We start from the raw sequence: 109,580 nt of genomic DNA, 5'->3' as shown, positions 1-109,580 counted from the left end.
CGTGCCGGCCGGGGCGGCAACAGTCGTCTCGGTCATCGACCCGACCCTAACAAGTCCCCCAAGCCGTGCCCGGGGTGTGTCGAGGGCTGCTCCCCGATGTGCGCGGGCAAACGGTTGCTGAGGATCGAGGGAGGTTCCCCAGACAGGAGATTTCCCTGATGACATCCAGACAAGTACTCAGGACCACCGCGTGGGGTGTGGTCCTGGGATTCGCCGCGGCGGGTCTCACCGCGGTGCCCGCGCCGGCCGACGTACCCAAGCCGGTGACAGTGCAGTGGTCCGACTGCAAGCCCGAAGGCAAGGACGATCCCGCGGAAGTGAAGGGATCGCAGTGCGCGACCCTGCAGGTGCCGGTGGACTGGCACCATCCGGACGGACCGACGTTCGGTCTCGCGATCGCCCGGCGTACGGCGAAGTCCCCGAGCGACCGGGTCGGCGTACTGATGTGGGGCCCGGGTGGTCCCGGTGACTCGGGCGTCGACCGGATCAAGACCGGCATGTTCCGGTTCAGCGAGGACCTGCAGGACCGGTTCGACATCGTGAGCTTCGATCCGCGCGGGGTGGCTCGCAGCAACCCGGTGAAGTGCACGGCCGCACTGCTGGCCCAGCAGCCGTCGCCGATCATCAAGAGCGCCACGGCCTTCCGCGACGCCATCCGCTACAACAAGCAACTCGCGACCGACTGCCGCGAGCACACCGGGCCGGTGTACGACCACATCGACACCTGGCAGACGGTGCGCGACGTCGACGCGATCCGCAAGGCGCTCGCCGAGTCCACGATCTCGTTCCACGGCAGCTCGTACGGCACAGTGCTCGGCGGGCAGTACGCCGAGACGTACCCGGGCCGGGTGCGCGCGATGGTGCTGGAGAGCGTGGCCGACCACAGCGCGGCGTCGGCGAAGGAGTTCGTCGACGACCAGGCCGAGGCAGCCCAGGACTCGTTCTCGGAGTTCGTGAAATGGTGCGACTCGGCAACGACCTGTGCCCTGCACGGGCGCGACATCCACGCCCTGTGGGCGGACCTCCTGGCCCGTGCCGACCGTGGCGAGATGCCGGACCCACAGCACCCGAACGTCGCGACCACACCGTTCAACCTGAGCTTCTACGTGTTCCGACAGCTGTACGACCCGGAGTGGCGGGCGCTCGCGGACACCTTGAAGCAGCTCGACGCCAGTGCGCCGCCGACCGCGCAGCCGCCGGTCCCGCCCGGACTGGCATCGAACCCGCTGGCCGTGTTCTGCCAGGACTGGAACCTGCAGGTCAGCGACTACAAGGAGTACGCCGGTCTTCTCACCCGGCTGGCACGGAACAACCCGGACATGCGCTATCCCGGTCAGCTGATGGCTGTGTCGATGTGCCTCGGGCAGCCGCCGGCCACCAACCCGCAGCATCGGCTGAAGGTGCACGGTCTGGACACTCCGGTGCTGCTCGCGAACGCGATCCACGATCCGGCCACCGGCTACAACTGGGCCAAGAGCGTGGCACACCAACTGGGTAAGGACGGTCGGCTGTTGACCTACGAGGGCTGGGGGCACGGCAGCTACACGACCAGTCCGTGCGTGCAGTCGACGATCGACGACTATCTGATCAAGGTGCAGGTCCCGAAGCGCGGCACCAGCTGTCCCGCCGTACCACCGGTGGGCTGACACGAGTCCGGGCCGGCGCTCCCAACTAGCGCCGGCCCGGGGTTTCGCGTGAACTCAGACCGGTACGCCGGTCACATCGAGCACACGGATGATCTCGTCGCCGCGGACCATCCGGCCCGCCAGCAGGCGAAGTTCGGCGCAGGCGGATTCCAGGGCCTGCGTCTGGGATCGGCAGTTGTCGACGTACCAGAACGGATCGTCGGGCTGCGGATCATCGGCGTCGTCGATGTCGGCGTACCAGCGGCGATCGCCACAGTGAACTACGCGCACTCGCAGATTCATGAGGTGCTCCCCCGTGCCCCAGGATTCTGGGTCCCCCATGGCCCCAGTCGGGGCCGACTCGGCCGGGCGCGTGGTACGCGGCCCCCCACTACCACGCGCCGGGCCGAGTTCGACCCTCCCCCGCTCCCTACATCGTTGCCGAGGGCGTCAGTGTTACTGCTTGTGACCGATAATTTTCCGGAGTCGGCCGGTCACCGCGCGTCGAGGTGGGACCGCGTCCAGTTCTCGAGGCCGTCGGTGGTGATCGGAAGGTCCTTGGTGAGGATCTCGAGCCGGTCGGAGTGGACCACGACGTTGTCCTCGATCCGGATTCCGATCCCGCGCAGTTCCGGCGGCACCGTCTCGTCGTTCGGGTGGAAATAGAGCCCGGGCTCGACCGCGAGTGCCATCCCGGCCTCGATGTCGCCGGCGAAGTACGCCTCCGGACGCGAAGCGTCACAGTCGTGGACGTCGAGGCCGATGTAGTGGCCCGTCCCGCACACGATGAAACGACGGTGCTGCTGCCCGTCCGGGCCGAGCAGTTCGTCGATCGAGACGTCGAGCAGCCCCCAGTCGCGCAGCCCTTCGGCCAGCACCTTCATCGCCTCGTACTGGAAGGCGCGGTACGGCGCTCCGACCTTGACGGCGTCGAGTGAGGCCAACTGGGCCTTGTGCACCAGGTCGTGCACCTGCCGCTGGGCCGCGGTGTACTCCCCGGTGGCCGGGAACGTCCGGGTCACGTCGGCCGTGTACAGCGTCCGGGTCTCGACGCCGGCGTCCAGCAGGATCACGTCGCCCTCGTTCACCGGGCCGTCGTTGCGGACCCAGTGCAGCACCGGCGCATGATTGCCAGCAGCAACGATCGAGGCGTACCCGACGCCGTTGCCGGCGGTCCGCGCGCGCCGGTCGAAGGTGCCCTGCAGCCACCGCTCGCCGCCGCCCCGGATCGCCTCCGGCAGCTCACTCGCCACGTCACCGAACGCGAGCACGCTGGCCGCGACGGCCTCCCGCAGCTGGTCCAGCTCCCAGTCGTCCTTGATCCGGCGCAGCTCCGCCAGCGTCTGGCGCAGCGAGTTCCCGTCGGTCGGGGAGGTCCGGACCAGAGCGTCCAGCATCGGCTCGACGCCGGGCACCGACAGCATGAACGGCACCGCGCCGCGCACGCCCTGGGGCAACTCCTCGATCGGGCGGCAGGGGATCTGCAGCGCGTCCGACCAGTCCTTCAGCCCGGGCACCGGCCCGATCCACAGCTCACCGTCGCGCGCGTTGGCGAAGAAGTCGGCCTCGTCCGGCCCGGCGGTCTCCCGCAGGTACAGCGTCGCATCGCCGTCGGCCGACAGCACCAGTACGGCGCCTTCGGCCTGGCAACCGGTGAGCCAGACGAAGTCGCTGTCGGCGCGGAACAAGTAGTCGGTGTCGTTCGAACGAACCGGTGCGCGGCCGGCCGCGATCGCGATCCGCCGGCCCGGCAGCGACGCCGACAGCTTGCGCCGGTGTTCGGCCGCAGCCTCGGCCAGTCCCTCCGGCACGGTCACGGATCGGTCGACGGGCCCCCAGCCGCGCGAGATGGACTCCCGGAACCCCTTCGCGTCGATCGGGCGGTAGGACTTGGGTGTCTGCTCGGTACGGTCGTCGTCGGTCATGCGCTGTGCTCCCCTTTGCAGCTGACGGTTACAGGTATCAACTCAGGTCGTGGCGGGGCGCGCAAGCCCTTATCGCGTCTGGTGGATCAGCGGGCCCGGAATGCTTCGAGAATCCCCTGCTCGCTGTCGAGCAGGTACTGGTGCAGGTCGGCCGCGGCCTGCTCGTACTTGCGCGCTTCGAGCAGTTCGAACAGCCCGCGATTGCGTGCGATGTACGGCTCGTGCAGCTCGCGCGGGGTCGCGATCACGTGGAAGAGCAGCCGCAACTCGGCCAGCAGTCGCCCGGTCATCGCGTCCATCCGCGTGCTGTCGGCCAGACCGATCAGGTGCTCGTGGAACCGCATGTTCGCCGTACCGACGGCCGGCCAGCGGTCGACGAGCGCGGCCGCCTCGGCAGCTTCGACGTCGGCCTGCAACGGCTCGAGCCGGCCGGCCGGCAGCTCCGGATCTCTCTCGGCCAGGCCGCGGACGACGTCGACCTCGAGCACGCGGCGGAGGCGGTACAGGTCGATCACGTCCCGCTCGTCCAGCTCCGGGACGAACACCCCGCGGTGCAGCTTGTAGACCAGCAGTCCCTCGTGGGTGAGCAGCCGGAACGCTTCCCGCAGCGTGTTCCGGCTGACCTCCAGGACCTCCGTCAGCTCGATCTCGGAGAGCTGGGCGCCGGGCGGCAACGCGCCCTCGGTGATGCTGCGGCGCAGGATGTCGGCGGCCCGCTCGGCCGAACTACTGCGGTCCAGCCGCGCGACATCGTCGGCCACTGTCCGCAACCATGCCTGCCGGCCCTCGTCGGCCCCACCCGTGCTCATCTCCGCATCATCGCCCACCCGAGGCGGTGAGGGGAAGTTTAGTGGAACAAGACTCTTGCAGGATTGTTGAACAATCTCTACGCTCAAGTCATCCCTCGTTACTCACAGCCATGGAGCCCATCCCGACAGCAGCCCGCTAGACCCTGGAGACACGCCCATGTCGACGCCCACCTCGAAACGTCCGCACCGCCCACCGCGACGGCCCACCACGAAGCCGGTCACCCGCCGGACCAACCCCTATGCCCGCCGGCTCGCCCCGGCGGCCGGACGCAAGACGCCGGACAACGCCATGAAGACCGGCAGCCGGTCGACGCTGATCGGCGCCATGTTCCTGATGGCCACCTCCGCGATCGGGCCGGGGTTCATCACCCAGACCACGCTGTTCACGGTGTCGCTCGGCGCGGCGTTCGCGTTCGCGATCGTCGTCTCGGTGCTGGTCGACATCGCGGTGCAGTTGAACGTCTGGCGGGTGATCGGCGTCTCCGGGCGCCGGGCCCAGGAGCTCGGCAACCTGGTCGCCCCCAGACTCGGTACGGCGATGTCCGCGCTGCTGTTCGCCGGTGGACTCGTCTTCACGATCGGCAACGTCTCCGGCACCGGGCTCGGCACCGACGCCATGATCGGGCTGGATCCGCGGCTCGGCGGCGCACTCTCCGCAGTCGTTGCCATCGGCATCTTCTTGTCCCGGCGGGCCGGGGTCGCAATGGATCGGGTCGTGATCATTCTCGGTAGCGTGATCATCCTGCTCACCGGGTACGTCGCGATCACCTCGGACCCACCGGTCGGCCAGGCGCTGCGGAACGTCGTACTGCCGTCCCACGCGGACTTCCTCGTCATCACCACGCTGATCGGCGGAACGATCGGCGGCTACATCATGTACTCCGGCGCTCACCGGCTGCTCGACTCCGGGGTGTCCGGGCCGCCGTACGTCCGGGACATCAGTCGCGCGGCGGTCGGCGGGATCCTGCTCACCGGCCTGATGCGGGTCGCCATCTTCCTCGCCGTACTCGGTGTCATCGCCGGTGGAGCGACCCTCGATCCGGCGAATCCGACCGCCTCGGCCTTCCAGCACGCGGCCGGCGCGTTCGGCCTGCGCGCCTTCGGGGTGGTGTTGTGGGCGGCCTCGATTGCCTGCGTGATCGGAGCGGCGTACACGACTGTCACCTTCGTCACGTCGCGGACGAGGACCTCGGAAGGGACCAGGACGGTCCTCGTCGTGCTGTTCATCGCGGTCAGCACAGTGATCTACCTGGCCGTCGGTACGGCGCCCGCCCAGTTGCTCGTGTTCGCGGGCGCGTTCAACGGATTGCTGTTGCCGCTGGGGATCGGCGTGCTTCTCTGGGTGGCATGGCAGCGACCCGACCTGCTCCGCGGCCATCGCTATCCGCGCCGGCTGCTCTGTCTTGGTGGGGCGGCCTGGCTGCTCACCGTGTATCTGGCCGTTCGTTCGATCGTTTCCCTGTTCTAACTTGGAGGAGTGTTCATGGACCTCAACGCCGATCTCGGTGAGGGATTCGGATCGTGGCCGATGGGTGACGACAACGCCCTGCTGGACGTCGTCACCAGCGCCAACGTGGCCTGCGGTTTCCACGCCGGCGACCCGTCGATCATGCGCCGAGTCACTGCGCGGGCTGTCTCGCGTGGCGTGGCGATCGGGGCCCACGTCGGGTACGCCGACAAGGCGGGATTCGGCCGGCGCTTCGTTGACATCGAGCCGTCGGCACTGCGCGACGAGGTCGTGTACCAGATCGCCGCGCTGGACGGCTTCGCGCGGATCGCGGGCGACCGGGTCCGGTACGTGAAGCCACACGGCGCGCTGTACAACACGATCGGCCACCATCTCGAGCAGGCCGCTGCCGTGGTGGGCGCGGTCGCCGACTACGACCGTTCGCTGCCGGTGCTCGGCCTGCCCGGGTCGGCCTGGTTGCGCCTCGCGGCCGACGCCGGACTGCCCGTCGTACATGAGGCTTTCGCGGACCGTGCGTACACCCCATCCGGGACCTTGGTGTCGCGGCGCGAGGCCGGCTCAGTGCTGCACGACGCGGACGAGATCGCTGCCCGCTGTACGGCGATGGCCACCGGGCAGCCGATCCACGACATCGAGGGCGGGACGCTGAAGGTCGAACCCGCCTCGATCTGCGTACACGGCGACACGCCGGGCGCGGTCGACATCGCGCGCCGGGTCCGATCCGCGATGGAGGGGGCGGGCGTGACGTTGAGCCCGTTCACCCAGTGATGCGGATCCTGCCCTCCGGCGACCACGCGCTCCTGGTCGAACTCGACACCCTCGACCAGGTCCTCGGCTACTACACCGCCCTCACCGCCACACCACCCGCCGACGTCATCGACATCGTCCCGGCCGCCCGCACCGTCATGGTCACGACCTCCGGTGGCCTGGACGCACTGTCTCGCGCCCTGCGCGCTGTCACACCTGCTGACGGAGCCCACGCGGTCGGGGATCTGATCGAGCTTCCGGTCGTCTACGACGGTGAAGATGTTGCCGACGTCGCCGAGGTGCTGGGCTGCAGCGTCGCCGAGGTGGTCGAACGCCACACGGCAACTGAGTGGACCGTCGCGTTCTGCGGCTTCTCCCCGGGCTTCGGCTACCTCACGTCCACCGCGACCTGGGACATCCCACGACGTGAGTCCCCCAGGACGAAGGTGCCGACGGGAGCCGTGGCTCTGGCTGGGGAGTTCAGTGGGGTCTACCCGCGAGAGTCGCCGGGCGGTTGGCAACTGATCGGACGAACCGACGTGAAGATCTTCGACCAGGAGCGCGATCCCGCCGCTCTGTTCCATCCGGGCCGCCGGGTCCGGTTCGTCGACGCGGGCCGTGGATGACCAGCCTCACCATCCTCGAAACGGGGCCTCTAGCAACAATTCAGGACGCCGGCAGGACCGGTCAGGCGTCCCTCGGCATCCCCACGTCCGGCGCCTGCGACCGCGCGTCGTACGCCCTCGCCAACCGCCTGGTCGGAAACCGTGACGGGGCCGCCGCGATCGAGGTCACCTTCGGCGGCCTCGTACTGCACGCCGACAACGACCTGACCATCGCCATCACCGGCGCACCCTGCCCCGGCGTCCCGTTCAACGCACCGGCCGTGATCAAGTCCGGCCAGGTACTCCGACTCGGCCCGCCGCGGACCGGTCTCCGCACGTACGTCGCCGTCCGCGGCGGAATCGACGTACCGCCGGTCCTGGGCTCCCGCTCGACCGATCTCCTCTCCGGCCTCGGCCCGGCACCACTCACCGCCGGCCTGACCCTGCCGGCCGGCTGCACCTACAACCCGATGCCCGGCGTGGACCTCGCCCCCGTCGCCGACCCGCCCGCCGGCGAAGTCGTCGTACGCGTAACTCCCGGCCCCCGACGCGACTGGTTCACCGACGCCGCCTGGGCCACCTTCACCACCCAGTCGTATTCCGTCAGCAGCAACAGCAACCGCGTCGGCGTCCGCTTGGACGGAGAACCCCTCGAACGCGCCCGCACCGGCGAGCTGGCCAGCGAAGGCATGACCCTGGGCGCCATCCAGATCCCACCCTCCGGCCTCCCCGTCATCTTCCTCGCCGACCACCCCGTCACCGGCGGCTACCCCGTCATCGCCTACGTCACCGACCCGGACCTCAACCCCTGCGCCCAACTCCGCCCCGGTCAACCCCTCCGCTTCATCTAGGTGAGGGGTGGGAACCTCCGCCGGCCGTCGACGCCCACTCGCATCCGGTCCGACGGGTGGCGGTAGCAGCCTCGGTCCCGCGATGGCCGGAACCAGAACCCACCTGCCTCGATGTCCATCTCCTGCAACTCGTCGGGCAGCGGCACGGCGCTGTCGCGAGCGGTACTCTCCGACTTCAGTCGCAGGTCGTCGCCTTGTTGTGGCGAACCGGGGGTGTCGAGCGACTTGAACGCGGGGTCGTTCGACTGGCCGTTCTCTTCCTGCGGCGATTCGGCTTGCACGTAATCAGCAAGGTCCGGGTACTGGTCGAAGTGGTCCGTATTGCCTGCGATCGTCACGAAGAACTTCTCCTCCGGGCCGGTGCCGAAGCGGTGGTAGGTGTTCCCATCCGTCGGTCCGGCGAACTCGCTCGGTGGCAGGAAGGCGATCGTCCTGGCCTCGCCCGGTTTCGAGTACACCGCAACGAAGATGTTGTTGTACGCCCTCCGTCGACCAGCAGGGCCCAGCGGTTTGTAGTGGCCGAAGCCGGTGAGCGCGATCTCCTCGCGCGCCGCGCCGACCGCCCCGGGGTCGAGGACGATGCAGGTGTTGTGGAACAGGTCGAACGGTCCTTCGTCCTTGCCGTCCTTGTAGAACTGGCCATAACGCAACGATCGCTGCTCTGTCTGCTTGCGCGGCCGGTTTCCCAAGGTCGGACGCCGAATGTCGAACAGGTTCCGGAAGATGTAGATCTGTCCGACACCGCCACCGGCGAAGCTCAACGCCGTCAGGCATTGCGTGATCACATTCTGGTAGATCCTTGCATCCTTGGTCCCTGGTACGCCGGCCACGATCATGCTGTCGTCGTTGATGTTGTGCACCCAGTTGTGGTGGAAGCGCATCTGATCGCCGAAAGCGACCGAGACGTCATGCCCGTTGACAATCTCGCAATGGTGCACCGCAACGCGCAGGGCGCCTTCGTCCGAGGACAGCAGAACCCCACCGGTGGAGGCGCCAAGCCGGTTCCGGACCACGGCAGCATCCGGAGCCGGGCGGAACCTGTACTCGTCCTTGCGGTCGCTCCGGAAGAACCACGTCGGAAGGCCGCCGTCGATCAGACAGTGCTTGACCTCGATGTCCGTGTTGGCCTCGTCGAGGTTGTCGGACTCGGTCTGGAGCCGGATCCCGCGACTGGCTGCCCAGACCCGAACGTGGTCGAAGGTGACGTCGGTGCAGTTCCGGAGCCGGACCGTGTCTTCGTCACCGAACCGCAGGGTGAGGTTCTGGAACACCATGTGTTCGCAGGTCACCAGCCGCAGGACGTGGCTCTCGGCGGTGGACAGGGCCAGGCGCAGCTGCCGGGGGTCCCTCTTCCCGGTGTAGTCCGGCCATCCGTCGATCCCGTTGGACGTGTGCGACAGACGGATATGGACTCTGCGTCCCTCGGCGCTCTCGTCGAACCAGATGCCGGGACCCATGTACACGAACGGCCGGTACCGAGGAGGCTTGAACGGCTTGTCCTTGTCGGTGAGCTGCTGGTGGGACACGTCCGGCCCGAGTTGGTCCGGATTCTTCGCCAGTTCCTCGGCGTCCGGCCACAGTTGGTTCGGGGACCGCAGGTCCTCCACACGGTCGTAGGTGATCAGCCGCGTGTACCGCCCCGCGTTCAGAAACGCGCCCTTGCGGACCACCATCGAACCGGCCTCGGGCGACGGTTCGAACTGAGCCGTCGATTCATACTCGTCGAGCTGCCCTGCCACGGGTTGCCAGTCGGTTGCGAACGATGCCCCACGGAACTCGGCGACCGTCGAGTCGATGGTCACCCGCTCGAGCTTGTACGGCTTGACCACGATCTTGACCGAGTCGGTCCCCTTCACCCCGGTGAGATCGATCGACTCCACATAGGTCCCGCCCCGCAGGTACACGAAACCGCCACCGGCCGCCGCCGTGATGCCCTGCGCGATCAGGTGGTACGGGTCCTCCAGCGTGCCCGACCCCTCCGGCACGGGATCGACTCCCGGCGGCGGTGGGCTCACGTAGAACTCAGGAACGACCATGACCTTTCCCGATCCGATCTGCATCGCGGCGACTGCCGTACATGGCGGACGCATTCATCGCAGTAGCTCGGCGGCTTTGAGGTCCTTGCCTACGGCCCAGCAGGCGCCTTCGGTGCAGCTGACACCGCGCAAGTCGTTCTGGTCGAACCTGCGCCAGGTGCGCCCGCCGTTGGTGGTGATGTCACTGCCCGTGAGGCCAACGGCCACGGCGGTGTCGCGCCGGTTCGACGGAACCACGGCCATGTTGAGACGGAATCCGGCCAGCGATCGCACCCTCCTCCAGGTCCTGCCACCATTGGTGGTCCTCGCAACCACGCTCGGCTTGTTGGAGGAAGGGTCGCCACCCCCGAGCGCCAAGCCGTGCCTGGTGTCCCAGAAGGCCAATGAGGCGATGCCGAACTCTGGGTCACCGGGTATCGGGGTGTCTGCCACCGACCAGGTGCGACCACGATCGTCGGTATGGAACACGCGAGCGTTGGCGTCCGACGGCTGGGTGCCGAACCAGGCGTCGTGAGGACCCTTGGTGACCAGACAGGTCCCAGTCGCGCGCCCGAACTCGTCGGGCAGAGCGTCAGGCATTCCCTTGGTGGGTGCGACTTTCCAGGTCCATCCACCGTCGTCCGTAGTCAGGATACGGAATGTGCCGAGGACCGGGTCGCTCATCGCAAGACCGTGAATCGCATCAAAGAACGCGATGCCGTTGTAGAACGCCTCCTTCTCCCAATTCTCGAACACCAACCGCCAGGTCGCTCCGCCGTTGACGGTCCGATAAATCCTCGAACCTTGGGACTCACCAGACGCCAGCGCCAGGACGTGATCGCGGCCGAAAGCGCGGACATCACGAAAAGTCAGACCACCGGCGTCGGGAGGAGTGACGTTCTCCCAGGACTGTCCTCCGTCCAACGTCCGGACAACCAGTCCCGGACTGCCGGATTCGTCAGGGCCGTCAAAACCGCCGGAGGCCCACACAACATCGCGGTTGACGACGTCGATGCCGATGAGACTTGAAGGAATTGTTTGCATGAAACGCCAGGACGACATGGCCCCTCCGATGACAGTTGTCCGTCAGTACTGAGGGCCGGTCTACCTGGCACGCCACATGCTCGGCCGGCTTGCCTCAGCAACTGGGCCGCCAAGAGGGCTGAAGAACTATCAATCTGCTGAGGTAGAGAGATACCTGTCAATTTCGACATTTGCGCCCCCCGGTCAGTTTCCTGATTCCTCGGCCGTGCCGCACCAGAAAACCGCCGCTTTGCGATCACATTACAGCGGCGGATACGCGCAGTCGATAGTCGCCGTCAGGTCGGACCTTTGCGGCCGACGAGGTGGAAGATTCGGCTGAGTTGGCGGTAGGGGTCTCGGCGGCCGGCTTCGAGTTCTACTGCGGCCGTTGCTTCCAGTTGCTTCGTGTCATTGGGGTCGAGCTCGGCTCCGGCGAAATCGAGCCAGTCGACGAACAGCCATACGCCGTACCAGTGCAGTGTCTCCACGTCCCGGCTTCGCAGGAGGTCGGTGAGCTCCTCCACCGTGTGGGCTCGAGTCAGGAGTCCCAGTACTCCGATCTCTTCCGTGGCGTCGAATGCTGCCAGGGCGTCGCCCCACCGCCGTTCCATGGCCGGCCGCACCGCAGACGTGTTGGCGTTGCCCGCCATGATCGAGACGATGCCACCGGGAGCAGCGCATTGGCACAGCTGGTCGAGTAGAGGCTCTTGTTGCTCGAGGTATCCGAGCACGCCATGGCACAGGACGGCATCGAAGCGCCGACCATCGACCGCTTCGTCAGCATGCGCACCGTCGGCCTCCACGAACGTCACCCGTCGCTGGGCCTCAATGGGCAATCCCTCGAGCCGCTGTCGCGCCTTGTCCAGCATCGCGGGTGATGGATCGAGCAGCGTCACGTCGTACCCGGCTCGCGCCAACGGGAACGACTGATGGCCCGCGCCGCCGCCGACGTCGAGCACAGACGCCGGAGGTGGTGGCAGATGCTCCAGCAACTGCTGGTGCATCACGTACGTGCGCACCCGCCCCTTCACCGTGGCGTAGGCCCCATCGGCGAATTGGTCAACCAAACCAGCCCAGGTGTCAGCGTCCACCCGACCACAGTATGGGTTCGCCGTACTACGAACTGCTCGCGGACCGCCCACCCTTCTTGCATGCGTCGCTTTCCCCGAGTGCTCTTAGTCGGCGCCTAGTGGTTGGTGGATCTTGTGCGCATTTCTGTGGCGAAGGAAGCCTGGGCTGACGTACGGCGTGATCGTCGACTTGCCACCGGGGAGCTGCTGCGTTGGCTGCGTCATGCCGTCGAGTCTGGCGCAGGAAGCGGCCCGCTTTTGTCCTCTTCTCGGAACACTGATCAGCCGGCTGCGCGGAAGCGGCGGAGGTATTCGGTGGGCGTCGTACCGAGGTGTCTGGCGAAGGCTCGGCGGAGGGTTTCGTCGCTGCCGAGGCCGCTGAGCCGGGCGGCCGAGGTGATGCTGTGGCCGTCGAGGAGGAGTTGCTGGGCTCGGTCAAGGCGTACACGTTCGACCCACCGGGCCGGCGTGGTGTGGAACTCGGAGTGGAACAGGCGAGTGAGGTGCCGCGGGCTGAGGGCAGCCGACGCGGCCAGGGCGGGCAGGCTGTGGTCAGCGGCGGGGTCGGCGACCACAGATTCGGTAACTGCCCGGAGTGGATCGCTGCGAGGTGGTGGGGTCGCGATCGCTGTGGAGAACTGGGACTGACCGCCGGGTCGTTGCATGAAGACGACCAGCTCTCGGGCAATCTCGCGAGCGACCCCTGCGCCATGATCCGCCTCGACGAGGGCGAGGGTCAGGTCGATGCCGGCGCTGATGCCGGCCGAGGTCACGTACCGGTCGTCGTGGATGTGTAGCGCGTCCGGTTCGACACGCACTGACGGATAGCGGCGGGCGAGGGTCTGGGCATGACGCCAGTGGGTCGTGGCGCTCCGGCCGTCCAGGAGCCCGAGCGCTGCGAGTACGAAGGCACCCGTGCAGACGGACGCCACCCGGCCGGCCTGAGCCGCGAGGGCGCGGACCGCGGCGAGGAGGTCGTCGGGCACTCGATCGACCAGGTGGTCGGCTCCCGCGACCATCACCGTTTCGAAGGGCCCTGCCCCGGCTGCTGCCGTGGTGGCGGCGAGGGTCGGACCGGAGGATGTCGCGATGTCACCGCCTCTTGGGGAGACGAGGGTCGACTCATACCGGGCGCCGTTGCGGTTGGCCTGGTGAAGGACCTCGAGAGGGCCGCTGACGTCGAGGAGGGTCACGCCGTCGAACACCACCAAGGCGATCCGATGTGTCCGAATCTGTGGTTCATGTGGCGTTCTGGACATGGCACCAGCGTAGCCACTCCGGCGAGTCTGGACGCACAGACGAGGCCACACCAGGAAGGCAGAACGACGATGAGTGAAGAGATCGCCGGAGTACGGATCCCGGACAGCGCCCTGGCCCGCAAGGCGACCGAACTGGTTCGTGAGGTGGCCTCACCGCTGCTGTTCGATCATTCGCGACGGGTCTTCCTGTTCGGTGCGTTGCGCGGCCAGGAGCAGGGCCTCGAGTTCGATCCGGAGTTGCTGTACGTCGGCGCAATGTTCCACGACCTCGGTCTGACCGGCCGGTTCCGTCGTACCGACCAGCGGTTCGAGATCGACGGCGCCGATGAAGCGCGCCGCTTCCTGCGGGCGCACGGCGTCACCGGGGAGCCGGCCGATCGGGTCTGGACCGGCATCGCTCTGCACACGACCCCGGAGATCCCGTTGCACATGGCGGCCGAGATCGCGCTCGTCACTCGCGGTGTGGAACTGGATGTCCTCGGCATCGGTTATCTGGCGATCACTGACGAGCAGCGGGCGGCCGTGGTCGCGGCGCATCCGCGGCCGGACTTCAAGAACCGGATCCTGGCCGCGTTCACGGATGGCATCAAGGACCGGCCGGAGACGACCTTCGGGAACGTCAAGGCCGACGTCCTGGAGCATTTCGTCCCCGGTTTCCACCGCGGCGACTTCGTCGACGTGATCAAGAACTCCGACTGGCCCGAGTAGATCCGAGCCACAATCGGCGGACGGTCGGGCGTGCCTGGGGCTGCTTGTTTGGGGGCGGTGGGCAGGCGAGGATGTGGGGTATGACGGAGAGTTCTGGGACACCGGGAATCGACAGCACGGTTCCTCCGAGCGGGACCGGGTGCGCGGAGTGTCTGGAGGTTGGCGGCTGGTGGTTTCACCTGCGTCGGTGTGCGCAGTGCGGACATATCGGGTGCTGTGACTCCTCCCCTGCGCAGCATGCCTCGGCTCACGCGTCCACGACCGGGCACCAGATCGTGCGCAGCTTCGAGCCGGGCGAGGACTGGTTCTGGCACTACGGCGAGTCCCAGTACTACGAGGGCCCCACGCTCGCACCGCCGGAGTCCCACCCGGTCGACCAGCCGACGCCGGGCGGCAACGTCCCGCCCGACTGGCAGAACCACCTCAACTAGCGTCTGGCTAGAGCACGAAGCCGGAGGGGAACGGGTCGTCGGGGTCCAGTAGGTAATTGGCTGTTCCGGTGATCCAGGCTCGGCCGGTGACGGTTGGTACGACGGCCGCCCGCGCGCCGACCGTGGTTTCCTCGATCAGGCGTCCGGTGAAGCGGGTGCCGATGAACGACTCGTTCACGAAGTCGGTGTTGAGCGCGAGCTCACCGCGGGCATGCAGTTGCGCCATCCGGGCCGACGTACCCGTCCCGCACGGCGACCGGTCGAACCACCCCGGGTGGATCGCCATCGCGTTGCGCGAGTCCGCACCGTCGAGACCGGGCGCGGTGAACTGCACATGCTTGCACCCGTTGATCCCGGGATCGAGCGGATGCACGGGCCGGTCGGTCGCGTTGATCGCGTCCATGATGTCCAGCCCGCCCTGCAGGATCCGGTCCTTCTCGGCCCGGTCGAACGGGAGGCCGAGCTGCTCCAGCGGCAGGATCGCGTAGAAGTTGCCGCCGTACGCGAGGTCGTAGGTCACCTTCCCGAGCCCCGGAACCTCCACCGTCGCGTCCAGTGCATGGCTGTACGACGGAACGTTGCGCAACGTCACGTGCTCGGCCCGTCCGTTGCTGACGGCAACGTCGACGACGACCAGGCCGGCCGGGGTGTCGAGGCGGACCTTGGTGACCGGCTCGGTCACCTCGACCATGCCGGACTCCACCAGCACGGTGGCAACACCGATGGTGCCGTGGCCACACATCGGCAGCAGGCCGGACACCTCGATGTACAGCACGCCCCAGTCCGCGTCGGACCGGGTCGGCGGCTGCAGGATCGCGCCGCTCATCGCCGAGTGTCCGCGCGGCTCGTTCATCAGGAACAACCGCAGGTCGTCCAGGTGCTTGATGAAGTACTCGCGCCGCTCGGCCATCGTCGCGCCGGGGACGACGCCGACCCCGCCGGTGACGACGCGGGTCGGCATTCCCTCGGTGTGCGAGTCGATCGCGCTGATGGTCCGGACGGACCTCATCGCAGCGACTCCACGGCCTTCTTCATGTCCTGCTCCAGTTGGGCGAGGTGCTCGGGCACCAGGGGTCCACGCGGCGGGCGGCACGGACCGCCGTACCGGCCGACGTAGTCCATGCCGTACTTGATCGCCTGGACGAACTCGGTCCGCGAGTCCCACCGGAACGCGGCGACCAGCGGTTCGTACAGCGCCCGCGCCTCTTCCAGCTTGCCTTGTACGGCGAGGTCGAACAAGCGGACCGATTCCTTCGGGAACACGTTCGGGAATCCGGCGAACCAGCCGGTCGCACCCATCAGCAAGGCCTCGAGAGTCAGGTCGTCGGCGCCCGCAATGACGGCCAGGTCCGGCGCCAGTTCGCGGATCTCGAGGATCCGGCGGACGTCACCGGAGAACTCCTTCACCGCGACGATGTTCTCGATCTGCGCGATCTCGCCCAGCAGGTCCGGGGTCAGGTCGACCTTGGTGTCGTGGGGGTTGTTGTAGACCATCACCGGCAGGCCGGCCTTCGCGACCTCGGTGAAGTGGTGGATCACCTCGCCGCGGTTCGCGCGGTACATGGTCGGCGGCAGGCACAGTACGCCGGTTGCACCGTCCTCGGCCGCCTTCTCCGCCCACGCGCGCGCCTGGTGTGCACCGACGCCATGTACGCCGACCACCACGATGCCATCGTTGCCGACGGCCTCGATCGCGGTTCGGGCGACGGCTCGGCGCTCGTCATCGGCGAGTGACGAGTACTCGCCGAGGGAGCCGTTCGGGCCCACTCCGCGGCAACCGTTGTCGACCAGCCACCGGCAGTGCTCGGCGTACTTGTCCAGGTCCGGACGCAAACCTGCCGGCGCCGATGCGTCCTCGGCGTACGGCAACGCGGTGGCGACGATCACGCCTTCCAACTTCTCCGTCACAGATCCTCCTGAGCTTCTGCCAGATCCCGCAGCCTTACCGGCACGGCGATCGGTCGTTTCATCGATGATTCCGGTGCACCAACCAGCGCACCGACGGTCCGCGAACAGACCCGTCCCTGACACATCCCCAGTCCGGCCCGGCTGCTGAGCTTGAGCGCCCGGCCGTCCTGCACACCACGTCCTGCCACAGCAGCTTCGATCTCTCCGCGCGTGACTTCCTCACACCGGCACACCACGGTCTCGGCGGTGCTCCACGCTCGCCACCCGTCCCGCACCGGATAGGCCCGCGCCAACACTTCCGCAAACTGTCGCCCGCGTACGACGGCTTCCCGTGCCTCCACCGCGCCAGCCAAGTCCGCGCGCTCTCCGCCTGCCCGGGCACCGGGCGGTCCTGGCGCATCAGTTCCCGCGTGATGCGCGGCGGCCACACCGGCCACTCGACCTTCGGCAGCCGCTAGGTCCGCGCCGCCGATTCCTGTGAGCTCACCAGCGGCAAACACCCCCGGAGTGGTGGTTTCTTGGTGGGCGTCGACGACAACTGCTGAGCCTCCGTCCGGACCCGTCGTGAGGTTGCAGCGGGCCGAGACTGCGAGCTCGAGTTGAGCGGTGAAGCCGAAGCCGAGACAGACCGCGTCGACCTCGATCCGTCGCTCGGAGCCCGTGATCGGCTGCCACGAGTCGTCCAGCCGTACGACGGTGACGGCTTCGACGTGGTCGGTGCCGTGTGCGGCGACGACGGTCCAGCCGTGCCGGAGCGGAATGCGATGCTTCGCCAGCAGCGCGCCGTACCCGAGGACCTCGCGGAACTTGCCGGAGGCAACTAGGAGGTTGGTGAGCCAGCCGCGACGGACTGTTCGCAGGGTGTTGGCCTCGAGTAGCTCGACGACCTCGGCGCCGACGCCGATCAGCGATTCCGCTACCGGTAGGAGGAACGGGCCGGTGCCGGCGACGAGTACGCGTTGACCGACGGAGATGCGTTGTCCTTTGGCCAGCGATTGTGCGGCACCGGCGCTGTAGACCCCTGGCAGATCCCAACCAGGGAAGGGAAGTACGCGATCGTAGGCACCGGTGGCCAGGACGATCGCCTTCGCGTCAACTGCGAAGACCTGCCGCCCGACGCCGTCCGCTGGTCCTTGTTGCACCCACAGTCGGAGCCCTTCCATCGCCCACACGGACGTCTCCGTGAGATGCGTGATCCGCTCATGCCCGGCAAGCCGATCCCGCTGCGCGACGAATCCTTTCCACCCGTGCTGCAACCGGCCGGCCCGCCGAGCCCCGAATTCCACGGGCAGTTGCCGGTTGAACTGCCCGCCCACACTCCGGCCGGTGTCAATCAAGGTCACCGACGCACCACCATCCGCAGCCGCCAGAGCTGCAGCGATCCCAGCCGGCCCAGCCCCCACCACAACCACGTCAGCCAACCGCGGGACATTCGAGGAGGAAGCAGGGCGGGAGGACGCCGGGGAAAGATCCGCCCGAGCCTGCGCGTCGGAGGTGGCTGACGTCCCGCGTGCCCACTCCCGAGGCTTCGCGTGGGACGTGGCTGACGTCCCGCGTGCCCACTCCCGAGGCTTCGCGTGGGACGTGGCTGACGTCCCGCGAGGCTGCGCGTCGGAGGTAGCTGGCGTTCCGCCTGTCTGCTGACCACCTGCAGGTTGGGGTAGGGCCGCGCCCGTTTGGGTTGTGATTGTGTCTGCTGGCTGGATGGTGCGTTGGCAGGCTCGGATGTCGGGGGTGCCGTTGACTACGACGAGGCAGTCGTGGCAGGCGCCGATGCCGCAGAAGACGCCGCGGGGGCGTGCGGCGACGCGGGTGGTCCGCCAGGAGTCCCGGCCGGCGGAGAGCAACGCGGCGGCGACTGTTTGGCCGGCCAGGGCGGTCACCGGTTCGCCGTCCACGGTGATCTCGACGGGCGTCGGCGTACCGACTCGGGCGGGGTCGCCGTCGCGGGGGCGGAGGTAGGCGGTCATGAGGCCAGCACCGCCGGACGGTCGACGCGGAACGGATCGGGGTCTAGATGTGGAGCCAGCCCCAGGAACAGTTCGGTGATCAACCGACCGGTCGACGGCGCGAGCCCGATGCCCGCACCTTCGTGACCAGTCGCATGCCACAGACCCGGCGTGCGAGGGTCCGGCCCGATGACCGGCAGATGATCCGGCGCATAAGGACGGAAGCCTCCGTACGCCCGCATCACCGGCACGTCCCCCAGGAAGGGAAACAGCCCAACCGCCTTCGCAGCAAGCTCACGCAGCACCTTCACCCGGACTGAGTCGTCGAACCCGATCCGCTCCCGACTCGAACCGATCAGGATGGTCCCGGACCGCGTCGACTCCACCACCGTCGACGTCTGCAGCTCGGCGTCACCGCTCCCGACCGCACCGACGTAGTCCGCGTCGTACACCTTGTGCCGTACGCATTCCGGCAGCGGCGCCGTCACCAGAATCATCCCGCGCCGAGGCAGCACCTGAATCGGCGCACCCGCATCGGCACTGAACGACCCGGCCCACGGCCCGCAAGCGTTGAGTACGGCGCCACACGCGATCACACCGTCATCGGTCTCGACCCCGACAACCCGTCCCTGAGCCGAACGTCGTATCGCCCGCGCCGTCACCCCCGAGCGCACCTCACCACCGCGGTCCCGGACGGCCGCGAGCAAAGCCGTTGCTGCGAGCACCGGTTGCACCTGCGCATCGTCTGAGTAGTGCACTCCGACCGTCACCCGAGGAGTCAGCAAAGGCTCCAGCTCGAAGGCCTCCGCCGGCGTGATCACGCGAGCATCGACCCCCGCCGCCCGCTGCTTGGCCGCGAACGCCTTCAGCGGCTCGGGGTCAGTCGTCGCAACCACGACCCCGCCCTTGGTCTCCCACTCGACGTCGGCGACCCGTTCAGGCAGCCGCGACAGTACGACGTCCCACTCGGCCCGCGACGCGATCGCCAACTCGAGCTCGGGCCCTGGCTCCTTGTCCGAGACCAGCACGTTGCCCTCACCGGAGGCCGTCGTACCGGCGGCCGGGCCGTCGCGATCGATCACCAGCACCCGGACGCCCGCGGCGGAGAGCGCCTCGGCGCAGGCCGCGCCGATCATGCCCGCGCCGACGACCACCACGTCGGGTGTCGCGGAACCAGGCATCAGACTCTCCGTTCAGTAAAATGAACGAAACCGAGCCTACGCGTCCACCCTCGGCACGGTCAATGCACCCATCCGGCACTCACCATGCACTCACCGGGCACTCAGTCGGCACTAAACATGCGCTACCCCGGCAGATGCGGGCTACCCGGCGTGATCGGGTACGCGTCCGGCGGGTACTCCAGCAGCAGCACGGACCGCACCAGACCGTCCACCGCCTCGTACCCGTGCGGCCCACCGGCCCGGAAAGCCAGGTAGTCCCCCGGCCCCAACTCCTCAGTCCTGCCACGCGCCGTGATCCGCAGCCGCCCGGTCAGGACGATGTGATGCTCGGTCCCAGGATGCCCGTCCGACTGCTGTACGGCGTCCGGCCGGACCTCCTGGTTGTAGACCTCGAACAACCCACCGGGGTTCTCCAGCCGCCGCAGCATCCGCAGATCGATCGCTTCACCGGACAGTACGTCGATGTCCGCCGACCGTACGAGGACCAGCTCCGCACTCGGCGACTCGCTCAGCAGCGCCGACACCGGGACACCCAGAGCGTTCGACAGACTGAACACTGTCTCGATCGTCGGGTTGCCCGCCCCGGACTCCAGTTGCGAGAGCGTCCCCTTCGCGATCCCCGACCGCCGGGCCAGCTCGGACAGCGAGATGCCCTGCTCGTCCCGCCGCATCCGCAGATTCGTCCCGAGCAACCGTCCCGCACCCATCGCCGCCACAGCCCGGAGCATGCCACATGCCACGAAACACGGGCTCGGTTTGACCCATCCACCCCGCGGGCACGCGAGGTGGATGGCAGAGGAATCCGTCGGGACCGTACTGCTGGCCGGAGCGGCGAATCTGGCGATCGCGATCGCCAAGGTCGTCGCCGGTCTGCTCTCCGGCTCGACCGCCCTGCTCGCCGAGGCGGCACACTCCGTCGCGGACACCATGAACCAGGCGTTCCTGCTCACCGCGCTCCACCGCAGCCGGAAGCCTGCCGACGCACGCCACCCGTTCGGCTACGGAATGGAGCGGTACTTCTGGTCCCTGCTGGCCGCGGTCGGCATCCTCGTGCTCGGCGCGGGCTTCTCGATCGCCGAGGGCCTGCGCGCACTCATCGACCCCGAGCCGATCGCCTCAGTCGGGTTGATCTACACGGTCCTGGCAGTCTCGGCGATCTTCGAAGGTACGTCGTGGTTGCGTGCAGTCAGGCAGGTACGACGGGAGGCCCGCCAGGAAGGCGTGCCGGCGCTCACGCACCTGAGAAACGCCGAACCAGCAGTCAAGACCGTCGCGTTCGAGGACAGCGCCGCCCTGATCGGACTGCTGATCGCGGCCGTTGGCGTGACGCTCGCGGTCGTCACGGGACAGCACCTGTGGGACGGTGCCGCGTCGATCAGCATCGGCGTACTGCTGATCGTCGTCGCCTTCACACTCGGTCGCGACAACAAGGCGATGCTGATCGGCCGGGCACTGCCGGACGACGTACAGCAGCGGATCCGCGCGATCATCAACGACACACCAGGCGTCGACAGCGTCCTCGAACTGCTCAGTCTCCGGCTCGCTCCGGACCAGGTCCTGGTGGTGGCGACCGTCGATCTGGCCGACATGCAGACCACCGGCGCAGCGATCGAACAGCTTGCCGAGCGGGTCGACGTCGAGGTACGCCGGCACTACCCGATGGTCCGGCACCTCTACCTCGACCCCACCCCTGGGATCAGTCCTGACCCCAGTTCGCGACGATGACTGCGATCGGCGGCAGCACGGCGGCGACCGCGCTCATCCCGATCGCGACCGGAATCGAGAACAGCCGCACGATGAACCACGCCAGGCCGATCAGCACCAGACAGCTGCCCATCAGCCAGTAGTAGAGCTTGCGGTTGTCGTACTTGCGGGCCATGTCAGACCTTCATCGCCAACCTGTCCAGAGCACCGACCAGCGGAGCCAGCTCGGGCAGTCCAGCAGCCTTCTCCAGAGCAGCAGTCAGTACGGCGTCGTGCGTCGGCTGGGCCTGGTCGCGCAGGTCACGGCCGGCCTCGGTGACCTCGGTGTAGATGCCACGGCGGTCGGTCGGGCACAGGTACCGCTGCAGGAGCTTGCGGTCCTCCAGACGATTCACCAGCCGGGTTGTGGCCGACTGACTCAGCACGACCGCGGTGGATAGCTGGTTCATCCGCAGGTGGTAGTCGTCCTGCCGCGCCAGCACGTCGAGCACGCTGTACTCACTGACGGACAGGCCGTGCTGCTTCTGCAGCGCGCGCTCCAGCTCGTCCTCGATCCGGGCGTGCAGAGCGGCCAGCGTTCGCCAGCCCGCTGCCCGCGCCTCCGCGGCATCATCCGGCAGTCCCATGACGCCTCCACGTGAACGATGGCGAATAGCCCGCTTCTGCAACTATCGCGCACGCCGGTAACAGCCACAAGACCACGGTCCGATCGTGCCTGCCGGCCAGGCTTTTCGATGCAGAGCAGTAAGCCTTGACAGTCGGCATCCTCGCTCCTACGGTGAGCAACCAGGTGGATTATGGCCATGACCGTAATCCGACCGACCTACCGTGAGGCTACCTGAGAGGGGCCGGTCGTGAGGAAGTTCGGGTTGTTGCTGACGGCAACCGTATTGGTCGCCGGAAGTCTGGTCCAGGCCGGAACGGCGCGGGCCGCCGTACCAGCCGGGGTGTTCCAGGATTTCGAGACCGATGCCGATCTGACGGGTGCGACCGTCACCCTGCCGCAGGCCGACAAGATCGAGCGGACCGCCGATCCCACGCACGGCGCCTCCGGGGTGAAGTTCAGCATCGCGCCCGCCGGTACGCCGGGAGCGACGGCCTCGTCGGGGCTCACGCTCAACGCCGGTACGCCGAGCCTGCCGGTCAGCGACTGGTCCGGTCACACCCTGCTCGGGTTCGACTTCTTCACCGAGCAGGACTACACCGTCGTCGGCCGGATCACCGTCCGGGACCAGGCCAACAAGGCGTACGGCGTCGACTACAAGATCAACGCCCGCAGCTGGACGCCGGTCGACCTGCGGCTGAGCGCGATCACCGCCGCCGGCGTCGACATCAGCCGGATCGCCTACATCGGCATCTCGATGCCCCGCGCAGGCACGACGGTCATCGGTCACTACGACGCTTTCCGGCTCGTCGACACCGACCCGTACGACAAGACGGCGTACGGCGACCAGGCTGCGGCGCAGCTGCTCCGGCTGTCGGACTTCGACGGCGTACTGACCAAGCTGGCGGATCAGATCGCCACCATGGACCGTCAACTCGGCCACACGCCTGCGGATGAGCGGCTGCGGGCGCAGGTCGACTCCGCGGCAGCACAGTGCGCCGAGTTGCGCCAAGCGCTGGCCGCGGGGCCAATGACGTATGCGCAGTACGCGCCGTTCAACGCGGGCGTCACCGCGTTGCAGCGATCGGTACCAAGACTGGCGAACACCATCCAGGCGCGGTCGCACGACAAGCATGCGGACTTCGGGCTGGAGTCGGCCGACTCGATGGCGCTGGTCTATCCGAAGGACCTGCCGTTCAGCTCGACAGGACCGTCGCCGTCGGTCTCGCTGACCCGCGGTGAGTACGAGAACGTGCAGGCCGTCGTACTGCCGTTCGCCGAGCAGCTCAACGGCGTACAGGCCCGGGTGACCTCGATCTCCGACCCGCAAGGTGCACTCACCGCCTCGGTGGCGCCGGTCGGATCGCTGAACGTGACGCCGACGAACCAGTACCACCGTCCGACGTACGCAGGCTGGACGCCGGACCCGATCCGCGACGACCTGTCCTCGGTGGATGTCCCGGCCGACTCGATCCAGCCGTACTGGATCCGGCTGAAGGCCTCGCCGGACGCGCGGCCCGGCATCTACAAGGTGAAGGTCGCGTTCTCCGTGGACGGCAAGCACACCAGGACGATGACTGTGTCGGCGACGGTGTGGCCGGTGACCGTTCCGGATCGGCCGAAGCTCAACACCACCTTCCAGTTCACGCCGGCGATCGTGAACGACATCTACGGGATCACCGATCCCGCCGCGCAGGAAGCGACCAAGCACACGTACTGGTCGTTCCTGAACGACTACAAGATCGAGCCGGACCAGCTCTACACCTGCCCATGCATTCCCTCGAGCCCCGGGCCGGTGATCGTGCCGACCCCGGTCGAGGACGTGCTCTACATCCGCGACCACTACGGGCTGCGTGACTTCAACGCCTTCTACCTGTGGGCCGGAATGCTGAACCCCGCGAAGCCGGAGACCTGGCAGGCGCAGATCGACACCTGGATCTCACAGCTGCGGACCGCGATGGACAGCTACCGCGCCGCCGGTGTTGACAAGTACGCCTACGTCTACGGATTCGACGAAGCCAACGGGCCACTGCTGCAGGCCGCCAAGCAGACCTTTGCTGCGGTCAAGGCTGCCTTCCCGGATGTGCCGATCATGACCACACTGCGGGACAACTCGATGGGGGTCGACACTGGACTGGCCGGGCTGGTCGACATCTGGGCGCCACAGCAGGACCTGTACAACCAGACGGTGGCCGAGCGGACCAGGGCTCGCGGCGACCAGGCCTGGTGGTACCCGGACATCGCCACCGGTTCACCGTTGCCGAACTGGTTCAACGGCTACCCGCCGATCGACTCGCGCACGCTGATGGGCCCGATGTCGTACAAGGCCGGGGTCGAGGGCGTCCTGTACTACGCGACGAACCGGTGGCTCCGTTCGGACCACGCCAACCAGTTGCTGGTGAACGACGGCATCCTGTCGGCATGGAAGGCGGCGACGTTCAACGGCACCGCCGGCGACGGGTCGATGTTCTACCCAGGTCCGACCGGGCCGATGGCCTCGATCCGGCTCGAGAACTTCCGTGACGGCATGGAGGACTACAACCTGCTCTGGCTGCTGTCGCACGACGTGGCGGCGAAGCCCCAGCTGCCACCCGCGCTGAAGGCGCACGCCGCCAAGCTGCTGGCGGCCGACGACGTGGTCACCGACCAGCGGAACTTCACCGAGGACCCGGTCCGCTACCGGCACTGGCGCACCGACGTCATCGCGACCGTCACCGCGGTCGGGCTAGTGCACTAGGTAGAGCGGGAGACCGCCCGGAAGGACTCCTTCGGCTGCCAGTGGTACGGCGATGCCGGGCCGTCGGAGTCCTTCCGGATCACCTCGCAGAGCCTGAAAGCAGCGATGTCCTCGTCGTGGGGACGGTCGTGCGGGCGGTGCGGCGCGTCGGGTGAGACGAAGGTGTACGGCACCGCACCGAGGTCCCGGCCGGAACGACTTTGGTCGCGTGACGTCGCGTGACACAGCGATGACCGGTCAAACGTCGCTCTGACAGCTCAGATCAACAGCTGATCGCAGGACGAGTGGCCGGCCCACGGGGGCCGTTCACTCATTTCTTCGGATGCGCAATCACCACGGCATTGCTGAGGAACGCCGTACCGTCCCAGTCCTCGCAGGTGACCAGAACCAGCCGGCCCGGAACACTCTGGTCGAAAACCTGCGCGGCCTGGGTGGCGAGTGCCTTCTTCCGGTACGTGGTCACGGACGCGACCACGTAGTTGAGGGTCCCTTTGCCTGTGGTGACCTTGACCGCGTCTCCGGCCTTCAATTGGCCGAGGTCGTCGAACACGCCACCGCCGTCGTGCACGGTGTGGCCGGTGATGATCGCCGACCCCTTGGCCGCGCCGGGCTGAGCACCGTCGGACCACCAGCCGACCAGCCGCGGATTGGACGGCGGGATGAGAGCACCACCGCGGGCGCGGATCCCCAGCACGCGAGCGGAGACCCCGAGACTCGGGACGGACACCCGCACCGGGTTGCCCGGCCGCGCCGGAGCGGTGCTCCGGACCTCGGGCGGAAACGTGGTCTTCGGTGCTGTGCCTTTCGGTGTGGTCGCCTTCGGTGTGGTGGGCTTCGACGTGGTGGGTTTCGGTGACGGTTTCGTCGGCACGGCGGACGTCGTACCGGTTTGGGCCGCGTCAGTGCTGTTGTCCGTCCTGAGCTGCAGGTAGCCGCCGGTCAGGAGTAGTACGGCGCCGACCGCCAGGGCCCCGATCGTCCACCACGACGAACGAGCGCGACCCGGGCGGCGACGCTGTGCGGACATGTCAGGCAGCGTGCTGACCGCGGTTCTGCCGCGACTTCAGGATGCCGGCGAACACGAGCACACCACCGAGCATGATGAGGGCGATACCCCACGCGCTCTGGTGACCGGTGATCGCCGAGGTGAGCTTGAGCCCACCGGACTGACCAGCGTCGACCTCCGTCGGAACCGCGACCGGCGAAGTCGACGTGCTGGTCGGGCTGTCCGTTGGCACGACCGACGGCGAGCCTGACGGCGTCGTACTGGGGCTGTCGCTCGGCGTACTCGGGGTGTCGCTCGGCGGCGCGGTCGGGGTGTCGCTCGGCGACGTGGTTGGAGTGGTGGACGGCGACTCGCTCGGCGACTCCGATGGGCTCTCGGACGGCGACTCGCTCGGCGACTCCGACGGGCTCTCGCTCGGCGACTCCGACGGCGACTCGCTCGGCGTTTCCGACGGAGTTTCGCTGGGGGTCTGCGACGGGGAATCGCTCGGCGTCACCGGCGGCGTCGGCGTGGTCGTCGCCTTCACGACACAGAAGCGCAGATGACCGATGGTGTAGTACTTCCCGGTGGACGACTGAACCGGCGCATGTACGCCAGTCCCGGAGGTGACTCCAGTCGGCCGGTAGTCGTGGAAGTTCGCCGCGTAGCCGAAGCTGCCCGGGTCGTCGCCGTCGGTCTTGACGTTGACCAGTACGCCGCGCACGGTGCCGCCCGTCGCGGTGAAGTCGACCACCGTGCCGCCGGTCTGGTCACCGTTGTGCTCCGGGTCGTCCTGCTGGAGCGTGCTCGCGGTCCAGGTCACCGTCACGCCGTCCACGGTCTTCTCACCGGGCGCCGGCGGGGTGTCGCCGTCCCCGTCGAACGCGATCTCGGTCGAGTCCGGGATCACGTCGATGCAGGCCGGGGTGCCGTCGATGATGTCGCCGTTGGCCGACGCGGACGGCGCCAGCGCCAAGGTCACCCCGCCAAGGACCAGCGCCACAGCGCCCGCCCCACCGAGCAGCGCAACCACTCGAGAGCTCTTCGATTTCATGCGCGCGTCCGTGGATGCGTCGTTCACAAGTCTTCCCCACCCAATGCTCTGAGACCGCGGCCGGATCGACCGGCGGCGTCGTCGTCGCTCCCCCCGGAGCCATCCCCGGCCTGCTCCGGAGACCTCGGCAGTCTCGTGGCGCGGAGTTCCCAGGCACAAGGAACCTCGCGAAGATCTAACACAAAAACATCGTGTCAGTTCGTGAGACACTGCTTTCGTGCGTGAAGCTGATCAGAAGACGGTGCTCGGATCGGTCTGGTTGCGGACCGAGCCGGAGGCGACCAGATCGCCGCTGAGCCGGGACGACATCGTCCGTACGTCGATCAAGGTGCTGGACCGCGACGGGCTGGACCTGTTCTCGATGCGGCGGGTGGCGGCGGAGGTCGGCACGGCCGCGACCTCGGCGCTGTACTGGCGGATCGCCAACAAGAACGATCTGCTCGAGCTCGCCGTCGACGAGGTCTTGGGTGACGCCTTGGTCCCACCCGGTGACGGCGATTGGCGCGACCAGGTGACCGTGGTGGTGCGAGCGGCGTACGAGGCGCTGTGGATTCATCCCTGGGCGCCGCAGTTGCTGGCATCGCATGCGGGGCTCGGGCCGAACTACCAGGCGCTGGCCGATCAGGTGCTCGCGATCCTGCGGGCGGCCGGGTTCAAGGGTGTGCATCTCGACTCGGCCGTGTCGGCGATCTTTCACTACCTGATCGGGTCCGCGGTCACCGACGCCGCATGGTCGGCCGTCGTACGGCGCAGCGGCCTGAGCGAACCCGACTGGGCATCCGAGGCGGGCGACCAACTGGGGGTGGGCGCGGCCAGCCTCGCGGCGTACCTGAACCGCGAGAATCTGGCCGGGCCGGAGGCACGTTTCACTTCGGGGCTGCGGGTCATCCTGGTCGGGCTGCGGCCGCGGCAGCTCTCCTGACGCTCAGCTCGCCGGCTTCTTCTTGCGGGTCGTGGGCTTCGGCTTGAGCGATCGCGCGTAGGCGACGCTCACTGCGAAGTGCTCGCGCAGTTCATCGGTAGCGGCCAGGAGCGCGTCGGGGACGACGACGTACTCCTTCTGCTGTACTCCATGCGCGACGTTGAGGGTGGTGTCGTACCTGGAGAGAAACGCCTCGCGCTCGGCTTCGGGAAGGCGCAGCGCGAGGGTGCCGTTCTCGTTCAGCATCGAGAACATGTTGCCGTTGACCGCGGTGTACGGGAAACCGGCGCCCTTGCGCTCGACGTCGGGGAACTGTTCGACGACTGCGTCGAACAGTGCGACCTTGTCGGCCGGAGCTTTCGCCATGCGGCCACGGTAAGAGCTCGGGTGGGCGACCGCTAGAGATCGGCGAACGCTGACGCCGGGTTCTCGAACGCGTCGGCGACGAACCGGAGGAACGCAGCCGCCGTCCCGCCGTCGCAGACCCGATGGTCGAACACGAGCGACAGTTGGGTGAGCTTCCGGATCACGATCTGGCCGTCGACGACCCATGGACGGTCGATGATCCGGCCCACGCCGAGGATCGCGACCTGCGGGTGGTTGATGATCGCCGCGCTGCCGTCCACGCCGAAGCTGCCGTAGTTGTTCAGCGTGACCGTCCCGCAGCCGAGCTCGTACGGCGTCAGCCGGCCGGTCCGCGCGGATTCGGTCAGTCGGCGGATCTCACCGTCGAGGGCGCGCGTGGTCATCGTATGCGCGTTCGCCACCGCCGGTACGACGAGACCACGATCGGTCTGGGCGGCCAGTCCGAGGTTGATGCCGTCGTACTGGACGAGTTCCTCTCGCTCGGTGTCGACGAAACCGTTCAGCTCCGGGTAGCGCTGCAGGCCCGCCACCGTGAACCGCGCCATCAACGCCAGCAGACCCGGACCGGAATCCTTTGCCGACCGCAACGATTCCCGCAACTCGACCAGGGCGGTCGCATCCACGTCCACCCAGGTCGTCGCCTCGGGGATCTCCGCCCGGCTCCGAGTCAGTGTCGCCGCCACAACCTTCCGGAATCCGCTCATGGGGATCCGGCGTAGCTCGGCCAGCCCGGTCCGCGAACTCACGTCCTCAACCGTCGGCGTCTGCTCGAACCGTTGAGCGATCGCCTGCTCAACATCCCGGCGGACAATCAGACCGTCCGGCCCGGAACCGGTCAACGTCCGCAGATCCACCTCAGCGTCCCGCGCGATCCGCCGTACCAGTGGCGAGATCACCAGCGGCACCCGCCGCGCACTGCCCGCGGCCGGCGCCGACACGTTCTCCGGTGTAGCGTCGCTGCGCGGCGGCTGGAGGTCGGGGCGCGTCGCCGGTGTAGCGGCGCTGCGCGCCGGCTGGAGGTGGGGCCGGGGCTTGCGGCGCCGACCTGAGCCGGTGCCGGCACCCGTGCCGTAGCCGACGAGTACGCTCCCGGACCCGGCCCGCTCCTCCTGCCGGTACGCCTCTCCGGCCACCTCGGACCCTGCACCCGACCCGGCCGGATCGTCCTGCCGGTTGTTCCCACCGGCCACCTCGGACCGTGCACCGTCCTGCCGGTTGTTCCCACCCTCGGCCGCAGGCCGTGCACCGGTGTCGACCTCGCCGATGGTGATGAGTGGTTTGCCCACCGGGATGGTTGTGCCGGGGTCGCCGTGGAGTTCTTCGACGACGCCGGCGTACGGGGACGGGAGTTCGACGATGGACTTGGCGGTCTCGACCTCCGCGACCGGGGCGTCGACGGTGACGACGTCGCCGACCTTCACCAGCCAGCGGACGATCTCGGCCTCGGTCAGGCCTTCGCCGAGATCGGGAAGCAGGAAGGTGTTCACGAGTCCTCCCACTGCAGGTCGTCCACCGCATCGAGGATCCGGTCCACACCGGGCAGCTGGTACTTCTCCAGCTTCGGCGGCGGGTACGGGATGTCGAACCCGGTCACGCGCCGGATCGGCGCGGCCAGCGAGTGGAAGCACCGTTCGGTGACGCGGGCAACGATCTCCGACGACACACTGGCGAATCCACTGGCCTCCGCGACCACGACCGCGCGCCCGGTACGCCGTACCGCCGCGCACACCGTCTCGTCGTCGAACGGCACGATCGACCGCAGATCCACCACGGACAGCTGCCGCCCTTCGGCGGCCGCGACCTCGGCCGCCTCCAGCGCGACCGGCACCGTCGGCCCGTAGGCGATCAAGGTCGCGTCCGCGCCCTCCCGCCGCACGACGGCCGTGCCGATCCCGGGCTGGTCCTCGGTGAGATCGACCTCTTCCTTGGCCCAGTAGAGCTTCTTCGGCTCCATGAACACGACCGGATCCGGCATCTCGATTGCCCTGCGCAACAACGTGTACGCGTCCGCGACCGTGGCCGGCGCCACGACGGTCAGTCCTGGCGTGTGCGCGTAGTAGCTCTCCGACGAGTCGCAGTGGTGCTCGACGCCGCCGATCCCACCGGCGTACGGCATCCGGATCACCATCGGCAGGGTGATCTTGCCGCGGGTCCGGTTCCGCATCTTGGCGACGTGGGAGACGATCTGCTCGAACGCCGGGTAGCCGAACGCGTCGAACTGCATCTCGACGACCGGGCGCATCCCGTTCATCGCGAGCCCGACGGCCATCCCGACGATGCCGGACTCGGCCAATGGGGTGTCGAAGCAACGATCCTCGCCGAACTCCTCGGTCAGTCCGTCGGTGATCCGGAAGACGCCGCCGAGCGCGCCGACGTCCTCACCGAACATCAGCACGGTGTCGTCGGCCTTCATCGCATCGCGGAGGGCCTGGTTGAGAGCCTGCGCCATGGAGATCTTCACATGCGTCATCAGCTCAGACCTCCTCTCGCGCCAGCTCGTCGCGCAGGAACGCCGCCTGCTCGCGCAGCTGCTGCGTCTGCTCGGTATAGAGGTGCGTGAACAGTTCCCGCGGATCCACTTCGGGCTCCGGCATCAGCCCGTCGCGCAACCGCGTCCCGACCTGGTCCGCCATCGCCTCCGCACGCTCGCGCACCGCGTCGTCGAGCCAGCCCTGCTCGTTGAGGTACGCCTCGAGCCGCTTGATCGGGTCGCGCTCCAGCCACGGCGTGACCTCGTCGTCCTCGCGGTACCGGGTCGCGTCGTCGGCGTTGGTGTGCGCCTGCACTCGGTACGTGTGCGCCTCGACGAGCTGCGGTCCCTCACCCGAGCGTGCCTTCTCCACGGCCTGTCCGAGGACGGCGAGCAGGCCGGCCAGGTCGTTGCCGTCGGCCCGTTCGCCGGGCACGCCGTACCCGATGCCCTTGTGGGCCAGCGACGGAGCGACGGTCTGCCGGGCGAGTGGCACCGAGATCGCGTACTCGTTGTTCTGGATGAAGAAGACGACCGGGGCGTGGAAAACGGCGGCGAAGTTCAGAGCCTCGTGGAAGTCGCCCTCGCTGGTGGCGCCGTCGCCGCAGAGCGCCATCACCACCGTGTCCTCGCCCTTCAGCCGGGCCGCGTGCGCGACACCGACCGCGTGGGTGAGCTGCGTCGCGAGCGGGGTGGACTGCGGCGCGACGTTGCGCGCGTACGGGTCGTACCCGGAGTGCCAGTCGCCGCGGAGCAGCGTCAGCGTCTCGATCGGGTCGACACCGCGGCTCACGATCGAGACCGTGTCGCGATACGTCGGGAACAGCCAGTCGCCCTCGCGGAGCACCATCGTGGCCGCGATCTGACAGGCCTCCTGGCCGTGCGACGACGGGTAGACGGCGAGCCGGCCCTGGCGGACCAGCGCGCTGGCCTGGTCGTTGATGCGACGGCCTTTGATCAACTGAACGTAACCGTCGACCAGGGCTTCCTTGGTGGGCAGCCGGTACGACGGGTGGTCGTGCGGTACGCCGTCCTGGTCGATCAACCGGACGGGTTCGGCGGAGGGGAGCAAACGCTCCTCGACGGTGGTCATGGACACTCCTGCGCAGGAGACGGACGGTGGCCTCATCGTCGTACTTCTGGCCAATCGGATCCAGACCTGTGACAATCACGAGACGATTGGTTCCGGCTGCCGCGATGCGAGGTGCACAGATGTCCGACGAGGTGACGGTCCACCGGGCCGGTCCTGGACAGATGGTCGTCGCCCCGGCGCTGGACGAGGTCGACCGGCAGATCGTCGAGGCGCTCGGGCAGGACGGACGGCTCTCGATCCGGGCCCTCGCGGACCAGGTCCATATCTCCCGCGCGAACGCCTACGCCCGGGTCGAGCGACTCACCGCGACCGGGGTCATCACCGGTTTCACCGTCACGGTCGACCCGTTGAAGCTGGGCCTCGCGACCTCGGCGTACGTCACTCTCAGTCTCCGCCAAAGCTCCTGGCGAACCCTGAGAGAACAACTCCAGGCGATCCCCGAAATCAAACACATGGCACTCGTCGGCGGCGACTTCGACGCCATCCTCCTGGTCCGAGCCGCCGACAACGAAGGCCTCCGCCGAGTAGTCCTCGAAAAACTCCAAGCCATCCCCGAAGTCCTAGCCACCCGAACCGCCCTGATCTTCGAAGACCTCGGCACGCTCTAACAGCCGCAGGATCTTCTGAGGATGAGGTCGGTTGGGTAGGTGAGGGACTGGATGGCGTCTTCGCCGTCTATGAGTCGGCTGACGGCCTCGTGGGCCATGCGGTCCAGGGGTTGGCGTACGACGGTCAGGGGTGGCCAGCTGTACTCCGTTTCGGCTGTGCCGTCGAAGGCCAGGACCGCGATGTCGTCGGGGACTCGGAGGCCGGCTTCGTGGATCGCGCGGAGTGTGCCGACTGCTTGCAGGTCCGAGCTGGCGAAGATCGCGGTCGGTCGTTTCGTTGCCGCGAGCAACTCTCTGCCGGCGTCGTACCCGCCCGGCCGGCTGAATCTCGCCCGCGCGATCGGACCGTCCTCGAGCCCTGCCTGGCGAAGTGCGTCCCGCCACCCAAGCTCACGCTCCGGCGCCCGACCGCCAGTGCCGCGACCACCGATCACCAGCCCGATCGTGCGATGGCCGTGCTCGATCAGGTGCTTGACGCCGGCGCGCGCACCCGCGCGGTACTGCGGCCGGACGGAGCTCACGGTCGGCAACACCCGGTTGATGGCGATCACCGGGATGCCGACCTCGGTCAGGTCTGGATCCTCGGTCGGAGCAACCAGGAGCAATCCGCTGACCTGGCGGATCAGCAGTTCCGCGATCTTGGCCTGCTCGGTGACCGGATCACCGTCGGCGCTGGTCTGCAGAACGACGTACCCGCGGGCCGACGCCTCCTTGTCGATCGCCTTGGCGAGTTCGGCGAACAGTGGGTTGCCGCCGTCCGGCGTGATGAGCCCGAATGTGCGAGTGGTGCCGAGGCGCAGAGCACGCGCCGTCGCGTTCGGCCGGTAGCCGAGTACGCGGATCGCCTCCAGGACCCGTTCCCGGGTCTGCGGCGCGACCCGGCGCGGGCCTTCGTTCACCACGTAGCTGACCACAGCGGTGCTGACCCCGGCGTACTGCGCCACGTCGTTCCGGGTGATCGGGGTGGCCTTCGGCATGTGCCGATAGTACGACGGTTGACCGGTTTGGAAAGCGGTTGCTAGCGTGCTGTTCTACACGAGTAGAAAGGGTCCGCCGTGCCCAGACGTTATGCAGTCGCCGGAACCGGGTCGCGAGCGCGGGCGTATGTCCGCGCGATCTTCCAGGAGCACCCCGAGGAGGCGCAGCTGGTCGCCCTGCTCGACCCGAACCAGGGCCGTCTCGCCTTCCACGAGCGGTACGTCAAGGAGCTCGGAGGTCCCGAGCTGCCGCAGTACGGCGCCGACGATCTCGAGCGGATGATCAAGGAGCAGTCGGTCGACCGGGTGGTCGTGACGAGCCCCGACTACACGCACGCAGCGGTCGTGTCCCGGATCCTGCGGGCCGGCGCCGACGTGATCGTCGAGAAGCCGCTGACCATCGACGCGGACGGCACCCGGCAGATCGTCGCCGCGATGAACGAGTCCGGCAAGTCCGTGGTCGTCACCTTCAACTACCGCTACTCGCCGCGGAACAGCGCACTGCGGCAGGTGATCGCGGACGGCGAGATCGGCACCGTCACCAGCGTCGAGTTCCAGTGGGTGCTCGACACCCGGCACGGCGCGGACTACTTCCGCCGCTGGCACCGGGAGAAGAAGAACTCCGGCGGCCTGATGGTGCACAAGGCCTCGCACCACTTCGACCTGGTGAACTGGTGGATCGCGTCGACGCCGACCAAGGTGTACGCGTCCGGCGGCCTGTTCTTCTACGGCTCGGACAACGCGGCCGCCCGTGGCCTTGGGCAACGACCTGCCCGGGGCACGATCGAGGGCTCGGCCAACGATCCGTGGTTGCTGGATCTGCGCACCGACGAGATCAACCGGCAGCTGTACCTGGAGAGCGAGCAGTACGACGGGTACCTGCGGGACCAGGACGTGTTCGGTCCGGGGATCACGATCGAGGACAACATGGCGGTGGTCGCGGAGTACGCGAGTGGCGCCCGGCTGAGCTACTCCCTGAACGCACACTCGCCGTGGGAGGGCTATCGGGTGTCGGTCAACGGCACCGAGGGCCGCGCCGAGCTCGAGGTGATCGAGCGGGCGGCTGTGATCGATGATCAGATCGACCCGAGCTACCCGTCGGACCGCGTGATCCCGGGCGACGTGCGCTCCAACGGCGAGCGGCTCGTCCTGCAGAAGCACTGGGCACCCGCGGTCGAGGTCGAGATCCCCCGAGGCGTCGGCGGCCACGGCGGTGGCGACCGCCTCCTCTACGACGACCTCTTCAAGGGCCCGGGCAACGACCCGCTCGGACGGGCCGCCGACGTCCACGACGGCGTCCGGGCCGTTGCCGTCGGCATCGCCGCCAACCAGTCCCTAGCCACCGGCCAGCCGGTCGTCATCACCGACCTGGAGCTGGGCGGCTGGGTCTAAACCGGTCTCGCGCAGGATCTGCTGGACAGTCGCGTCGAGCGAGCTGGTCTGATCGATCACCGTCTCTCGCGGCCAGTCCAGCAGATCCTGCGGCCGATACCACTCCGCCATGTCGTCGGCCGTGAAAGCCGTCGCCTTGTCTCGCAACGCGTGCCGCCGGACGGTCTCGTCGAAGGGGATGTCCAGGTAATAGAAGTACGCCGACCCCGCATAGTCACGGGCGAGCTCGGCGAACATCTCGGCGTACCCGAGCGTCGGCATGATGCCCTCGATGACAGCGTGAAAGCCCCGCTCGAGCGCATGCCGCGCGATCTGCCCGATCATCGGAATGCTCGCGTCATCCGGCCGACCGCGTTCCTGGAAGATCGTCCGCCGCACATAGTCCTGCTCGATCCAGGCAACCCCCGGCCCGTACGCCGCCCGAATACCTTCGACGACCGAACTCTTACCTGAGCCGGAGTTACCTCTGATCACGATCAGCCGGGGATCCACCCGTAGTTGTCTACCAGGTGGCGGGGAGGCCTGGGTGGTGGGTGCCGAAGGTCCATTCGTAGCCTTCGGGGTCGGCTACTCGGCAGCGGTAGTTGCCCCACTCGGTGGTGGCTGGGGTCCAGATGGACTCGGCGCCGGCGGCTACCGCGGTGGCGTGGACGGCGTTGACCTCCGCCTCGGTGTCGAAGGCGATGTAGATGCCGTGGCCGACGGTGTCGCCCTTGCGGGTGGGCCTGTCGTAGCCCTCCTCGTCGGTGAAGAGCGTGAAGGCCACACCGCCGTACCGCATCTCGGCGTGCATGATCCCGCCCTTGTCGTCCGGGACCTCCATCGTGGTCTCGAACCCGAAGGCCTTCTCCAGCCAGCGGAGTGCGCCGACCGCATCGCGGTAGCCGAAGTAGGCGTGGAATGTCGCTGAGGTAGTCATGTACCCAGCATCGATCGAGTAGCGGACAGCTTCCGTCCGCTACTCGATCGACCTCCGACTACTTCTGGAACTGACCCGGGCCGAGGACCTGCCAGCCCTTGGTGGCCGGCGTCTTGATCAGGTCGAGCGGCATGGCGAACGTGTGCACCACCTTGTTCGGCCGGCTGATCGCCCAGAAGGTCGGGTGCCGCGGATCCGAGCGGTCCCACGCGATGCCCTGCCCCTGGACGTCGGGCAGGTCGACCGTGGCGATCCAGCGCAGCTCGGCGCCCGCCGTCGGCAACTCCATCGCGTACGCCTCACCGAGGTCGTGACCGGTCAGCCAGAGCCGGCCGTCGGGACCCCACGAGCCACCGGAGTTCGACATCGGCTTGAACCGGTCCAGGATCGGCTTCGGGATCGTGTACGACGCGAGCGGCTCGAACTTGTCGTTCAGCTTCACGATCTGGGTGTTGTAGGTCTGGCCGTACGGCTCGTTCGTGTCGTCCGAGATCTCGTCGTAGTTGGCGAAACCGGCCCACCACGCGCCGTCGTGCCGGTCCAGCCAGGTGAGCGAACCGCGGTAGATGCCGAACGAGTACGAGTCGATGTGCTTCATCGTCTTGGTGTCGAACACCTCGATCGAGCTCTCCATCGGCCACTCGGGGTAGTTCGAGTGGACGGCGTACAGCTTCGACCCGACGACCACACCGCTGTCCATGTGCTTGAACGGACCGTCGGCGTCGCCGGCGAACTGCAGCAGCGGCTCGCCGGTCCGGCGGTCGTGCTTGGTGATCGTCCGATTGTCGACCGCGTAGAAGTACTTCGCGTCGACCGCGATCGCCTGGTTCGCGTCGAAGGCGGCGTACGACGTGAGCGGGGTCGCCGGGTACGACGGCGGCTCGGCCGTCGCACCGGTCTGCGCAGCGGGAGCCGGCGCCGCGGACAGGGCGGCCGACGCGGACGGGATCGCCACAGCGGCCAGGACGGCCGTCGCGGCGATGAGGGCGGGGAGCTTTCGCATCACAAACCTCCGAGGGGATGGATCCTGCTCCCCGACCCTCGGTGCCGCACGGGAACGACTGCGGACGGCCGCATGAACCTGCCGCGTCAGGTAGGTTGCCGGGCCGCTCGCTGCCGGCGGAACCAGACGTACAGGGCCAGGCAGGGAATCAGGAGGCCACCGACCCCGAGGACGAGGAAGTCCCACTCGGCGCCGATGTGGTCGACCAGCCAGCCGAAGTTCTGGCCGAAGAACCCGGTGACGAAGGTCAGCGGCAGGAACACCGTGGCCAGGATGGTGAGCTGCTCGATCGTCGCGTTCTGCCGGACGCTGACCTTGGTCTGCTCGACCGAGATCACCGCCATGTTCGCCTCCAGCACAGTCGCGAGGAGATCCCGCTGGGCGGCGACCTCCTCGTTCACCAGCACCAGGTGGTCGTGCACGTCGCGGAAGTACGGCAGCAGTTCGGTGTTGCGCGCGCCGCGCTCGATGGTCGCGAGTACGGCGAGCAGCGGGTGGACTGCACGGTAGAAGTCGGTGACCTCGCGACGGAGGAAGTAGATCCGCTCGGTCGGCGCGACCGAGCCCGCGAACACGGTCCGCTCGACCTGCTCGATGTCGCGTTCCAGCTCCGCCACGACCGGGCCGTAGCCGTCGACGACCTGGTCGAGGATGGCCCACAGGACGGAGTTCGTGCCGACCGCCAGCAACTCGGGCCGTTCCTCGAGGCGGATCCGGGCGCCGTGCAGGTCGCTGGCGACCCCCTGGCGGACCGTGATCACGAACGCCGGTCCGACGAACACACTCACCTCGCCGAAGTCCACCTCTTCGCGCTGGTCGTCGTACCGGGCGGTGCGCAGGATGACGAGGCGGATGTTGCCCTCGTACGGCTCGACCTTGGGCCGGAGGTGGAAGGTCTGCGCGTCCTCGACGGCCAGTTCGTGCAGGCCGAAGCTCTCCCGGACCTGGACGAGTTCCTCGGGGGTGGGCTCGAACATGCCCAGCCAGACGAATCCACCCTGCTTGCAGTGGGCGGCGGCATCCTCGACCGACATCGCGCCGACGTGCTGGCGGTGTCCGTCCCGGTAGTAAGCGCAGTCGATGATCATGGTGACCTCCTCCCCCGATCGTCGTCCGTTCCGGGGGCGGGAAATAGGGTTGGGCAGGAAAGCGGCGGTGAACATCGGTGCAGGACACGCGAGGAGGACTCTCATGGGACTACCAGTGGTGCTGATGCCGGGACCGATGCACCCGGCGGTCGCGGCCGGTCTGGACGGTCACTGTGAGCTGATCCGGCTCTGGGAGGAGAGCGACCCGGACGCGGTCCTCGCGGCCCGCCGCGACGAGATCGTTGCCGTCGCCACCGGTGGCGCACTGATCGACGGCGCGTTCCTGGACCGGCTGCCCGCCGTACGCATCGTGGCGAGCTTCGGCGTCGGGTACGACCGGATCGACGCGGCCGCCGCGGCCGAGCGCGGCGTGGTCGTGACGAACACGCCTGGCGTACTGGACGACGAGGTCGCCGACACGGCGCTGGGTCTGCTGCTGATGACGGTCCGCGAACTGCCCCAGGCCGAGCGCTACCTGCGCGCCGGCAAGTGGGAAACCGGCGGCGCTTACCCGTTGACCAAGGCAACGATGCACGGCCGCCGGATCGGCATCCTCGGTCTCGGCCGGATCGGGCAGGCGATCGCGGACCGGGTCGCACCGTTCGGCATCTCCGTTGCCTACCACAACCGCCGCCGCAAGGACGTCGGCTACCGCTACTACCCGTCGCTGCTGGACATGGCGCGCGACGTCGACACGCTGGTGATCGTCATCCCCGGCGGCGACTCGACTCGTCACCTGGTGAACGCCGAGGTCCTGGCGGCGTTGGGGCCGGAGGGCATCGTCATCAACGTGGCTCGCGGCTCAGTCGTCGACGAGCAGGCCCTGGTCGACGCGCTTCGGGACGGCACCATCCTCGCGGCCGGCCTCGACGTCTTCGAACACGAGCCGAAAGTCCACCCCGACCTGCTCACCCTGCCCAACGCGGTCCTCCTCCCCCACATCGGCTCGGCCACCCTGCCCACCCGCAAGGCCATGGCCGGCCTGGTCGTCGAGAACCTGACCAACTGGTTCGCCTACAACGCTCCGCTCACCCCGGTGCCGGAGTCCATCCCGCTCACGACGTAGGCAGGTCCCAGATTCGCTCGGTTTCCCAGGCGTACTCCCAGGCTTGGATGTCCGGGGGCTCGATGCCGAAGCCGGTGAGGATCGCGCAGACCTGCTCGCGGTGATGGTTGGCGTGGTTGATCGCCTGCGCGATGAAGATGCCGAGCCGGGTACCGCGGGTGTTGTTGTCGACGATGACGATGCGCTCGACGTCGATCGGCTTGGTGAGGACGTCCTCCCAGAGGGCGCCGGCCTCGTCGTTCCAGCGTTCGAGTACGTCGAAGTCCGGCGCCTCATCGCTGTCCACGAAATCGAGAGGGCTGTCTGCGACACGGCGTACGTAGCTGCCGTCGCAGCGGACGATGTGATCCAGCGTCGCCACGATGCCGCCGTACGTACCGACGCCGGTGACCTCGAGCTGCTCGGCGGTCAGGCCCTGCGCCCGGCAGAACTGGATCAGGCTCTTGGTCGCCCAGTTGTTGTGGCGGATCGGGTCGTACAGCACATCGTTGAGTCCCATACTCCAGGCTAGACCGCGGGCATCGCGTTCCCGTACTCAATTTCCTCTGATCAGAGTCGTGAGGACGTCGTCCCAGTGGTCTTGCAGTACGGCGAGGTGCGTGCTCTGCTCGCGGATGACCAGGGTCGCGTGCGGGAGGTGCGCGGCGAGCCAGTGGCCGTTGCGGACGGAGGCGTTCGCGTCGAGTTCGCCGTACCAGAGGAAGGTGGGGCACGTGATCGCCTCGGGGCGGAAATCCCAACGCCTGAAGGAGATCGCGGCATCGCGGAGGTAGCCGTCCGGGTTCGCGAGTGCTTCGCGGACCGCGGCCCCTGCAGCCGTCGTTCCTTGCCTGGTGGCGATCTCGGCGTCGTACGGCGGTAGTTGCGCGACGAAGCGGCGTACCAGGGCTTCATCGTCCGGATCGGTCGGGTCGAGCCGGTCGACGTACTGCATGAAGTCTGCGCGCATGTGCTCGGCCGCCTCGTCCGGGGTCATGCTCGCGAGCCGTGCGAAGAAGGCTTGCTCGTCCGGGCCGAGGTCGTCGCGGTGGTACGGCGGGTCCAGTTCGGGGACGTTGGCTGAGCTCGCGAGCACGCCGACTGCGGTCACGCGGTCCGGATGCCGCGCAGCGCAGGCCAGTGCGTACGGCCCGCCGATCGACATTCCGAGTACGGCGAATCGGTCGATCCCGAGCGCGTCCGCGACCGCCACGACATCGTCGGCCACCGACAGGTGTGTCGACGCGTGCGAATCCGACCGCCCGTAGCCCGGGCGGTTCACCGCCACCAGGCGAACGTCGGCACGCAGCGCGGCTTGCTCGCCCGGATACGCGGCATGCCGGGTATCCGGGCAGCCAGGCAGGAACAGCACCGGCGTGCCGCCGGGAGAGCCGCCGGCCCAGATCTGAACCCAGCGGCCGTCCCCCAGCCGCACTCCTGCGTCCGCCTGCGGATCAGCTGCCGGCGACGTTGACCATCCAGCTGACGCCGAACTTGTCGGTGACCATGCCGAACTCGTCGCCCCACATCTGCTTCTCCAGCGGGACCGTCACCTTGCCGCCGTCGGACAGCTTCGCGTAGTACCCCCGCAGCTCGTCGCCGTCGTCACCGCTCAGGCTGATCGCCATGTTCTCGCCCGGGTTGTACGGCATCCCCTGCGGGGTGTCGGCCGCCATCAGGGTGAACCCGCTCGGCGTCTCCAGCTGGCTGTGCATGAGTTTGTTGTCGTCGTCCGGCCCGTGGCTCGCGCCGAACTCGGCGAACGTGTTCGACTGCACCTCGCCCCCGAACACGCTCTGGTAGAACTCCATCGCCTCCCGTGCGCTGCTCTCGAACTGGATATACGGATTGAGTCGAGACGCCATCGGAAATCTCCCCTTCCCCCTGCGAATACCGCTCTTTGCCCGCACAGTAGACCCCGTCGCCGACAGTCCGCGAGGCCGGACGGCGGTTAGGGTCTGCCCATGATCCCCCGACACATCACGATCGATGCCGCGAACCCGTACGAGCTCGCGCAGTTCTGGTGCAGCGTCACCGGCTGGCCGCTGGGCGAAGGCGACAAGCCCGGCGACGACGAGGTGCTGGTCGACGCCCCGGCGCCGCTCCCCGACATGCTGTTCATCGCCGTTCCCGAGGCGAAGTCGGTGAAGAACCGCGTGCACATCGACTGGGTGCCGACCGAGCGGACCCGCGACGAGGAGGTCGAGCGCCTGCTCGGACTCGGCGCCAGCATTTACGAGGACCACCGCCTGCCCGACGGACGCGGCTGGGTCACCATGCTCGACCCCGAGCGCAACGAGTTCTGCATCGAGCGCAGCGACGCCGAACGAGCGTCCTGACCTCAGCCGGCGCAGAAGGTGGCGAGGTCGGTCGGCGTACGGCGGAACGCGCCGGCCGGGGTGTAGCGCGTCCTCAGGTGATCGCGGTGGCCTGCGACCAGCGGAGCTGCCAGCCGGCCGGCGTACGGCGATAGCAGTCGAGATGCCAGGCCTCGAGGTCGCCGGGTTCGCGGCCGCCGACGGAGATCTCGATCGCGGAGCGATACCGCAGTACGGCGACATCACCGTCGAGCATCACGTCGATCTCGGTGATCGGCTCGAAGCGGCGGTAGTCGATCTCGCCGGACTCGATCCCGCCCAGGTACTCCGCTTTGGTCCACGAGAGCCCGCTCGGCGTCACGATGACGAAGTCGTCGGCGTGAACGGCATCGGCCTCGGCGACCCTGCGGTCCACCAGCCACGTCAACCGGTCTCGCTCGATCCGTCGCAATCTGTCGGCTTCCACCCTCGAAAACCTACCGTTCGCCCGGATCGTCCGTCATGCTCGACCCATGAAGTGGTTCAGGCGAAAGAAGAAGGACCCGAAAGACCGCGACGCCTCGCCGCGCCAGCGTCCTCCCGCCGAGGTCAAGGACCTCCGCGCCCGCCTGACCAGCGACGGCTACACCCTCAAGCACTGAGGCACGCTCGACCCAGGCAGCCGCCGAGTCGTGGATCTTCGCAGCGAAACCCCACAACACCCGACCCGAATCCACGACTCAACACCCACCACAGACCACGTGGGCTTGGCAACTTTTTGCGCCGAGGGGACATCTCGTAGGTGTCAGGGGTGGTGCTTGTGCGGCTTGTCTAGTCTCTGTTCGGGCACGGCGTCCGGGGATCCTGCAACGTTTGTGCGGGTTCACGACATTGAAGGACGTAGAAGGGTCCGTGCGCGAGAGTTCTGTGGGGGAGTGAGGGCTGTTGAGCCAGCGACGCCGGCTGCGTGAGCATGTCATCGACCCGATCGTTGCCATGACGGCGACGCTTGCGGTCCTGACCCTTATCGGCGGCGTGCTGGTTCTGCTGGAGCCCCCGCGTCCGAGCACCGCGATCAGCAACCTCATCGCGGCCGATCCCTCCGCCGGTACTCCGTCCGAGCCGTCCATCGGGGGCGCGCCGGAGCCGGCCGATCCCGCGCCGGCCCAGGACGACTACGGGTCGGGGAGGCTGGGCTCGTGGCAGAACCTGGCCCGACGGATCGCCTCCGAGGACCAGATCCGGGACGCCCTGATGTTCAACGGGATCTTCATGTTCGGCGACAGCATCTCGGTCCAGGACGGTGCGGCCCTCGAGCGCATGGTGACGGCGAAGACCGGCGACCCGATCGCCAGCCACGACTGGTCGGGTGAGCCGGCCTCCGCCGCGGTCGACGCGCTGGCGGAGTGGTCACACCACTACGGCCTGCCCGGCCGGATCGTGATGGCGGTCGGCACCAACGACATTTTCGACCCGCCGGCCTTCGCGGCGCAGGTCGAGCGCACGATGGAGCTCGTCGGCCCGGTGCGGACCGTGTACTGGGTGAACGTGCACGCCGGCCGCTTCAAGAAGTCGGCCACCGTCCGGGCCGCCGACGAGCGGAACAGTGCTTGGATCAACCAGCAGCTGGACCAGGCTGCGGCGCGCCACCCGAATCTGAAGGTCGTGCGGTGGGCCGAGTACCTCGCCACCCAGCCGAGCGGGCCCGCGACGTACCTGCGCGACGGCGTTCATACCACCGAGCCGGTCGGCCAGGACGCCCGCAACTCGCTGATCCTGAGGGCGATCCAGAGCCACTGAATCCTGCCCTTCCGGGCACTCCCAGAACCGAAGCAGCGACCGGACCAAGACCACGCTCCTGCAGCGGGTCAAGTGAGCGTCAGGCAGGTTGCGAGGTCTTGGCGCCGACAGGGTGCCAGCCGTCGGGCGGGTCCTCGCCGACCCGTCCGTCGATGGATTCGCGGATGAGGTCGGCGTGGCCGGTATGACGCCCGTACTCCTCGACCAGGTCGCAGACCAGGCGGCGCAGACTGGCGTGCCGCCCGTCCGGCCAGGTGATGTGCGCCGGCTGGTCGAGCCCACCGTCGGCGATCGCTGCCTCCAGCGTCGCCCGGGACCGCTCGACCGCGCCGTCCCACCACGCGTACAGCTGCTCAGGCGTGTCGTCGACAGCGGAGTTGAGCTCCCAGTCGTTGTCGTCACTCCATCCGTTCACGGTCCACGGCTCCCCCATCGGCTCGCCCCGGAGCTTCACCTTGAACATGTAGTCCTCGTTCGCGGCCAGGTGCTTCAGCAAGCCGCCGATCGTCAGCGTCGACGCACCGATCCGCGCCTGCATCCCGGCCGCATCCAACTCGTCCGCCTTGAACCGGAACGTCGTACGCAACCGCTCGAGCGCCCCGACCAAGTGCTCAACCTCAGTGCCCGCCAACGGCGGTTCCCACGGAATCAAGGTCATGCCGTCACCGTAAGCCCGATTCCGGACACTCCCCTTCCGGAACTTTCCGGTCCTTCAGAAGACCGGGCAAGGTGGTCCGATGCGGAGATACTGCGGGGTCGTCGCGAGGTACGACGGGCAGGTGGCGTTGGTGCGGGAGCAGTACGACGCGTGGGACGCGGAGTACTGGAATCTCCCGAGTGGTGCCGTGGAGGACGGCGAGACGCCGGGGTCTGGTGCGGTGCGGGAGCTGCGGGAGGAGACGGGGCTCCGGGTGGATGAGGATGCGCTCGAGCTGGTGTGGCGGACGATCTCGACGATTGACGGCGAGGCGGCGACACAGTCGTGGAACTACGTGGTCTCGGTGGGCGATCCGTCGTTCTGCATCGACGATCCCGACGGGTACATCACCGACGTGCGGTGGTTCCCGGTCGAGGACGCCGTACGCCTGCTCCGGCAGGTCCCGTACCCGCCGCTCGCCGTACCATCCAGCCACTTCCTGCAGACCGCCGAACGGCTGGTCTGGAACTTCACCCCCGCCGACAACGGCCAATGGGGCTGGTCCCACTTCCCAATAGCTCAAGCCTGAGCAACCCGGCCCGGCATCCAGCCTGTGCGGTCGTAGATGTTGCGGTCGCCGAGCCAGGTGCGGTACTCGGCGAAGGTCCGTACTCCGGCGTCGAGGACCGCTTGGTAGAGCCAGTAGCCGTACGCCCGCTCACCGATCGCGACGGCTTCCTCCTTGATCGCGAGCACGCGGTCCCGCAGCTCCGGAGTCAGCGCATCCCGCAGAGCCGCGGTCAACGGAGCACCGCTCGAGGCGCCGCGCTTGAGCACCCACATGTCGATCGTCCACGTCTCGTCCGGTGTGAGCTCGTACTCGAGTTTCCAGTACTGACCCCGCTCATGCCGGTCCCGCGCGTCGAGGTACGTGATCCGCCGCGACTTCGGCAGCTCGGCCAGCGCACGCATCACCGTGAACCCATCCGCCACCTGCGGGTCGTCCGAGTGGATCTCCAGATCGATGTCGGGTGCCACCACGATCCCGATCCCGACCGAGCCGACGATCTCCACGTCGCCGTACCGGCTCCATCGCCCGAGCAGATCCAGCTCGTGCATGAGTTCGTACGCCGTGCGTAGCCGCGCGTCTGCCCTCGTCCTGAGATCAGTCATGCGGGCCATCCTCACACTCCGGGGAGTCGTCTCGTCGTAGTACTGACGACGAATCTGGACGAGAGGAATGCAGTAGTCATGAGTAACGCCGAGCATGAGGTTGGCGCTCTGCTGGAAAGCCGTGAGCAGGCTTGCCGGGACAAGGACATCGAGCGGCTGATGTCGCTCTACTCCCCCGACATCATCTACTTCGATGTCGTTCCGCCGCTGCACTACTCCGGATCTGACGCGGTACGGAAGAACTTCCTTCGCTGGTTCGACGAGTACGACGGACCGATCGGCCTGGAGACGCACCAACTCAAGATCGCGGCCAGCGAGACCGTGGCGATCGCCCACATGTTCCACCTGGACACCGGTGCGATGCAGGCCGACGGATCACCGAGCCGCAGCCTCTGGCTCCGCTCGACCGTCTGCCTCGAACGCACAGACACCCAGTGGCTGATCACCCACGAACACATCTCCCTCCCGGTAGCCCTCGACACCATGCAAGCCGTCCTGGACGCCACTCCCTGACAATCACAGGTATGACGAAGTGGACCGTGCGGGACTATGCGCCCGCCGATGAGACGCCGTGGCTGCGCTGCCGCGTTCTGGCTTTCCTCGACACGACGTACTACGACGACGTCGCGACAGCCAAGCCGCAGCGTGAGGCCGGCCTCCAACTGGTGGCGGTCGCCGGTGACGAGCTCATCGGGCTGGTGGACGCGAGCGTGACCGGTCAGGAGGCGACCATCGAGACGATCGCGGTGCACCCTGACCACCGTCGGATGGGCGTGGCGCAAGGACTTCTCGACGAGGTCTGCGGCCGGCTGCAAGCCCGTGGAGCAACCCAGGTCGACGCATGGACGCGCGACGACGAGGGCACCCTGGCCTGGTACCGGTCGCAGGGCTTCGAGCAACGGATGCGGTATCTCCACGTCTACGCGTCCGATCCGGACGAGGCCGGCCGAGCCTTCGGTCCGCGGCCGGACCTCACGCCGCGATTCGGCTTCTTCCATGCCTGGACCGACCACGAGGACGCACTGCGGAAGGAGTTCGGCCGCGTCTACTCCTGCCGGCAGTTCGTCAAACCCCTCGGGCTCACGCCTGGAGACCGTTGAGGATTCGCGTCAGGCCCCACAGAAACTGCTCGGTGGTGAAGTCTTTCGAGATGGTGCCGGCCGTTTCGGTGGTGCGTGGATAGGCCTCGGCGGGGAGGGTGTCGAGGACGGCGCGCCGGGTGGAGACGCGGTCGTGTTCGGTCGGAGGGATGCGGCGCTGGTCGAGCTCGGCGACCTCGAGAGCGATGGCGCCGAAGATGTAGACCAGCAGCACGTACGACGCACGGGCGGCGTCGTCCGGAGCCAAGCCACCGTCGGCGAGGGCCTCGCTGAGGGACTCGCGCAAGGTCAGAGCGTTCGGGCCGTCCATGGGTCCACCGAGGAGTAGCTGAACGGCGCCGCGGTGTGCGACGAGGTGCGCTCGGAGCTCGAGCGCGAGCGCCTCGAGGCGCTGCCGCCACGGCTGCTCCCGGTCGACGAACCGGTCGTGGTTGACGTCGCCCAGGAACCGCTCGACCAGAGCCCGCAGCACCGCGGCCTTGCTGGGGTAGTACGTATACACGGCGTTGGGCGCGATGCCGACCTGAGCGGCGATACCCCGGATCGAGACCGCGGCCGCGCCCCCCGCGTCCAACTGCCAGAGGGCGGCGTCGAGGATCGCCTGTTCCGTGACCGCCCGCGGCCGGCCGGTCCGCCGGCCCGTCGGTGTCGTCATCGACGAGGACCTCCGCTGTTGACATCTTTCTGTACGCCGTCCATATTATGGACAGAGTACAAAAAGACCCGGTCACCGGGTCTCACCTTTGGCAGTCGGGGACGGGGCGGACCACCGGAGGTCCATTCGTTCTGGGGACCTGGTGGGGGAAACGCCGGTCCCGCTCGCTGAGGGGGCAGTCCAGCATGACGAATCTGGACGCATCGCACACACCATCAAGCAGCACCGCATCCCGCGCACCACTCACCCGCCTGGCCGGGCCGTTCGCGTTGGCCGCCGGCGTGTTGATGGTCGTGGTCGAGGTGGTGATCTTCCCGATCGTCGATCGCGACGATCACGTCGGTACGTCGACCAACACGGTCTACCGGGTCAGCGGCGTCGTGTACTTCGTGGCCTTCTGTCTGCTGGTGCTCGCCGCGGTCGCGGCGTACAGCTGGCAGGCGCACAAGGCCGGCCGCTTCGGCGTCGTCGGGCTGATCGGCGCGGTGGTGGGGACGATGTTCCTCGGCGGCGACCTGTGGTTCGAGACGTTCTACGTCACCTACCTGGCCGACATCGCACCTGAGGTTCTCGACGCCGATCCGGCCGGCATGATCGTCCTCGGCGCCATATCGAGCTACCTGCTGTTCGCGATCGGCTGGGCGCTGTTCGGCCTCGCGAGTTTCCGGGCCGGCGTCTTCCCGCGCGCCATCTGCATCGCGATCGTGATCGGCGGACTGGTCGGCTTCCAGTCGTTGCTGCCGCCGTTCGGGATCGTGCTCGGGCTGGCGATGATCTGGCTCGGCATCTGGATGCTCAGAACGCCCGGCGCGAGCGAGGTCGTCTCATGACCACGGCCCCGGCCACGCCTGTCCCGAATCCTCCTGCACCGGCACGCCGTTCCTGGAGCGCCTGGCGCACGGTCCTGGTGATCCTCGGCAGCCTGCTCATCCTGCTCGGCGGCGGCCTGCTCGTCGGCGGCGGCATCGGACTGTGGGCACACAGTCAACGCGATGCGGACGGTTATCACACCGCAGGCCCCGAACGCATCACCACCGACACTTATGCGTTGACCGCGCCGTCACTGGATGTCAACATCGCCGGCCCCGACTCGCTCTACGCCAACGACCTGCTCGGCGACGTACGGATCAGGATCGAGTCGACGAACGCGGAGACACCGCTGTTCATCGGCATCGGCCCGTCCGGCGAGGTCGCCAAGTATCTCGACGGCGTCGGCCACTCGGAGGTCTCGGACATCGACGTCGACCCGTTCAAGGTCAGCTACGTTCCGCACCAGGGCGGCGCACCCGCGGCCGATCCCAGCGCGCAGACCTTCTGGGTCGCCTCGGACAGCGGGACCGGCCCGCGCACCCTCGACTGGGACGTTGCTGACGGCAACTGGTCAGTCGTCGTGATGAACGCCGACGGGTCACCGGGTGTCGACGCCGACGTCAGCGTCGGTGGCACCCTGCCGATCGTCCTGCCCATCGCCATCGCCACGCTCGTCGTGGGCGGCATCCTACTGATCCTTGGAATCGTGCTCGTCGCGGTGACCGTCGCAACCCGACGTACCGTCCGCACGCCGGTGCAGACCGCACCAGGCCAGGTCCCGGCGCCATAGCTGGGATCACCGCCATCTGGCGGCTGTACCGCCAACTGTCCCTCGACCGTGCCCTGGCGCGGATCGGGGGGCACGCGGACATCCAACGTAAGGAGTCCTTTCATGTCGTTCTCAGCGGACAAGTCTGTCCGGTCGCGCCGTGGCCGGTGGGTAGCGGTCATCGCACTCGCCACCGCCGCGAGCCTGGCCACAGCACCGGTCGTCTCGGCGTCGCCCTCAGCACCGGCACGGTCCTCGACCAGCCAGCCCCGCGGAGTTCAAGCCGCGCTCGATCAGGTCGTCACGGCCGGCGCGCCGGGCGCGGTCGCGTACGTGCGAGTGGGTGATCGCACGTATCGCTACTCCAGCGGGTACGGCAACCTCGCGCCGCAGACGCCGATCCGGGTCGCGGACCTGTCGCGGATCGGTGGCGTGACGAAAACCTTCACCGCCACTGTGGTCCTCCAGTTGGTCGGCGATCGGGTGCTCAAACTCAACGACTCCGTCGAGAAGTGGCTCCCGGGCGTCTTCCCCAACGGCGCCGGGATCACCATCCGCCAATTGCTCAACCACACCAGCGGAATCTACGACTACGCAGGCGACGATCGGGTCTTCGCGCCGTACTTCGAAAGTGGCGACCTGACCCTGATCTTCGATCCCCGCGAGGGCGTCCGGATCGCGGCCGAACACGGTCCGCTCTACGCACCGGGAACCGGCTGGAACTACTCGAACACCAACACTCTCCTGCTGGCGATGATCGTCGAGGCGGCCACCGGCAACTCGTTCGGCACCGAACTGCGCCGTCGCATCTTCAAACCACTCGGACTCGACCACACCAGCTACCCGACCACGTCGGCGATCCCCGGCTCCTACGTCCACGGCTACTGGATCATCGGCGGCCCGGATCCGGTCGACTTCACGGCGCTCAGCCCCACGTTGCTCGGCGCTGCCGGAGCAATCCTGTCCAACCCTGAGGACGTCACCCGCTTCTATCGCGCCCTGCTGCGCGGCCACGTGCTCAAACCCGCCCAGCTGCGGGCCATGCAAACCATCGACGCTGTTGCCACCGACCCGCCAGGGTCCATCGACTCGGGCATCCCCGGTGGCGGCTGGGGCCTGGGCTTGCTCCGAGAGACGTTCCCCTGCGGCGACGCCTGGGGCCACGACTCGGAGATCCCCGGCTACATGACCGCGGCCTGGAACAGCGAAGACGGCCGCCGCCAGGTCGTCGTAGTCGTCAATATCGACGGCCTCGCCCACGACCACCCCATCACCCAAGCCATGCGCACCGTCCTCCTCAAGGCGTACTGCGGCTGACCCATCCGAACCATTCGTACTCAGGGGGAGATATGGCCATCACGACCAGTACTACCGTTCGGGCGACGGCCGCCCGGGCCGAAGGCATCAGCAAGTTCTACGGCACCGGCGACGCAGCCGTCGCCGCGCTCAAGGACGTCACCGTCGATCTCGAAGCCGGCAGATTCACCGCGATCATGGGGCCGTCGGGGTCCGGCAAGTCGACCCTGCTGCACATGCTCGCCGGGCTCGACCGGCCGTCGTCGGGCGAGGTGTACGTCGGCGACACACTGATCACCGCCCTCAACGACAAGGCGCTCACGCTGTTGCGGCGGGACCAGATCGGCTTCGTCTTCCAGTCGTTCAACCTGCTGCCGACGATGACCGCGGCCGAGAACATCGTGCTCCCGATCCGGATCGCCGGCCGCAAGCCCGACACGGCCTGGGTGCAGTCGATTGTCGACAAGCTCGGGCTGGCCGATCGGCTCGACCACCGTCCCACCGAGCTGTCCGGGGGCCAGCAGCAACGAGTGGCCGCTGCGCGCGCCCTCGCGTCCAGGCCGCAGATCATCTTCGCCGACGAACCGACCGGCGCCCTCGACTCCACCTCGGGCACCGAATTGCTCAGCTTCCTGCGGACGGCGGTCAAGGAACTCGGCCAGACCGTCGTGATGGTGACCCATGACCCGACCGCCGCGAGCTATGCCGATCGGGTGCTCTTCCTTGCCGACGGCCACGTTGTCGACGAGATGGAGGAGCCGACCGCGGACGCCGTACTCGATTTCATGAAGCATCTGGGCGGTTGACGCCATGTTCACCGCAACCCTGCGCGGCATGCTCGCGCACAAACTGCGCCTGGTGCTGACTGTGGCATCGATCGCGCTCGGTGTCTCGTTCCTGGCCGGCACGCTGGTCCTGACCGACACCATGCGCCTGGCGTTCGACCAGTTGTTCGGCAAGGTCTCCGCCGGCACCGATGCGGTCGTCCGCGCCGAGGCGGCGTACACCCAGTCCGAAGGCACCGGGACCAGCCGCGGACCCATCCCGGCTTCGGTTCTTCAGCAGGTCCGCGGCGTCGACGGCGTACGGGCAGCGGAGGGTTCCGTCAGCGGATACGCGCTGCTCACCGACAACGCGGGCCGTGCCGTCCTGACCAGCGGCGGGGCCCCGACCATGGGCTACAGCATGCCGGCCGACACCACCTTGCGCGGCGACGTCAAGATCCTTACCGGCACCGCACCGTCGGCGCCACACCAGGTCGCGATCGACGCGACGAGCGCCGAGGAGCACCACATCGCGCTCGGCTCCACGATCAAGGTGCTGTTCCAGGGGCCGACGCAGGAGTTCAACGTGGTCGGCACCGTCGGCTTCGGCGGTGAGAAGAACCTCGGCGGTACGACGTCGGCGTACTTCGACCCGACGACAGCCCAGCAGGTCCTCGGTTCTCCCGCCGTCTTCGACACGATCAACGTCAGCGCGGCCGACGGCGTGAGCCAGGCCGAGCTCGTACAGCGGATCGATGCGACCCTGCCGAAGGGCACGGAGGCAGTCACCGGAACGACCGTGGTGAAGGAATCCGCGGACGCGATCGACGAGGACCTCCGGTTCGTCCGGATCATCTTCATGGTGTTCGCCGGCATCGCGTTGTTCGTCGGCTCGTTCATCATCTGGAACACCTTCACGATGACCGTGACGCAGCGGTCTCGCGAGATCGCGCTGCTGCGTGCGATCGGCGCGACCCGGCGCCAGGTGGCCCGCAGCCTGATCATCGAGGCGCTGCTCCTCGGCGTACTCGCCTCGGCCCTCGGCGTCGGCCTCGGGCTCGTGGTCGCCAAGGGGCTCAACCTGCTGATGGACCGCGTGGGGTTCACTCTGCCCAGCACGTCCCTGCAGGTCGAGCCACGCACCATCTGGCTGTCGCTGCTCGTCGGCACGATCGTCACCGTCGTGGCGGCACTCGTCCCGGCGATGCGGGCCACAAAGGTCCTGCCTGTCGAGGCACTGCGCGACGCGGTGCCCGGCGCCGGCAACCCCTCGAAGAGGCGCATCGTGATCGGAGCCGTCCTGACCACGCTCGGCCTGGCCGGGCTGTTCACGTCCCTGTACGGCGGCCTGACGATGAAGGCGTTCGGCCCGAGTCTGCTGGCGATCCTCGTCGGCATCATCACGCTGTTGCCGGTCGCTGCCCGGCCGCTTGCCTCGCTGATCGGCATACCGCTGCGACTCCGCGGGCTGTCCGGCGAACTGGCCAGGCAGAACGCGATGCGCAACCCGCGTCGTACCGCCTCGACGGCGGCCGCACTGATGATCGGCCTGACGCTGGTCGTGAGCATGGGCGTGTTCGCGTCCTCGCTGAAGTCGTCGTTCAGCGACATCATCGGCGACTCGACCAACGCGGAACTGTTCGTCACGCCTGCGAGCGCCCAGGCACCCGGCTTCAGCCCCGAGGTCATCGCGGTGGTCGGCGGCGTGGACGGCGTACGGCAGGTTTCTCCGAGTGGCTATGGCGAGGCACGCTTCGACGGTGCGGACTCCAGTTACTCCGCGATCGACCCCGCGGCGGCGGACGGCCTCAATCTGCGGCTGTCGGCCGGCGCACTGTCCGACCTTGGCGCCGATGGCGTGATCGTGGCCCAGTCGGCCGCGACCTCGCACGGCTGGAAGCTCGGCGACAAGATCACGTCGGAGTTCGCCGAGACCGGGAAGCACGTGCTGCATGTCGTCGGTGTCTACGACAGCAAGGGCTGGATCGGCGACGACTACGTCATCAGCATCGCCGCACAGACGGCTGCGGCCGGCCGGCAACTGACCGCGTCCGGCCTGATCACACTCGCAGACGGCGCCGACAGGGGCGACGTACAGAACGCCATCACGGGTGCGCTGGCCAACCACCCCGACGCCAAGGTGCTGGACCGAAAGGGCTTCGAGAAGGAGGCGAGCGGCTTCATCGACCAACTGCTCGCCTTCGTCACGGTGATGCTGGCGCTGGCGGTGCTGATCGCGCTGCTGGGCATCGTCAACACCCTGGTGCTGTCGGTGTTCGAGCGAACCCGCGAACTCGGGCTGCTCCGCGCGGTCGGCATGACTCGCGGCCAGGTCCGGTCGATGGTGCGCTGGGAGTCGGTGGTGATCTCCCTGATCGGCGCGCTGGCCGGCGCCGCCCTCGGGATCGGACTCGGTCTTGCACTCTCCCAAGCCCTCGCCGACGAGGGCATCGAGGCCATCTCGATCCCCGTCGTCCAGGTCACGCTGTACGTCGTCCTGGCCGCGGTGGCCGGCGTGCTCGCGGCTCTGGGACCGGCCCACTCCGCAGCCAAGGTCGACGTACTCCAGGCGGTGGTCGCCGACTGACCTACGCAGCCGCGTGGGCGAGGGCCGAGGGGGTCTGCCGGCCGACGATGGCCGGGGCCTCGTGGATGAGTTCGTCTCGCTCGAGCGCATCGACCATGAACAGGGCGAAGTCCACGCGGCGCGTCAGGTTGCTCTCCAGCACAGGGTCGCCGACGTGCCGGCTCCAGACGGGCAGGCCCTGGCTGTCGCCCTCTTCGAGGTCGCTGCCGCGGACAACAGTCCATCGGGTGTCGCTGGCGAACACTCGGCGGCACGCCTCGACCTGATCGTCGAGGTCAGCGAACCGGAACAGGCGCGCGACCGGACCGAACACGTTCACGAGCACCTTGAGCTTCAACGAGTACTTGTCCTGGCCGTCGAGCGTGATGTGCCATCCGCAGGAGAACACCAGGCGGGCGCCCGGTTGCGCGTGATCGAGCACTGCCTGGACCGTTCCGGCGGCGTACCCGTGGACGCCTCGCGGGACCAGCACAACAAGGACCCCGTCGCAGCCGGCGACCGCCTGCTCGATCACCGCGGCGTCGTCCGTCCGCCCCGGGAAGACGGTCATCCGCCCGCTGAACGCCGCGAGCTTCTCCACACTCTCCGGCCGGCAGACACCGACCACCTCATGACCACGATCCAGCGCATGCTGAACCATGTACCGCCCGAGCTTCCCCGAAGCCCCCACGATGCAGACCTTCATCCCGTGCCCCTCCCCCTGGCGACAACGTCCCCCGCCTTGAGCCTGAGGCCCCACCCCATCCCCGTCAACTGTTCCGCGTGCAGACGAGGTTCCCCTCTTCCTGCGATACGACCCGCAGCCCTGCGCGCTCGAGTTCGTCTCGCAGTGCTGTGGCTGAAAGGTGGCGCCGGTGCGCGACGTACCAAACTCCGTCGAATCGGGGGTTTCTCGAAGATGTGCTCGCTCGGCTTGAGTTGCATTCGAGGCGTGAGGTTGAGGTGTTGGAGTATGGCTGTGGGACTGGGCCGGCGGCTTGCTTTTTGGAACGTCTCTGTCTCCCCGAACAGGTCACTCCACTGCGTCATCCCGTCCTGCTGAGGCCGCCGACAAGCCGCCTCGTGCTCGCCGTAGTAGTACCTCTCCCAAGTCGTCGACGCGTTCGGTCCAGCCGGTCGGCTATCGGGCGGTGTGCTCGATGCGCCACTGGTCGGCCAGTTCGTTGAAGCGGCCCGGCGTACCGTTCATCAGCGTGACTTCTCGCGGCTCCACCGCGCCCCGTACGTCTTCGACGACTGATGCCGCCTTCTCTGCGGTTGCATAGATCCCAAGTACCAGCTGATCCGCGCCGTCTACCGAGAAGCCCCACGGCACGTCACAAGGCCCGTTGTGTTCCGGCACCGGGCACAGCACGCGCGCGACCGTCTCCTGCGTCGCCAACGCATCGTCGACGTCGACGAACCCCGCGATTCTCACCTCGAACGTCTCCACCCCGGCAAGCTATCCCCGCTCGGACAACCACCACATCAGGGTTTCAGCCCAGACACCCCCTGAACTCACATCAGACCCAGGTCGTACACCGGCCGATCTCGAGCCTGCCCGCTGACTCGTGAGAGGCTCTGAGCCTGCAAATCTGGGTCGAGGAGGGTGATGAGACACATCTACCTGGTCACGCATCCCGAGGCACAACACCACGTTGACGGCATCGTCGGCGGCTGGCACGACTCAGAGCTGACCGCCCGTGGGCACCTGCAGGCCGAACGCATCGCCGAGGTCCTGGCGAGCAGAATCGGACTCCAGCCGGTCGAGGTCTACTCCTCTGATCTGCGTCGAGCCAGCAAGGCGGCGGAGCGAATTGCCCGGAGGTTCTCCGTCGAGGTTCAGACTGATGCTCGGCTTCGCGAGAGGTCCAACGGTGAGGCTGACGGGCGTCCCCAAGCGTGGCTCAACGAGCGCCGCATCCCACTTCCGGAGTACGGCGATCGACTCGGTCACCACGACGGACCAGCTGGTGCGGAGACACGAATGGCGTTGGTCGAACGCCTCTACTCGGCGCTCGATGACATCGTCCGTCGACCAATCGCGAACCAGATCGTGGTGTCTCACGGGTCCGCATCGAGCTACCTGATCGCTGCCTGGATCGGCATGCCCACGACGTCGACAGACCGCGCCTTCTTTCCCCTCAAATCAGGCAGCATCACCACCCTCCTCCGCAACGACACCCACTTCAGCCACCAGGTCGTCACCCTGAACGAAACCCACCACCTACAGGACCTCGGAGAGCCGCGGCCGAGCGCGACCTGATGACTCACCTCAGTCTGCGCTTGACCTCTCAATTCGGCTGTAGACAATCCGCTCTTCGGGCGCGCCGCCGACGACGTGCTCCGGGTAGTGCCACGTGCCGACGTACTCGGAGTTGTCGTCATTGAAGCGAGCCTCAAAGTACGTGTCCGACGTTTCGTCACTCAGGCTGACGCGGAGATTCTGGCCGTCCAGCACCCATTCGTAGGTGGACTCATCGCCCATGGTGTCCATGTAGTGAGCCCGCAGCATGTCGGCATCTGGATCGTAGGTGATGTGCTGGATGATCCTCATTTCGGTGCCGTTGACAACGAAATCGACGCTCACGACCAGAAGAAGGCCTTCCCGCGCAGACTTGTATTCGGCCATACCGTCGATACCGCGTCCTTTGACCCGCCACCGCCCGCTGAGGCGCTCGGTCAACTCGGTGAGCTTTGGGTGTGGTTGCAAGGCCTGCACCGAGACCGCGGGCTCGTTGTCGGACACGTTCTGCTCCCTACCGCTCGGGTGCTGGATCAGTCGGAATCGCGCGCTGGTAGGAGTTGATCGTCACGCCCGAGTCGCTGACCTGGCTGTTGGTGAGCTGGAAGGCGGTCAGCCCAGCCGCGTCGGCGAACATCCGTTTCCCGCCACCGAGCAGGATCGGGAAAATCAACAGCCGGTACTCGTCAACAAGATCACGCTGCTGCAGGAACCGCACCAGCTGCCCGCTGCCGAACACCACGATCTCTCCGTCTCCACCGCCCCGAAGCCGTTCCACCTCGGCCTGCAGGTCCGGACCGAGCCGTATCGTATTGTTCCAGGACGGATCGGTGAGTGTCCGCGAAGCCAGATACTTGGGGATCCGGTTCATCGCGGCGATCGCCGGGTCGGTCGCGTCGGTCTGTTCCCAGTCCACGACGAAGTTCTGGTAGGTGCGCCGGCCGAGCAGCAGGCCGGCCGCCTGGCTGGTCGCGCTTGCCATAAACGTGGCTACGGTCTTGTCCATGAACGGCTGGACCCAGCCACCGTGGGCAAAGCCGCTGTCGGTGTCCTCGTCTGGCCTCAGCGGCGCCTGGATGATCCCGTCCAAGGAGATGAAGTTGATCACGACGATGCGGCTCACAGCTGAGTCCTTCCGTTGGTCGCGGTCAGGAGGTACGTCGCCGGGAGCGAACCAGCGCGGTCGCCGAGACCGGGATACATGTCCGGTTCGGCGAACTCCTGCAGCGATCGAACCGTCAAGCCTGCCGCCAGTACCGCGCTGACGACGCTGCCGATGCTCCAGACAAAGCTCCGGTGTGGAAGATCGGGAACTCCCAACGTCCTGGTGATCTCAGGTGCCTTGAGAGGGTCGGCGTACCCGTCGCGACCCGAGTTGAAGTAGTCGCCGCTGACGCTGAGCTGACCCTGATCCGCGACTGTCAGCACCTCCCACAACGGATGATGCTCACTGATGACCAGCGACCCGCCGGGATTGAGCCGTTGGGCTACCAGCCGCGCCCAATCGTCGATGTCGGGCGCCCAGCACAGGCCGCCCCAGGAGATGAAGACCAGGTCGAACCCAGTGACGTCCTGGTGCAGGTCCATCATGTCCTGCTCTTGAAAGTCGACGACCAAGCCCAGAGCTTCGGCTTTCGCCCTTCCCGTGGCCAGATGGCTCGGCGCAAGGTCGACAGCGGTGACATGTGCACCCATCTGAGCGAACGTCAGCGCCTCGTCGCCCACCGAGCAAGCCAACTGTAGGACCCGGCGCCCCCGAACATCGCCGACCGCAGCCCGCTCGTGATCGTTGAGCACGCTCGTACCGGACAGCAAGGACTCGACCGTCTCCCCCTTGCGGTACGGCGCCAAGGCCTCCCAGTACCTCCCGTTGTCACGGACGACGCTCGACGCAGTTGGTTCCGACATGGCCGAGACGATACGACCAACCCTCCGTCGGCGCACCGCGATTCCACCGCTCCGCTCAGATCGCGCGAAAGTTGTCCACAGCCTCAGACGTAGCGGGACCACGAACCACTGGAACGACGGAAGCCCGGGCGAGGAACCAGCCTCTGACCTGGGGGTTCAGCTGGAGCCGCCTGTCTGAATCGAACCGACGACCTTCTCATGACGAGTCCGTTGCCCTGAGCCCCAACCACGCCACGATCCCCGACCTTGAGCAGTGATTGTGCTCAGTGGTTCTGGGCCATTCGGGGGCACGACCTTCTAGCACGTCTCCTCAACCACGAGCAGCGACCTGCGCTCGCTGTCTTTGAACTCACCAGCGCGAAAGTCGGTGTGGTCGTCTGCGACGACTCTCTTGCCATGCAGGTAGGGACGGATCATCGCCATGAACTCCTCCCGGTGTTCCGGGGTCACGTCGCGGATCTCGTTCTGGTAGGCGTGCAGAACCCGAACCTGTGGGTCGTGGATCATGCGTTCGATGCGTTTCCAGGGCAGCTCTCCGCCTCGCATCTGCCAGCGAACGCCAGACTCGTCCGTGTATTGGCCGGAGCGCACCGGTTGGTACCACTCGACTGGCTGCCCTGCTGGCTCCAGGTTCGCAATGACTACCTCGTCCACCATGCCAGCGAAGGTCTCGCGGTGGTCGGGCTTCCGCTTGCGTCCCATCTGTTCATCATCACTCACCGGACCGCGTTGGACCTCCTCGCCCGCACATCGCTCGAACCTTTGCCCCGTCCCCACCCAGAACAGCCGGCCAAACCGGCCCGTCATCCCAGAGTCATGGCCCCCGCCGGAGGCCATGCCCTTGGCTCTGCTGAAAGACACCGAGAGCGAGCGCGGGCGGTGACCGCACGAGCACGTCCGCGCCGCGCGCCGAAGGGCGCACCTTGATCCATAAACGCCAACTCGGCAGAGAGACCGGGGCCAGGCATGTCCTCCGTTGACAGACGCGCGACGGTCGTCCGCCAGGTGATGTGCGGCAGTCGGAGCCCGGATCGCGGCTGACCCGGTTGGCCGTCGCAGTGGTCGCCAGGTCTGACATGGGGGATCGGATTGGCGCAACCAGGGTTCGGCTGCACGGGAGTCGAAGCACGGAGCCAGGGCTACTGGTCAGGTGTTCACCAGCCACTGTTGCCCGTCGATGAGTTCGCGAACCGCGTCGAGGTGTCCGGCGTGGCAGGCGGTCTCAGTGATCACATGGAGCAGGACATCCCGGACATTGTGCAGGCGCCACTCACTCTCGGGAAAGGGCCACCAGACCAGGTCGGCATCTGGGGATGAGGCGGCGATGACGGCATCCGCCAAGGAAGCCTCATGGCGATAGCGGTCAAGGACGTCGGCGGCCGGCAGCAGCGCGGGATCCACCTGCCATGCGCTGCCTTGGCTACCCACCTGGTCGATGACCACCGGATCCCCAGCCACGGCGGCACGGAAGTACAAACGCTCCACCGACAGCGTGAGGTGCTGCACCATCCCCAGGCAGCTCCACCCAGAGGGCAGCACGGGGCGCCGCAGCGCCTCATCGCTCAGCCCTTCCACGGCACCCAGCACGTGGTCTCGCTGCCTCTGGAGGCACTGCATCAACGCGGTGATCTCGGCGTCGACTGCCACCGTCATTTCTGAACCTCCCGGACACGACACTTCTTCAGAGGGCCGAATGTAACCTTGCGGGTACGTACCCACATGGTTACATTAGCACCATGGACACGGTGTTGCACGCGCTGGCAGACGAGAGCCGGCGCACGGTTCTCGAGATTCTCCGCGACCACCCGGCGAGTGCAGGAGAGCTGGCCGAGGCTCTCCCGATCGCTCGCCCGGGCGTGTCCCGGCATCTCCGCGTACTGCGGGAAGCCGGGCTGGTCGACGTACGCCAGGACGCGCAGCGCCGGATCTACACACTCCGCCCGGAGGCACTCGTCGAGGTCGACGAGTGGCTGGGAGAGTACCGCCGGCTCTGGGAGAACCGGCTCGACGCTCTTCATACCGAGATCGCACGAGGAAAGAAGGCACGACGATGACCACGATCGCGACGATGCGAACGCTCGACGAGACCTGCGGAGCAGTCCGGGTCGAGGACCTTTACGCCACGGACATCGGCGACCTCTGGCAGGCGTGTACGGCGCCCGAGCGGCTGGCCCGCTGGATCGCCCGGGTCGACGGCGACATGTGGGTCGGCGGCACGATCCAGGCCGTCTTCACGAGCAGCTGGACCGGTCCGGCGCGCGTCGAGGTGTGCGATGCGCCCCACCACCTGCTGCTGACGACGGAGCCGGGTACGGACGACGAGGGGCAGATCGAGGCGTGGCTGACCGAGGAGGGCTCCAAGACCCGGCTGGTGGTCGAGGAGCGCGGCCTGCCGATGATGCATCTCCCGTTCCACGCCTCTGGTTGGCGGGTCCACCTCGAGGATCTCGGTCGGTCGCTGGAGGTCGACGGCCCGGTCCATCCGGAGGGCTGGAGCTCCGATGCCGGAGCGCCCGGCTGGAAGGAACGCTGGGAAGAGCTCACGCCGACATACCAGCAGATGGAGATCCGTTGATGTCGGACCTGATCAGGCTCAGCCTGACGACGGTCAATGCGCCCGACGCAATCGCGCTCGCGCGGTTCTACGCCGAGATCACCGGCGGGGTCGCGAAGGGTGACGAGTACTGGGCGCTCGTAGAAGGGCCGAACGGTGACATCGGGTTCCAGCAGATCGACGACTACCGGCCACCCACCTGGCCGGATGGCGAGGTGGGGATGCAGATGCACCTCGAGTTCTTCGTCGACGACCTGGAGGCGACCGGAGCGCGTGTGCTGGCGGCCGGCGCTACCCGATTCGAGCATCAGCCCAACGCAGACCACTGCTTCGTGTACGCCGACCCGGCCGGGCATCCGTTCTGCCTGTCCATGTGGGGGGCCCCGAGAGTCGGCGACTGACTCAGCTCGTTCGGACATCAGTTGTTCAGGCGCGACCGCTCGGCGAGTTCTTGGCGCGCTCAAACCCAAGCGTCTGGAGCGTCGCGGAGGTGATCGTCGCAGCCGACCAGTGAGTGCAGCAAACACACTCATCTCGCCATGTGCGTATGTTGGCCGGCGCCCCAGGTGGTCGCCAGGCTTCTAGCCTGTCGCGAATCACCTGGCGGACAAGTGTCGCGGATCTATTGGCGGATCACAGACCGGGGCCAGGCTGTCCCTCACCGGTGATGCGGGACGCCGCGTGTGCGTTCGATCCGCGCGGTAGTAGCAGCCAAGCTATTCGGGATCGGAGCCGTCGTTCATCTCCGTCTTACCTCGTCCCAGTGCTACATAGACAGGCTAGCTGTGGGAGCCGGTCATCTGCTCAACGTCCGTCCGCCTTGATCGCTCAGAACCTCTGGGACGCTGCCACGAAGCTTAGGGCACCACGGGGGGCACCGAAGGCGATCGAGGCTGAGAACGACGAACCCCAGCGCCAGAAACTGGCCTCTGCCGGCTTTTTCTGACGGTCGCACAAAATATTACGTACTCCGGTCTAGCGCTGAAGGGGTCTGTGGGTTAAGGCTGCTCGTGTTCCTGTGGGCGGGCTTGAGGAGATGGTGATGGCTGAACGGATATCAGTGGATGTGCCGGCGTTCTGGGAGAACGGGTGGCAGATTCTGCGTGGGGTGTACACCCCGGAGGAGGTGCAGAAGTTTCGTGACGGCGCGTCCGCATCGAAGGGGGTGAGCGGCGAGCTACTCTCGCGGCCGCTGATGAGGCACGCGATCCTGGACGGGAAGATGGTCGAGGTGGCCAGGCAGCTGCTTGGTTCCGAGGACATCATGTACGCCGGTGACAGTTCCTTCACGGTCAATTCAGGCCAGCACGGCTACCACAAGGACAACGCGGACCGCAAGGATGCGAAGGCGCCGGACTGGCAGGGCCGTTACACGATCCTCAGGTTCGGGATCTACCTGCAGGATCACACCAGGCACACGGGCGGCTTGAACCTCCGGCACAAGTCGCACAACGAACCTGACCTGACCACCGGCAAGACGATCTATGTGAAGACCAGGCCGGGCGATCTGGCGGTGTGGAGTCTGCGCACGACGCACAGCGGCAACGGCAAGCTGCTCAGCTTCCCCTGGTGGGTGACGCCCGAGCCGCAAAGCGAGGACCGGTGGCCCAGGTTCTTCCGCGAGGCCAAGCCGGATGGCGACCGGATGGCAGTGTTCGTCGCCCTCGGCCTCGACGACCACCATCACGACCGCTATACGACGTACCTGAAGACGCGGAAGTACATGGTCGACATGTGGCACCGATCGAAACTGGATCCGGAGGTCTTCGACCAGGCCGCCCAGATCGGCCTGAAGATCCGTGACATGCACGACGAGGTCGCCGACGACCTCAGCGTGGGCCAGAACGTCGAGTGGAAGCCGATCCCGTACTGATCAGAACGGGGCCGGTCCTTACCGACCGGCCCCGACTGGTTTGGTTGATCAGCTGATGGTGAGGGAAGGCGCTTCTGCACCGCAGGCTGAGGTGGCCGGGTTGTTGTGGGCGTCACCGCCGTAGACGACCTGCCAGCGCCAGGTGCCGACAGTGCTTGCGACGAACGACGTGTTGGTCGTGCTGTACGTCCGCGGCACCGCCCTCGGGTTCCGCAACCTCACCAGCTACATCGCCCGATCGCTGCTCGAGGCCGGCGGCCTCAGACGCCAACTACACCCTCAACTGTGAAGAGCCAGTTAAGTGAGGTTGCCGGTCGGTGTCCTGAGTGGACCCGTCGTGCGCAATCGGTGCGTACAGGACCTGCGCCGCCAGCTGTACGATCCTTCGAGCGGTCGACGATTCAGCCAGGGAAAGGCGTTATGAAGCTTCTCCTCACGGACTCAGGCATCAAGAACCCGAGCATCCACGACGCGTTGGTCGACCTGCTGGCCAAACCGATTGCCGAGTGCAACGCTCTCTGCATTCCCACCGCGATGTACGCCCAGCCCGGCGGCGCTGACCAGGCATGGAAGCTGATCAGCGGACAACAACCCCTCTGCCCCATGACCGAACTGGGTTGGAAGTCCCTGGGAGTGCTGGAGCTCACCGCGCTGCCCAGCATCGATGAAGAGGTTTGGGTTCCCCTGGTTCAGGAGACTGACGCCCTGCTGGTGGGAGGCGGCGATCCCATGTATCTGTGCTACTGGATGCAGCAGTCCGGACTGGCAGACCTCTTGCCGTCGCTGCCCGCAGTCTACGTGGGATTGAGCGCCGGGAGCATGGTGATGACCCCCAGCATCGGGGAGAGGTTCGTTCGCTGGAGCCCGCCCGGTGGTGGCGACAAAACGCTGGGCATAGTCGATTTCTCGATGTTTCCGCACCTGGACTACCCGGGTTTCCTGAACAACACCATGGCCAGCGCCGAGAAATGGGCGGCCACCATGCCGGTACGGGCGTACGCGACAGACGATCAGACCGCCCTCAAAGTGATCGATGGAAACGTCGACGTCGTCTCCGAGGGGCACTGGAAGCTGTTTGCCCGCTAACGGCCGAGGTCACAGCGCACCTCCGCACCCAAGCTCCACGTCTTCCCGTCTGCCGCTCAGCCTGGGGCGAGGAGGCAGAACTCGTTGCCTTCCGGGTCGGCGAGGACCATCCACGAGACAACGCTTGGATCCAGGTCGATCGCGGTGGCGCCGAGAGTCCGCAGTCTGGCCGCCTCTGCCTCTGGGTCGTCACCTGGGTATGGACGGAGGTCGAGATGGACTCGGTTCCACACGGTCTTCACGTCGGGTGTGCGGCGGAACTGCAGATATGGGCCGACGCCCTTGGCGGAACGCAGTACCGCGTTGTGGTCGGTCACCTCGTGCAGGGTCCAGTCCATGGCCTCGCCCCAGAAGCGGGCCATGGCTCGCGGATCCGCGCAGTCGACCACCACCGTCGCGATCGGTCCGGTGTCTCGGTAGAGCGGTCGGGGGTCCAGCACGCAGAACTCGTTGCCCTCAGGGTCGGCCATGACCGTCCATGGGACGTCGCCCTGGCCTACGTCGGCGGGTGTTGCGCCGAGATCCTTCAGGCGCGCGACCACCTCCGCCTGATGGTCCGTCGACGTCGTGGCGAGGTCGACGTGCACGCGGTTCTTCACCGTCTTGGGTTCTTGGGAGGCGACGAGGTCAATGCAGACGGCGACGGGGTCGGGATAGACGAAGCCCTCGGGCTCGAGGTTGGTCACACCGGGTCCCTCGCTGGAGATTCCCCAGCCGAGCGCCTCCGCCCAGAAACCGCCCAGCGCGGCGTCGTCCCGAGCCTTCATGTTGATTTGAACAAGCCGCGTTGCCATGACGACGATGCTAGCGGCAGCAGCACATCAAGATCAGCCGTACTGACCTCGGCATGAGCGCGCGTAGGCCGGCGTCCCACGATCTCGCCAGACTTTCTAGCCTCTCGCGGAGCCCGCTGTCTGGTGCACTCGCGATGAGTTGACTCCGGCCTGAGCTAGCGTGTCGGCGTGCTCCTCACAAGCGACAACATCGAAGGGGAGTTCCTCAGGATCTTTCCGCAGGCAGCGGCCGCTCTTGAAGCCGACGCCGGCATAGATCCCGCGGGGCGCGTCGACTGGGTGTTCCGCCACGATGTGATGCCCGACGCGATTGGCGACCCGGCTGCCCTGCGCGATGTCTTCGCCTGGATTGAGCGGTTGCTGCAGTCCACTGACAACATGATCGAGTACTGGACTGCAGTGCGCCTCCTTGGTCGGACGTTGGACTGGCCGGAGTGGATGCCTCTCGTTGAGGAGCACGCAGGGCCACTGCTTGCGACAGCCATGAGCAGATAAACCTACGCCTCAGCCGCGCACTTGCGTCGGTCTTGCACGCTGCGGAGGTGCTAGCCGATGGTTGTTGCCAGTTCCAGATAGGGAGGGACGAGCTCGCCCCACCGCGCCCCGGTGTCGCCGCGCTCACGCCCGGCGAGATAGGCGGCCAGATTTTCGGCGTGGATCTGCCACCCGGCGCCGTAGAAGGCAATCTTGTCCAGGGGCATGCCGTCGGTCTCGATGACCAGGACGGTCTGGCCTCCGTCGGCGGTCAGCGTTGCCTCGACCGTCTGGTCGAAGGGTGGCACGCCGTCACCTTGCTGCCAGGACTCGTCGGTTTCCCTGGTCACCACCTGCAGCCGCCGCGGAGGTTCGCACACTTCCACCTGCCCGACCGCGTACAAGCCGGCGGCTTCGAGGTACAGGGTGAACTGCCCGCCGCGGCGGAGGTCACCGTCGACGTCGCCGTACCAGCGGGCTAGACGGCGCGGATCGGTGAGGGCGGACCACAGATCGTCGATATCGGTGTCGTAGCGGTCCTCGATGCGTACGACGCCCGTACCGCCGGCTGATCGTAGCCTGCCCAGGACGCGCGTACGGCGACCTGCGTTGTCGGTCATCTGGTGCTCCTCTGCTCGTGCTTTCCTCGGGCGATCTCGGTGTGCAGGGCGTCCAGCCGTTGCTCCCACAAGGCCCGGTATCGGTCCAGCCATTCATCGACCTCGGCGAGAGCCTGCGGGCGGAGGCTGTAGATGCGCCGCTGCGACTGCTGACGAACCTCGACCAGACCCGCGTCACGCAGCACCCGCAGGTGCCGGGATACGCCCGGGCGGGCAATCGGCAGCATGGCCCCCAGCTCGCCCGCGGTCTTTTCCCCGGTGGCCAGCGCCTCCAGCACCTTGCGCCGGCTCTCGTCCGCCAATGCCCGCAATACTGCTTCCACCCGATCAATGTACCGAAGTGGTTACGTAACCGTCAAGGTACATAAGCGTGCAGATTCGCGAGGACCGCGAGCCCAGCTGGCCGGCGCGGCCGCCGTCGCATTGATCGTCTCCGCCGGCGTGCTCCTACTGCCCGACTCCTCAGAACTCGAGGGCGCCGAGTTCCTCCTCGCAGCCTTGATCTCCCTGATCGGGTTCGCCGTGGCTCGGAACGCGGGCGCGTCGCTGTCCCGGGCCGTGGTCTACTCGCTCTGCGTGCTTGTGGGCGCGGTCATCATTGCCGCCCTGAAGAACCTGCTGGCCGGTCACTGAAGGCGCGGACGTTGAGCTGAGCGCGGTGCGCGCTGCGGTTCATCCCCGGGACTCGAGGGTTTGCTGGATCCGGTCCAGCCTCGAGGTGATCTCCGCGAGTTGGGCAGTCAGCTGCTCCATTCCCGCCGACTCCGCGGTCTCGGAGTCGGCGATCCGCTCCTGGCGCGCCCGCTCCACGAAGCTGGAGGTGATCACCGCGGTCACGATCGTCACGAACGCGATCGCCTCCAGCAGGAACAGCGCCCCCACGAACCGCCCAGCGGTGTTCTCGGGGGTCACGTCGCCGTACCCGACCGTGGTCACCGTCTGCAACGCCCACCAAAGCCCCGTGCCCAGGTTCGGGAACTCCTCCGGATCCACCAGGGTGATCAGCACGCCGCCGACCAGCACACTCACGAGCGTTGCGGCGACGATCACCGCCATCGCCTTGCGCACGGACAGCGGGGCGCGCTTGAACGCCTCGAACCGGCGCATCACCAACAAACGAACCATGACGTCCGATCCCTCCTGGAGCGCAATAACCACGATCGTCCCACCGGCAACAGTCGATGGCATCGACGGGAAACCGATCAGGCTCGATGTGGTTCTCGGCGACATGGCCACCCGCCCGCAGCACGTAGCGAACAACGGATCCGCACCGCCGAACGCCCGTCCGTCCGTCGGCTGCCTGCGCTTCGCGCCGGCGGGAAAGTTCCGTCGCGCTCTGGTGCTGCACTCTGGTGGGGCGCATGGTCGCAGGAAGGGTACTGGGACAACCTCGCCCGGGAGTGAGCCGTCCCCGATCGCCAATGCATCGGCATGTTCCCGCCGAGGGCGAGCCGGTAGACACTGAATCAAACCGCGGGGCCGGGGAGGTCCTACGGGGGGAGGCCCACATGCGGACGATGCAGAAGGAACACGGTTCATGAGCGCCGGGTCAGGATCGGCGCCGGCGCCGCCGTTCCCACAGACGCCACAGTTCTGGGTGCTGATGGTGAACGCGCTCGGGCTCGGCGTCTTCGGCGCCGTCGTCGCCCTGCTGTTCATGGGCTTGATCGGGGTCGGGGACAACTGGTACACCGCTTCGGATACGGGGTGGCTAGGCGGGCAGTGGTGGTGGGTGGGCGTCACGGCTGCCGCGGGCGTCGTGGTCGGCCTCCTGCGGATGTGGACCCACCTTCCAGACAAGATCCCGAGCCTGATCGACGACCTCGAGCACGCGCATGTCGACGGTCGATCGGTGCCGGGGATCGTGGCCGTGTCGGCCGTGTCCTTGGTCGGAGGCGCCAGCCTCGGCCCGGAGCAGGCGCTCGGCGCCATGGGCGGTGGGGCCGGCGGGTGGGTCTCGCGTCGACGACGGCTGAACGATGAGGACGGCAAGGTGAACACGCTCGCCGGGTTCGCCGGCGCCTACGGCGGCCTGTTCTCCAGCACGGTCATCGTGGTCATGCTCATCTTGGAGGTCGCCCGCCCCGGCGGACAACGCATGGCCAAGACCCTGGCCGCCACGATCGTTTCCTCCAGCGTCTCTTTCGGGATCTACTTCGCCGTCGCCGGCGCCTTCTTCCTCGACGCCTATCAGGTGCCGTCGTACAAGTTCGAGGACTGGCAGTTGCTGGCCGGAATCGGCCTAGGGCTGTTCGCTGCGGTGGTGGTGACGCTGCTGGCCACCGTGATGAAGCTGGCGGTAGTGATGTTCGGCCGGCTCAAGGTGCCGGCCGTCGTTCGGCCCCTGATCGGTGGCGTCGCCTTCGGCGTCGTCGGCGTGATCCTGCCGCTGACGATGTTCACGGGCAGTGACCAGCTAAAGACCGTGGTGGAGAGCGGCGGGACGCTCGGTGCGGGCTTCCTGGCCGCCCTGGTGATCGCCAAGATCCTCACCTTCGCCGTCAGCGAGGCCAGCGGGTTCGTGGGCGGGCCGATCTTCCCAACGCTGTTCATCGGGGGGACGGCCGGAGTGCTCGTGCACCAGGTGATCCCCGGAGTGCCCTTGGGCCTTGCGTTCACGTGCATGCTCGCCGCGGTTCCCGGAGCCGTGATCTCTGCGCCGTTCGCGCTGGTGCTGCTTGCCGCGTTCATGACCCAGCTGGGGGCCCTGGAGACCGCACCCGTCCTGATCGCCGTCATCACCGCGTTCCTCGCAGTGGAGTCGGTGAAGTACGTCCTAACCACGCGCCGGAAGAGCAGCCCCGCAACGAATCGGGAGACAGGCTGATGATCGATCGCCGCTGAGCGACTCCAAGCCCCTGTTCGAACTGGGCTGACCATCGTGCCGGCGGCCGCTGCGCCGCGTCGGCAAGATCTGCGGCTTCGCGGTCAGGACCGGGGCGGTGTTGCGATCGAGGGGGAAACGAAGAACCCCCGGGCGAGGAAACTGCCCTCTGACCTGGGGGTTCGGGTGGAGCCGCCTGTCGGAATCGAACCGACGACCTTCTCATTACGAGTGAGACGCTCTGCCGACTGAGCTAAGGCGGCGGGTGGCGCGTGCGCCGAGGCAAGAGTGTAGCGGGAGGGTGGGGATGATTCCGAATCGGATAGGGATCGAACGGCGCCGAGAGGCGTCGGGGGCGGCCTGGCGGGGTGGGTGGTTGAGGGGCCTGGGGCGGGATGGGCGGTCGGTAGTGGAGATCGGGGTACGACGGCTGGTCGGTGGATGGCGGCGGAACCTGTTGGGGGTTGGGTACGTCGGAAGGGGCAGGAAATAGCGCGGGAACAATTGAAACGGCAAATGCGTTGACGCGGTTGTGAGGGATGCGCCAGACTAATCCCCGCAAGGACTACAGACCTAGGAGTGATCGTGTACCGAGAGTGGAACCCGAGGAAAGCGTGGCGGTTGGATGCCATGGCTTTGTCGGCGTGCCTGCGATCAGTGCACATCGATGCCTTCTATCACCAGCTCAGCGGGACCGAACTGAGCCCGAGTCTGGGCGGCCCACCTGTGTGATCTCCAGCGGGAGATCATCCCAGGAGCCGTCTGAGCCGGGTCACCGGCACCAGGCGGCTCTTTTCTTTTGCCACATTTCACCACGTCGGTGCGCAATGGTTGCGGACCGGATTCCAAACCCGGGTCACGAGGGTTCGATTCCTTCCACCGATGCTTTTTCCGGTATTCACGGATACCGACTCGAACAATTGACAACTGGACATTCATCGCATTTTCTCCCGGGTCACCGACGGCCCGGGAGACCTTCCCTGCGGCGCCACCCGTGCGCCGGGGAAGACGCCCGGGACCGCCGGCTCGTACGAGCCGGGCAGGCTCGGGCACCCGTCCCTGGGGCTCGCAACGCCCCGGGGACGTCACCAGCTGTGGGCCAGTGGCCGGGCCACCTCATTTGGGATGAGGACGACGGGGGTTCGAGTCCCTCCAGCTGGACCAGGCGCCCGCAGGATGCTCTGCTACCGGCCGAGCGGGCGCCACGAACGTGCCCTGCGACGGAAATCCGCACCACATCCGGCGCAGGGCGCTCAGCGCCCGTGGCTCAATCGGAGAGAGCACCTGCCTACGAAGCAGGAGCGTGCAGGTTCAAGTCCTGCCGGGCGTGCTGTGTCCGAGGCTGAAGCGGGCGAGGCGCCGGGATGTGGACCCGGAGGAAGCGGGTTCGAGCCCCGCCGGACACCCCCAGGTACGACGGTCGGCCGGGCCCCGTTGGGCCCGTCCGGTCGCCGTACGTGACAGAACGCAGTACCTGCGGCTCTGGCCCAATTGGGAGAGGCGCCTGGCTTAGGACCAGGAGGTTCAGGGTTCGAGTCCCTGGAGCCGCACCACACGACCGACACCGAGATCACCGACCTGACTGCGAGCTGTCGGGCACACTGGATGGGAGGAGGAACCACATGAGCGGTGTGATCGTGCTCAACGCCTCGTACGAGCAACTGCATGTCGTGTCGGTCCAGCATGCCATCCGGATGCTCGTCCGGGAGGTCGCCGTCGTCGAGGAAGCGCATGACGGCGCGAGCATCGGACCATTCCCCCTCCCCCGGGTACTGCGTCTCGTCCGGTACGTCGTGACGAAGTGGCGGTACGCGTCCGGCCGGCTGCAGTACACGCGGGCCGGCGTACTGAAGCGGGACAAGCACACCTGCGCCTACTGCGGTAGGCCCGGTGCCACGACGATGGACCATGTGGTTCCGCGGTCGCGCGGTGGACGCGGCGAGTGGCTGAACGCTGTCGCCGCACACTCGTCCTGCAACGAGAAGAAGGGCTCACGCACGCCCGAAGAGGCCGGCATGCCGCTGCTGTGGCAGCCGTGGATCCCTTCCCGTGCCGAGTTGGCGCTCTGACGCGAAACCCCACCCAGGTCTCGCGTCGGAGCGTGATGCCAGGTGGGCGACGGTGACCCACCCTCGGTTCTGATCCGAGGTCCCGCAGGTTCGAGCCCTGCCCTGGCAGCTCTCAGGTGGAATAAGCCGAGCGTTGGCCTACCGGCAGCCGTCTCGAAAACGGTCGATCCTTCACCGGATGTGTGGGTTCGAGTCCCACTTCCACCGCATGCACACGAACGAGGAGGGTGAGGAGATGAACGTGGAGTTTCCGGTGGAGCTGAGTGGGGCCAAGAGCTCCACGCTCATGTGGGCGCAGGAGTACGAGGTGGGTGCGCAGGCGCTGCGGCAGCTGCGGAACATCGCGGCCCTGCCGTGGGTGTACGGCGTCCGGGTGATGCCGGATGTGCACCTCGGCAAGGGCGCGACCGTGGGGTCGGTGATCGCGATGTACCAGGCGGTGTCGCCGGCCGCGGTCGGTGTCGACATCGGGTGCGGGATGGAAGGTGTCCTGACCTCGCTGACGGCCGCGGACCTGCCGGATGACCTGTCGGCGATCCGTTCGCGGATCGAGGCCGCCGTACCGGTTGGGTTCCGGGCGCATGAGGACCCGGTGAGCATCCGGCGGCTCGGGCTGGACCCGCGGGGATGGGAGCGGCTGTGGGGGTCGTTCACCAGCCTGCACGACGGGGTGCAGGACCGGGAGTCGAAGGCGAAGAAGCAGATGGGTTCGCTGGGTGGCGGCAACCACTTCATCGAGGTCTGCCTCGACGACGAGGACCGCGTGTGGCTGATGCTGCACTCGGGCAGCCGAAACATCGGCAAGGAACTCGCCGAGCGGCACATGCGGATCGCGCGGGACCTGCCGCACAACGCGGACCTGCCGGACCGTGATCTCGCGGTCTTCCTGTCGGGTACGCCGGAGATGGAGGCCTACCGGCGGGACCTGACGTGGGCGCAGCAGTACGCGTCGGGCAACCGTGCGGTGATGCTGGCGCTGGTGATGCAGGCGGTGCGGGAGTCGTTCGAGCAGGAGGTGCGGTTCGAGCAGCCGATCTCGTGCCATCACAACTACGTGGCCGAGGAGAGCATCGACGGGCTCGACCTGCTCGTCACCCGCAAGGGTGCGATCCGGGCCGGGCGCGGAGACCTCGGGCTGATCCCGGGGTCGATGGGCACGGGGTCGTACGTCGTCCGCGGTCTTGGGTCGGAGCGGTCGTTCTACTCGGCCTCGCACGGGGCAGGCCGGCGGATGAGCCGCAACGAGGCGAAGCGCCGGTACACGGTCGACGACCTGGTCGCGCAGACCACGGGGGTCGAGTCCCGCAAGGACGCCGGGGTGATCGACGAGATCCCCGCGGCGTACAAGGACATCGAGTCCGTCATCGCGGCCCAATCGGACCTGGTCGAGGTCGTCGCCCACCTCAAGCAGGTCATCTGCGTCAAGGGCTGAAGCGGTGGGCGGGTCCGCGGTCGTGGGCCTGCCTGCCGTGCGCCTCTTCCTCTGCACTAAGCGTACAAGTGCGAGGGCTGAGGACGTGGGAGTTATCCACAGGATGCGCCGCCCGCCGTCGTCAGGGGAGACGGCGGGCGGCGGAGTCGGAGGTCGGCGGGGAGGTCCCGCGGAGGTCGGCGGGGTGAGGTCGGCGGCGCGCGGCGGAGTTGGGGTAGTGAAGTGCCTGGTGCGGTGGTTCGGCGTTGTTGGGGGACGTAACAACAGGAGGTAGCTGGCGTCGGATGAATCTGTCCGGCGTCGTCAGGCGCAGGACAGGTGGGCGCCGGGGAGTACCTCCTGTCGTAAGGCACGATTCGAGGTGAGGTCCGCCTGTGGGCAGGGGCAGCGGTTTGCTAAACCGTCGATCGGCTTCGGTTGGTCCGTGAGTTCGAATCTCACTCTCACCGCTGGGGCGGCCGGGATGGACCGGCCGCCCCTGCCAGGCCCCGTTGGTCTAGTGGTCAGGACGTCCGGTTCTCATCCGGAAGATCACCGGTTCGAATCCGGTACGGGGTACGTGGTTCTCCGCAGGTCTGGCCCCACCTGGTTGCGTGGTTCTTCGGAAGCGGAAGCGAGTAGCCAGTGCCTACGGTTGGTACCGAGGTGAGCCATGGACGAGAGGGCGCGGTTGCTGCGAGGGCTTGCAGTCGATGAGCAGCGGGTCGAGATTGCCGGTATTCCGACGACGATGCTCGTCGGTGGCGATGGCCCGCCGCTGGTCTTGCTGCACGGGGGAATCGAGTGTGGAGGGATCTACTGGGCACCGGTGATCTCCCGGTTGGCGGAGGAGCACCGGCTCGTCATTCCCGACGCACCAGGGCTTGGCGAGTCTGATCCGGTTGATCGCCTGGATACCGCGACCTTCGACGCATGGTTCACCGATCTGCTTCGGTTGACGTGTGACCGGGCGCCGACCTTGGTCGCGCATTCACTGCTAGGGACGCTGGCGGCACGCTACGCAGGGAGACGTGGAAAGCTGCTCCAGCGGTTGGTTCTCTACGGTGCGCCGGGAGTCGGGGCGTACCGGATGCCACTTGGACTTCGGGTGATGGCGGTCAGGTTCGCGGTTCGGCCTTCCGAGCGGAACATGGAGAGGTTCGAACGCTGGGCGTTCGCCAACCTGGACCGTGTACGCGAGCGGGACCCGGACTGGTTCAACTCCTTCACCGCCTACACGCGGAGCCGCGCACGTGTGCCACACGTCAAGCGGACGATGCGCCAACTGGTGGCAACAGGTACCCAACAGGTCCACGAGCTCGTCGACGTGCCGACAACTTTGGTCTGGGGAGCGCAGGACCGATTCGTACCGCTGGCGCTTGCCGAGGAAGCGAGGGCTCGGCTCGGCTGGCCGTTGCAGGTGATCGATGCGGCCGGACACGTCCCGCACATCGAGCAACCGGGTGCCTTCACGCGCGCCATCGAGGAAGCACTACGAACGCCGGTCTGACCGCCGCGCTGCGGAATGTGCCGATCCCCGAAGCCGGCCTGGCCGGGATCGCGGCTGGGATCGCGCTCGAGCAGGTCCGCCCGTGGCGGTTGATGCGCCGGCGCTCGGCTGGATGGGCGGCAGTTGGAGCCGGGAGCCTGATCGTTGCTGCCGCCGTGAAAGCTGCCGCACCGACGGAGCTTGCAGAGCCGGACGAGCTGGTGACGACCGGGGTGTACTGCGTGAGCCGTAATCCGATGTACGTCGGCTGCACCCTGCTGCACCTGGGAATCGGCCTTCTCACCCGGTCCGGATGGGTGCTGGCGACGTTGCCGTTGGCCGCCGCGGCGATGCACCGGGACGTAGTTGGTGAGGAACACAGGTTGAGCGAGAAGTTCCCCCACGAATTTCGGCAGTACTGCGAAGCAGTCCGTCGATACCTGTAGGAGCGCCGCCGTGGGAGAGGCGGGGCGGGCTGTAACCCCGTCGCCTTCGGGCTGAGCAGGTTCGAATCCTGTCTCCTGCACGCACAAGGATGCCTTGGGCAATAAACAAGATGAGAAGAGAGGAGGACCGGCCATGGCCGACCTCAGGAACAGGAAGCGAGTGCCCGGCGGTAGGACCGGTGCTCCAGTGAAGCAGGGTCATGCGCTGCGCCGGGTGCACCTTGCCTGTGGGCATGTACAGCGTGACCGGATCGCCCACCGTGGCGATCACGTCTGGTGTGAAGCCGACTGCTCCGACTGGGTCCGCGTCGTCTCGGTCGAGGAGTAGAAGCTGCGGGTACGTCGCCCCCGCAGGCGGCGTACCCGAATCCCCCTGGTGACGGATTTCTCGCCTGGCTCTCCGAAGGCCGGGTTCCTGGTTCGACTCCGGGCAGGGGGACTCAGAGGAAGAGTTTGTCGGGGTTCAGAAGGTTGCCGGGGTCGAAGACGGCCTTGATCTCGCGTTGCAGACGCAAACCCACCGGGCCCAGTTCCTGGGCGAGCCAGTGGCGTTTGAGTTTGCCGATGCCGTGTTCGCCGGTGATCGTGCCGCCCAGCGACAGGCCCAGTTCCATCACGGCGCCGAAGGCTTGCAGGGCTCGGGCCTCGGCGTCGGGGTCGTCGCGGTCGAAGACGACGGTGGGGTGCATGTTGCCGTCACCGACGTGGCCGGGGCAGCAGATCAGTACGTCGTACTTCGTGCCGATCTCGGCGATGCCGCGGAGCAACGCGACCAGCTTCGAGCGCGGTACGGCGACGTCGTCTATGAGAGTGACACCGAGGGGTTCGAGAGCTGCATTGACCAGGCGACGGGCCTCGAGAAGCATCCGGGACTCCTCGGCGTCCGAAGCCTCGGCGACGTCGACGGCGCCATGCTCGGTGCAGATCGCCGCGATGCGCGCCACGTCCTCCGCGGCGCGCCGGCCGCGGTCGGACTGCGCGATCAGCATTGATCCGACGTCGGCGGGGAGTCCCATGTCGCGATAGTCCTGGATGGCCCGCAACGTTGGACGATCCAGGAATTCGAGCAGCGAGGGGCGGAGGCCGGAGGACATGACCGCGGCCGCGGCAGCGATCCCCTCTTCGATGGACAGGAAGGTAGCCGCCGCGGTCAACGAGGCCTCGGGAGCAGGGCGCAGCGCGAGCGTCGCCTCGGTGACAACGCCCAGCGTGCCTTCGGATCCGACGATCAATCGCGTCAGGTCGTACCCGGCGACGCCCTTCGCCGACCGCCGGCCGGTGCGAACGACCTCACCCGACGCGAGCACCACCTCCAGTCCGCGCACGAAGTCCGACGTCACGCCGTACTTCACACAACACAGCCCACCGGCGTTGGTCGCGATGTTGCCACCCACCGTGGACATTTCCCACGACGACGGATCCGGCGGGTAGAAGAGGTCCTTCTCCAGCACGGCCCGGGACAGGTCGGCGTTCACGACACCCGGTTGCACCACGGCGACTTGGTCCTCGACCGAGACCTCCAGGATCTGGTTCATCCGCGCGGTCGACAGCAACAGGCAACCGTCTAACGCGTTCGCCGCACCCGACAACCCGGTCCGGGCTCCCTGCGTCACCACAGGCACACCGAATGACCCGGCAGCCTTCAGAACCTCCGAGACGTCAGCGGTCGACGATGGCCGCACCAGCAGCCGCGGTACGCCGGCCGTACAGAAGGTCGCGTGGTCATTGCGATGACTGTCCAGTACGTCGGGATCGTCGACAACCGCGTTGTCGCCCAGGGCCGAACGCAACCGGGCGACCAGTGGATCAGCAGGCGTCATGCCTCATCCTGTTCGGCCAGCAGCCGCAGGATCAACTCCGCCCGCCGTACGCGTTCCCGCCCGAGCGCCTCCGCCGTCCCGGTGAGATGCGCACCCACCGGATAGATGTTCGGTGCGTTCCGCAGACCCATCTTCAGATAGACCGGCGCCGCGACCCGGACAATCTCCGGTACGTCGTAGAACCGCACATGCCCACCCTGATCGTCAGGAACCTCGATGTACATGTCGATCGGCACCGACGTCACCGATCGGATCTCCGCCAGCACCGGCACCGGCAGGTCGGTCGACACGTTCAGACTCGTCGCCCCCAACCGCTCGTACAACCGAGCAGTCGGGGCATTGGGCAACGGCATCAGCACCGACGTCTTCAGCACCAGGTCCGACGGCAACGACCCGTCGACCTTCAGCTCACCGAGGAGCTCCAATACCCCGATGTCCCCGACCAGCAGGCTCCGCACCCCGAGCTCGACGGCCCGGAACGCATCACAGAGCGACGCCGCAACCATCTCGTTGCCCCGCGCAACACCGCCGACAGCCGCGGAGACCTTGGCCTGACCACCGATGTCCCACGCACCGCGCGGACCGAGGAACAGGCAGACCTCGACTCCGGCCGACGTACCGAGCGAGAGCATCTCCTCGATCTCGCCGTCGGTCAGCATCATCACGCCGCTGCCCTGCGACACCCGGTCGATCCGTACGCCGCGGGTCTTGGCTTCCTCCAGCACCGCGGTCATCACCCGCGGCCCTTCACACGAAGGGATCTCCACCTTGTACGGCGCCCCGTCCGGGAACGTGCGCGCGGACGCGCCGCCCGGGCGGAAACCACGATCGGCCAGCAGTGCGTGTGCCTCGCGAAGGTTCATGCGTCTCTCCAGGGTCCGAGCCGGCCGGCCGCTGTCAGGTCCCGCGCCGGCCCGGTGATCTCCAGGTCGAAGCGGTCACTCACCTCGGTCAGCAGTGCCGGCGTCACCAACAACTCGTTCGGGGACAAGGTGTCCTTGATCCGGGCCAGCCGGAGCTCGGACCAGTCGCGCCGGCCGCACATCGTCGCGGCGGCGAGCACAGTGGCCTCGTCGTCTTCCATCACCATCGGCAACCGGGAGCGGCGGGCTCCCCCGGCGCCGGACGTCAGGGCGTTGACGTAGCTGACCCGGAAGTCCACCTGCTCCAGCAGACGCGCCGGGATGACGTCGGCCAGGCCGAGGCCGGAGGCGTTCCCGTGCGACGCCGGGGTGAGCGAGTGCACGCTGATCGTCGCGATCGACGGCGAGTCGAACTCGGGGATCCCGTGCACCCAGCACCGGCCGATCACGTTCGTGTCCATGCCGGCCCCGGACTTGTCCTTGCCCAGTTCATCGATCACCAACACGTCCAGCTCGTCGAACGGCAGCCGGCCGAGCAACGCGCCCGCTCGTTGCAGCAACGCCTGCTCGGCCACACCAGCGATGCCGTCCGGCTGGAGCAACTCGACCGCGGCGGTCTTCTCCCGTGCGTTCTCCAGGATCGCCAGCCCACCAAGAACTTTGCCCTGCGCAACGACCATGCGGGCGGCCGCCTCGACGTTCCCGCCCAGTGACGGGATGCCGCCGGCGTGCAGCGAGGCCGCACCGACGTGGTTGCCCAAGCCGATCGCGAGAACCTTGGCGATCCCGCTCTCGATCGGGCCACGGAAGTCGGTGTGCGGCTTGACCCGGTTCACCAGGAGTACGCCGTCCGCCTTGGCGGCAATCGCATCGTGGTGGATCTCGGTGCCGTCGGACAGCGTTCCGACGACCACCGTCTCCATGGTCGCCTCGATCGGGCAGCCGACGGATTCCGGCGTGATGCCGAGCCCGGCGAGCATCTCCTTCTGACCGTCCGCGGTCGCGCCGCCGTGCGATCCCATCGCGGGGATGACGAACGGCGCTGCGCCCGCCGACTTCAGCCAGTCGACAGCCGCCTTGACCACGGGGACGAGGTCGTGGATGCCACGGCTGCCCGCGGTCACGGCGATCCGCGCATCAGGGGCGATGCGGGATCGCAGGGGTTCGAGCGCTGCCTGCGCTTCGGCGTACGGATCTGCTGAGGTCGGGACATCCGAGAGCAACCGGCGGATCGGCGTGACCTGCGGGATCACACCCTTCGGCCGGAGCCCCCGGACAGCTTCAAATGGTCCCCAAGACGAAACCCTCGCTTCGGTCGGGGGTTGTTGTGCGGATGCCATCAGTGGCTCTGCCTGGCTACGGCCGAACCGGTTCGGCCGATGAGGAAGTCCAGGTCGCAGCCCTGGTTGGCCTGCGTCACGTGGTCGACGTACAGCCGTGCCCAGCCGCGATCGGTCGGTGGCGCCGGCGGCTGCCAGTCGGCGCGCCGCTTCTCCAGCTCCTCGTCCGGCACGTCCAGATGCAACCGCCTCGCCGGCACGTCCAGCTCGATCCAGTCACCGGTCCGCACCAACGCCAACGGCCCACCAACAGCCGCCTCCGGAGTGACATGCAGTACGACGGTGCCGTACGCCGTACCGCTCATCCGGGCGTCCGAGATGCGCACCATGTCGTCGACACCGATCTCGGCCAGCTTGCGCGGGATCGTCATGTTGCCGACCTCGGGCATCCCCGGGTAGCCCCGCGGGCCGGAGTTCTGCAGCACCAGCACGGTGTCCTCGTCGACGTCGAGATCCGGGTCCTCGACGGCCTTGTCGTACTCCTCGATGCTGCTGAACACCAGTGCCTTACCGCGATGCTGCAACAACCGCTCGGACGCCGCAGACTGCTTGATCACGGCACCGTCCGGCGCGAGATTCCCCTTCAGTACGGCGGTTCCCGCGCCACTGCCCAGCGGATCGCCGACAGGCCGGATCACGGCGGTCGCCGGCTGACCCTCCTGACCACTCCAGTCGGTCCGCTCCGCGTTGGCGACGTTCTCGCCCATGGTCTTGCCGGTCACGGTGATCGCGTCGGCCTTGATCAACGGCAGGATCTCCTTCATCACCGCGGGCAGGCCGCCGGCGTAGTAGAAGTCCTCCATCAGGTACTTGCCGGACGGCTGCAGGTCGACGAGCCACGGCACGCCGCGGGCCCACTCGTCCATGTCGTCCAGCGTCAGGTCGACGCCGACCCGGCCGGCGATCGCGAGCAGGTGGATGACCGCGTTGGTCGAGCCGCCGATCGCCGCGTTCGCGCGGACCGCGTTCGCGAAGGCGTCGCGGGTCAGGATGTCGCTCGGCTTCAGGTCTTCGTGGACCATCTGGACGATCCGCTGACCGGCCTGCTGAGCGATCGAGTAGCGGCGGGAGTCGACCGCGGGGATGGCCGCGGAACCGGTCAGCTGCAGGCCCAGCGCCTCGGCCATGCACGCCATCGTGGACGCCGTACCCATGGTCATGCAGTGTCCGTTGCTGCGGGACATGCCGGACTCGGCCGCCGCGTAGTCGGCCTCGGTCATCCGGCCTGCGTTGCGGTCCTGAGTGAACCGCCAGACCGCCGTACCCGAGCCGATGTCGCAGCCGCGGAATTTACCGTTCAACATGGGACCGCCGGTCACCACCAGGGTGGGCAGGTCGACGCTCGCGGCGCCCATGATCGAGCCCGGTGTGGTCTTGTCGCAGCCGGTCAGCAGGATGGCCCCGTCGATGGGGTTGCCGCGCAGCGACTCCTCGACGTCCATGCTGAGCAGGTTCCGGAACAGCATGGCGGTCGGCCGGAGCATGGTCTCGCCGAGCGACATCACCGGGAACTCGAGCGGGAACCCGCCGGCCTGCCAGACGCCGCGCTTCACCGAGTCGGCCAGCCGGCGCAGGTGCGCGTTGCAGGGGGTGAGCTCGGACCAGGTGTTGCAGATGCCGATCACCGGGCGGCCGTCGAACACCTCGTCGGAGAAGCCCTGCGCACGCATCCAGGACCGGTGGATGAAGCCGTTGCGGTCCTTCTCACCGAACCAGTGGTCGAAACTCCGCCGCCCGATCGGCGCGTCGGGACGCTCCGGCACGCCGGCCGTCCCGGTCTTCTCCGGCGTCGGATCACCGCTGTCCGGCGGCACGGAGGCGTCGCGCGGGTCGCTGGTCGGTGGCAGATCGGTCATCGAGGCACCTCACCTGTAGTCACGGTCCCGTTCACCCGGCGGCTGATGCCGCTCGGGTTCGCATCCTTGAGTACGTCGGGCAGCACCGCGTCCGGCGTGTCCTGGTAGGCAACCGGTCGCTGGAACCGGCGGGCTGCGGTCACGCCGACGCTGGTGTGGATCGAGCCGACGGTCGACGGAAACGGCCCGCCGTGGTGCTGTGCCCACGACACGGCGACACCGGTCGGCCAGCCGTTCCACAGCACCCTTCCGGCCCTTGCCGTCAGCAACGGCAGCAACTCCGCGGCCAAGTAGGTGTCAGACGACTCGGCGTGCAGCGTCGCGGTCAGGTTTCCCTCGAAGGCTTCGACAGCAGCGCGGAGCTCCTCCACGCCGCTGTACTCGACAACGATCGAAACCGGTCCGAAGCACTCCTCGAGGATCTCGTCGCGACGCGCCAGCAACTCGGCGACTGTTGTCTGCAGCAACGTCGCGCTACCGGACGCCCAGACCCGAACACCGTCGACCTTCTGCAGCCGGTCGAGGCCTGAGCCGAAGCCGTCCTTGATGCGGTCGTTCAGCATCGGCGCCTCGGCGACTCCACCGACCGACGACGCCAACTGGTCCTGCAGACCGTGGCCGGCGGGCAGGAAGAGCAGACCCGGCTTCGTGCAGAACTGACCGACGCCGAGGGTGAACGACCCGACGTACCCGGTCGCGATGTCTTTGCCCCGGGCATCGATCGCGGCCTGGGTGACGAAGACCGGGTTCAGGCTGCCGAGCTCACCGTAGAACGGGATCGGCTCCGGCCGGGTGACCGCGATCTCGTGCAGCGCCTTGCCGGCCGGAACCGAGCCGGTGAAGCCGGCCGCCGTGATCCGCGGGTCCTTCAGCGCGGTCACACCAACGTCGAAGCCCTGGATCAGACCGAACGAACCAGCCGGGGCACCGGCCGAGGCCAGCGCCGCGATCATCACGTCGGCGGTCCGCGCGGACAGCTCAGGATGACCGGGGTGTGCCTTGACGATCACCGGACACCCGGCAGCCAAAGCCGAGGCGGTGTCGCCGCCACAGACACTGAAGGCGAACGGGAAGTTGCTGGCGGCAAACACCAGCACCGGTCCGAGCGGCACCAGGACGCGGCGCAGATCCGGCCGCGGCACCGGCTTCGCCTGCGCGTCCGCGGTGTCGATGATGACCTCGAGCAGCGAGCCTTCTTCCAGCACCTCGGCGAACATCCGCAGCTGGCCGGTGCTCCGCGCGACCTCGCCGCGCAGCCGCGCCTCCGGCAGCGACGACTCCCGCATCGCGATCGGTACCAGTTCGTCCGCCGCCGCGTCCAGGGCATCCGCCACCGTGCGGATCCACCCGGCCCGTACGGCGGGCTCCGCGGCGCCCAGCGCCGGTGCGGCAGCCGCGGCGCCGGCCAGCGCCTGCTCGAGCTCGGCGGGGGTGGTGTCCGGGATCATCGCTTCTCCTCCAGGTTCTCGGTCGCCAGGAACGCGAACGGTTCCCGGCCGACGGCCACCGTATTCGTCAGCGTGCCGACCTCGGCGATCGTGATCGTGATGACGTCGCCCTCGGCCAGCGCGAAGTCCAACTCGGGCACGATCCCGGTTCCGGTCGCCAGGATCACACCGTCCGGGAAGTCGTTCGGCACGAACAGTACGTCGATCAGGTCCTGCAGCTCCCGCACCAGCTTCGCGGTGGACGTCGTACCCACGAACACCTCGTCGCCGTCGCGCTCGATGACCAGATCGATGCTCAGGTCCTTCGGGTTCTCGACCTCCCAGGCGGGCCGGATGCCGGCCGCCAGCGAGCAGCCACCGGCGAACAGCTTGGCCTGCGGTACGTACAGCGGGTTCACGCCCTCGATCGACCGCGAGCTCATGTCATTGCACACCGTGAAGCCGACGATCTCGCCGTGGCTGTTGGCGACGACCGCGAGCTCAGGCTCGGGTACATCGTGACCCGAGTCCACGCGGATGCCGACCGGTTCACCGTCGGCCACCACGCGCCAAGCCGGGGCCTTCTGGAAGAGCTCCGGCCGATCGGCCGTGTAGACCTTGTCGTACACGGACTGCTCGGTGCTCTCCTCCATCCGCGCACCACGGGACCGCTCGTAGGTGACGCCCGCACACCAGACCTCACCCCGCCCGTCGAGAGGCGGCAGGAACTTCAGGCCGTCGACCGGGACCGGCTCCCCGAGCTTGGCGACCGCTGTCTTCAGGTCGTCGAGCGGGAGCCGCAGCAACTCCGCGAAGCTGCCGACGCCTTCGACGGGCGCCACGGTGTCATCGGTACGCACACCGACAACGGGCCGACCGTCCGGGGACTGGTAACGGACCACATGCATAGAGATGCCTTTCACATCGAGGTGCCGAGGAGACCGCGGGTGATCTGGAAGCCGACGTTGCCTGACGCAACCGCCTTCGGAACGAACTGCCGGCTCGCCACCGCCGCGATGGTGTCGAGACCGATCCGGGCCTGGTCCACGGCGTTGCCGGTGGCCACCGCGTCGAGGTCGTCGCCGTACTTCGCCACCGTCTCGGGATCGTTGCTGAACTCAACGACCGGGACGAAGCGCTGTGCGGACAAGGTGCCGCCGGCAACGTGCGCGAGGATCTGCTGGACGCCGGACGCGCCGAAACCGGTCGCCGTCTCCATCCAGTCCGTGCCAGGCATCCGCATCACGTGCCACCCCCGCGCCGCGAACCGCTGCCCGTGCGCGATGGTCGGCCCCACGGCCGCGTCCGAGCCGAACGCCGTACGACGGAAGCCGTCGTGCGCGAGCAGTCCGCCTCGGGACGAGAGGACAACGGATCCACCAGAGCCGACGATGTCGCGACCGACCAACGCCAGCGCCTCAGCGGTCTCGGCGGTCAGCGGGCCACGCGCCTCCAGCCCGATGGTGAGTTCGCCGAGGGTCCCGGCGTGCTCGACCGGAGCGTCCAGGTCGAAGCTGTTGAACCAGTCGCGCACCTTCGCGCCGACCGCGTCCAGGCCACCGTCGGCCTGGATGCTCGCCCAACCGAAGCGGGACGGGTCCGCGCCGGCTTCGACCAGGCGCGACCGGAAGTAGTCGTTGTGGGTCTTCTCGCAGCCGTGCTCGAGCAGGAGCGCGATCCGCGTGTTGGGGTGGAGCAGGTAGCCGAGCATCGTGCGCGCGAACGTCTCCTCGGAGGCGCCGCCACTGCTGCCGCAGCCCTCGGTGTGCGGCAGCGCGACCATCCGCGTGACCGCGTCGCCGGCCCACTTCTCCAGTTCACCTTGCGCCGCGAGCCGCAGCGCGATCTGCCCCGAGCACAGGCTGGTCGGCAGGATCAGCCCCACGGCCTCCGGCACCAGCCGGTCGTCAACCTGCAACAGCCGTACGGCAGCCCGGGCGTTGGAGCCAAGACCCGCCAGCGGAAGACCGTCCAGCGGAGCGTCGCGGTCCTCGGCCGGCAGGTCGAGGAGCTTGCGGCTCATCCGGCCGTCGGTGGTGATCGAGATGCCTTCGCGCGGACCGCTCTGCTTCCAGTTCCGCCAGATCGACACCTGGCTGTGGCCGGCCCGCTCCCCCGCGCTCGGCTCGCCGGACGCGACCCGGACGGTCAGGTCGAAGGTGTCCGCGGTCAGCTCGGCCATCGGCGTACCGGTGAGGTAGCGGCCGGCGTCCACGTCCATCTCGGCGTGCAGACGCTCGTACCGGTCGTGGGTGGTGACGAACTTCAGCGTGGGCACGAACGGGAAGTTCGTGATCGAGCCGTTCCCGGTGGTGAAGAAGATCAGGTTGCAGCCGCTGCCGATCTGGCCCGCGACCGACTCGAGGTCGTTGCCGGGGCTGTCCATGAAGATGTAGCCGTTGCCGGGCAGCGGTTCGCCGTAGTCGATCACGTGGTCCAGCCGCACCTCGCGCGGCAACTTCCGCGCCGCGCCGATCGACTTGAGGACGATGTTGTAGAGGCCGCGGTACACGTTGCCGCCGGACGGGTTGCCCTCCGCGGTGTGACCGTGCCAGCCGACGCGTTCCTTGAACGAGCGAATGGTGGCGAGGAACCGCCGCGCGGTCGCGAGGTCGCGGACGTTCTTCAGCACATAGGGTTCCGCGCCGATCAGCTCGTCGGTCTCCGCGAGTACGGCGGCGCCGCCGTGCTTGATCACCTCCGCACCGACGAGACCGGCCAGCGGATTGGCCGAGATACCCGAGAACGCGTCGGATCCACCGCATTGCAAAGCGATCTTGAGGTCGGCGAGCGGGACCTCCTCGCGCTGCTGGGCGTCCACGACCGGCAGCCACGGCTCGACCAGCGCGCCGGCTTCGGTGAGGTCGTGCTCGAAGCCGGCCCTGCGGGTGAAGTACGCGTACGGGACCTTGATCGACGGATAGTCGTGCTCCGCCATGAAGTCCTTGATCGCCTGGCCGGACACCACGTCGTCCTCGGTGTCGACGATCAGTACGGCGCCGACGTTCGGATTCAGGGTGAAGCCGGCCAGCGTCGCGAGCAGGAAATGCAGGTTGTTCGGGACCTCGTCCTCGCCGCCCTCGGTGTGAGCGACGGGTACGACGCCGTCCCCGGCAGCCGCGCCGTCGAAGCGACGGGCGAGCTCGGTGACGAACCCGCTGCTGCGGGAACTGGTCGCCATCACAACGACGTGGTTGCGTGTGCCGGCCGGGCCCTGCTCGCGGGGGTAGCCGAGGAACGTTCCGGGCTGCTCGACACTGGTCACCTGCGCGCCGAAGTTCAGTGCGGACTCGTCCAGCTCGTACGGGTCGAGCGGCTCGTTGGTGGCCGAAGGCTCGTCCGGAAGGCCCTCGACCCCGCGGGCGGTGACTGCCGCGAGGCTGGTCGGCGTACACACGTAGTCGCCGGGGACCAGGTCGCGGGACGCGCGGGCGAACGGGGTATTCCAGGAGGTCAGCGCCTCACCGGGAGCCACTGGAGCGACTACGAAGCGGTGCCCCTCGAGCACGGTGTGTGGCAGCGTGACCACAGCGTCGCCGAGCTCGATCTGCGTCCCGGCTTCGAGCCGGCGGGAGGCGATTGCAACGTTGTCCCCCGGCTCGGGCAGGACTCCGACCTGTTCGAACCTCACCATTCGTTTTCTGCCTTCCCGTAGCTAGCCCGGGTCGAATCGTGCATGATGCATGATTACAGTGCCACCCTGCCGAAGACGACCGGCCGGGTCAAGACCGCGACCAGGATCCGGAGAGAGCCGATGACGGAACCCACCCTCGGGACCGTGGCGCCGCAGGACCGGCGGCTGCTCCGGCGGCAGATGCTCGCCGACGACGTGTACGAGGCCATCAAGACGATGCTGATGGACCACGTCATCCGGCCCGGCGCGCGGATCTCGATCGACGGGCTGGCGCGGGAGTTCCAGGTGTCGTCGACGCCGGTGCGGGAGGCGCTGGCGCGGCTGGAGTCGGAGGGGTTGGCGGTCAAGGAACCGCTCAAGGGATACCGCGCGACGCCGCTGCTCACGCTGGAGGAGTTCGACGACCTGTACCGGTTCCGGCTACTGCTGGAGCCGTGGGCGGCACGGCGGGCGGCCGAGCTGATCGACGACCACGGGCGTGACCGGCTGCGGACCGAGCTGGCGAACGCGGTCGAGCCGACGTCGGTCGACTACGCCGGCTACAAGTCGCTGACCGCGCACGACAACCGTTTCCACTCGCTGATCGCGGGGCTGTCCGGCAGCGAGCAGGTCCGGCTCGCGTTCGAGCGCACCCACTGCCACCTGCACATCTTCCGCCTCCACTACGACCGCGACATCGGCCCCGAGGTCCTCACCGAACACCGCACGCTGGTCGAAACCATCGCATCCGGCGACCCCGCCGCCGCCGAGTACGCGATGACCCAACACATCGAAAACTCGATGACGCTCCGGCTGCGCAAGATCTACGAGTGACCCGCCGTCCCTTCCCCCTGGCTGACCAGGTCCCGCCGGAGCTGTCGTCGTACATCCTCGACTTCCACTGGGACCTCTCGCTCCTCCACCAGCTGGAACTACCGACCCTTCGCGTTCCGGTTTGTGAGCTCGCCGGGCATCTCGACCTCCCCTTCTGGGCGTACGACGGCCGGCCGTTTCAGGTCACGCCGTACCAGGTCGCGGGTGATCCGATGCTGTATCGCGAGCAGTACGAACGGACGATGGCGGCCGACCTGAGTCACCCGCTGGACGTCGTACGCCGACCGGACGGACGGGTCACGATCCTCGACGGGATTCATCGGCTGTTGCGGGCCGAACTCGAGGGGCAGACGGCGGTCGACGTCCGTGTGCTGCCGTGGGAATTGGTGGATCGGATCGCGGTTCGAGACTGAGGGTTTGCGGTGATGGGGTTGGGGCACGGCGGGGGGATGGATGCTGTGGAACTTCCTGCTCCGCGGCCTGTTCTGTGGCCGTTGCGGCCGACGGAGTCGGCGCGGGTGTCGACGTCTCCGGACGGTGGGCGGACCGTCGTCACGATCCGGCACGCGCCGCTCGACCAGGTGACGCCGGAGATGCTCGCCTGGTGGTACGGCCACGTGCCCGGGACGATGCGGTACGCCGGTGCCACCTGGCCGCGGTACCTCGTCTGGCACCCGTTGGACCACATCTCGTACGAGCTGACGACCCCCGGCCAGGTGGTCGCTCCCGGCGCCCGGCTGCACATCAAGGAGGCGCTGGGCCGTGACCTCGCCAACCTGATCGATCTCCAGGTCACCGTCGAGACGGTCGACCAGCAGTTCGCGATCATCTCCAAACGCATCCTCGGTACGTCGATCGTCCGGCTCGAGAACGAGTTCGAGCCGTACCACGGCGGCAGCCGCTACACGACCCGCCTCACGCTGGGCGACACCACGGTGCTGGGCGGCCTGTTCCTCAACAGCGTGGCGCACACCCGCGCGTTCCCCGCCCCCAAGCTCGCGGCCTGGATCCGTCACCACATCGAGGAGATCGGCAACCTGGAGAACTTCCTCCCCGACCTCGTCCGCCACCGCGCCGACCACGAACCGTGACCAACCGGCGTTACTCCAGCGGGGCGCCGCCGTAGGAGATCTCGTTGCCCTCGGGGTCGTAGTACGTGACGTGGCGTACGCCGTTCTCGTAGGTCTCGCGTTGCGCGGGTTCGATGCCGCGCTCGGAGATCGCCTGGATCCGGGCCTCGAAGTCCTCGACGAAGAGGGTGTGCTGAGCGTGGCCGGCGTGCTCGGGAACGACCTCGATGTAGAGGAACTGGTGGTCGCCGACCTCCCAGACCGCCTCGATGTCGTTCGGCAGAAAGCTCGGCGGCGCCCCCAGCAGCTTCGTGTACCAATCGACCGCGGCCGCGTAGTCGCTGACCGAGATCCCCGCGAACAAGTCCAGAGCCATACCGGATCCTACTGGCAGAGGAGGGCGGACGCCGGGCACTCACCAACCGGTGCGGGTGGTCAACGCGCCCGCTCAAATCACCCGACGTCCGCCACCGGAGGTGGCTTTGGTGAGTGCTGCAGGTCCGTCACAAGCAGCCGATAGTCCGTGGGCTCGGCGAACGGAGCTCCCGCGGCAGCACACGAGGGCTCGCCCACTCGTGTGCTCCCGAAGAAGCTCCGCGAGAAGCACGCCGGGAGGTGGGTAAGAGCGCCCGATGCGGTCGCGACGGAGGAGCGGGTACGGGAGCACCCAGGGGCTCGTGCTCCCGGGATGCTCAGGCCGGAGCGTCTCCGTGGTCGGGGATCTCGAGTTGTACGCCGCCCTGCAGAGCCGACTGGTGGGCGTAGATGCCGGGGAGGGTGTAGCGGGCGGCGACCCAGGCGTTGACGGGTGGGAGGGTCTTGTCGGCGACCGCGCGGACGAAGTCGTCGGCGAGGAAGTGGTGTGACCCCTCGTGGCCGTTGTGCATGCCGTCGAACTCGGCGGGCAGCCGGCTCCGGTCGTGCACCGGCGACAGACCGGACCGGAACGCGTCCCGCAGTGCCGGGTCGACGTTCGCCAGGTCGGCGTCGTCCATCGAGCTGCTCGGCTTCGTCTCCATCAGCTGGCTGATGTCCTCGACACCCTCCTTGGTCTGCCAGACCGTGGTGGTGGCGAGTTGCTCGAAGCTGCCCTCGGTGCCGAACACCCGCAGCCGCGACTCACGGATGTGCGACGGGTAGCCGACGCGGCGCATCTCGTTCGTCCGCATCACTCCGCCGTCGGCCAGCTTGAACAGCGCAGTGGCGTTGCTGAAGTCGTTGTCGAACTGGCTGACGTCCTTGTCGAAGACGCCGTCGCCGCGGTCGTCCTTCACACCGATGCAGGACACGTGCGTGGCGTGCTGGCCGGTCACCGAGAGAACGTTGCCGACGGCATGCGTCGGGTAGAGCATGGGCGGGAACGACGCGGTCTTCTTCCACTCCTCGCCGCCGCTGTACTGGTACGCCGCGTAGAAGCCGAGGTCCATGTCGTGGACGTAGTCGCCCTCGGAGTAGAAGACCCGGCCGAACTCACCGGCGGCGAGCTTGTTCCGGCAGTAGACCGACGACGGGTAGTAGAAGCTGGTCTCGCCCATCATGTAGGTCAGGCCGGTCTCCTTGACCAGCTCGATGATGCGGGCGATCTGGTCCGCCTCGATCGCCATCGGGACGGTCGAGTAGACGTGCTTGCCGGCCTCCAGCGCGCGGATCGCCATCTCACCGTGCAGCCACCGCTGGGTGAAGATCGCCACCGCGTCCACGTCGGAGGCGAGCATCTCCTCGAACGACTGGTAGGTGATCGAGATGCCCTGCGTGGCCGCCATCTCGGCGGTCCGTTCCGGCAGTACGTCGGTCAGTCGCACGTCGGACACGTCCGGGTGCGCGGACCACAGCCGCAGGAACGAAGGGGCGAACTGGCCGGCGCCGACCACACCGATGCTGAATCCCATGCGGATAGGCAATCACACATTTTTCTTCCACGGAAGAACAAATTCAGACGTTGGAACGTGTGACGCGGGCCACGCACCCCCGACTCGCCGGGGAGGCGGCGGCGGGGTCCGGACCGCCAGGCCATCACAATGTGCGGGTTCGCGGGAGTGGCACGCTGGGACTCAGCGGGGTGGGTCAGATGTGATGGCCTGGCGGTCCGCTCTATGCCACTCGGTGTAGCAAGTGCGGGTTGTCGGTGGTGATGCCGTTGACGCCGAGGGCCGCTGCCCGGACCAGGGTGTCCTGGTCCGGTACCGGCCAGGCGGTGACCTCCAGCCCCGTGGCCTGGAGCTCCGCCACACCGTCCGCGGTCAGGCCGGCGATCCCGCAGAGCGCCGTACCTGCGTCGGCCTCCTTCGTCAGCATGAGTACGTCGGAGATCGCAGGAGTACGCCCGAAGATCCGGCCGGTGGACGCAGTCGGCATCGCGCGCCGTACCGCCAGCAGGATCTCCGGATGGAACGACGTGACCAGCGTCCGCGCCGCCAGCGACGGGTCCGCCTGCAGCGACTCGACCAGTAGCGGGATGGCGTCGACAGCCTTCACCTCGGCCTGGAAGCGGATGCCGATCTCGGCGGCCGTCTCGGCCCACGTCGGCACCACCTCACCGAGACCGGCGTCGAGCGACCGCAACTCGTCGTACGACATCGCGGCGATCTCGCCGGACCCGGAGGTCGTCCGGTCGACGGTGGCGTCGTGCATGATCACGAGCTCACCGTCGGCCGTGACCCGCAGGTCCAGCTCGATCTCGTCGCAGCCGTCAGCGACCGCCCGCCGGAAGGACCGCAGCGTGTTCTCGGGTTCGGTACCGAGCGCGCCACGGTGGCCGGTGATGATCACAGAACTTTCTCCTCGTAGAGTCGCTTGACCTCGTCTCCGATCGCCTCGAGCCGCTTGGCGACCGAGCCGAACACCTTCTTCACCGGCGTGTTGTCGGCATAGATCTGCTGCAGCCCGGTGTAGATCGCGACGTTCGCGTTCCGGCCGTAGAGCCGGATGCCGTCCTGCTGCCGGGCGTTGGTGAGCTGCGCGATCGCGACGCCGAAGTTCGGCTGCTCGGCGATCAGCTTCTTCAGATCCGGATTCTCCCTGGCCTTGTCGACCACCGGGAGGTACCCGGTCTGCGCGGTCCAGAAGGCCGAGTTCTCCGGCAGGGCGAGGAAGGTCAGGAACGTCGCGGCGGCCTGCTTCCGCTCGGTGGAGATGTTGCGCATCATCCCGATGCCGCCTCCGCCGGTGGCGAGCCCGGACGCGACCTCGGACGGGATGAAGCCGGCGCCGACGGGGAACTTCGCCTTGCTGGTCATGCTCTTCAGGCCACCGGTCGACTCCTGCATCATCGCGACCAGCCCGTTCGCGAAGTCGGTGCTCGGGCTGTGGGCCATGTAGGCCAGCTTGTCCACATGCACCATCTGCCGCTGCCACTCGCCGGCCGCGACGGCACCGTCCTGGTCGATGGTGACGTCGAGGCCCTTGGAGTACGCGCCGCCGAACTGCCAGACGTTGCCCTGGAACTGCCAGTCGCCGTCGACCTTGGCGAGCGCGAGCGTGCGCAGCGAGCGTCCACCGGACTGCACCTTCGACAGCTCCGGCCCCCAGGACCGCAGCTCGCTCCAGGTCCGCGGCGCCCGGTCCGGCAGGCCGGCCTTCGCGAACGCGTCCTTGTTGTAGTAGAGGATCGGCGTACTGCGGGCGAACGGAACCGCCCAGCTCTGCCCCTTCACGACGTACTCGCCGAAGAGCTTCTGCTGGAACACGGCCGGTCCGAACCCGTCGGTGAAGTAGCTGTTCAACGGCTCGAGTGCGTCGTTGAGGAAGAACCGCTCCCAGGTCACGTCCGACAGGATGGCCAGGTCCGGTGCCTGCTTGGCGACCAGCGCTGCCGCGACCTTCTGGGCCACGTCGTCGTAGCTGCCCTGGAACTGCACCTCGACGTAGACGTCCTGTTGCGAGTCGTTGAACTTGGCAACGAGCTTGTCGACCGCCTTGCCGTTCGCGCCGCCGTACGACGTCCAGAACACGACCCGGACCCGGTTGCCGTACTTCGCCGGCACCGCACCCGGCGGCTGCGAGTACTCCGCGTCGACCGACCGGTAGCCGCAGCCCGCGAGGGTGGTACCGGCCGCAAGTCCCAAGAACATCCTGCGGCGCATGATTTTGGGCATCGTCATCCCTTCAACGCTCCCTGGGTGAGTCCGCCGACGATGTAGCGCTGCGCGATGAGGAAGATCACCAGCATCGGCGCCAGCATCATCAGGGTGCCGGCCATGATGGTGCCCCAGCTCGCCACGCCCTCCTCGGTCTTCAGGATCAGCAGGCCGATCGGCAGCGTCCGCATCGAGGCCGAGTTGGTCACGATCAGCGGCCAGACGAAGTTGTTCCACTCCTCCACGGCGGTGATCACCACGACCGTGACCAGCATCGGCCGCGACATCGGCAGTACGACGCGCCACAGGGTCCGTAGATGCCCGGCCCCGTCGACCGCGGCCGCATCCGTCACCTCGGTCGGCAGGGTGAGGAAGTGCTGGCGCATCAGGAACGTCGCGAACGCCGATCCGATGCCCGGGATGATCAGACCCGCATAGGTGTTGATCCATCCCAGCGTCGCCACGGTGAGGTAGTTCGGCAGCAGCGTCACGTGTCCCGGCACCATCATCGCGCCGAGCACTCCGAAGAACAGCACCTTCTTGAACGGGAACCGCAGGTAGGCGAAGGCGTACGCCGTCAGCACCGCGTTCGTCACCTTGAGCAGGGTGCCGAGCACCGTCGTGATCGTCGAGTTCAGGAAGAACCGGTCGAACGGCGCCGCTTCCCAGGCCAGCTTGAAGTTCTCCCAGGTGAAGTGGTCCGGCCACCACGACGGCGGCCACTGGTAGATCTCGGTCGGCTGCTTCACCGTCGTACTGATCAGCCAGTAGAGCGGGCCGAGGAACACGGCCGCCACCCCGATCAGTACGACGTACTGGATCGCTCGAGTCTTCATCGGTAGTGCACCCGCCTCTCCATCACCCGGGCCTGCACGGTGGTCACGACCAGCAGGATGACGAACATGATGATCGACAGCGTCGCCGCGCGGCCCGCGTTGAACGCCCGGAAACCTTCGTTGTAGATCGACCAACTCAGTGTCGTGGTGGCATCACCAGGGCCACCGCCGGTCATCACCGCGATCACGTCGAACGCCTGGAACGTGCCGATCACCGTGGTGATCAGCAGGAAGAAGGTGATCGGGGCAAGCAACGGCAGCTTGATCGCCCAGAACCTCGTCCAGGTACTCGCGCCGTCGATCGCCGCCGCCTCGTCCAGGTCCTTCGGCAGGCCCTGCAGGCCGGCCAGGTAGATCAGCGCGGCGAAGCCGACGTTCTTCCACAGGTACACGATGACCAGTCCCGGGAGCGCCCAGTCGGAGCTGTTCATCCAGTCCGGCGGCTCGGCGCCGAGCGGTTCGATCAGTGCTCGCAGCAGGCCGTAGCCGGGGTCGAACATGAACGCCCAGATGGTGGCGACCGCCGCGCCGGACAGCACGTGCGGCGCGAACGCCATCGTCCGGACCGCGCCCCGGCCCTTCAGCGGCAGGTTGAACAGGAACGCCAGCGCGAGGCCGATCACCAGGCTGCCGACCACGATCAGTCCGGTGAACACGAGCGTGATCCACAGCGTCTTGTGGAACGCCGGATCGGACAGCGTACGGGCGTAGTTGGCCAGGCCAACGAACGTCGGCCGGGCCGCGATCATGTTCCAGTCGGTCAGGCTGAGGAACGCGTTGTAGATGATCGGCCAGTACGCGAAGACCGCGATCACGATCAGGTTCGGCGCCACCAGCAGCGCGAACAGGCCGTACTCGCGGCGGCGTCTGCGGCGCCGGTGGTTGTCGGCGTCGCCGGTCAGAACGCGTTCGTCCGGATGAGTCCGGACCGGCAGGTCCAGTGCGGTCACACCGGCCTCCTCGGGGTTGACGGGGCTAACAGTTCGACCAGCGCGGCCGCCAGGGAGGGCTCGGCCGCGAGGATGCCATGCGGTAGTGCGGTCCCGGGTCCGCCGATCGTCTGTACACCCGCTTCGCGGGCGATCAGGGCGCCGGCGGCGATGTCCCAGGGCTGAATGAGGTGCTCGTAGTAGGCGTCCGCCGTACCGTCGGCGACCGAGCACAGGTCGAGGGCGGCCGATCCGCCGCGGCGCACATCCCGTACGGCGGGCAGCACGCGCAGGAGGTGATCGGCTTGTTCGGCGCGACGCTCGGGCAGGTACGAGAAGCCGGTGCTCACGAGGGCCGACGCGAGTACGACGTCGCGCGGCGGGCCGAGCGGGACCACGTCGCGTGGTGCGCACACGCGGAAGTCGTCGCGCCACGCGCCCTCGCCGCGGATCGCGGACCAGGTGATGCCCGTGCGCGGCTGGTGAACCACGCCGACCAGTGCACCAGCCTCGTCCTCGACCGCGATGGAGACACACCAGTCGAGACGGCCGTAGAGGTAGTTCACCGTCCCGTCCAGCGGGTCGATCACCCAGGTCAGACCGGTCTCCGAGGCCCGCGCCGTACCCTCCTCGCCGAGCAGACCGTCACCGGGCCGCGCCGCGCTGAGGCCGTCGGTGATCAGCTTCTCGGAGGCGCGGTCCGCGGCGCTGACCGGGTCGCTGGCCGAGGATTTGGTCTCGACACCGACGGCATCAATGGATAGACCTGGTTGGCGCGCCAGCAACTCCTCGCCGGCCGCAGCGGCCAGCCGCAGGGCCAGAGTCTGCAGCTCAGTGAGGGGCGGAGTGTTAAGCACGCCGCGAAATTATCATCGTTCTATGGTGACGTATAGAGAATCTATGTGATTTTCTCACTGACTTCACAACGATCAGGCAACTCAGTCGTCGACGTCTTCCCGCAGGCGGACGCCGGTGACGCCGTCGAGGTCATCCAGGGCCAGCACCAGATTCTGCAACGGCGGCCGGCCGGTGAACCGCATCGACGCCCGGACCTGCGGCCGGCCGGCCTCCCGGTGCACGTCGGTTCCGAGCACCGACGCCTCGAAACCCATCGATGTCGCGGTCGCGAGGATCGCCCGCAGTACGCCGTAACCGTCCTCGTAGCGAACGGTCACGATGCGGCGGCGGTCCGGCGACGGCAGGAAGCGGCCGAGCCGGCCGAACGGGCCGACCGCGACAAGATGCAGCAGAGTCGCGGCCACAGCCAGCACCGGCATCCCCGCACCACAAGCCATTCCGATCGCAGCCGTCATCCAGATCGTCGCCGCGGTGGTCAGCCCACGGACCACGTCGCGGCGCATGAAGATCACCCCGGCGCCGAGGAATCCGACGCCGGAGACGACCTGCGCCGCGATCCTCGACGGATCGAGGTTGACCTCGGTCCCCAGGACGGCGTCGAAGCCGAAGCCGGAGACCAGCGTGAACAGAGCAGCCCCGGTGCCGACCAGGGTATGCGTCCGCATCCCCGCACTCTTCTGCTGCAACTGCCGCTCGATGCCGATGACCATCGACAGCACGAACGCGACCAGCAACAACACGAGCTCGGTCCAGGTGGTGGATGTTACGAGTTCCATAGAGTTCCCAGTTCCCTATCAGTCACCACCTCACGCTGAGACCAGTCCTACTGGGTCGATCCCGGCCAGGTACGCCGCTACGGCTTCGGCGGCGATCGAGCCGGCGCGGAGGGCGGTCTGCTTGGTCGCACCGGCGAGGTGTGGCGTCATGACTACGTTCGGTGCTGTCAGCAGGCGTGCACTGACCGGCACCGGCTCAACCGGGAAGACGTCGAAGGCGGCCGCACCGAGCTGCCCGGACTCCAGCGCGTCCACCGTCGCGTCGTAGTCGAGTAACCCACCACGCGCTGTGTTCACCAGTACGGCGCCTCGTGGCATCAGGGCAATCTGCTCGGCACCGATCATGCCGCGGGTCTGATCGGTCAACCGCGCATGCAGGCTGACCACGTCCGACCGCCGCAGCAGGTCGTCCAACTCGACCACCTCGACACCGGCCGGCGCCGTGGCCGGATCGATCGCCGGGTCGACCACGAGGACTTCGGCGCCGAAGGCAAGCATCACCCGGGCGACGCGCTGCCCGATCGCGCCGTACCCGACCAGGCCGACCGTGGCCCCGTCCAGCTCCAGGCCACACTCGTCGTACGCGTAGAGGTCGCTGCGCCACTCGCCCTGCTCCAGCGTCCGTTGCAGCCGCGGAAGGTTGCGCAGGGCACCCATCATCATCGCGACCGCATGCTCGGCGGCGGCGACCGCGTTGCGGCCCGGGGTGGAGGCGACGATGATGCCACGCTTGGTGGCCGCGGGCACATTCACGTTCACCGGGCCGCCGCGGCAGACGACCAGGAAGCGCAGGTCCGGCGCGGCGTCCAGTACCCGTTCGGTGAACGGGCCCATCTGGGTGACCGCGATCTCGACTCCGGGCAACGCCGCGATCAGTTGATCCTCGGCGTCGCTCGCCTCGTCCACCTCGGCCACCCGCCCGTACGGCGTCAGCGGCCAGGGCAGCGTGACCTCGCGGAAGTCGAACGTGACGTTCTGGACGGAGGACAATGCTGTGGCGAGCAGATCGTTGCGCACGAAATGGTCGCCGGCAAGCAATGTCTTGATGGCTCTCATCGAACTCCTGAGGTGAAGGTTGGTGCTGGGTCAGACCAGCGCGGGCGGGCTGCCTCGATCCGGCGCAGGTAGTGGGCGTACCCCTCGGCGTAGAACCCGGCGCGGGCGGGATCGGGATCAACCTGACGGGTCTCGGCGATCCAGCCGTCGGCGCTGTCCGGGTCGACTGCGCGGCGGGCACAGATCACGGCACCTCGGGCCGCGACCTGCTCGGCCTCGGCCGTGTGCAGCGGCGCGTTCAGCACGTCGGCCAGGATCTGTGTCCATTCGGTACTGCGGGCGCCACCACCGCACACCGTGACGCGGCCGCTCCATCCGGCTGCCTCGAGACAGTGCCGGGCGGCGTACGCGATGCCTTCGCAGGTTGCGCGCACGAGGTCCGCGGTTGTCGTGGACAGCGAGATCCCGTCGATCGTGCCTCGCGCGCGAGTGTCGACGAACGGCGCGCGCTCGCCGGCCTCGGACAGGTAAGGCAGCACGGTGACGCCTTGGGCGCCGACCGGGCTCTCGGCGAGCAGCTCCGGCAGTCGGTCGGTGCCGGCACCGACGAGTGCGAGGACTCGGTCGAGTGCGGCGGTGCCGACCATCGCGGGCATCGCGCGCAACCAGACGCCGGGGGTCCAGGTGCCGAGGAACAACCCCGCCGGTTCGCCGTCCACGGGGAGCTCTCGCGTCACGACTTGGCAGGCGAGCGTCGTACCGACAGTAAGTAGGGCATCGCCGGGGTCTTGGACGCCGGCGCCGGCTGCTGCGGCTGGGAGGTCGTACGGGCCGGCGGAGACCCTGGTGCCGCGGGCCATGCCGGTGGAGTTGTCGCGTAGTTCGCCGACGGGTCCGGCGGGCTCGACCGGCGCGAGCAAGTGACTCAACTCCGAGAGGCCCGTCGCCTTCAGGGCGTCTTCGTCGTACTGGTTCGTGCGGGGGTCGAGGAAGGGTGCGGAGGCATCCGACACGTCGGTCGCGCGGACGCCGGTGAGTTGCTGCATCACGACGTCCTTGCAGTACGCCGCTGTCCCGGCGCGCTCGATGACGTCGGGCTCCTCGGCGTGGACCGCGGCGAGCAGTGGACCGGAGGCGCCCGGGAACATCCGGTTGCCGGAGCGGCGGAAGACGCGTTCGGCCACGCCGTCGTCGGTCCAGCGCTCGAGGATCGCACTGCTGCGGGCATCCAGCCAGGAGATCGCCGGGCGGACCGCCGTACCGTCCGCGTCGACGAGCCAGAGGCCGTCACCCTGGGCGGTGATCGCCAGGACGCCGGGGCGGTCGCCCACCATGCCGGCCAACTCCCCGACCACCTCGTTGACCGAGGCAACGATCTCGGCCGTCTCGTGCTCGAACCGCCCGATCGCCGGCCGGACCAGCCTGGTCGGCCGGGAGGCCTCGGCTACCGGCCGTCCGTCGTCGTCGAACGCGACAGCCTTGGTGACAGTGGTGCCAACGTCGACTCCGACGTCCATACTGCCCTCCTAGAGTTTGGCGACCTCCACGGTCGCGCCGTTGTCGCGCAGTGGCTGGATCAGGTCATCGGGGGTCTTCTCGTCGACGACTACGACGTCGAAGTCGGTGAGTGGGGCGAGCCGGTGCAGGGCTGTGCGCTGGAGCTTGCCGTGGTCGACCAGCAGGACCTTGGTCCTGGCCGACCGCAGCATCGCTCGCTTCACCAGGACGATCTCCTCCTCCTGGTGGAACGCGTGCGTCGGCGACACCGCCGACACCGAGCAGAACAGCAGGTCTGTGTGCAGCGCCTCGACCGCCTCCGCGCACGGCATCCCGCCGAACGAGTCGTGGGTCGCGGAGTACAGGCCGCCGAGGGCGAGCAGGGTGACGTCGCGCAACTCGGTCAACCTGCTGATCGCGGGCAGGAAGTTCGTTGCCACGGTCAACGGAGTGATGTCCTCGAACAGGTCCACCAGGGCGAGCGCGCTGGTCGAGTCGTCGAGCATCACCGACATCCCCGGCTCGATCATCGCGCGGGCGTGCCGGGCCAGCGCGGCCTTCTCGGCGGTCGCGGTGTTCAGCCGGTACGCGACGTTGCTCTCGAAGACGCTGGTCGGCTGCGCGCTGACGCCGCCGCGGTACTTGCGCACGACGCCCTGCCGCTCGAGCTCGTCCAGGTCGCGGTGCACCGTCATCACGCTCACCCCGAACGCCTCGACCAGGTCGTTGGCCGAGACCGAGCCGTGCTTCACGACGTACGCCGCGATCTCGGCCTGCCGGCGGGCGGGCCGGCTCAGTTCGGTGGTGTCACCGTCGACATCGGATGTCATGCCAGGGTCTCCATTCGGACAGCAGGAACGTTGTACGCCTCGAGACCCACTGTGCCGTCCTGCCAGCGGAAACGCACCAGCGCCGCGGGACCGAGCGCAGGTAGCAGTCTGCGGTACTCGCTCAACGGCAGTCCGAGCACCCGGCACACCAGCAACCGGATGAGCGTGTTGTGCGCCAGCACCATCACCTTGCGGCCTTCGTGCTGCTTACCGATCTGATGGAAGACCTCGTGCACCCGGTCCGCCGCCTCGGCCGGATCCTCGCCGCCGGGGAAGTGATCCTTGACCGGGTCCAGCTTGAACGCCTTGGCGACGACCGGCGGAAGTTCGCTCAGCATCTTGCCCTCGGCCGAACCGAAGTCGACCTCGCGCAGCCGCGCGTCCACGGTCGGCTCGAGACCGAGAGCCTCGGCGATCGGCGCGATCGTCTGCCGGGCGCGCAACATCGGGGACGACCACAGAGCGTCCGGCGCGTAGTCGGACGCCCACTCCTTGAGCAACCGCGCCTGCTGAACGCCGACCTCGTCGATCGGCAGGTCTGTCGACCCGGTATAGCGATTGCCGTGGTGCCATTCGGTCCGGCCGTGCCGGGCCAGAACGATCGTGGTCCTCATCCGCGGTACCCCCGCCAGTCCAGCTCGGCGACGAACTCGCCGTACAACGTGTCGAGAGGTTGCGGTCGCGGCTCGAGGACGCGCTCGACCCGGACCATCCGGCCGGCCGTTTCGGTCAGCGAGCCGCCGGCCGAGGCCGCGAGGACCGCCATCCCGTACGCCGGGTCCGGGGCCGCCGGGAGTTCGACGGGTACGCCGAGGACGTCGGCACGAAGCTGGTTCCAGTAGCCGCTGCGGATGGCGCCGCCGGTGAGAGAGACGGAGCGAACAGGCTCGGCGCCGAGGCCGACCAGGTGCTCGAAGGCGAGTCGTTCGATGAAGGCCACGCCCTGGAGGACGGCGGCGTACGTCCGCAGCTTGCCGGAGACGTCGCCGAGAGTGAACCGCTCGGCCTGCGGCGCTACGAACGGGAACCGCTCACCGGTCTTGGTCAGCGGGTAGATGACCGCATCGATCGGCCCCAGCTCACGCGCGGCCTGGTCGAAGGCGTCGAGATCCTCACCGGGCAGCAGCTCGGTCAGCACGCCCGCGCCGGTGCTCGATGCGCCACCGGGGAGCCAGCCGCCGTCCGGATGACGGTGGCTGTAGACCGCGCCGGTCGGGTCGTCGAGGAGGTCCTTGCTGACGCCCTTGAGGACGAGCGTCGTACCGAGGACCGAGTTCCAGGCGCCGGGGGCGAGTGCGCCGGCGGCGATCTGGGCCGCGCAGCCGTCGGTCATGCCGGCGTACACGGGGACGCCGGCCGGAGTGCGGCCGAGTTCGGCGCCCGGGAGGACGACCTCGGGGAAGGCAGAGAGGGGCAGGCCGAGTTTGTCGAAGGCCGCGGCCGGCCACGTGTCGGCGACCAGGTCATAACCGGTCTTGAGGGCATGGCTCGTGTCGGTCGCGACCGGGTGACCGACCAGGTGTGCTGCCACGAAGTCGGCGCTGTGGACGATGCGGTGGTCGGCGAGGTCGTAACCGTCAGCGACCAGCGAGAGGATCTTGGGGAGCGCCCAGGTGGGCTGCATCGAGGTAGCCCAGCGCTCCGGGTCGGCGTCCACGATCTGGACACGACGGTCGGCCGCGCGGGCGTCGTCGTACATCAGAGCGGGCGTCACCGGCCGGCCGGAACGGTCGGTCAGGAGGACAGTGCCAGAGGTGGAACAGATCGCGATGCCGGCCAACTGGTCCGCCTGCGGAGCGACTTCGGCGATGCTGGAGTCGACGGCGTCGAGCCAGCTCTGCGGGTCCTGCTCGTGCCGGACACCGTCGCGATGGCTGGTGAGTGGCCGGGCCGCGCGGGCCAGGACAGTACCGTCGGAGTCGGCCAGTACTGCGCGCACGCTCTGCGTGCCGAGGTCGACGCCGATCCAGGCCGGTCCTGCCACGTGCCGCCTCCCGACTGAGTGTTATCTACGCTGATAACATAACATCAGAAGACGATAAGAGAACGCCAGCCCTCCGTCCGATCCCGGCCACACCTCCCCGGAACGCAGCGCGGCTCCCGCAGCTGGAAGCATGCGGGAGCCGGTCCTCCAGCCGGTTGCGCCTGGCCAGGAGGAGGTAGCTGTCAGGAGTGCATCAGGACGAGGGCCGGGTCGACAGTCGCCAGCTCGAGGCGGCCGGCGTCGATGGCTCCGTAGGCGCCGATCGGGCCGCGGGACGGACGGCCGCTGCGGTTGAGCCAGAAGCCCCAGCCGGCCGGCGCGTCCGGCCACTCCGGGTCGGGCTCCCAGCCCGGCGGCGGACGCCAGGTGTCACTCGGCGGCTCGGGCCACTCAGGTGGCGGATTGAATCGGTGCACGGGCGGTCCTTCCCAGTTCCCCAGCGCGATGGACCCCAGCGATCCCTTGCTCACAAACTGTCTGACTGATCAACGACCTGGCGCGCCGGTGGTTACGACTAAGTTTTCGTAAAGTTTCGGCGTACAGCCACCCATCAGATCACCGCTGCGGAGCAGCGGGCAACCGTCCGCTCACCAGCCGGACTGCACGTGCATCAGCACCCGCGATCGTTGCCTTGTCCACAGCACACCCCTGGTTATCCACAGGCGACGCGGCGTGATCACTCGCAGGCGACGCCGTCGTGATCCCGGTCGAGATGCGACGCGTAGCCGGGATCCCCGGTGTGCAAGGGCGCTTTGCCCGCGGCCCGGACCTCCGAGCAGTTCGCGTAGTACACCTCGGCGGGTGGTGCTGTCGTCCGCTTCGGCTTGGCGGTCTGGGTCGACCGCACCAACGGCGCCGGAGCACTGACCGTTGCCTTCGGCGCCTTCACCGTCACGGTCGTGGCCGGCAGCGGCGGCAGCGTGACCGTTGCCGTCGGCCCGGGAACGGTCTGCTGCATGGTGACAGTCGCCGTCGCGGTCGGCCCGACCACGGTCGCCGTCACGGTGGTGCGGGGCACAGACGGAGCGGCACTCGACGAAGCGCCGTTGCTCCCGCCGATCGCAGCCAGGATGACGAGGAACGCGACCCCACCGGCCACCCACCCCGCGACCAGCTTCACTGGCGGCTCCGCGCCGTACCGCCCGTTCGGCCCACGGGAACGCAGCCCGCGCGCGTTCAGCCAGAAACTCCATCCCGGCGGTGCGGGCGTCCAGGCCGGGTCTGGCTGCCAGCCGGGCGGTGGTTGCCAGTCGGGTGCCGGTGGTGCCGGCCACCCCGGCGGTGAATTGAATGTTGACATGGTGAGTCCCCCCTCAGGGGTTACATCCAGTCACGGTGACGGAGTGTTACAGGTCGTCGAGGCGGTCGCGGACCCGGTGGTGGTCGGTGAGGGATTGGGTCAGGGCGTAGCCGAGCGCCCGGTAGGCCTCGAAGTCCCATTCGTCGTAAAACTGGTCGTTCGTGGTCCGCCGGGGGAAGTCGGCGTGCTCGACGGCGTACTGCTCGACGTCCCAGTCGAGCGCCCCGGCCAGGAGCGCCTTCACGAAGAAGATCTCGGTCTTGTACGGCGTCTGTTCGCCGTCCTTCACCGGGTGCGTCGCGATGCCGTAGGCCCAGGCCCGGTCGGCCCGCGGCTTCGACCCGCGGATCATCGGCGACGGGTCGATGTCGATCCGGATCCCGTGGTCCATCCGCGCGGTCGCTATCGCCTCGGCCAGTGCCGTGAACCGGTCCTCGGCGTCGTTCGACGCGTCGATCACGATCACCTGGGCCGGCTCGCGGCGCAGCGCCTCGACCAGGCCGAGGTTGTCGTAGTGGCCGCCGTCGGTCACATAGATCCGCCGGTCGTACATCGACGGCGACCCGATCGCCTCCCGCAGCAGCCGGTACGGTCCGGGCTTGTCGATCACGCTGCCGACGTACCGCCGTACCTTCGGGACGATGCCGTGAACCTCGGGGAACGCGGGTCCCGACCCGTTGTTCCAGTACGGGTTCGGCAGCCACACGCCCAGACGCGCGTTGAGTACGGCGAGCAGCAGCCGGACCGGCCTGGTCCGCGCGTTCACGCGGCCGGTGAGCGGGCTCAGCGCGGCACCACTGATCGCCATCGCGGCCGGGACCGTCACCTCCCGCGTCAGTACGTCGGCCTCCCGCTCGTAGTCCGCGGTCTGCCGCCGGCCGCCGTCCGGCAGCGACCGGTCCCCGACGATCCCGATCTGCTCGGGATCGAACACGAACGGCACGCAGTCCCGCTGGGTCGGTACGAAGTCCGCATCGTCGACGTTCGCCACGCCCGCGATGACCAGCTGCGGCCCGCCGTTCGGCGGCGTCGCCCAGTCGGAGAACCGCAACCTCATGTGGTAGTCGAGCGCGACCGCGGCGCCGTTGTCCTGCCGCTTCACCAGGAACGCGCGCGACAAACGCTCCCGGTAGAAGGAGTGCAGCGAGGTCCGGTTGGCGTCGGTGAGCACCTTGATCGCGACCGCGATCGCGGCCAGGATGAGCGCGACGTTCCAGTCGGACTGGTAGGAGCTGTCGATCGCGTAACCACCGGTCCAGCGCAGCAGCACGATGATCGCCGACCCCACGATGATGGCGCTGGCCAACCACGGCGCGAGCTTGGTCCGCGCGAACGCGAGCAGCCGTGCGCGCACCCCGGTCGCCGCCTTCGCCTCGACCGCGAGCCCGTTCCACACCGACTTGCCGAGCCCGATCAGGACGAGGACCAACGCAGTGAACGACGCCACACCTTGCTTCGTGGGGTCGACCAACGCCAGCAAGGCGGACGGCAGGCTCGAGTCGCCAGGGAGTTTCCCCAGCAGATAAAGGCCTCCCGGTACGCCGAGCAGTAGTACGGCGACCGGGACGCCGTACCAGAGGGTGAAGTTGCCGATGGTGGTCAGCACCCGCCGGATCACGTCGGGCATCCTGGCCCAGCGGTCCCAGACCTTCTCCACCAAGAACATCGCGGCGCTGATCGCGAGCAGGGCGACCGAGAGCCCGATGAAATGCCAGGAGCCGTGCGGGCGCAGGTCGACGTGGATCTCGGTGTATCCGGCCACGACCACTTGCTGGTCGGCCAGGAACCAGCCGAGCACCCAGGCGATCGCGCGCAGCGTGATCCCGATCAGCAGCAGGTTGACGACCAGTCCGAACAGCACCGACAGCGCGGCCCGGAACATCGCGCGACCGCCCTGCAGGAGATAGCGGGTCTGCCGGCGCAGCCGGGCGAGCTCGGGCGATCCCGGCGAGAAGGGATCGGTGCAGAACTTGCGGAGGATGTGGAACGCGGCCGCCATATAGCCGCCACCGCTGACCCCGACCACGGTCGACGCCTTGTCGTACAACCCCTTCTCCCGCAGGAGTTGCAGCGCGCCGAGGCAGAACGACGCCGACCGGATGCCGCCGCCCGAGCAGGTGATCACGAGCCGGCCCGCGTCCTTGCTGTCCTCCTTGATCGCCTTGAACGTCACCGGTGGCTCGAGCTGGACGCCGTACAGCTTCCGTTGCCCGAAGCGACTGGTCGCGAAGTAGCAGACGGCGAGGACGAGCGCCCCGGCCAGGCCGACCGCCCGCATCAGCCAGGTGAGCCAGCCCGTCGACAGATCCACGCAGGGGCTCGTCGGACCGAACTGGGTCCACAGCCGGATGTCCTCGACGACGTCCAGCGCCGCCGCACCGAAGACGAGCCACGAGCCGATGGCCGCGATCTGCTTCCAGGACTGCCGATCGAGGAACTTGACGTACGTGTACGCCTGGAACGCCGCGTAGACGTAGGCGATGATGAACGTCGCATCGACCAGCAACGACAGCCGGGCCGGGACCTCACAGCCGAGCGGCGAGCCGGCCGCGTCGTGGACGGCGTCGCGCATCGGCCACTGGACCACGGCGAGCACGACCGCCAGTTGCAGGGTTCCGGTGAAGGTCCGGCGCCGGCCGATCTGCTCGATCGTGGCGTCGCCTTTGGTGCCTGCCGATTCCCCGAGCATCGCCCCATGATGCCGTGCCGTCACCCGCCCGGCCAGAGCTGCGGCCGAGTAGTCGCCGAGCCTTTTGACCTCATGCCCTAGGCGGCCGCTGTTCGGGACCGGGTCTCGCTGATGCGGCGCGGGAGCGTGCCTGCGGCAACCGCTTGGCCGAGGACCGCGAGCTGGGCGCACGCGGCCGTGATCGCGTCCGCCTGAGTGCGGCAGCCGTCGGCGTACCAGAACGGGTCGTCCGGCTGCCGGTCGTCGGCGTCGTCGATGTCGGCGTACCAGCAGTCGCGCCCCTGACAGCGGTAGTGCACGACCCGAACCTTCAGCTTCATGCCGGGTACGACGCCAGCCCCGTGCGGCCGGTTCCGGGGGTGGTATTCGATCCTGGTGGGAAGGGTTTACAACGTTGGTAAAGGCGGGTTAGAACTACCGACAGGTCCACTTGGAAGAGGTGTGACATGAGGTTCCTCCGCCCCGTCCTCTGCACCATGTCGCCGTCGTGCTGACCGGCGGCCTGGCCACCACTGCTCCAGCCGCCGAACGACAGGAGAGCGTGGTGGCGTCACAGAACTTCCGGAATCCGGTGAACCCGTCGGCGGATCCGTCGCTGATGTTCTACAACGGCAAGTACTACGTCGCGACCACGCGCGGCGACCGGATCGGGATCTGGTCGTCACCGAGCCTGGCGACGCTGCTCGTCCAGCCGGAGCAGGTGGTGTGGCGGGACACCGACTCCAGCCGCAACACGCAGATGTGGGCGCCGGCGTTCCGGCATGTCGGCGGGCGCTGGTACATCTACTACACCGCGTCCGACGGGGTCGACGCGAACCACCGGATGTACGTGCTCGAGTCCACCGGTGACGATCCGCTCGGGCCGTACACCTTCAAGGCGAAGATCGCGGACTTCGGCGAGTACGCGATCGACGGCGAGCCGATCACGGTGAACGGGCAGCAGTACTTCGTCTGGACCGGGCCCGGCCGCGGGCAGGGTGGGCCGGCGCAGCTCTACATCGTCCGGATGAGCAACCCGTGGACGTCTACCGGCGCGCGAGTGGCGATCCCGGCGGACGGCGGGTGCAGCGAGGTGCGAGAGGGGCCGACTCCGCTGTACGGCGCGGCGCGGACCTTCCTCACGTACTCGACCTGCGACACCGGCAAGCCGGACTACCAACTGTGGATGAAGAGCATCGCGAACGGCGCCGACCCGATGGTCGCGTCGAACTGGGTGCAGCACGCCGGCGCGATCTTCTCCCGGAACGACCAGACCGGGGTCTGGGGTCCGGGTCATCACTCGTTCTTCAAGTCGCCCGACGGTACGCAGGACTGGATTGCGTACCACGGAAAGAACACCAGCACCTACACGTATTCCTTCCGGACCACGCGCGTACAGAAGATCAGCTGGAACGCCGACGGCACGCCGAACCTCGGGCAGCCGCTGGCTGCTGGTGCGACTCAAACCTTGCCGTCGGGTGATCCGGGCTCGTCGAACTACTGGATCAACGACTTCGACACCGGGACCGGGCTCAACCAGGTCGAGTACGCCGGTCACTGGAACTCTGGATCCGGGTGCGGCAACCAGTGCTTCTGGGGCAACGACCATTGGAGCGGCGAACGGGACGCGTCCGCCACCATCCGCTTCACCGGCACCAAAGCCGCCCTGCTCAGCGTCGTCGACACCGGCAACGGGATCGCCGGCATCTCCGTCGATGGAGGTCCGGAACAACGGATCGACTACTACAGCTCGATCCGCGTCGGCGAACAACTCATCTACACCACGCCGACCCTCCCGGCCGCCCCGCACACCCTGAAGGTCCGAGTCGCCGGCGACAAGAACCCAGCCTCCGGCAGCACCATCATCAGCCTCGACCGCATCGAGGTGTACTAGTAGCCGGTGGTGCCGTCGATCAGTTCTCGGATGGCGTCGAGGTGGCCGAGGTGGCGGGCGGTTTCTTCGAGGAGGTGGGTGACGATCCAGCGCAAAGAGACGAGATCCAGGCCTTCGGGCGCCCAGGCTTCCAACTCGTCGAACTCGTGACCGGCGACGATCTCGCGGGAACGGGCGCACCGCTCGTCGTACTCGTCGAGCAGTTCATCGAGTGAGGCGTCGGGCGGTTGCGGGAGCTCGAGAGGGTCTTGGACAGCCAACTCACGCGCACCCAGGAAGCTGGTCTCGAACCAGGACAGCTCCGCCCAGCGCAGGTGCGCGACCAGCGTCTTCACAGTCAGCCGGGGCGACGACGGTAGTACGGCGAGTTGGGCCTGCTCATCGGTCAGACCCTCGCACTTCAGCCGGACCGTGGCACGCTGCACGTCCAGCCAGCCGGTCAGCATCGTGCGTTCGTCAGCCGCAGCCGGCGGGAATCGGCGAGTCACCGGGCCAGCGTAGCCACGCTGTGATCTCTCCCAGGACTAGGTTGGTTGAGAGCCGCTACCAACCAGGAGGCGCACGATGCCGGAAGAGTTCGTCACCGAGACGTTCGAGTACGACGGTGGTCGGCAGGTCACGGCGTACGTCCCATCCGAAACGCCTCAGGCGGTCGTGTACGCCGGCGACGGTCAGCTGATCTCGCAGTGGGGCGCGTTCCTCAATGAGGCGGCCGACGTACCGCCGACGATGATCGTCGCCGCACACCGCCTGGACGACGAGATGGAGCGGCTCTACGAGTACTCACCGGGTTTCAACGCGCAACGGTTCGCGGCTCACGAGACGTTCTTCGTCGAGGACCTCCGCGACTGGGCGAAGTCACGCTTCGGCGTCGCCCTGCCCGCCGAACGTACGGCGGTCTTCGGTGTCTCGGCCAGCGGCGAACTGGCACTCGCCATCGGACTTCGCCATCCCGACATCTACGGCGCGATCTTCAGTGCGTCGCCCGGCGGCGGCTACAAGCCGCCCGGCGACATGCAGACCTCACTGCCACGCACCTACCTCGTCGCGGGCACGGAAGAGCCGTTCTTCCAGGAGAACGCGGCCCGCTGGGCGGACGCGCTGCGCGATGCAAAGGCCGACGTCGTCATGACCGAGCGGGCCGGAGGGCACGGTGACCCGTTCTGGCGGGACGAGTTCCCGCTGATGGCGGCCTGGGCGTTCGGACAGTGAAGCCTCAACGCCCCAACCGGATCACTGCGTCCTGGAGGAATGCGTCGCGGCGGTGAGTCGGAGCTCCGTCCAGCTCGGTGGGGGTGTTGAGGGCGGCTACGGCGTCCCAGTAGGCAACGTCGTTCGCCTTGGTGCCGGTTGCGCGCTGCCAGCCGTCGAGGACGTGATCGGGCGCATCCGGTCCGAACGTGATCGCGACCTGTTTGCGGAGCTCGCACAGGTCGACGCCCGGCGAGCCGACGCCTGCGGTCTTCCAGTCAATGAGTGCCGCGACCTCATCACCGGACCAGATCAGGTTGCCTGGCCAGACGTCGCCGTGGAGAAAGACGTTCTCTTCTGGCGGACTGTCGATCGCCGTGACCAGTTCGTCGGCCGCCTTCAGGAGGGGTGTCGTCGGCATCCGGCCACGGCGGCGGTCACCGGCGAAGTCGTCCACAGCGATCGGCCGCGGGCGGAACGGCAGGTCGTCGCTTGGAGGCATCTCGAAGGTGTGCACGCGAGCGAGCGCGGCACCGGCGGCACGCAACCGTTCAACGGACGGAGTCGGCCATGCTGTCGTCCCTGGGACGAGGGTCTCGAGCGTCGTCGGCGCGTCGCTCTGGAGGTCGGCGCCAACCAGGCGCGGTGCAGGGAGCCCATGCTGTTCGGCCACCTCCAGTGCGGCGGCAGCGGTGGCAACCATCGCGGCGTCGATCCGCGGAGTCGGTGCCCGCAGTACGAAGTCCGCCGTACGTCCGCGGTGCTCGATGCTCAGCCGCCACGGCCCCTGGTCATCGTGGAGAGCCCGTACGTCGACGATCCTGGCACCTGAGCCGACCGCTGCGGCCGCCCAGTCCAGCATGCGCAGGTCACTTTCCCTCATGCCGGAGTCTACCGTCGGCCGCGTGAGAGAGTGGAGCTCATGCGCGAGCCGTCAAGACTCACGGGCGAGCAGATGGTGGCCGACACGTTAATCGTTGCCTACGGCATGCAGCCGGCCGAGATCACCAGGATCGCGGCGGGGACGGCGACGTTGAACTTCCACATCACGGATCACGAGGGTGATCAGTGGTTCGCCAAGGTCTACCGCGATCGCGCAGTCCTGCAGAACGAACGGGCTGCGGTGGAACTGGCCGAGTTCGCCCGAGCCGGAGGCGTGCCGGTGCCGGGCGTACGTCGTACCCGTGCCGGCAACTGATCGAAGACGCAGGTCCGTTGCCGATGTCCCTCTGGGAGTACGTCGCCGACGCCGAGACCGCCGAAGGTGGACTCACCGGCGGGCGGTGGCAGGCGGTTGGCGCCGTACTCGGCCGGCTACACCGCCGCCTCGCCGAGCACCCGGCGGCCGCGCCTACGGTCCGCCCCGCAGCCGGGCTGAAGGACGCGGATCGGTCCCGGGCGCGGCTCGACTGGCTGATCACGGAGTACAGCCGACGCGGAACACTCAGCCCGTTCGAGGACTGGGCGTTGGATGCCGCGAAGCAACGGCGGGGGCTACTGCACAAGGTCGATGCGATCCTGGCGCGCCTGCCCAAGCTCACCGAACAGATCGTCCACGGCGACCTCGCCTCGCCGAACCTGATGCTGCGCGGCGACGAGGTAGCAGCCGTGATCGACTTCATGCCGCCGACTCCCCGCTACGTCTCCTGGGAGATCGCCCGCATCGGCTGCGACCCCAGGACCATCCTCCTCGGCGACCAATGGATCACCGGCCTGCCTGACCTCCTCGCGGCCTACCGAGACGAACACCCTGCCGCCCGTCCAGACGACCTGACCTCCGCAGTCGCCGTCGGCTGCGCCTACACCCTCGCCTCGACCTACCCCCTGGCCGAACCCTTGGACGACCCAACCGCAGTCACCCCCTCCCTGAAGACCTACGCCCAAGCCCGCCACCAAGCAGCCCTAACCCTCCTGTCCCACCTCACCGACACCCAAGACCAGACCTAGCCGAAACCCGGTGGCAACCCGCCCGCTCCGCTGCCGGGCGCAGTAGGTCGTGTCGCATTTCTGGGCGTTCGTTCGTCAGGGGGGTGAGAGACGACTGTCTGGAGGTTGTGATGCAGTACGCCCTGATTGTCTACAACGAGGCTGAGTATGACGCGGCGCCGCCGGACGAGGTGCATGCGGAGTACTCCGAACTGGCCCATGACTCCCGCTTCGTCGACATGGCGCAGTTGGCGCCGGCTGCGACGGCGACGAGCGTGCGGGTGGCCGGTGGGCGGACGCTCACAACCGACGGCCCGTTCGCGGACACCAAGGAGGTGCTCGGCGGATTCTGCGTGATCGAGGCGGCCAATCTGGACGACGCGATCGAGCTCGCGGCCCGGATCCCGGCGGCCAGGCTCGGCGGCGGCGTGGAGATCAGGCCGGTGGTACGCCGTTGAGCACGCTCGAGGACGTGTTCCGCGAGCAGTGGAGCCGGGTGCTGGCCTCGCTGGTCGGGTTCCTCGGTGACTTCGACAAGGCCGAGGAGGCCGTCCAGGAGGCATTCGTCATCGCGGCGCACCGCTGGCCGACGGAAGGTACGCCGTCCAGCCCGGCGGCGTGGCTGACGACCACGGCGCGCAACCGCGCGATCGACCGGATCCGCCGGGAGCGCACCCTGGCCGAGAAGATCCACCTGCTACCAGTACCCGAGGCCGTCATGGACGAGTTCGACGACGCCGTGATCAAGGACGAACGGCTCGAGCTGATCTTCACCTGCTGCCATCCGGCTCTTCCGCTCGACGGCCAGGTGGCGCTCACGTTGCGTGCCCTCGGCGGCCTGCAGACCGCCGAGATCGCCCGGGCGTTCCTGGTCTCCGAGGAGACCATGAAGCGGCGCCTGACCCGAGCGAAGAACAAGATCAAGGCGGCCGGCATCCCGTTCGCGGTCCCCGCCGCCCACCTGCTGCCGGACCGCCTCGATGCTGTGCTGGCAGTCATCTACCTGATCTACAACGAGGGCTACAGCGGCCGCGTCGACCTCGGCGCCGAAGCCATCAGCCTGGGGCAGGTCCTCACCGCGCTGATGCCGGATGAGCCGGAGGTTCACGGGCTGCTCGCCCTGATGATGATCCACCACGCCCGGCGCCGAGCCCGCTTCTCCGGCGAGGATCTCGTCCTGCTCGACGACCAGGACCGCTCACTCTGGGACAGACCTCAACTCGCAGCGGGCCGCGCGCTGCTCGACCGGGCGATCGCGTTGGGCGGCCGCGGTCCGTACGTCGTACAGGCCGCGATCGCATCCCTCCAGACGCGTGAGCAGATCGACTGGCCCCAGGTCGCCAAGTTGTATCGGCGCCTGGTCGAACTCACCAGTTCCCTCGTGGTTGAGCTGAACTACGCCGTTGCGGTCGCGCAGGCCGGTGACCCGGCCAAGGCACTGCGCACGGTCGACCGCCTCGAGCTGGACGGGTACCTCTACTTTCACTCGACCCGCGGCGAGTTGCTTCGGCGTCTCCACCGCGACGCCGAAGCCAAAGCGTCGTACCGGCGCGCGCTCGATCTGGCCACGACGACACCGGAACGACGCTTCCTGGCCCGGCAGCTCGAACGACTCTGATCCGGGCTGTCCCCAGGGCGATCGTTCGTTCGTCACCTGGGTATGAGCGACCAACTTTCCAACCTTGCCCACGAACTGATCCCGGGGTATCTACCCGGCACCTGGACAGCCGACCCGGCACATTCCGAGATCGCCTTCTCCGCCCGCCACCTGATGGTCACCAAGGTCCGCGGCCGGTTCACGACGTACGACGTCACGATCGTCACCGCCGAGGATCCGCGGGACTCGTCGGTCACCGCGACGATCGACCTCGCGTCGCTGGAGACCGGCTACGAACCGCGGGACAACCACCTCCGGACCGCGGACTACCTCGAGGTCGAGCAGTACCCGACGATGACGTACCGCTCCACCGGCGTCCGTCCATCCGGCGACGGCTGGATCATCGACGGTGAGCTGACGGTGCACGGCGTCACCCGTCCCGTACCGCTCGCCGTGGAGGTGAACGGCTTCACCGCGGACCCGTTCGGCGGACAGCGGGCCGGCTTCTCGGCGACCACGCAGATCAACCGGCGCGACTTCGGCATGACGAACACCATCCCGATGGACGGCGGCGGCGTCGTGGTCGGCGACAAGGTGTCGATCACCCTCGAGATCCAGGCAGTCCTGCAGAAATGACCATCCAGGAGAACCCCATGTCAGCAACCACGGAAACCAAGGCGATCTTCGCCCGTCTGCACGAAGCGATGAACAGCGCCGATCCCGACTTCGTCGCGAAGACCATCGACGAACTCTTCGACCCGGACGTCGAGCTCGGCACTCCCCTGCCGATCGAGGCCACTGGCGTCGAGGCCGTGAAGCACGTCTGGTCCCTGCTCCTGCACGCCTTCCCCGACCTCGACGTACACGTCGAGGACGTGATCGCAGAAGGCGACAAACTCGTCTGCCGCAATACCGTCACCGGCACTCACGAGGGCGACTTCATGGGCATCGCCCCCACCGGAAAACGCATCACCTACAAGGAAATCATGATCATCCGCGTGACCGGCGGCCGGATCTCCAAGACCTGGGGCGTAGTAGACACCCTCTCCCAACTACGCCAACTAGGCGCCATCCCCACCCCCTGACCAGAGCGCCGAACGCGGCACCTACAGCCGCGCGTTCCTCCAGGTCGAGAACCTTTTGCGGCACAGCGACGCGGTCCGCGAGTTCGTCTTCTCACGCCGCCTCGCCGGGATCG

At 67.7% G+C, this 109,580-nt stretch carries 120 protein-coding genes and 11 tRNA genes (1 of these 131 running past the window's edge); 59 read left to right on the top strand and 72 right to left on the bottom strand.

Annotated features, from left to right (window positions below):
• Positions 1-36: the 5' portion of a DUF3817 domain-containing protein gene (locus AB0I34_RS16585; RefSeq protein ID WP_360445777.1), read on the bottom strand. Its footprint begins 348 nt before the window's first position; the window shows 36 of its 384 coding nt (coding positions 1-36); the start codon lies at positions 34-36; its stop codon lies off the left edge, out of view.
• Positions 37-158: 122 nt separating this feature from the next.
• Between AB0I34_RS16585 and AB0I34_RS16580 the strand changes: the two genes are divergently transcribed.
• Positions 159-1,646: an alpha/beta hydrolase gene (locus AB0I34_RS16580; protein WP_360445775.1), complete on the top strand. Its 1,488-nt coding sequence runs from the start codon at positions 159-161 to the stop codon at positions 1,644-1,646.
• 54 nt (positions 1,647-1,700) lie between these two features.
• Here the strand turns inward: AB0I34_RS16580 and AB0I34_RS16575 are convergent, their stop codons facing one another.
• The 3 genes from AB0I34_RS16575 to AB0I34_RS16565 form a co-directional block, all read right to left on the bottom strand.
• Complete coding sequence (locus AB0I34_RS16575; RefSeq protein WP_360445773.1) at positions 1,701-1,928, bottom strand: hypothetical protein; 228 nt, start codon at positions 1,926-1,928, stop codon at positions 1,701-1,703.
• Between the two features lie 191 nt (positions 1,929-2,119).
• The gene (locus AB0I34_RS16570; RefSeq protein WP_360445771.1) at positions 2,120-3,550 is read right to left on the bottom strand and encodes an aminopeptidase P family protein; all 1,431 of its coding nucleotides are present in this window, start codon (positions 3,548-3,550) and stop codon (positions 2,120-2,122) included.
• An 86-nt stretch (positions 3,551-3,636) separates the two neighbouring features.
• Positions 3,637-4,359, bottom strand: coding sequence for a GntR family transcriptional regulator (locus tag AB0I34_RS16565; RefSeq protein WP_360445769.1), 723 nt, complete (start codon positions 4,357-4,359; stop codon positions 3,637-3,639).
• 157 nt (positions 4,360-4,516) lie between these two features.
• Here AB0I34_RS16565 and AB0I34_RS16560 point away from each other — a divergent pair, with 157 nt between their 5' ends.
• From AB0I34_RS16560 to AB0I34_RS16545, 4 genes are read left to right on the top strand one after another with little or no spacing between them, the layout of a single operon-like run.
• Complete coding sequence (locus AB0I34_RS16560; RefSeq protein ID WP_360445767.1) at positions 4,517-5,827, top strand: NRAMP family divalent metal transporter; 1,311 nt, start codon at positions 4,517-4,519, stop codon at positions 5,825-5,827.
• Positions 5,828-5,842: 15 nt separating this feature from the next.
• Entirely contained in the window at positions 5,843-6,595 is a 753-nt protein-coding gene (locus AB0I34_RS16555) for a 5-oxoprolinase subunit PxpA (RefSeq protein WP_360445765.1), read from the top strand.
• Positions 6,595-7,200: an allophanate hydrolase subunit 1 gene (locus tag AB0I34_RS16550; RefSeq protein ID WP_360445763.1), complete on the top strand. Its 606-nt coding sequence runs from the start codon at positions 6,595-6,597 to the stop codon at positions 7,198-7,200. Before AB0I34_RS16555 ends, AB0I34_RS16550 begins: the two co-directional genes overlap by 1 nt.
• Positions 7,197-8,030, top strand: coding sequence for a biotin-dependent carboxyltransferase family protein (locus tag AB0I34_RS16545; protein WP_360445761.1), 834 nt, complete (start codon positions 7,197-7,199; stop codon positions 8,028-8,030). Before AB0I34_RS16550 ends, AB0I34_RS16545 begins: the two co-directional genes overlap by 4 nt.
• Here the strand turns inward: AB0I34_RS16545 and AB0I34_RS16540 are convergent.
• The 4 genes from AB0I34_RS16540 to AB0I34_RS16525 all read right to left on the bottom strand — a co-directional run bounded on the left by AB0I34_RS16540 (position 8,027) and on the right by AB0I34_RS16525 (position 13,397).
• Positions 8,027-10,066 carry a hypothetical protein gene (locus AB0I34_RS16540; protein WP_360445759.1) on the bottom strand — a complete coding sequence of 680 codons (2,040 nt, stop codon included), beginning with the start codon at positions 10,064-10,066 and terminating at the stop codon, positions 8,027-8,029. The genes AB0I34_RS16545 and AB0I34_RS16540 overlap by 4 nt on opposite strands.
• Positions 10,067-10,120: 54 nt before the next feature.
• Positions 10,121-11,107, bottom strand: a complete 987-nt coding sequence (locus AB0I34_RS16535; protein WP_360445757.1) for an oxidoreductase — start codon at positions 11,105-11,107, stop codon at positions 10,121-10,123.
• Between the two features lie 257 nt (positions 11,108-11,364).
• Entirely contained in the window at positions 11,365-12,159 is a 795-nt protein-coding gene (locus tag AB0I34_RS16530; protein WP_360445755.1) for a methyltransferase, read from the bottom strand.
• A gap of 260 nt (positions 12,160-12,419) precedes the next feature.
• On the bottom strand, positions 12,420-13,397 hold the full coding sequence (locus AB0I34_RS16525; protein WP_360445753.1) for a helix-turn-helix domain-containing protein: 978 nt from the start codon (positions 13,395-13,397) through the stop codon (positions 12,420-12,422).
• 69 nt (positions 13,398-13,466) lie between these two features.
• Between AB0I34_RS16525 and AB0I34_RS16520 the strand changes: the two genes are divergently transcribed.
• Together AB0I34_RS16520 and AB0I34_RS16515 are read left to right on the top strand one after the other, a co-directional pair.
• A complete protein-coding gene (locus tag AB0I34_RS16520) occupies positions 13,467-14,105 on the top strand; it encodes an HD domain-containing protein (RefSeq protein ID WP_360445751.1) in 639 nt (212 codons plus the stop codon).
• A gap of 71 nt (positions 14,106-14,176) precedes the next feature.
• Positions 14,177-14,536, top strand: coding sequence for a UBP-type zinc finger domain-containing protein (locus tag AB0I34_RS16515; protein ID WP_360445749.1), 360 nt, complete (start codon positions 14,177-14,179; stop codon positions 14,534-14,536).
• Positions 14,537-14,543: 7 nt separating this feature from the next.
• On the opposite strand, the gene AB0I34_RS16510 is transcribed toward AB0I34_RS16515, so the two are convergent.
• The 5 genes from AB0I34_RS16510 to AB0I34_RS16490 all read right to left on the bottom strand — a co-directional run bounded on the left by AB0I34_RS16510 (position 14,544) and on the right by AB0I34_RS16490 (position 20,302).
• Positions 14,544-15,545 (bottom strand): proline racemase family protein, encoded by a 1,002-nt coding sequence (locus AB0I34_RS16510; RefSeq protein WP_360445747.1) that lies wholly within the window; start codon positions 15,543-15,545, stop codon positions 14,544-14,546.
• On the bottom strand, positions 15,542-16,444 hold the full coding sequence (locus AB0I34_RS16505; RefSeq protein ID WP_360445746.1) for a dihydrodipicolinate synthase family protein: 903 nt from the start codon (positions 16,442-16,444) through the stop codon (positions 15,542-15,544). Before AB0I34_RS16505 ends, AB0I34_RS16510 begins: the two co-directional genes overlap by 4 nt.
• On the bottom strand, positions 16,441-18,414 hold the full coding sequence (locus tag AB0I34_RS16500) for an FAD-dependent oxidoreductase (protein WP_360445744.1): 1,974 nt from the start codon (positions 18,412-18,414) through the stop codon (positions 16,441-16,443). The genes AB0I34_RS16505 and AB0I34_RS16500 overlap by 4 nt, the downstream gene beginning before the upstream one ends.
• Positions 18,411-19,574, bottom strand: coding sequence for an FAD-dependent oxidoreductase (locus AB0I34_RS16495; protein WP_360445742.1), 1,164 nt, complete (start codon positions 19,572-19,574; stop codon positions 18,411-18,413). The genes AB0I34_RS16500 and AB0I34_RS16495 overlap by 4 nt, the downstream gene beginning before the upstream one ends.
• Positions 19,575-19,696: 122 nt before the next feature.
• Positions 19,697-20,302 carry an XRE family transcriptional regulator gene (locus tag AB0I34_RS16490; protein ID WP_360445740.1) on the bottom strand — a complete coding sequence of 202 codons (606 nt, stop codon included), beginning with the start codon at positions 20,300-20,302 and terminating at the stop codon, positions 19,697-19,699.
• 61 nt (positions 20,303-20,363) lie between these two features.
• Here AB0I34_RS16490 and AB0I34_RS16485 point away from each other — a divergent pair, with 61 nt between their 5' ends.
• Positions 20,364-21,299, top strand: coding sequence for a cation diffusion facilitator family transporter (locus AB0I34_RS16485; RefSeq protein ID WP_360445738.1), 936 nt, complete (start codon positions 20,364-20,366; stop codon positions 21,297-21,299).
• On the opposite strand, the gene AB0I34_RS16480 is transcribed toward AB0I34_RS16485, so the two are convergent.
• Together AB0I34_RS16480 and AB0I34_RS16475 are read right to left on the bottom strand one after the other, a co-directional pair.
• On the bottom strand, positions 21,271-21,453 hold the full coding sequence (locus AB0I34_RS16480) for a DUF3099 domain-containing protein (RefSeq protein WP_360445736.1): 183 nt from the start codon (positions 21,451-21,453) through the stop codon (positions 21,271-21,273). The two genes, AB0I34_RS16485 and AB0I34_RS16480, sit on opposite strands and share 29 nt — an antisense overlap.
• Before the next feature lies 1 nt (position 21,454).
• Positions 21,455-21,904, bottom strand: a complete 450-nt coding sequence (locus tag AB0I34_RS16475; RefSeq protein ID WP_360445734.1) for a MarR family transcriptional regulator — start codon at positions 21,902-21,904, stop codon at positions 21,455-21,457.
• Between the two features lie 228 nt (positions 21,905-22,132).
• Between AB0I34_RS16475 and AB0I34_RS16470 the strand changes: the two genes are divergently transcribed.
• Positions 22,133-24,619: a glycoside hydrolase domain-containing protein gene (locus AB0I34_RS16470; protein WP_360445732.1), complete on the top strand. Its 2,487-nt coding sequence runs from the start codon at positions 22,133-22,135 to the stop codon at positions 24,617-24,619.
• Here AB0I34_RS16470 and AB0I34_RS16465 read toward each other — a convergent pair.
• The 3 genes from AB0I34_RS16465 to AB0I34_RS16455 all read right to left on the bottom strand — a co-directional run bounded on the left by AB0I34_RS16465 (position 24,616) and on the right by AB0I34_RS16455 (position 26,658).
• The gene (locus tag AB0I34_RS16465) at positions 24,616-24,792 is read right to left on the bottom strand and encodes a hypothetical protein (protein ID WP_360445730.1); all 177 of its coding nucleotides are present in this window, start codon (positions 24,790-24,792) and stop codon (positions 24,616-24,618) included. The genes AB0I34_RS16470 and AB0I34_RS16465 overlap by 4 nt on opposite strands.
• A gap of 137 nt (positions 24,793-24,929) precedes the next feature.
• Positions 24,930-25,646: a sortase gene (locus AB0I34_RS16460; RefSeq protein WP_360445728.1), complete on the bottom strand. Its 717-nt coding sequence runs from the start codon at positions 25,644-25,646 to the stop codon at positions 24,930-24,932.
• 1 nt (position 25,647) lies between these two features.
• Positions 25,648-26,658, bottom strand: a complete 1,011-nt coding sequence (locus tag AB0I34_RS16455) for a hypothetical protein (protein WP_360445726.1) — start codon at positions 26,656-26,658, stop codon at positions 25,648-25,650.
• 217 nt (positions 26,659-26,875) lie between these two features.
• Between AB0I34_RS16455 and AB0I34_RS16450 the strand changes: the two genes are divergently transcribed.
• Positions 26,876-27,580 carry a TetR/AcrR family transcriptional regulator C-terminal domain-containing protein gene (locus AB0I34_RS16450; RefSeq protein ID WP_360445724.1) on the top strand — a complete coding sequence of 235 codons (705 nt, stop codon included), beginning with the start codon at positions 26,876-26,878 and terminating at the stop codon, positions 27,578-27,580.
• A gap of 3 nt (positions 27,581-27,583) precedes the next feature.
• Here the strand turns inward: AB0I34_RS16450 and AB0I34_RS16445 are convergent, their stop codons facing one another.
• Genes AB0I34_RS16445 through AB0I34_RS16430 form a run of 4 tightly spaced genes read right to left on the bottom strand, consistent with a single transcriptional unit; the run spans position 27,584 to position 31,509 of the window.
• Positions 27,584-27,946 (bottom strand): hypothetical protein, encoded by a 363-nt coding sequence (locus AB0I34_RS16445; RefSeq protein ID WP_360445722.1) that lies wholly within the window; start codon positions 27,944-27,946, stop codon positions 27,584-27,586.
• Positions 27,947-27,978: 32 nt separating this feature from the next.
• Complete coding sequence (locus tag AB0I34_RS16440) at positions 27,979-29,433, bottom strand: dihydrolipoamide acetyltransferase family protein (RefSeq protein ID WP_360445720.1); 1,455 nt, start codon at positions 29,431-29,433, stop codon at positions 27,979-27,981.
• A complete protein-coding gene (locus AB0I34_RS16435) occupies positions 29,430-30,416 on the bottom strand; it encodes an alpha-ketoacid dehydrogenase subunit beta (RefSeq protein ID WP_360445718.1) in 987 nt (328 codons plus the stop codon). Before AB0I34_RS16435 ends, AB0I34_RS16440 begins: the two co-directional genes overlap by 4 nt.
• 4 nt (positions 30,417-30,420) lie before the next feature.
• Positions 30,421-31,509 (bottom strand): thiamine pyrophosphate-dependent dehydrogenase E1 component subunit alpha, encoded by a 1,089-nt coding sequence (locus AB0I34_RS16430; protein ID WP_360445716.1) that lies wholly within the window; start codon positions 31,507-31,509, stop codon positions 30,421-30,423.
• A 119-nt stretch (positions 31,510-31,628) separates the two neighbouring features.
• On the opposite strand from AB0I34_RS16430, the gene AB0I34_RS16425 reads away from it, so the two are divergent.
• Positions 31,629-32,117, top strand: coding sequence for an Lrp/AsnC family transcriptional regulator (locus AB0I34_RS16425; RefSeq protein ID WP_131359784.1), 489 nt, complete (start codon positions 31,629-31,631; stop codon positions 32,115-32,117).
• Here the strand turns inward: AB0I34_RS16425 and AB0I34_RS16420 are convergent.
• Positions 32,114-33,094 carry a LacI family DNA-binding transcriptional regulator gene (locus AB0I34_RS16420; protein WP_360445714.1) on the bottom strand — a complete coding sequence of 327 codons (981 nt, stop codon included), beginning with the start codon at positions 33,092-33,094 and terminating at the stop codon, positions 32,114-32,116. The genes AB0I34_RS16425 and AB0I34_RS16420 overlap by 4 nt on opposite strands.
• A gap of 78 nt (positions 33,095-33,172) precedes the next feature.
• On the opposite strand from AB0I34_RS16420, the gene AB0I34_RS16415 reads away from it, so the two are divergent.
• Positions 33,173-34,486, top strand: a complete 1,314-nt coding sequence (locus AB0I34_RS16415; RefSeq protein ID WP_360445712.1) for a Gfo/Idh/MocA family oxidoreductase — start codon at positions 33,173-33,175, stop codon at positions 34,484-34,486.
• On the opposite strand, the gene AB0I34_RS16410 is transcribed toward AB0I34_RS16415, so the two are convergent.
• From AB0I34_RS16410 to AB0I34_RS16395, 4 genes are all read right to left on the bottom strand, one after another.
• A complete protein-coding gene (locus tag AB0I34_RS16410) occupies positions 34,430-34,978 on the bottom strand; it encodes an AAA family ATPase (RefSeq protein WP_360445710.1) in 549 nt (182 codons plus the stop codon). The genes AB0I34_RS16415 and AB0I34_RS16410 overlap by 57 nt on opposite strands.
• A 10-nt stretch (positions 34,979-34,988) precedes the next feature.
• The gene (locus tag AB0I34_RS16405) at positions 34,989-35,405 is read right to left on the bottom strand and encodes a VOC family protein (protein ID WP_360445708.1); all 417 of its coding nucleotides are present in this window, start codon (positions 35,403-35,405) and stop codon (positions 34,989-34,991) included.
• 58 nt (positions 35,406-35,463) lie between these two features.
• A complete protein-coding gene (locus AB0I34_RS16400; RefSeq protein WP_360445706.1) occupies positions 35,464-36,408 on the bottom strand; it encodes a hypothetical protein in 945 nt (314 codons plus the stop codon).
• An 86-nt stretch (positions 36,409-36,494) separates the two neighbouring features.
• Entirely contained in the window at positions 36,495-37,496 is a 1,002-nt protein-coding gene (locus AB0I34_RS16395) for a magnesium and cobalt transport protein CorA (RefSeq protein WP_360445704.1), read from the bottom strand.
• A 103-nt stretch (positions 37,497-37,599) separates the two neighbouring features.
• Here AB0I34_RS16395 and AB0I34_RS16390 point away from each other — a divergent pair, with 103 nt between their 5' ends.
• The gene (locus AB0I34_RS16390; RefSeq protein ID WP_360445702.1) at positions 37,600-38,562 is read left to right on the top strand and encodes a 2-hydroxyacid dehydrogenase; all 963 of its coding nucleotides are present in this window, start codon (positions 37,600-37,602) and stop codon (positions 38,560-38,562) included.
• Here the strand turns inward: AB0I34_RS16390 and AB0I34_RS16385 are convergent.
• From AB0I34_RS16385 to AB0I34_RS16375, 3 genes are read right to left on the bottom strand one after another with little or no spacing between them, the layout of a single operon-like run.
• Positions 38,552-39,061: a DinB family protein gene (locus AB0I34_RS16385; RefSeq protein WP_360445700.1), complete on the bottom strand. Its 510-nt coding sequence runs from the start codon at positions 39,059-39,061 to the stop codon at positions 38,552-38,554. The two genes, AB0I34_RS16390 and AB0I34_RS16385, sit on opposite strands and share 11 nt — an antisense overlap.
• A gap of 36 nt (positions 39,062-39,097) precedes the next feature.
• On the bottom strand, positions 39,098-39,976 hold the full coding sequence (locus AB0I34_RS16380; RefSeq protein WP_360445698.1) for an alpha/beta hydrolase: 879 nt from the start codon (positions 39,974-39,976) through the stop codon (positions 39,098-39,100).
• Positions 39,977-39,995: 19 nt separating this feature from the next.
• The gene (locus tag AB0I34_RS16375) at positions 39,996-40,406 is read right to left on the bottom strand and encodes a VOC family protein (RefSeq protein WP_360445696.1); all 411 of its coding nucleotides are present in this window, start codon (positions 40,404-40,406) and stop codon (positions 39,996-39,998) included.
• A 99-nt stretch (positions 40,407-40,505) separates the two neighbouring features.
• Here AB0I34_RS16375 and AB0I34_RS16370 point away from each other — a divergent pair, with 99 nt between their 5' ends.
• A complete protein-coding gene (locus AB0I34_RS16370; RefSeq protein WP_360445694.1) occupies positions 40,506-40,880 on the top strand; it encodes a VOC family protein in 375 nt (124 codons plus the stop codon).
• Positions 40,881-40,953: 73 nt separating this feature from the next.
• On the opposite strand, the gene AB0I34_RS16365 is transcribed toward AB0I34_RS16370, so the two are convergent.
• Entirely contained in the window at positions 40,954-41,325 is a 372-nt protein-coding gene (locus tag AB0I34_RS16365) for a nuclear transport factor 2 family protein (RefSeq protein ID WP_360445692.1), read from the bottom strand.
• Between the two features lie 46 nt (positions 41,326-41,371).
• On the opposite strand from AB0I34_RS16365, the gene AB0I34_RS16360 reads away from it, so the two are divergent.
• Positions 41,372-41,500, top strand: coding sequence for a hypothetical protein (locus AB0I34_RS16360; RefSeq protein ID WP_360445690.1), 129 nt, complete (start codon positions 41,372-41,374; stop codon positions 41,498-41,500).
• Positions 41,501-41,783: 283 nt separating this feature from the next.
• Positions 41,784-42,638: a hypothetical protein gene (locus AB0I34_RS16355; protein ID WP_360445688.1), complete on the top strand. Its 855-nt coding sequence runs from the start codon at positions 41,784-41,786 to the stop codon at positions 42,636-42,638.
• A 79-nt stretch (positions 42,639-42,717) separates the two neighbouring features.
• On the opposite strand, the gene AB0I34_RS16350 is transcribed toward AB0I34_RS16355, so the two are convergent.
• Entirely contained in the window at positions 42,718-43,296 is a 579-nt protein-coding gene (locus tag AB0I34_RS16350) for a DUF664 domain-containing protein (RefSeq protein ID WP_360445686.1), read from the bottom strand.
• Positions 43,297-43,375: 79 nt separating this feature from the next.
• Here AB0I34_RS16350 and AB0I34_RS16345 point away from each other — a divergent pair, with 79 nt between their 5' ends.
• Positions 43,376-43,864, top strand: a complete 489-nt coding sequence (locus tag AB0I34_RS16345) for an NUDIX hydrolase (RefSeq protein ID WP_360445684.1) — start codon at positions 43,376-43,378, stop codon at positions 43,862-43,864.
• On the opposite strand, the gene AB0I34_RS16340 is transcribed toward AB0I34_RS16345, so the two are convergent.
• A complete protein-coding gene (locus tag AB0I34_RS16340; protein WP_360445682.1) occupies positions 43,855-44,448 on the bottom strand; it encodes a hypothetical protein in 594 nt (197 codons plus the stop codon). The genes AB0I34_RS16345 and AB0I34_RS16340 overlap by 10 nt on opposite strands.
• 78 nt (positions 44,449-44,526) lie before the next feature.
• Here AB0I34_RS16340 and AB0I34_RS16335 point away from each other — a divergent pair, with 78 nt between their 5' ends.
• On the top strand, positions 44,527-44,961 hold the full coding sequence (locus tag AB0I34_RS16335) for a nuclear transport factor 2 family protein (RefSeq protein WP_360445680.1): 435 nt from the start codon (positions 44,527-44,529) through the stop codon (positions 44,959-44,961).
• An 11-nt stretch (positions 44,962-44,972) separates the two neighbouring features.
• Positions 44,973-45,548: an N-acetyltransferase gene (locus AB0I34_RS16330; protein WP_360445678.1), complete on the top strand. Its 576-nt coding sequence runs from the start codon at positions 44,973-44,975 to the stop codon at positions 45,546-45,548.
• Here the strand turns inward: AB0I34_RS16330 and AB0I34_RS16325 are convergent.
• Complete coding sequence (locus tag AB0I34_RS16325) at positions 45,529-46,203, bottom strand: TetR/AcrR family transcriptional regulator (protein ID WP_360445676.1); 675 nt, start codon at positions 46,201-46,203, stop codon at positions 45,529-45,531. The two genes, AB0I34_RS16330 and AB0I34_RS16325, sit on opposite strands and share 20 nt — an antisense overlap.
• 185 nt (positions 46,204-46,388) lie before the next feature.
• On the opposite strand from AB0I34_RS16325, the gene AB0I34_RS16320 reads away from it, so the two are divergent.
• From AB0I34_RS16320 to AB0I34_RS16300, 5 genes are all read left to right on the top strand, one after another.
• Positions 46,389-47,033 (top strand): hypothetical protein, encoded by a 645-nt coding sequence (locus AB0I34_RS16320; RefSeq protein ID WP_360445674.1) that lies wholly within the window; start codon positions 46,389-46,391, stop codon positions 47,031-47,033.
• Positions 47,030-47,803 carry a hypothetical protein gene (locus AB0I34_RS16315; RefSeq protein WP_360445672.1) on the top strand — a complete coding sequence of 258 codons (774 nt, stop codon included), beginning with the start codon at positions 47,030-47,032 and terminating at the stop codon, positions 47,801-47,803. Before AB0I34_RS16320 ends, AB0I34_RS16315 begins: the two co-directional genes overlap by 4 nt.
• A gap of 102 nt (positions 47,804-47,905) precedes the next feature.
• Positions 47,906-49,099 carry a serine hydrolase domain-containing protein gene (locus AB0I34_RS16310; RefSeq protein WP_360445670.1) on the top strand — a complete coding sequence of 398 codons (1,194 nt, stop codon included), beginning with the start codon at positions 47,906-47,908 and terminating at the stop codon, positions 49,097-49,099.
• Positions 49,100-49,131: 32 nt separating this feature from the next.
• The gene (locus tag AB0I34_RS16305) at positions 49,132-49,884 is read left to right on the top strand and encodes an ABC transporter ATP-binding protein (RefSeq protein ID WP_360445668.1); all 753 of its coding nucleotides are present in this window, start codon (positions 49,132-49,134) and stop codon (positions 49,882-49,884) included.
• A 4-nt stretch (positions 49,885-49,888) separates the two neighbouring features.
• Positions 49,889-52,429, top strand: coding sequence for an FtsX-like permease family protein (locus AB0I34_RS16300; protein ID WP_360445666.1), 2,541 nt, complete (start codon positions 49,889-49,891; stop codon positions 52,427-52,429).
• Between the two features lies 1 nt (position 52,430).
• On the opposite strand, the gene AB0I34_RS16295 is transcribed toward AB0I34_RS16300, so the two are convergent.
• Complete coding sequence (locus tag AB0I34_RS16295; RefSeq protein WP_360445664.1) at positions 52,431-53,099, bottom strand: NAD(P)H-binding protein; 669 nt, start codon at positions 53,097-53,099, stop codon at positions 52,431-52,433.
• A 450-nt stretch (positions 53,100-53,549) separates the two neighbouring features.
• Positions 53,550-53,861 (bottom strand): hypothetical protein, encoded by a 312-nt coding sequence (locus tag AB0I34_RS16290; RefSeq protein WP_360445662.1) that lies wholly within the window; start codon positions 53,859-53,861, stop codon positions 53,550-53,552.
• Between the two features lie 159 nt (positions 53,862-54,020).
• Between AB0I34_RS16290 and AB0I34_RS16285 the strand changes: the two genes are divergently transcribed.
• Positions 54,021-54,674 (top strand): histidine phosphatase family protein, encoded by a 654-nt coding sequence (locus tag AB0I34_RS16285; protein ID WP_360445660.1) that lies wholly within the window; start codon positions 54,021-54,023, stop codon positions 54,672-54,674.
• A gap of 9 nt (positions 54,675-54,683) precedes the next feature.
• Here the strand turns inward: AB0I34_RS16285 and AB0I34_RS16280 are convergent, their stop codons facing one another.
• The 5 genes from AB0I34_RS16280 to AB0I34_RS16260 all read right to left on the bottom strand — a co-directional run bounded on the left by AB0I34_RS16280 (position 54,684) and on the right by AB0I34_RS16260 (position 58,214).
• Entirely contained in the window at positions 54,684-55,157 is a 474-nt protein-coding gene (locus AB0I34_RS16280; protein WP_360445658.1) for a hypothetical protein, read from the bottom strand.
• 10 nt (positions 55,158-55,167) lie between these two features.
• Positions 55,168-55,761: a dihydrofolate reductase family protein gene (locus AB0I34_RS16275; RefSeq protein ID WP_360445900.1), complete on the bottom strand. Its 594-nt coding sequence runs from the start codon at positions 55,759-55,761 to the stop codon at positions 55,168-55,170.
• 11 nt (positions 55,762-55,772) lie between these two features.
• Positions 55,773-56,561, bottom strand: coding sequence for a class I SAM-dependent methyltransferase (locus AB0I34_RS16270; RefSeq protein ID WP_360445656.1), 789 nt, complete (start codon positions 56,559-56,561; stop codon positions 55,773-55,775).
• A 297-nt stretch (positions 56,562-56,858) separates the two neighbouring features.
• Positions 56,859-57,281: a hypothetical protein gene (locus AB0I34_RS16265; protein ID WP_360445655.1), complete on the bottom strand. Its 423-nt coding sequence runs from the start codon at positions 57,279-57,281 to the stop codon at positions 56,859-56,861.
• Positions 57,282-57,707: 426 nt separating this feature from the next.
• On the bottom strand, positions 57,708-58,214 hold the full coding sequence (locus AB0I34_RS16260) for a DinB family protein (protein WP_360445654.1): 507 nt from the start codon (positions 58,212-58,214) through the stop codon (positions 57,708-57,710).
• 83 nt (positions 58,215-58,297) lie between these two features.
• Between AB0I34_RS16260 and AB0I34_RS16255 the strand changes: the two genes are divergently transcribed.
• The 6 genes from AB0I34_RS16255 (at position 58,298) to AB0I34_RS16230 (ending at position 62,074) form a co-directional block, all read left to right on the top strand.
• Positions 58,298-58,615 (top strand): metalloregulator ArsR/SmtB family transcription factor, encoded by a 318-nt coding sequence (locus AB0I34_RS16255; protein ID WP_360445652.1) that lies wholly within the window; start codon positions 58,298-58,300, stop codon positions 58,613-58,615.
• Entirely contained in the window at positions 58,612-59,136 is a 525-nt protein-coding gene (locus tag AB0I34_RS16250; RefSeq protein ID WP_360445650.1) for an SRPBCC domain-containing protein, read from the top strand. The genes AB0I34_RS16255 and AB0I34_RS16250 overlap by 4 nt, the downstream gene beginning before the upstream one ends.
• Positions 59,136-59,516, top strand: a complete 381-nt coding sequence (locus AB0I34_RS16245; protein WP_360445648.1) for a VOC family protein — start codon at positions 59,136-59,138, stop codon at positions 59,514-59,516. Before AB0I34_RS16250 ends, AB0I34_RS16245 begins: the two co-directional genes overlap by 1 nt.
• A gap of 641 nt (positions 59,517-60,157) precedes the next feature.
• On the top strand, positions 60,158-60,988 hold the full coding sequence (locus AB0I34_RS16240) for a hypothetical protein (RefSeq protein WP_360445646.1): 831 nt from the start codon (positions 60,158-60,160) through the stop codon (positions 60,986-60,988).
• 151 nt (positions 60,989-61,139) lie between these two features.
• On the top strand, positions 61,140-61,277 hold the full coding sequence (locus AB0I34_RS16235) for a hypothetical protein (protein ID WP_360445901.1): 138 nt from the start codon (positions 61,140-61,142) through the stop codon (positions 61,275-61,277).
• A 131-nt stretch (positions 61,278-61,408) separates the two neighbouring features.
• Positions 61,409-62,074, top strand: a complete 666-nt coding sequence (locus AB0I34_RS16230) for a Type 1 glutamine amidotransferase-like domain-containing protein (protein ID WP_360445644.1) — start codon at positions 61,409-61,411, stop codon at positions 62,072-62,074.
• Between the two features lie 56 nt (positions 62,075-62,130).
• On the opposite strand, the gene AB0I34_RS16225 is transcribed toward AB0I34_RS16230, so the two are convergent.
• A complete protein-coding gene (locus AB0I34_RS16225) occupies positions 62,131-62,868 on the bottom strand; it encodes a VOC family protein (protein ID WP_360445642.1) in 738 nt (245 codons plus the stop codon).
• Positions 62,869-63,036: 168 nt separating this feature from the next.
• Between AB0I34_RS16225 and AB0I34_RS16220 the strand changes: the two genes are divergently transcribed.
• The gene (locus tag AB0I34_RS16220) at positions 63,037-63,363 is read left to right on the top strand and encodes a hypothetical protein (RefSeq protein WP_360445640.1); all 327 of its coding nucleotides are present in this window, start codon (positions 63,037-63,039) and stop codon (positions 63,361-63,363) included.
• 50 nt (positions 63,364-63,413) lie between these two features.
• On the opposite strand, the gene AB0I34_RS16215 is transcribed toward AB0I34_RS16220, so the two are convergent.
• Together AB0I34_RS16215 and AB0I34_RS16210 are read right to left on the bottom strand one after the other, a co-directional pair.
• Positions 63,414-63,962 carry an SRPBCC domain-containing protein gene (locus tag AB0I34_RS16215; RefSeq protein WP_360445638.1) on the bottom strand — a complete coding sequence of 183 codons (549 nt, stop codon included), beginning with the start codon at positions 63,960-63,962 and terminating at the stop codon, positions 63,414-63,416.
• On the bottom strand, positions 63,959-64,285 hold the full coding sequence (locus tag AB0I34_RS16210) for a metalloregulator ArsR/SmtB family transcription factor (protein ID WP_360445636.1): 327 nt from the start codon (positions 64,283-64,285) through the stop codon (positions 63,959-63,961). The genes AB0I34_RS16215 and AB0I34_RS16210 overlap by 4 nt, the downstream gene beginning before the upstream one ends.
• 118 nt (positions 64,286-64,403) lie before the next feature.
• Here AB0I34_RS16210 and AB0I34_RS16205 point away from each other — a divergent pair, with 118 nt between their 5' ends.
• Complete coding sequence (locus tag AB0I34_RS16205) at positions 64,404-64,595, top strand: hypothetical protein (RefSeq protein ID WP_360445634.1); 192 nt, start codon at positions 64,404-64,406, stop codon at positions 64,593-64,595.
• 39 nt (positions 64,596-64,634) lie between these two features.
• Here AB0I34_RS16205 and AB0I34_RS16200 read toward each other — a convergent pair whose 3' ends face one another.
• Positions 64,635-65,087, bottom strand: coding sequence for a potassium channel family protein (locus AB0I34_RS16200; RefSeq protein ID WP_360445632.1), 453 nt, complete (start codon positions 65,085-65,087; stop codon positions 64,635-64,637).
• 412 nt (positions 65,088-65,499) lie between these two features.
• On the opposite strand from AB0I34_RS16200, the gene AB0I34_RS16195 reads away from it, so the two are divergent.
• A complete protein-coding gene (locus AB0I34_RS16195) occupies positions 65,500-66,789 on the top strand; it encodes a chloride channel protein (protein ID WP_360445630.1) in 1,290 nt (429 codons plus the stop codon).
• Between the two features lie 184 nt (positions 66,790-66,973).
• On the opposite strand, the gene AB0I34_RS16190 is transcribed toward AB0I34_RS16195, so the two are convergent.
• A tRNA-Thr gene (locus AB0I34_RS16190) sits at positions 66,974-67,049 on the bottom strand.
• Positions 67,050-67,602: 553 nt separating this feature from the next.
• Here AB0I34_RS16190 and AB0I34_RS16185 point away from each other — a divergent pair.
• The 14 genes from AB0I34_RS16185 (at position 67,603) to AB0I34_RS16120 (ending at position 72,281) form a co-directional block, all read left to right on the top strand.
• Positions 67,603-67,671, top strand: a tRNA-Trp gene (locus AB0I34_RS16185).
• Between the two features lie 203 nt (positions 67,672-67,874).
• A tRNA-Pro gene (locus tag AB0I34_RS16180) sits at positions 67,875-67,950 on the top strand.
• A gap of 92 nt (positions 67,951-68,042) precedes the next feature.
• Positions 68,043-68,116 (top strand) — tRNA-Arg (locus tag AB0I34_RS16175).
• A 2-nt stretch (positions 68,117-68,118) separates the two neighbouring features.
• Positions 68,119-68,192: transfer RNA gene (locus AB0I34_RS16170), tRNA-His, on the top strand.
• A 70-nt stretch (positions 68,193-68,262) separates the two neighbouring features.
• Positions 68,263-68,339: transfer RNA gene (locus AB0I34_RS16165), tRNA-Leu, on the top strand.
• Positions 68,340-68,408: 69 nt separating this feature from the next.
• The gene (locus tag AB0I34_RS16160; RefSeq protein ID WP_360445628.1) at positions 68,409-68,855 is read left to right on the top strand and encodes an HNH endonuclease; all 447 of its coding nucleotides are present in this window, start codon (positions 68,409-68,411) and stop codon (positions 68,853-68,855) included.
• A gap of 36 nt (positions 68,856-68,891) precedes the next feature.
• Positions 68,892-68,964: transfer RNA gene (locus AB0I34_RS16155), tRNA-Gln, on the top strand.
• 6 nt (positions 68,965-68,970) lie between these two features.
• Positions 68,971-69,062: transfer RNA gene (locus AB0I34_RS16150), tRNA-Ser, on the top strand.
• A gap of 79 nt (positions 69,063-69,141) precedes the next feature.
• The gene (locus tag AB0I34_RS16145) at positions 69,142-70,287 is read left to right on the top strand and encodes an RtcB family protein (RefSeq protein ID WP_360445898.1); all 1,146 of its coding nucleotides are present in this window, start codon (positions 69,142-69,144) and stop codon (positions 70,285-70,287) included.
• A gap of 360 nt (positions 70,288-70,647) precedes the next feature.
• Positions 70,648-70,736: transfer RNA gene (locus AB0I34_RS16140), tRNA-Ser, on the top strand.
• A gap of 36 nt (positions 70,737-70,772) precedes the next feature.
• A tRNA-Glu gene (locus AB0I34_RS16135) sits at positions 70,773-70,845 on the top strand.
• 94 nt (positions 70,846-70,939) lie between these two features.
• Entirely contained in the window at positions 70,940-71,776 is an 837-nt protein-coding gene (locus tag AB0I34_RS16130) for an alpha/beta hydrolase (protein ID WP_360445626.1), read from the top strand.
• Positions 71,777-71,793: 17 nt separating this feature from the next.
• Positions 71,794-72,201, top strand: coding sequence for a methyltransferase (locus tag AB0I34_RS16125; protein WP_360445624.1), 408 nt, complete (start codon positions 71,794-71,796; stop codon positions 72,199-72,201).
• Positions 72,198-72,281, top strand: a tRNA-Tyr gene (locus AB0I34_RS16120). The genes AB0I34_RS16125 and AB0I34_RS16120 overlap by 4 nt, the downstream gene beginning before the upstream one ends.
• 360 nt (positions 72,282-72,641) lie before the next feature.
• On the opposite strand, the gene AB0I34_RS16115 is transcribed toward AB0I34_RS16120, so the two are convergent.
• The 7 genes from AB0I34_RS16115 to AB0I34_RS16085 all read right to left on the bottom strand — a co-directional run bounded on the left by AB0I34_RS16115 (position 72,642) and on the right by AB0I34_RS16085 (position 83,141).
• On the bottom strand, positions 72,642-74,021 hold the full coding sequence (locus AB0I34_RS16115; protein ID WP_360445622.1) for an FAD-linked oxidase C-terminal domain-containing protein: 1,380 nt from the start codon (positions 74,019-74,021) through the stop codon (positions 72,642-72,644).
• A complete protein-coding gene (locus AB0I34_RS16110) occupies positions 74,018-74,884 on the bottom strand; it encodes a U32 family peptidase (protein WP_360445620.1) in 867 nt (288 codons plus the stop codon). The genes AB0I34_RS16115 and AB0I34_RS16110 overlap by 4 nt, the downstream gene beginning before the upstream one ends.
• Positions 74,881-76,137: a DUF2088 domain-containing protein gene (locus AB0I34_RS16105; protein ID WP_360445618.1), complete on the bottom strand. Its 1,257-nt coding sequence runs from the start codon at positions 76,135-76,137 to the stop codon at positions 74,881-74,883. The genes AB0I34_RS16110 and AB0I34_RS16105 overlap by 4 nt, the downstream gene beginning before the upstream one ends.
• 86 nt (positions 76,138-76,223) lie before the next feature.
• Positions 76,224-78,080 carry an IlvD/Edd family dehydratase gene (locus AB0I34_RS16100; RefSeq protein WP_360445616.1) on the bottom strand — a complete coding sequence of 619 codons (1,857 nt, stop codon included), beginning with the start codon at positions 78,078-78,080 and terminating at the stop codon, positions 76,224-76,226.
• The gene (locus AB0I34_RS16095) at positions 78,077-79,528 is read right to left on the bottom strand and encodes an aldehyde dehydrogenase (NADP(+)) (protein WP_360445614.1); all 1,452 of its coding nucleotides are present in this window, start codon (positions 79,526-79,528) and stop codon (positions 78,077-78,079) included. The genes AB0I34_RS16100 and AB0I34_RS16095 overlap by 4 nt, the downstream gene beginning before the upstream one ends.
• Positions 79,525-80,415 (bottom strand): fumarylacetoacetate hydrolase family protein, encoded by an 891-nt coding sequence (locus AB0I34_RS16090; RefSeq protein ID WP_360445612.1) that lies wholly within the window; start codon positions 80,413-80,415, stop codon positions 79,525-79,527. Before AB0I34_RS16090 ends, AB0I34_RS16095 begins: the two co-directional genes overlap by 4 nt.
• An 11-nt stretch (positions 80,416-80,426) precedes the next feature.
• Positions 80,427-83,141 (bottom strand): UxaA family hydrolase, encoded by a 2,715-nt coding sequence (locus AB0I34_RS16085; RefSeq protein WP_360445610.1) that lies wholly within the window; start codon positions 83,139-83,141, stop codon positions 80,427-80,429.
• A 120-nt stretch (positions 83,142-83,261) separates the two neighbouring features.
• On the opposite strand from AB0I34_RS16085, the gene AB0I34_RS16080 reads away from it, so the two are divergent.
• From AB0I34_RS16080 to AB0I34_RS16070, 3 genes are read left to right on the top strand one after another with little or no spacing between them, the layout of a single operon-like run.
• Positions 83,262-83,954, top strand: coding sequence for a GntR family transcriptional regulator (locus tag AB0I34_RS16080; protein ID WP_360445608.1), 693 nt, complete (start codon positions 83,262-83,264; stop codon positions 83,952-83,954).
• Positions 83,951-84,367 (top strand): hypothetical protein, encoded by a 417-nt coding sequence (locus tag AB0I34_RS16075; RefSeq protein ID WP_360445606.1) that lies wholly within the window; start codon positions 83,951-83,953, stop codon positions 84,365-84,367. Before AB0I34_RS16080 ends, AB0I34_RS16075 begins: the two co-directional genes overlap by 4 nt.
• A gap of 45 nt (positions 84,368-84,412) precedes the next feature.
• A complete protein-coding gene (locus tag AB0I34_RS16070; RefSeq protein ID WP_360445604.1) occupies positions 84,413-85,045 on the top strand; it encodes a hypothetical protein in 633 nt (210 codons plus the stop codon).
• Between the two features lie 10 nt (positions 85,046-85,055).
• Here the strand turns inward: AB0I34_RS16070 and AB0I34_RS16065 are convergent, their stop codons facing one another.
• From AB0I34_RS16065 to AB0I34_RS15985, 17 genes are all read right to left on the bottom strand, one after another.
• Positions 85,056-85,400: a VOC family protein gene (locus AB0I34_RS16065; protein WP_360445602.1), complete on the bottom strand. Its 345-nt coding sequence runs from the start codon at positions 85,398-85,400 to the stop codon at positions 85,056-85,058.
• A gap of 316 nt (positions 85,401-85,716) precedes the next feature.
• Positions 85,717-86,913, bottom strand: coding sequence for a Gfo/Idh/MocA family oxidoreductase (locus AB0I34_RS16060; RefSeq protein WP_360445600.1), 1,197 nt, complete (start codon positions 86,911-86,913; stop codon positions 85,717-85,719).
• A gap of 202 nt (positions 86,914-87,115) precedes the next feature.
• Positions 87,116-87,793 (bottom strand): glycerophosphodiester phosphodiesterase family protein, encoded by a 678-nt coding sequence (locus AB0I34_RS16055; RefSeq protein ID WP_360445598.1) that lies wholly within the window; start codon positions 87,791-87,793, stop codon positions 87,116-87,118.
• Positions 87,790-89,124: an ABC transporter substrate-binding protein gene (locus AB0I34_RS16050; protein WP_360445596.1), complete on the bottom strand. Its 1,335-nt coding sequence runs from the start codon at positions 89,122-89,124 to the stop codon at positions 87,790-87,792. The genes AB0I34_RS16055 and AB0I34_RS16050 overlap by 4 nt, the downstream gene beginning before the upstream one ends.
• Positions 89,121-89,936, bottom strand: a complete 816-nt coding sequence (locus tag AB0I34_RS16045) for a carbohydrate ABC transporter permease (RefSeq protein ID WP_360445594.1) — start codon at positions 89,934-89,936, stop codon at positions 89,121-89,123. The genes AB0I34_RS16050 and AB0I34_RS16045 overlap by 4 nt, the downstream gene beginning before the upstream one ends.
• Positions 89,933-90,886, bottom strand: coding sequence for a sugar ABC transporter permease (locus AB0I34_RS16040; protein WP_360445592.1), 954 nt, complete (start codon positions 90,884-90,886; stop codon positions 89,933-89,935). Before AB0I34_RS16040 ends, AB0I34_RS16045 begins: the two co-directional genes overlap by 4 nt.
• A complete protein-coding gene (locus AB0I34_RS16035) occupies positions 90,883-91,722 on the bottom strand; it encodes an inositol monophosphatase family protein (protein WP_360445590.1) in 840 nt (279 codons plus the stop codon). The genes AB0I34_RS16040 and AB0I34_RS16035 overlap by 4 nt, the downstream gene beginning before the upstream one ends.
• Before the next feature lie 81 nt (positions 91,723-91,803).
• Positions 91,804-92,499, bottom strand: coding sequence for an MgtC/SapB family protein (locus AB0I34_RS16030; protein WP_360445588.1), 696 nt, complete (start codon positions 92,497-92,499; stop codon positions 91,804-91,806).
• A gap of 30 nt (positions 92,500-92,529) precedes the next feature.
• Complete coding sequence (locus AB0I34_RS16025) at positions 92,530-93,555, bottom strand: 2-hydroxyacid dehydrogenase (RefSeq protein WP_360445586.1); 1,026 nt, start codon at positions 93,553-93,555, stop codon at positions 92,530-92,532.
• Positions 93,552-95,012: an FGGY-family carbohydrate kinase gene (locus AB0I34_RS16020; protein WP_360445584.1), complete on the bottom strand. Its 1,461-nt coding sequence runs from the start codon at positions 95,010-95,012 to the stop codon at positions 93,552-93,554. Before AB0I34_RS16020 ends, AB0I34_RS16025 begins: the two co-directional genes overlap by 4 nt.
• Positions 95,013-95,021: 9 nt before the next feature.
• A complete protein-coding gene (locus AB0I34_RS16015; RefSeq protein ID WP_360445582.1) occupies positions 95,022-95,822 on the bottom strand; it encodes a DeoR/GlpR family DNA-binding transcription regulator in 801 nt (266 codons plus the stop codon).
• Positions 95,819-96,436, bottom strand: coding sequence for a histidine phosphatase family protein (locus AB0I34_RS16010; protein WP_360445580.1), 618 nt, complete (start codon positions 96,434-96,436; stop codon positions 95,819-95,821). Before AB0I34_RS16010 ends, AB0I34_RS16015 begins: the two co-directional genes overlap by 4 nt.
• On the bottom strand, positions 96,433-97,806 hold the full coding sequence (locus tag AB0I34_RS16005) for an FGGY family carbohydrate kinase (RefSeq protein WP_360445578.1): 1,374 nt from the start codon (positions 97,804-97,806) through the stop codon (positions 96,433-96,435). Before AB0I34_RS16005 ends, AB0I34_RS16010 begins: the two co-directional genes overlap by 4 nt.
• A 182-nt stretch (positions 97,807-97,988) precedes the next feature.
• The gene (locus AB0I34_RS16000) at positions 97,989-98,222 is read right to left on the bottom strand and encodes a hypothetical protein (RefSeq protein WP_360445576.1); all 234 of its coding nucleotides are present in this window, start codon (positions 98,220-98,222) and stop codon (positions 97,989-97,991) included.
• A gap of 260 nt (positions 98,223-98,482) precedes the next feature.
• A complete protein-coding gene (locus AB0I34_RS15995; protein ID WP_360445574.1) occupies positions 98,483-99,106 on the bottom strand; it encodes an excalibur calcium-binding domain-containing protein in 624 nt (207 codons plus the stop codon).
• A gap of 46 nt (positions 99,107-99,152) precedes the next feature.
• Positions 99,153-101,795: a hypothetical protein gene (locus tag AB0I34_RS15990; RefSeq protein WP_360445572.1), complete on the bottom strand. Its 2,643-nt coding sequence runs from the start codon at positions 101,793-101,795 to the stop codon at positions 99,153-99,155.
• A gap of 77 nt (positions 101,796-101,872) precedes the next feature.
• Entirely contained in the window at positions 101,873-102,115 is a 243-nt protein-coding gene (locus AB0I34_RS15985) for a hypothetical protein (protein ID WP_360445570.1), read from the bottom strand.
• Between the two features lie 224 nt (positions 102,116-102,339).
• Between AB0I34_RS15985 and AB0I34_RS15980 the strand changes: the two genes are divergently transcribed.
• A complete protein-coding gene (locus AB0I34_RS15980; RefSeq protein ID WP_360445568.1) occupies positions 102,340-103,668 on the top strand; it encodes a family 43 glycosylhydrolase in 1,329 nt (442 codons plus the stop codon).
• Here the strand turns inward: AB0I34_RS15980 and AB0I34_RS15975 are convergent.
• On the bottom strand, positions 103,665-104,156 hold the full coding sequence (locus AB0I34_RS15975; RefSeq protein WP_360445566.1) for a DinB family protein: 492 nt from the start codon (positions 104,154-104,156) through the stop codon (positions 103,665-103,667). The genes AB0I34_RS15980 and AB0I34_RS15975 overlap by 4 nt on opposite strands.
• A gap of 76 nt (positions 104,157-104,232) precedes the next feature.
• On the opposite strand from AB0I34_RS15975, the gene AB0I34_RS15970 reads away from it, so the two are divergent.
• A complete protein-coding gene (locus AB0I34_RS15970) occupies positions 104,233-104,880 on the top strand; it encodes an alpha/beta hydrolase-fold protein (protein WP_360445564.1) in 648 nt (215 codons plus the stop codon).
• A gap of 4 nt (positions 104,881-104,884) precedes the next feature.
• Here the strand turns inward: AB0I34_RS15970 and AB0I34_RS15965 are convergent, their stop codons facing one another.
• A complete protein-coding gene (locus AB0I34_RS15965) occupies positions 104,885-105,742 on the bottom strand; it encodes a phosphotransferase (protein ID WP_360445562.1) in 858 nt (285 codons plus the stop codon).
• A 39-nt stretch (positions 105,743-105,781) separates the two neighbouring features.
• On the opposite strand from AB0I34_RS15965, the gene AB0I34_RS15960 reads away from it, so the two are divergent.
• From AB0I34_RS15960 to AB0I34_RS15935, 6 genes are all read left to right on the top strand, one after another.
• Positions 105,782-106,057, top strand: a complete 276-nt coding sequence (locus AB0I34_RS15960) for a hypothetical protein (RefSeq protein WP_360445560.1) — start codon at positions 105,782-105,784, stop codon at positions 106,055-106,057.
• Entirely contained in the window at positions 106,054-106,806 is a 753-nt protein-coding gene (locus AB0I34_RS15955) for a phosphotransferase (protein WP_360445896.1), read from the top strand. The genes AB0I34_RS15960 and AB0I34_RS15955 overlap by 4 nt, the downstream gene beginning before the upstream one ends.
• 110 nt (positions 106,807-106,916) lie before the next feature.
• A complete protein-coding gene (locus tag AB0I34_RS15950) occupies positions 106,917-107,243 on the top strand; it encodes a YciI family protein (RefSeq protein ID WP_360445558.1) in 327 nt (108 codons plus the stop codon).
• Positions 107,240-108,403 carry a sigma-70 family RNA polymerase sigma factor gene (locus AB0I34_RS15945; RefSeq protein WP_360445556.1) on the top strand — a complete coding sequence of 388 codons (1,164 nt, stop codon included), beginning with the start codon at positions 107,240-107,242 and terminating at the stop codon, positions 108,401-108,403. The genes AB0I34_RS15950 and AB0I34_RS15945 overlap by 4 nt, the downstream gene beginning before the upstream one ends.
• A gap of 42 nt (positions 108,404-108,445) precedes the next feature.
• On the top strand, positions 108,446-109,018 hold the full coding sequence (locus tag AB0I34_RS15940) for a YceI family protein (RefSeq protein ID WP_360445554.1): 573 nt from the start codon (positions 108,446-108,448) through the stop codon (positions 109,016-109,018).
• 17 nt (positions 109,019-109,035) lie between these two features.
• The gene (locus tag AB0I34_RS15935) at positions 109,036-109,467 is read left to right on the top strand and encodes an ester cyclase (protein ID WP_360445552.1); all 432 of its coding nucleotides are present in this window, start codon (positions 109,036-109,038) and stop codon (positions 109,465-109,467) included.
• Positions 109,468-109,580 lie beyond the last annotated feature (113 nt).

It is taken from the genome of Kribbella sp. NPDC050281 (assembly GCF_040655855.1).
Taxonomy (GTDB): domain Bacteria; phylum Actinomycetota; class Actinomycetes; order Propionibacteriales; family Kribbellaceae; genus Kribbella.
This window is presented reverse-complemented; position numbering and strand designations above follow the sequence as displayed.

Coding starts and splice junctions, on each gene's coding strand:
- AB0I34_RS16580 (WP_360445775.1), top strand. CDS start 159: ATGACATCCAGACAAGTACTCAGGACCACCGCGTGGGGTGTGGTCCTG.
- AB0I34_RS16575 (WP_360445773.1), bottom strand. CDS start 1,928: ATGAATCTGCGAGTGCGCGTAGTTCACTGTGGCGATCGCCGCTGGTAC.
- AB0I34_RS16570 (WP_360445771.1), bottom strand. CDS start 3,550: ATGACCGACGACGACCGTACCGAGCAGACACCCAAGTCCTACCGCCCG.
- AB0I34_RS16565 (WP_360445769.1), bottom strand. CDS start 4,359: ATGAGCACGGGTGGGGCCGACGAGGGCCGGCAGGCATGGTTGCGGACA.
- AB0I34_RS16560 (WP_360445767.1), top strand. CDS start 4,517: ATGTCGACGCCCACCTCGAAACGTCCGCACCGCCCACCGCGACGGCCC.
- AB0I34_RS16555 (WP_360445765.1), top strand. CDS start 5,843: ATGGACCTCAACGCCGATCTCGGTGAGGGATTCGGATCGTGGCCGATG.
- AB0I34_RS16550 (WP_360445763.1), top strand. CDS start 6,595: ATGCGGATCCTGCCCTCCGGCGACCACGCGCTCCTGGTCGAACTCGAC.
- AB0I34_RS16545 (WP_360445761.1), top strand. CDS start 7,197: ATGACCAGCCTCACCATCCTCGAAACGGGGCCTCTAGCAACAATTCAG.
- AB0I34_RS16540 (WP_360445759.1), bottom strand. CDS start 10,066: ATGGTCGTTCCTGAGTTCTACGTGAGCCCACCGCCGCCGGGAGTCGAT.
- AB0I34_RS16535 (WP_360445757.1), bottom strand. CDS start 11,107: ATGTCGTCCTGGCGTTTCATGCAAACAATTCCTTCAAGTCTCATCGGC.
- AB0I34_RS16525 (WP_360445753.1), bottom strand. CDS start 13,397: ATGTCCAGAACGCCACATGAACCACAGATTCGGACACATCGGATCGCC.
- AB0I34_RS16520 (WP_360445751.1), top strand. CDS start 13,467: ATGAGTGAAGAGATCGCCGGAGTACGGATCCCGGACAGCGCCCTGGCC.
- AB0I34_RS16515 (WP_360445749.1), top strand. CDS start 14,177: ATGTGGGGTATGACGGAGAGTTCTGGGACACCGGGAATCGACAGCACG.
- AB0I34_RS16510 (WP_360445747.1), bottom strand. CDS start 15,545: ATGAGGTCCGTCCGGACCATCAGCGCGATCGACTCGCACACCGAGGGA.
- AB0I34_RS16500 (WP_360445744.1), bottom strand. CDS start 18,414: ATGACCGCCTACCTCCGCCCCCGCGACGGCGACCCCGCCCGAGTCGGT.
- AB0I34_RS16495 (WP_360445742.1), bottom strand. CDS start 19,574: ATGCCTGGTTCCGCGACACCCGACGTGGTGGTCGTCGGCGCGGGCATG.
- AB0I34_RS16490 (WP_360445740.1), bottom strand. CDS start 20,302: ATGCTCCGGGCTGTGGCGGCGATGGGTGCGGGACGGTTGCTCGGGACG.
- AB0I34_RS16485 (WP_360445738.1), top strand. CDS start 20,364: ATGGCAGAGGAATCCGTCGGGACCGTACTGCTGGCCGGAGCGGCGAAT.
- AB0I34_RS16480 (WP_360445736.1), bottom strand. CDS start 21,453: ATGGCCCGCAAGTACGACAACCGCAAGCTCTACTACTGGCTGATGGGC.
- AB0I34_RS16475 (WP_360445734.1), bottom strand. CDS start 21,904: ATGGGACTGCCGGATGATGCCGCGGAGGCGCGGGCAGCGGGCTGGCGA.
- AB0I34_RS16460 (WP_360445728.1), bottom strand. CDS start 25,646: ATGTCCGCACAGCGTCGCCGCCCGGGTCGCGCTCGTTCGTCGTGGTGG.
- AB0I34_RS16455 (WP_360445726.1), bottom strand. CDS start 26,658: ATGAAATCGAAGAGCTCTCGAGTGGTTGCGCTGCTCGGTGGGGCGGGC.
- AB0I34_RS16445 (WP_360445722.1), bottom strand. CDS start 27,946: ATGGCGAAAGCTCCGGCCGACAAGGTCGCACTGTTCGACGCAGTCGTC.
- AB0I34_RS16435 (WP_360445718.1), bottom strand. CDS start 30,416: ATGACGCATGTGAAGATCTCCATGGCGCAGGCTCTCAACCAGGCCCTC.
- AB0I34_RS16430 (WP_360445716.1), bottom strand. CDS start 31,509: ATGACCACCGTCGAGGAGCGTTTGCTCCCCTCCGCCGAACCCGTCCGG.
- AB0I34_RS16425 (WP_131359784.1), top strand. CDS start 31,629: ATGTCCGACGAGGTGACGGTCCACCGGGCCGGTCCTGGACAGATGGTC.
- AB0I34_RS16420 (WP_360445714.1), bottom strand. CDS start 33,094: ATGCCGAAGGCCACCCCGATCACCCGGAACGACGTGGCGCAGTACGCC.
- AB0I34_RS16405 (WP_360445708.1), bottom strand. CDS start 35,405: ATGACTACCTCAGCGACATTCCACGCCTACTTCGGCTACCGCGATGCG.
- AB0I34_RS16400 (WP_360445706.1), bottom strand. CDS start 36,408: ATGCGAAAGCTCCCCGCCCTCATCGCCGCGACGGCCGTCCTGGCCGCT.
- AB0I34_RS16395 (WP_360445704.1), bottom strand. CDS start 37,496: ATGATCATCGACTGCGCTTACTACCGGGACGGACACCGCCAGCACGTC.
- AB0I34_RS16390 (WP_360445702.1), top strand. CDS start 37,600: ATGGGACTACCAGTGGTGCTGATGCCGGGACCGATGCACCCGGCGGTC.
- AB0I34_RS16385 (WP_360445700.1), bottom strand. CDS start 39,061: ATGGGACTCAACGATGTGCTGTACGACCCGATCCGCCACAACAACTGG.
- AB0I34_RS16375 (WP_360445696.1), bottom strand. CDS start 40,406: ATGGCGTCTCGACTCAATCCGTATATCCAGTTCGAGAGCAGCGCACGG.
- AB0I34_RS16370 (WP_360445694.1), top strand. CDS start 40,506: ATGATCCCCCGACACATCACGATCGATGCCGCGAACCCGTACGAGCTC.
- AB0I34_RS16360 (WP_360445690.1), top strand. CDS start 41,372: ATGAAGTGGTTCAGGCGAAAGAAGAAGGACCCGAAAGACCGCGACGCC.
- AB0I34_RS16350 (WP_360445686.1), bottom strand. CDS start 43,296: ATGACCTTGATTCCGTGGGAACCGCCGTTGGCGGGCACTGAGGTTGAG.
- AB0I34_RS16345 (WP_360445684.1), top strand. CDS start 43,376: ATGCGGAGATACTGCGGGGTCGTCGCGAGGTACGACGGGCAGGTGGCG.
- AB0I34_RS16340 (WP_360445682.1), bottom strand. CDS start 44,448: ATGACTGATCTCAGGACGAGGGCAGACGCGCGGCTACGCACGGCGTAC.
- AB0I34_RS16335 (WP_360445680.1), top strand. CDS start 44,527: ATGAGTAACGCCGAGCATGAGGTTGGCGCTCTGCTGGAAAGCCGTGAG.
- AB0I34_RS16330 (WP_360445678.1), top strand. CDS start 44,973: ATGACGAAGTGGACCGTGCGGGACTATGCGCCCGCCGATGAGACGCCG.
- AB0I34_RS16325 (WP_360445676.1), bottom strand. CDS start 46,203: ATGACGACACCGACGGGCCGGCGGACCGGCCGGCCGCGGGCGGTCACG.
- AB0I34_RS16320 (WP_360445674.1), top strand. CDS start 46,389: ATGACGAATCTGGACGCATCGCACACACCATCAAGCAGCACCGCATCC.
- AB0I34_RS16315 (WP_360445672.1), top strand. CDS start 47,030: ATGACCACGGCCCCGGCCACGCCTGTCCCGAATCCTCCTGCACCGGCA.
- AB0I34_RS16310 (WP_360445670.1), top strand. CDS start 47,906: ATGTCGTTCTCAGCGGACAAGTCTGTCCGGTCGCGCCGTGGCCGGTGG.
- AB0I34_RS16305 (WP_360445668.1), top strand. CDS start 49,132: ATGGCCATCACGACCAGTACTACCGTTCGGGCGACGGCCGCCCGGGCC.
- AB0I34_RS16300 (WP_360445666.1), top strand. CDS start 49,889: ATGTTCACCGCAACCCTGCGCGGCATGCTCGCGCACAAACTGCGCCTG.
- AB0I34_RS16285 (WP_360445660.1), top strand. CDS start 54,021: ATGAGACACATCTACCTGGTCACGCATCCCGAGGCACAACACCACGTT.
- AB0I34_RS16270 (WP_360445656.1), bottom strand. CDS start 56,561: ATGTCGGAACCAACTGCGTCGAGCGTCGTCCGTGACAACGGGAGGTAC.
- AB0I34_RS16260 (WP_360445654.1), bottom strand. CDS start 58,214: ATGACGGTGGCAGTCGACGCCGAGATCACCGCGTTGATGCAGTGCCTC.
- AB0I34_RS16255 (WP_360445652.1), top strand. CDS start 58,298: ATGGACACGGTGTTGCACGCGCTGGCAGACGAGAGCCGGCGCACGGTT.
- AB0I34_RS16250 (WP_360445650.1), top strand. CDS start 58,612: ATGACCACGATCGCGACGATGCGAACGCTCGACGAGACCTGCGGAGCA.
- AB0I34_RS16245 (WP_360445648.1), top strand. CDS start 59,136: ATGTCGGACCTGATCAGGCTCAGCCTGACGACGGTCAATGCGCCCGAC.
- AB0I34_RS16240 (WP_360445646.1), top strand. CDS start 60,158: ATGGCTGAACGGATATCAGTGGATGTGCCGGCGTTCTGGGAGAACGGG.
- AB0I34_RS16230 (WP_360445644.1), top strand. CDS start 61,409: ATGAAGCTTCTCCTCACGGACTCAGGCATCAAGAACCCGAGCATCCAC.
- AB0I34_RS16225 (WP_360445642.1), bottom strand. CDS start 62,868: ATGGCAACGCGGCTTGTTCAAATCAACATGAAGGCTCGGGACGACGCC.
- AB0I34_RS16215 (WP_360445638.1), bottom strand. CDS start 63,962: ATGACCGACAACGCAGGTCGCCGTACGCGCGTCCTGGGCAGGCTACGA.
- AB0I34_RS16200 (WP_360445632.1), bottom strand. CDS start 65,087: ATGGTTCGTTTGTTGGTGATGCGCCGGTTCGAGGCGTTCAAGCGCGCC.
- AB0I34_RS16195 (WP_360445630.1), top strand. CDS start 65,500: ATGAGCGCCGGGTCAGGATCGGCGCCGGCGCCGCCGTTCCCACAGACG.
- AB0I34_RS16160 (WP_360445628.1), top strand. CDS start 68,409: ATGAGCGGTGTGATCGTGCTCAACGCCTCGTACGAGCAACTGCATGTC.
- AB0I34_RS16145 (WP_360445898.1), top strand. CDS start 69,142: ATGTGGGCGCAGGAGTACGAGGTGGGTGCGCAGGCGCTGCGGCAGCTG.
- AB0I34_RS16130 (WP_360445626.1), top strand. CDS start 70,940: ATGGACGAGAGGGCGCGGTTGCTGCGAGGGCTTGCAGTCGATGAGCAG.
- AB0I34_RS16115 (WP_360445622.1), bottom strand. CDS start 74,021: ATGACGCCTGCTGATCCACTGGTCGCCCGGTTGCGTTCGGCCCTGGGC.
- AB0I34_RS16110 (WP_360445620.1), bottom strand. CDS start 74,884: ATGAACCTTCGCGAGGCACACGCACTGCTGGCCGATCGTGGTTTCCGC.
- AB0I34_RS16100 (WP_360445616.1), bottom strand. CDS start 78,080: ATGACCGATCTGCCACCGACCAGCGACCCGCGCGACGCCTCCGTGCCG.
- AB0I34_RS16095 (WP_360445614.1), bottom strand. CDS start 79,528: ATGATCCCGGACACCACCCCCGCCGAGCTCGAGCAGGCGCTGGCCGGC.
- AB0I34_RS16090 (WP_360445612.1), bottom strand. CDS start 80,415: ATGCATGTGGTCCGTTACCAGTCCCCGGACGGTCGGCCCGTTGTCGGT.
- AB0I34_RS16085 (WP_360445610.1), bottom strand. CDS start 83,141: ATGGTGAGGTTCGAACAGGTCGGAGTCCTGCCCGAGCCGGGGGACAAC.
- AB0I34_RS16080 (WP_360445608.1), top strand. CDS start 83,262: ATGACGGAACCCACCCTCGGGACCGTGGCGCCGCAGGACCGGCGGCTG.
- AB0I34_RS16065 (WP_360445602.1), bottom strand. CDS start 85,400: ATGGCTCTGGACTTGTTCGCGGGGATCTCGGTCAGCGACTACGCGGCC.
- AB0I34_RS16060 (WP_360445600.1), bottom strand. CDS start 86,913: ATGGGATTCAGCATCGGTGTGGTCGGCGCCGGCCAGTTCGCCCCTTCG.
- AB0I34_RS16050 (WP_360445596.1), bottom strand. CDS start 89,124: ATGACGATGCCCAAAATCATGCGCCGCAGGATGTTCTTGGGACTTGCG.
- AB0I34_RS16045 (WP_360445594.1), bottom strand. CDS start 89,936: ATGAAGACTCGAGCGATCCAGTACGTCGTACTGATCGGGGTGGCGGCC.
- AB0I34_RS16030 (WP_360445588.1), bottom strand. CDS start 92,499: ATGGAACTCGTAACATCCACCACCTGGACCGAGCTCGTGTTGTTGCTG.
- AB0I34_RS16025 (WP_360445586.1), bottom strand. CDS start 93,555: ATGAGAGCCATCAAGACATTGCTTGCCGGCGACCATTTCGTGCGCAAC.
- AB0I34_RS16020 (WP_360445584.1), bottom strand. CDS start 95,012: ATGGACGTCGGAGTCGACGTTGGCACCACTGTCACCAAGGCTGTCGCG.
- AB0I34_RS16015 (WP_360445582.1), bottom strand. CDS start 95,822: ATGACATCCGATGTCGACGGTGACACCACCGAACTGAGCCGGCCCGCC.
- AB0I34_RS16010 (WP_360445580.1), bottom strand. CDS start 96,436: ATGAGGACCACGATCGTTCTGGCCCGGCACGGCCGGACCGAATGGCAC.
- AB0I34_RS15995 (WP_360445574.1), bottom strand. CDS start 99,106: ATGTCAACATTCAATTCACCGCCGGGGTGGCCGGCACCACCGGCACCC.
- AB0I34_RS15990 (WP_360445572.1), bottom strand. CDS start 101,795: ATGCTCGGGGAATCGGCAGGCACCAAAGGCGACGCCACGATCGAGCAG.
- AB0I34_RS15985 (WP_360445570.1), bottom strand. CDS start 102,115: ATGAAGCTGAAGGTTCGGGTCGTGCACTACCGCTGTCAGGGGCGCGAC.
- AB0I34_RS15970 (WP_360445564.1), top strand. CDS start 104,233: ATGCCGGAAGAGTTCGTCACCGAGACGTTCGAGTACGACGGTGGTCGG.
- AB0I34_RS15965 (WP_360445562.1), bottom strand. CDS start 105,742: ATGAGGGAAAGTGACCTGCGCATGCTGGACTGGGCGGCCGCAGCGGTC.
- AB0I34_RS15960 (WP_360445560.1), top strand. CDS start 105,782: ATGCGCGAGCCGTCAAGACTCACGGGCGAGCAGATGGTGGCCGACACG.
- AB0I34_RS15950 (WP_360445558.1), top strand. CDS start 106,917: ATGCAGTACGCCCTGATTGTCTACAACGAGGCTGAGTATGACGCGGCG.
- AB0I34_RS15940 (WP_360445554.1), top strand. CDS start 108,446: ATGAGCGACCAACTTTCCAACCTTGCCCACGAACTGATCCCGGGGTAT.
- AB0I34_RS15935 (WP_360445552.1), top strand. CDS start 109,036: ATGTCAGCAACCACGGAAACCAAGGCGATCTTCGCCCGTCTGCACGAA.